The sequence below is a fragment of the Anaerotignum neopropionicum genome, assembly GCF_001571775.1.
In the GTDB taxonomy this organism is placed as follows: Bacteria; Bacillota; Clostridia; order Lachnospirales; family Anaerotignaceae; genus Chakrabartyella; species Chakrabartyella neopropionicum.
The window spans coordinates 1-115343 of sequence record NZ_LRVM01000003.1 but is presented as its reverse complement, the minus strand read 5'-3'; the positions used below and the strand labels follow the sequence as shown (position 1 = coordinate 115343).

At 39.0% G+C, this 115343-nt stretch carries 88 protein-coding genes and 4 other annotated features (1 of these 92 running past the window's edge); of the genes, 38 read left to right on the top strand and 50 right to left on the bottom strand.

What is annotated here, in order from left to right; translation table 11 throughout:
• On the top strand, window positions 1–202 hold the 3' portion of the coding sequence (locus CLNEO_RS06225) for a transglycosylase domain-containing protein (RefSeq protein WP_157723495.1). It extends 2495 nt beyond the left edge of the window; only the last 202 of its 2697 coding nucleotides appear in the window; its start codon lies off the left edge, out of view; it ends in the stop codon at window positions 200–202.
• A 149-nt stretch (window positions 203–351) separates the two neighbouring features.
• Complete coding sequence (locus CLNEO_RS06220) at window positions 352–1344, top strand: lipoate--protein ligase (RefSeq protein WP_242864173.1); 993 nt, start codon at window positions 352–354, stop codon at window positions 1342–1344.
• 111 nt (window positions 1345–1455) lie between these two features.
• On the opposite strand, the gene CLNEO_RS06215 is transcribed toward CLNEO_RS06220, so the two are convergent.
• Window positions 1456–2253: a polysaccharide deacetylase family protein gene (locus tag CLNEO_RS06215; RefSeq protein WP_083531881.1), complete on the bottom strand. Its 798-nt coding sequence runs from the start codon at window positions 2251–2253 to the stop codon at window positions 1456–1458.
• A gap of 136 nt (window positions 2254–2389) precedes the next feature.
• On the opposite strand from CLNEO_RS06215, the gene CLNEO_RS06210 reads away from it, so the two are divergent.
• The 4 genes from CLNEO_RS06210 (at window position 2390) to CLNEO_RS06195 (ending at window position 6084) form a co-directional block, all read left to right on the top strand.
• Window positions 2390–3490 carry a PfkB family carbohydrate kinase gene (locus CLNEO_RS06210; protein ID WP_066086050.1) on the top strand — a complete coding sequence of 367 codons (1101 nt, stop codon included), beginning with the start codon at window positions 2390–2392 and terminating at the stop codon, window positions 3488–3490.
• Window positions 3487–4407 carry a pseudouridine-5'-phosphate glycosidase gene (locus tag CLNEO_RS06205; RefSeq protein ID WP_066086047.1) on the top strand — a complete coding sequence of 307 codons (921 nt, stop codon included), beginning with the start codon at window positions 3487–3489 and terminating at the stop codon, window positions 4405–4407. The genes CLNEO_RS06210 and CLNEO_RS06205 overlap by 4 nt, the downstream gene beginning before the upstream one ends.
• A gap of 324 nt (window positions 4408–4731) precedes the next feature.
• On the top strand, window positions 4732–5889 hold the full coding sequence (locus CLNEO_RS06200; protein ID WP_066086045.1) for a radical SAM protein: 1158 nt from the start codon (window positions 4732–4734) through the stop codon (window positions 5887–5889).
• A 12-nt stretch (window positions 5890–5901) separates the two neighbouring features.
• Window positions 5902–6084, top strand: coding sequence for a FeoB-associated Cys-rich membrane protein (locus tag CLNEO_RS06195; RefSeq protein WP_066086042.1), 183 nt, complete (start codon window positions 5902–5904; stop codon window positions 6082–6084).
• Window positions 6085–6233: 149 nt separating this feature from the next.
• Here the strand turns inward: CLNEO_RS06195 and CLNEO_RS06190 are convergent, their stop codons facing one another.
• Entirely contained in the window at window positions 6234–6935 is a 702-nt protein-coding gene (locus CLNEO_RS06190; RefSeq protein ID WP_066086036.1) for a hydrolase, read from the bottom strand.
• 239 nt (window positions 6936–7174) lie between these two features.
• Between CLNEO_RS06190 and CLNEO_RS06185 the strand changes: the two genes are divergently transcribed.
• From CLNEO_RS06185 to CLNEO_RS06100, 17 genes are all read left to right on the top strand, one after another.
• On the top strand, window positions 7175–8077 hold the full coding sequence (locus CLNEO_RS06185) for a hemolysin family protein (protein ID WP_066086032.1): 903 nt from the start codon (window positions 7175–7177) through the stop codon (window positions 8075–8077).
• A 42-nt stretch (window positions 8078–8119) separates the two neighbouring features.
• Window positions 8120–8632, top strand: coding sequence for a ferritin (locus tag CLNEO_RS06180; RefSeq protein WP_066086029.1), 513 nt, complete (start codon window positions 8120–8122; stop codon window positions 8630–8632).
• 812 nt (window positions 8633–9444) lie between these two features.
• Complete coding sequence (locus CLNEO_RS06175; RefSeq protein ID WP_066086026.1) at window positions 9445–10254, top strand: DUF4397 domain-containing protein; 810 nt, start codon at window positions 9445–9447, stop codon at window positions 10252–10254.
• 93 nt (window positions 10255–10347) lie between these two features.
• On the top strand, window positions 10348–11544 hold the full coding sequence (coaBC, locus tag CLNEO_RS06170; protein WP_066086024.1) for a bifunctional phosphopantothenoylcysteine decarboxylase/phosphopantothenate--cysteine ligase CoaBC: 1197 nt from the start codon (window positions 10348–10350) through the stop codon (window positions 11542–11544).
• A gap of 384 nt (window positions 11545–11928) precedes the next feature.
• Complete coding sequence (locus tag CLNEO_RS06165) at window positions 11929–12483, top strand: helix-turn-helix domain-containing protein (protein WP_066086021.1); 555 nt, start codon at window positions 11929–11931, stop codon at window positions 12481–12483.
• A 136-nt stretch (window positions 12484–12619) separates the two neighbouring features.
• The gene (locus CLNEO_RS06160) at window positions 12620–13645 is read left to right on the top strand and encodes a transglutaminase-like domain-containing protein (protein WP_083531879.1); all 1026 of its coding nucleotides are present in this window, start codon (window positions 12620–12622) and stop codon (window positions 13643–13645) included.
• Window positions 13646–13732: 87 nt separating this feature from the next.
• A complete protein-coding gene (locus CLNEO_RS06155) occupies window positions 13733–14776 on the top strand; it encodes a type II secretion system F family protein (RefSeq protein ID WP_066086018.1) in 1044 nt (347 codons plus the stop codon).
• Between the two features lie 13 nt (window positions 14777–14789).
• A complete protein-coding gene (locus tag CLNEO_RS06150; protein ID WP_083531878.1) occupies window positions 14790–15098 on the top strand; it encodes a hypothetical protein in 309 nt (102 codons plus the stop codon).
• A 10-nt stretch (window positions 15099–15108) separates the two neighbouring features.
• Window positions 15109–15588, top strand: a complete 480-nt coding sequence (locus tag CLNEO_RS06145) for a DUF4860 domain-containing protein (RefSeq protein WP_066086012.1) — start codon at window positions 15109–15111, stop codon at window positions 15586–15588.
• A gap of 1 nt (window position 15589) precedes the next feature.
• Window positions 15590–15991 (top strand): hypothetical protein, encoded by a 402-nt coding sequence (locus CLNEO_RS06140; RefSeq protein ID WP_066086010.1) that lies wholly within the window; start codon window positions 15590–15592, stop codon window positions 15989–15991.
• Window positions 15984–16436 carry a hypothetical protein gene (locus CLNEO_RS06135; protein WP_157723491.1) on the top strand — a complete coding sequence of 151 codons (453 nt, stop codon included), beginning with the start codon at window positions 15984–15986 and terminating at the stop codon, window positions 16434–16436. Before CLNEO_RS06140 ends, CLNEO_RS06135 begins: the two co-directional genes overlap by 8 nt.
• A gap of 15 nt (window positions 16437–16451) precedes the next feature.
• Window positions 16452–17525 carry a type IV pilus twitching motility protein PilT gene (locus CLNEO_RS06130; protein WP_066086005.1) on the top strand — a complete coding sequence of 358 codons (1074 nt, stop codon included), beginning with the start codon at window positions 16452–16454 and terminating at the stop codon, window positions 17523–17525.
• A gap of 116 nt (window positions 17526–17641) precedes the next feature.
• Window positions 17642–18859 carry a BTAD domain-containing putative transcriptional regulator gene (locus CLNEO_RS06125; protein WP_162266460.1) on the top strand — a complete coding sequence of 406 codons (1218 nt, stop codon included), beginning with the start codon at window positions 17642–17644 and terminating at the stop codon, window positions 18857–18859.
• Window positions 18860–19582: 723 nt separating this feature from the next.
• Window positions 19583–20050: a GyrI-like domain-containing protein gene (locus tag CLNEO_RS06115; RefSeq protein WP_066085999.1), complete on the top strand. Its 468-nt coding sequence runs from the start codon at window positions 19583–19585 to the stop codon at window positions 20048–20050.
• 10 nt (window positions 20051–20060) lie between these two features.
• Window positions 20061–20693 carry a GyrI-like domain-containing protein gene (locus CLNEO_RS06110; RefSeq protein ID WP_066085998.1) on the top strand — a complete coding sequence of 211 codons (633 nt, stop codon included), beginning with the start codon at window positions 20061–20063 and terminating at the stop codon, window positions 20691–20693.
• 23 nt (window positions 20694–20716) lie between these two features.
• Window positions 20717–21475, top strand: coding sequence for an N-acetyltransferase (locus CLNEO_RS06105; protein ID WP_066085996.1), 759 nt, complete (start codon window positions 20717–20719; stop codon window positions 21473–21475).
• Window positions 21475–22359, top strand: a complete 885-nt coding sequence (locus CLNEO_RS06100; RefSeq protein WP_066085993.1) for an SPL family radical SAM protein — start codon at window positions 21475–21477, stop codon at window positions 22357–22359. The genes CLNEO_RS06105 and CLNEO_RS06100 overlap by 1 nt, the downstream gene beginning before the upstream one ends.
• Before the next feature lie 313 nt (window positions 22360–22672).
• Here CLNEO_RS06100 and CLNEO_RS06095 read toward each other — a convergent pair whose 3' ends face one another.
• The 3 genes from CLNEO_RS06095 to CLNEO_RS06085 form a co-directional block, all read right to left on the bottom strand.
• The gene (locus CLNEO_RS06095; protein ID WP_066085989.1) at window positions 22673–24826 is read right to left on the bottom strand and encodes a methyl-accepting chemotaxis protein; all 2154 of its coding nucleotides are present in this window, start codon (window positions 24824–24826) and stop codon (window positions 22673–22675) included.
• Between the two features lie 761 nt (window positions 24827–25587).
• Window positions 25588–27732: a ferrous iron transport protein B gene (gene feoB / locus CLNEO_RS06090; RefSeq protein WP_066085985.1), complete on the bottom strand. Its 2145-nt coding sequence runs from the start codon at window positions 27730–27732 to the stop codon at window positions 25588–25590.
• 24 nt (window positions 27733–27756) lie between these two features.
• Window positions 27757–27990 carry a FeoA family protein gene (locus CLNEO_RS06085; protein WP_066085982.1) on the bottom strand — a complete coding sequence of 78 codons (234 nt, stop codon included), beginning with the start codon at window positions 27988–27990 and terminating at the stop codon, window positions 27757–27759.
• A gap of 111 nt (window positions 27991–28101) precedes the next feature.
• On the opposite strand from CLNEO_RS06085, the gene CLNEO_RS06080 reads away from it, so the two are divergent.
• The 3 genes from CLNEO_RS06080 (at window position 28102) to metA (ending at window position 31886) form a co-directional block, all read left to right on the top strand.
• Complete coding sequence (locus tag CLNEO_RS06080; RefSeq protein WP_083531875.1) at window positions 28102–28542, top strand: metal-dependent transcriptional regulator; 441 nt, start codon at window positions 28102–28104, stop codon at window positions 28540–28542.
• A gap of 425 nt (window positions 28543–28967) precedes the next feature.
• Window positions 28968–29206, top strand: a binding site (T-box leader).
• 57 nt (window positions 29207–29263) lie between these two features.
• On the top strand, window positions 29264–30547 hold the full coding sequence (locus CLNEO_RS06075) for an O-acetylhomoserine aminocarboxypropyltransferase/cysteine synthase family protein (RefSeq protein WP_066086618.1): 1284 nt from the start codon (window positions 29264–29266) through the stop codon (window positions 30545–30547).
• Window positions 30548–30965: 418 nt separating this feature from the next.
• Window positions 30966–31886, top strand: a complete 921-nt coding sequence (gene metA, locus CLNEO_RS06070) for a homoserine O-acetyltransferase MetA (protein WP_066085979.1) — start codon at window positions 30966–30968, stop codon at window positions 31884–31886.
• 421 nt (window positions 31887–32307) lie between these two features.
• Here metA and CLNEO_RS06065 read toward each other — a convergent pair whose 3' ends face one another.
• The 4 genes from CLNEO_RS06065 to CLNEO_RS06050 form a co-directional block, all read right to left on the bottom strand.
• Window positions 32308–33630, bottom strand: a complete 1323-nt coding sequence (locus CLNEO_RS06065) for a replication-associated recombination protein A (protein WP_066085976.1) — start codon at window positions 33628–33630, stop codon at window positions 32308–32310.
• A 12-nt stretch (window positions 33631–33642) separates the two neighbouring features.
• A complete protein-coding gene (gene queA / locus CLNEO_RS06060; RefSeq protein ID WP_066085973.1) occupies window positions 33643–34677 on the bottom strand; it encodes a tRNA preQ1(34) S-adenosylmethionine ribosyltransferase-isomerase QueA in 1035 nt (344 codons plus the stop codon).
• Between the two features lie 195 nt (window positions 34678–34872).
• Window positions 34873–35142, bottom strand: coding sequence for a hypothetical protein (locus CLNEO_RS06055; protein WP_066085970.1), 270 nt, complete (start codon window positions 35140–35142; stop codon window positions 34873–34875).
• A gap of 2 nt (window positions 35143–35144) precedes the next feature.
• Window positions 35145–36764 carry a SpoIID/LytB domain-containing protein gene (locus tag CLNEO_RS06050; RefSeq protein WP_066085968.1) on the bottom strand — a complete coding sequence of 540 codons (1620 nt, stop codon included), beginning with the start codon at window positions 36762–36764 and terminating at the stop codon, window positions 35145–35147.
• 252 nt (window positions 36765–37016) lie between these two features.
• On the opposite strand from CLNEO_RS06050, the gene CLNEO_RS06045 reads away from it, so the two are divergent.
• From CLNEO_RS06045 to CLNEO_RS06015, 6 genes are all read left to right on the top strand, one after another.
• Entirely contained in the window at window positions 37017–37328 is a 312-nt protein-coding gene (locus tag CLNEO_RS06045) for a PadR family transcriptional regulator (RefSeq protein ID WP_066085965.1), read from the top strand.
• Window positions 37325–38524: a DUF2812 domain-containing protein gene (locus CLNEO_RS06040; protein ID WP_066085963.1), complete on the top strand. Its 1200-nt coding sequence runs from the start codon at window positions 37325–37327 to the stop codon at window positions 38522–38524. The genes CLNEO_RS06045 and CLNEO_RS06040 overlap by 4 nt, the downstream gene beginning before the upstream one ends.
• A 390-nt stretch (window positions 38525–38914) precedes the next feature.
• Window positions 38915–39132: a binding site (T-box leader), on the top strand.
• A 51-nt stretch (window positions 39133–39183) separates the two neighbouring features.
• Window positions 39184–40203: a phenylalanine--tRNA ligase subunit alpha gene (pheS, locus tag CLNEO_RS06030; protein WP_066085957.1), complete on the top strand. Its 1020-nt coding sequence runs from the start codon at window positions 39184–39186 to the stop codon at window positions 40201–40203.
• A 43-nt stretch (window positions 40204–40246) separates the two neighbouring features.
• Entirely contained in the window at window positions 40247–42646 is a 2400-nt protein-coding gene (pheT, locus tag CLNEO_RS06025) for a phenylalanine--tRNA ligase subunit beta (RefSeq protein WP_066085954.1), read from the top strand.
• A 946-nt stretch (window positions 42647–43592) separates the two neighbouring features.
• The gene (locus CLNEO_RS06020; RefSeq protein WP_242864182.1) at window positions 43593–45221 is read left to right on the top strand and encodes a methyl-accepting chemotaxis protein; all 1629 of its coding nucleotides are present in this window, start codon (window positions 43593–43595) and stop codon (window positions 45219–45221) included.
• A 61-nt stretch (window positions 45222–45282) separates the two neighbouring features.
• On the top strand, window positions 45283–47016 hold the full coding sequence (locus CLNEO_RS06015) for a GGDEF domain-containing protein (protein WP_066086616.1): 1734 nt from the start codon (window positions 45283–45285) through the stop codon (window positions 47014–47016).
• 210 nt (window positions 47017–47226) lie between these two features.
• Here the strand turns inward: CLNEO_RS06015 and CLNEO_RS06010 are convergent, their stop codons facing one another.
• The 5 genes from CLNEO_RS06010 to CLNEO_RS05990 all read right to left on the bottom strand — a co-directional run bounded on the left by CLNEO_RS06010 (window position 47227) and on the right by CLNEO_RS05990 (window position 54214).
• On the bottom strand, window positions 47227–48468 hold the full coding sequence (locus tag CLNEO_RS06010; RefSeq protein WP_066085948.1) for a peptidoglycan-binding protein: 1242 nt from the start codon (window positions 48466–48468) through the stop codon (window positions 47227–47229).
• A gap of 31 nt (window positions 48469–48499) precedes the next feature.
• Window positions 48500–50221 (bottom strand): S8 family peptidase, encoded by a 1722-nt coding sequence (locus CLNEO_RS06005; protein ID WP_066085945.1) that lies wholly within the window; start codon window positions 50219–50221, stop codon window positions 48500–48502.
• A 216-nt stretch (window positions 50222–50437) separates the two neighbouring features.
• The gene (locus CLNEO_RS06000) at window positions 50438–52168 is read right to left on the bottom strand and encodes a S8 family peptidase (RefSeq protein ID WP_066085942.1); all 1731 of its coding nucleotides are present in this window, start codon (window positions 52166–52168) and stop codon (window positions 50438–50440) included.
• Window positions 52153–53928, bottom strand: a complete 1776-nt coding sequence (locus CLNEO_RS05995; protein ID WP_066085939.1) for a S8 family peptidase — start codon at window positions 53926–53928, stop codon at window positions 52153–52155. The genes CLNEO_RS06000 and CLNEO_RS05995 overlap by 16 nt, the downstream gene beginning before the upstream one ends.
• A gap of 19 nt (window positions 53929–53947) precedes the next feature.
• A complete protein-coding gene (locus CLNEO_RS05990) occupies window positions 53948–54214 on the bottom strand; it encodes a hypothetical protein (protein WP_066085936.1) in 267 nt (88 codons plus the stop codon).
• A 325-nt stretch (window positions 54215–54539) separates the two neighbouring features.
• Here CLNEO_RS05990 and CLNEO_RS05985 point away from each other — a divergent pair, with 325 nt between their 5' ends.
• On the top strand, window positions 54540–57449 hold the full coding sequence (locus CLNEO_RS05985; RefSeq protein ID WP_066085934.1) for an insulinase family protein: 2910 nt from the start codon (window positions 54540–54542) through the stop codon (window positions 57447–57449).
• Window positions 57450–58157: 708 nt separating this feature from the next.
• On the opposite strand, the gene CLNEO_RS05980 is transcribed toward CLNEO_RS05985, so the two are convergent.
• From CLNEO_RS05980 to trhA, 7 genes are all read right to left on the bottom strand, one after another.
• On the bottom strand, window positions 58158–59333 hold the full coding sequence (locus CLNEO_RS05980) for a murein hydrolase activator EnvC family protein (RefSeq protein WP_066085932.1): 1176 nt from the start codon (window positions 59331–59333) through the stop codon (window positions 58158–58160).
• A 90-nt stretch (window positions 59334–59423) separates the two neighbouring features.
• Window positions 59424–60086: a 4'-phosphopantetheinyl transferase family protein gene (locus CLNEO_RS05975; protein WP_157723488.1), complete on the bottom strand. Its 663-nt coding sequence runs from the start codon at window positions 60084–60086 to the stop codon at window positions 59424–59426.
• A gap of 81 nt (window positions 60087–60167) precedes the next feature.
• Window positions 60168–62579 (bottom strand): leucine--tRNA ligase, encoded by a 2412-nt coding sequence (gene leuS, locus CLNEO_RS05970; RefSeq protein WP_066085926.1) that lies wholly within the window; start codon window positions 62577–62579, stop codon window positions 60168–60170.
• 97 nt (window positions 62580–62676) lie between these two features.
• Window positions 62677–62894: a binding site (T-box leader), on the bottom strand.
• Between the two features lie 83 nt (window positions 62895–62977).
• Complete coding sequence (locus CLNEO_RS05965; RefSeq protein WP_066085923.1) at window positions 62978–64774, bottom strand: ABC transporter ATP-binding protein; 1797 nt, start codon at window positions 64772–64774, stop codon at window positions 62978–62980.
• A complete protein-coding gene (locus tag CLNEO_RS05960) occupies window positions 64767–66503 on the bottom strand; it encodes an ABC transporter ATP-binding protein (RefSeq protein ID WP_096348799.1) in 1737 nt (578 codons plus the stop codon). The genes CLNEO_RS05965 and CLNEO_RS05960 overlap by 8 nt, the downstream gene beginning before the upstream one ends.
• Before the next feature lie 2 nt (window positions 66504–66505).
• Window positions 66506–66991 carry a MarR family winged helix-turn-helix transcriptional regulator gene (locus CLNEO_RS05955; protein WP_066085921.1) on the bottom strand — a complete coding sequence of 162 codons (486 nt, stop codon included), beginning with the start codon at window positions 66989–66991 and terminating at the stop codon, window positions 66506–66508.
• Window positions 66992–67243: 252 nt separating this feature from the next.
• The gene (trhA, locus tag CLNEO_RS05950) at window positions 67244–67897 is read right to left on the bottom strand and encodes a PAQR family membrane homeostasis protein TrhA (protein WP_066085918.1); all 654 of its coding nucleotides are present in this window, start codon (window positions 67895–67897) and stop codon (window positions 67244–67246) included.
• 169 nt (window positions 67898–68066) lie between these two features.
• Between trhA and CLNEO_RS05945 the strand changes: the two genes are divergently transcribed.
• Window positions 68067–68648 (top strand): DUF1836 domain-containing protein, encoded by a 582-nt coding sequence (locus CLNEO_RS05945; protein ID WP_066085915.1) that lies wholly within the window; start codon window positions 68067–68069, stop codon window positions 68646–68648.
• Window positions 68649–68729: 81 nt separating this feature from the next.
• On the opposite strand, the gene CLNEO_RS05940 is transcribed toward CLNEO_RS05945, so the two are convergent.
• The 12 genes from CLNEO_RS05940 to dprA all read right to left on the bottom strand — a co-directional run bounded on the left by CLNEO_RS05940 (window position 68730) and on the right by dprA (window position 85039).
• Window positions 68730–73064: a PolC-type DNA polymerase III gene (locus tag CLNEO_RS05940; protein WP_083531873.1), complete on the bottom strand. Its 4335-nt coding sequence runs from the start codon at window positions 73062–73064 to the stop codon at window positions 68730–68732.
• 27 nt (window positions 73065–73091) lie between these two features.
• Window positions 73092–74129 (bottom strand): flavodoxin-dependent (E)-4-hydroxy-3-methylbut-2-enyl-diphosphate synthase, encoded by a 1038-nt coding sequence (ispG, locus tag CLNEO_RS05935; RefSeq protein WP_066086607.1) that lies wholly within the window; start codon window positions 74127–74129, stop codon window positions 73092–73094.
• Window positions 74130–74535: 406 nt separating this feature from the next.
• A complete protein-coding gene (gene rseP, locus CLNEO_RS05930; RefSeq protein ID WP_083531872.1) occupies window positions 74536–75606 on the bottom strand; it encodes an RIP metalloprotease RseP in 1071 nt (356 codons plus the stop codon).
• A 21-nt stretch (window positions 75607–75627) separates the two neighbouring features.
• Entirely contained in the window at window positions 75628–76773 is a 1146-nt protein-coding gene (locus tag CLNEO_RS05925) for a 1-deoxy-D-xylulose-5-phosphate reductoisomerase (RefSeq protein WP_066085911.1), read from the bottom strand.
• A gap of 12 nt (window positions 76774–76785) precedes the next feature.
• On the bottom strand, window positions 76786–77604 hold the full coding sequence (locus tag CLNEO_RS05920) for a phosphatidate cytidylyltransferase (protein WP_157723487.1): 819 nt from the start codon (window positions 77602–77604) through the stop codon (window positions 76786–76788).
• 16 nt (window positions 77605–77620) lie between these two features.
• Complete coding sequence (locus tag CLNEO_RS05915; RefSeq protein ID WP_066085905.1) at window positions 77621–78361, bottom strand: isoprenyl transferase; 741 nt, start codon at window positions 78359–78361, stop codon at window positions 77621–77623.
• A 55-nt stretch (window positions 78362–78416) separates the two neighbouring features.
• The gene (frr, locus tag CLNEO_RS05910) at window positions 78417–78974 is read right to left on the bottom strand and encodes a ribosome recycling factor (protein WP_066085902.1); all 558 of its coding nucleotides are present in this window, start codon (window positions 78972–78974) and stop codon (window positions 78417–78419) included.
• 26 nt (window positions 78975–79000) lie between these two features.
• The gene (pyrH, locus tag CLNEO_RS05905) at window positions 79001–79708 is read right to left on the bottom strand and encodes a UMP kinase (protein WP_066085900.1); all 708 of its coding nucleotides are present in this window, start codon (window positions 79706–79708) and stop codon (window positions 79001–79003) included.
• A 144-nt stretch (window positions 79709–79852) separates the two neighbouring features.
• Window positions 79853–80785 (bottom strand): translation elongation factor Ts, encoded by a 933-nt coding sequence (gene tsf / locus CLNEO_RS05900; RefSeq protein ID WP_066085897.1) that lies wholly within the window; start codon window positions 80783–80785, stop codon window positions 79853–79855.
• A gap of 90 nt (window positions 80786–80875) precedes the next feature.
• Window positions 80876–81598 (bottom strand): 30S ribosomal protein S2, encoded by a 723-nt coding sequence (rpsB, locus tag CLNEO_RS05895; protein WP_066085895.1) that lies wholly within the window; start codon window positions 81596–81598, stop codon window positions 80876–80878.
• A gap of 181 nt (window positions 81599–81779) precedes the next feature.
• On the bottom strand, window positions 81780–83918 hold the full coding sequence (topA, locus tag CLNEO_RS05890) for a type I DNA topoisomerase (protein WP_066086602.1): 2139 nt from the start codon (window positions 83916–83918) through the stop codon (window positions 81780–81782).
• Between the two features lie 26 nt (window positions 83919–83944).
• The gene (gene dprA / locus CLNEO_RS05885; protein ID WP_066085892.1) at window positions 83945–85039 is read right to left on the bottom strand and encodes a DNA-processing protein DprA; all 1095 of its coding nucleotides are present in this window, start codon (window positions 85037–85039) and stop codon (window positions 83945–83947) included.
• Between the two features lie 198 nt (window positions 85040–85237).
• Here dprA and CLNEO_RS05880 point away from each other — a divergent pair, with 198 nt between their 5' ends.
• Both CLNEO_RS05880 and CLNEO_RS05875 read left to right on the top strand, forming a co-directional pair.
• Window positions 85238–86770 carry a YifB family Mg chelatase-like AAA ATPase gene (locus tag CLNEO_RS05880; RefSeq protein ID WP_066085889.1) on the top strand — a complete coding sequence of 511 codons (1533 nt, stop codon included), beginning with the start codon at window positions 85238–85240 and terminating at the stop codon, window positions 86768–86770.
• Window positions 86771–86783: 13 nt separating this feature from the next.
• The gene (locus CLNEO_RS05875) at window positions 86784–87461 is read left to right on the top strand and encodes a YoaK family protein (protein ID WP_066085886.1); all 678 of its coding nucleotides are present in this window, start codon (window positions 86784–86786) and stop codon (window positions 87459–87461) included.
• A 245-nt stretch (window positions 87462–87706) separates the two neighbouring features.
• On the opposite strand, the gene CLNEO_RS05870 is transcribed toward CLNEO_RS05875, so the two are convergent.
• Window positions 87707–88987, bottom strand: coding sequence for a methionine gamma-lyase family protein (locus CLNEO_RS05870; RefSeq protein WP_066085882.1), 1281 nt, complete (start codon window positions 88985–88987; stop codon window positions 87707–87709).
• A complete protein-coding gene (locus tag CLNEO_RS05865; protein ID WP_066086600.1) occupies window positions 88988–91177 on the bottom strand; it encodes a DNA topoisomerase III in 2190 nt (729 codons plus the stop codon).
• Window positions 91178–91320: 143 nt separating this feature from the next.
• Here CLNEO_RS05865 and CLNEO_RS05860 point away from each other — a divergent pair, with 143 nt between their 5' ends.
• On the top strand, window positions 91321–92205 hold the full coding sequence (locus tag CLNEO_RS05860) for a DegV family protein (protein WP_066085879.1): 885 nt from the start codon (window positions 91321–91323) through the stop codon (window positions 92203–92205).
• Between the two features lie 122 nt (window positions 92206–92327).
• Here CLNEO_RS05860 and CLNEO_RS05855 read toward each other — a convergent pair whose 3' ends face one another.
• The 7 genes from CLNEO_RS05855 to CLNEO_RS05825 all read right to left on the bottom strand — a co-directional run bounded on the left by CLNEO_RS05855 (window position 92328) and on the right by CLNEO_RS05825 (window position 102435).
• Complete coding sequence (locus CLNEO_RS05855) at window positions 92328–93866, bottom strand: D-alanyl-D-alanine carboxypeptidase family protein (protein WP_066085876.1); 1539 nt, start codon at window positions 93864–93866, stop codon at window positions 92328–92330.
• A 206-nt stretch (window positions 93867–94072) separates the two neighbouring features.
• Entirely contained in the window at window positions 94073–95014 is a 942-nt protein-coding gene (gene miaA / locus CLNEO_RS05850) for a tRNA (adenosine(37)-N6)-dimethylallyltransferase MiaA (RefSeq protein ID WP_066085873.1), read from the bottom strand.
• A gap of 11 nt (window positions 95015–95025) precedes the next feature.
• Entirely contained in the window at window positions 95026–96963 is a 1938-nt protein-coding gene (gene mutL, locus CLNEO_RS05845) for a DNA mismatch repair endonuclease MutL (RefSeq protein ID WP_066085871.1), read from the bottom strand.
• Between the two features lie 17 nt (window positions 96964–96980).
• A complete protein-coding gene (gene mutS, locus CLNEO_RS05840) occupies window positions 96981–99602 on the bottom strand; it encodes a DNA mismatch repair protein MutS (protein WP_066085869.1) in 2622 nt (873 codons plus the stop codon).
• A 334-nt stretch (window positions 99603–99936) separates the two neighbouring features.
• Window positions 99937–100338 (bottom strand): YlbF family regulator, encoded by a 402-nt coding sequence (locus CLNEO_RS05835; RefSeq protein ID WP_066085865.1) that lies wholly within the window; start codon window positions 100336–100338, stop codon window positions 99937–99939.
• A gap of 9 nt (window positions 100339–100347) precedes the next feature.
• The gene (gene miaB, locus CLNEO_RS05830; RefSeq protein WP_066085862.1) at window positions 100348–101778 is read right to left on the bottom strand and encodes a tRNA (N6-isopentenyl adenosine(37)-C2)-methylthiotransferase MiaB; all 1431 of its coding nucleotides are present in this window, start codon (window positions 101776–101778) and stop codon (window positions 100348–100350) included.
• Between the two features lie 162 nt (window positions 101779–101940).
• Window positions 101941–102435 (bottom strand): prolyl-tRNA synthetase associated domain-containing protein, encoded by a 495-nt coding sequence (locus CLNEO_RS05825; protein ID WP_066085859.1) that lies wholly within the window; start codon window positions 102433–102435, stop codon window positions 101941–101943.
• A 372-nt stretch (window positions 102436–102807) separates the two neighbouring features.
• Here CLNEO_RS05825 and CLNEO_RS05820 point away from each other — a divergent pair, with 372 nt between their 5' ends.
• On the top strand, window positions 102808–104055 hold the full coding sequence (locus CLNEO_RS05820) for a glycerate kinase type-2 family protein (RefSeq protein WP_066085856.1): 1248 nt from the start codon (window positions 102808–102810) through the stop codon (window positions 104053–104055).
• Window positions 104056–104232: 177 nt separating this feature from the next.
• Here CLNEO_RS05820 and CLNEO_RS05815 read toward each other — a convergent pair whose 3' ends face one another.
• The 8 genes from CLNEO_RS05815 to CLNEO_RS05780 form a co-directional block, all read right to left on the bottom strand.
• Window positions 104233–105744: a glutamate synthase-related protein gene (locus tag CLNEO_RS05815; protein ID WP_066085854.1), complete on the bottom strand. Its 1512-nt coding sequence runs from the start codon at window positions 105742–105744 to the stop codon at window positions 104233–104235.
• 404 nt (window positions 105745–106148) lie between these two features.
• Window positions 106149–106922: an ABC transporter ATP-binding protein gene (locus tag CLNEO_RS05810; RefSeq protein ID WP_066085852.1), complete on the bottom strand. Its 774-nt coding sequence runs from the start codon at window positions 106920–106922 to the stop codon at window positions 106149–106151.
• Window positions 106915–107805 carry an ABC transporter permease gene (locus tag CLNEO_RS05805; protein WP_066085848.1) on the bottom strand — a complete coding sequence of 297 codons (891 nt, stop codon included), beginning with the start codon at window positions 107803–107805 and terminating at the stop codon, window positions 106915–106917. The genes CLNEO_RS05810 and CLNEO_RS05805 overlap by 8 nt, the downstream gene beginning before the upstream one ends.
• Before the next feature lie 43 nt (window positions 107806–107848).
• Window positions 107849–108847 carry an ABC transporter substrate-binding protein gene (locus CLNEO_RS05800; RefSeq protein ID WP_066085845.1) on the bottom strand — a complete coding sequence of 333 codons (999 nt, stop codon included), beginning with the start codon at window positions 108845–108847 and terminating at the stop codon, window positions 107849–107851.
• Between the two features lie 130 nt (window positions 108848–108977).
• Window positions 108978–109222: a binding site (T-box leader), on the bottom strand.
• A 526-nt stretch (window positions 109223–109748) separates the two neighbouring features.
• Window positions 109749–111152, bottom strand: coding sequence for a dihydrolipoyl dehydrogenase (lpdA, locus tag CLNEO_RS05795; protein WP_066085842.1), 1404 nt, complete (start codon window positions 111150–111152; stop codon window positions 109749–109751).
• A gap of 59 nt (window positions 111153–111211) precedes the next feature.
• A complete protein-coding gene (locus CLNEO_RS05790) occupies window positions 111212–112768 on the bottom strand; it encodes a 2-oxo acid dehydrogenase subunit E2 (RefSeq protein ID WP_066085840.1) in 1557 nt (518 codons plus the stop codon).
• Window positions 112769–112838: 70 nt separating this feature from the next.
• Window positions 112839–113807: an alpha-ketoacid dehydrogenase subunit beta gene (locus CLNEO_RS05785; RefSeq protein WP_066085837.1), complete on the bottom strand. Its 969-nt coding sequence runs from the start codon at window positions 113805–113807 to the stop codon at window positions 112839–112841.
• A 33-nt stretch (window positions 113808–113840) separates the two neighbouring features.
• Complete coding sequence (locus CLNEO_RS05780) at window positions 113841–114806, bottom strand: thiamine pyrophosphate-dependent dehydrogenase E1 component subunit alpha (protein WP_066085835.1); 966 nt, start codon at window positions 114804–114806, stop codon at window positions 113841–113843.
• Window positions 114807–115343: the final 537 nt, after the last annotated feature.

The following is a 115343-nucleotide window of genomic DNA, read 5'->3' as shown; positions in this document are numbered from 1 at the left end:
TATTAATATCAATGAGACCTGTGATTACAATCATTCAGTGAGCCCTATTATCCCTCCTTATGATGATACTTTTCCTTTTGGCAACGGGAATAATGAAGGCAACAACAATGGTACAGGCACGAATTCGCCCGGAGATACGGGTTATAATGATACAATCCCGGGTGAGGATGTATGGCAAGATGATAACTTTGGTATAAATTGATTGAAACAAAAAACTTCCTTAATCCCGTTCAAATGGGTTTGGGGGAGTTTTTTTAAGGCAGAAAAAGAATGGATTTTCGAAAGAATAGGTGGTAAAATAGAAAGGCTATGAATACAAAAGAATTGGCTTTTGCCAGAGGAGGAAGGAATATGTCAATGGTTTATTTAAAATCACCCAGCACAGACCCTGCGTTTAACTTAGCTTTAGAACAATTTGTGTTTGATAAAATGGACCGCAGTAAGGAGTATTTTATGCTGTGGCAAAACAATAACGCAGTCATTGTTGGTAAGAATCAAAATACTTTCGGCGAAGTAAATCCTAAGGTGGTTGATGAAAAAGGTATAGAAGTAATTCGTCGTCTTTCTGGCGGCGGAGCAGTTTACCATGATTTAGGGAATTTGAACTTTACTTTTATTATGGATGCAAAAGATGCAAGCGATTTAGATATTAAGCTGTTTTGCCAACCGGTTGCGTCCTTGTTGCAAAAATTGGGCGCAGATGCGCAGGTAAACGGCAGAAATGATATTACGATTGATGGGAAGAAATTTTCCGGCAATTCTCAATATTTAAAAGAAGGCCGCATTATGCATCACGGAACGCTTATGTTCAACTCGGATTTGGATGTGGTTGCCGCCGTGTTAAATGTAGCAGGGGACAAATTTCAGTCAAAGGCTGCAAAATCCGTAAAAAGCCGAGTAACAAATGTTAAGCCCTATCTTAAAGAGGATTTAACAATGGAGGAATTTCAAAAGCAACTGGTTCAATATGTGTTTGGGGAAATGCCCATTGAAACCTATGAATTGACCCCAAAAGATATAGAGGAAATTGAAAAAATAAAAGCAGAGCGCTATGCCTTGTGGGATTGGAACTATGGCAGATCCCCCGAATATACAGTGCAAAAGGAACGTCGCATTGATGGTTGCGGAAAAATCGAAGCACATATGAATACAAAGGACGGGAAAATTGTAGAAGTGAAATTTTTTGGAGATTTCTTTGGCGTGAGTGATCATGAAGAGCTGTCAAAAGTTTTAGAAGGTTGTGAAATAAAGAGAGAGGCATTAAAAAAAGCTTTAGAAAATACAGAAATAGAGAAATATTTCCATGGGATTTCTATGGAACAGTTTATTGAAATTTTAATATAAAAAACAAGAGGGTGCCCAAAGGACAATGGTTTGTGTCATTTTGGAAGGGCATCCTCTTTTTTATTTATAATTCGTATTTGTAAGAGTAAATTTTTTCTGGTGAAAAACCAATTACGTTGCAGATGTAGATTTTTTTTGCCGTCCTTCGTGATCCAATTCAAAATTATCCCTGTAAATTAGTTGAGATATGGGTACAAGTTCGTAGCCTTTTTCTTTTAGGCCCTTTATGATTGCATCCAAGACCTCGGGGGTATATTTGGCATCGTTGTGGAAAAGAATGATGGAGCCGTTGCTAAGATGTTTATGATTTAACACTTGGTTTAATTCGTGATCGGCTCCCAATTCTTTCCAGTCCAAGCTGTCAACATTCCATTGAATTGGATAATAAGAATTTGCAAAGGCTGTTTCGATAACCGTATTATTATACTCCCCAAAGGGCGGCCGGAACAGATCCATTTCCATTCCTGTTAAATCTTTTACGGTCTTATGGCAGTCTGCCAATTCTTTTGAAATTTGCTCAGAATTCAATTGATTCATATGAGGGTGAGTGGAAGAATGATTCCCCAAATCGTGGCCGGCTTCAGCAATTTTTTTTACCTCATCGGGATAATCCTCCACCCAATAGCCGCAAAGGAAAAACGTAGCCTTTACGTTATTGTCGGCAAGAATCCGCAACAATTCGTCTGTGTCGTCAGCCCCCCAAGCTGCATCGAAACTAATGGAAACCTGGGGTTTATCCGTTTCTACACAGTAAATTGGGAGTTTTCTTTCGGTTTTTGCAGAAACAAGGGCGGATACTCTTGCTGCTGTCGGGGGAATTAAACAGGTGCAAACACCAATGCAAGCGACTGCTGCGAAGGCAATCAAAATATGTTTTTTCCTGATATGTACTGCTTTAAATAAGTTCATCGTAAACCTCCGGGCTTTTTTACCAATATATCGTTGAATAAATAAAAATATGAAGAAAACCACTTGACAATAGTAAAAAAGAAAATTAATATAAATATATGTTTACTAAATAAGCAATTGTTAAGAAGGTGATGGCTTGACACAAAGAGAACGTGAAATATTCGAAATTATCCGTGCAATGCCAATGATAGAACAAAGCGACATTGCACAAAAGCTAACGATAACTCGTAGCTCTGTGGCTGTGCACATTGCAAATTTACAGAAAAAGGGTTATATTTTGGGGCGTGGATATTTGCTCAAGGAGCAGGATTATATCGTTGGAATTGGTGCAGCAAATGTAGATATTCATGGAAAAAGCAAAAAAAACATTAATTTGAGAGATAGCAATCCTGGCAATATGAATTCCTCCGCTGGAGGGGTTACAAGAAATGTTTCTGAAAACCTGGCGAGGCTTGGTGCTCCGGTTAAATTGATTACAGCCCTAGGTGATGATATTTATGCGGAGCAAATTCGCAGCGAATGCACGGCCGCAGGCATTGATTTTTCCCACAGCATGGTGGTAGAGAAGCATCCTTCCTCCACATATATTTCTATTTTGGATGAAAATGGAGATATGTTTGTTGCAATGTCTGACATGACAGTGCTGCAACAGATGAATATGGATTTCTTAAAAACAAAATCAGGAATTATTAGCGGAGCAAAATATATTACCTGCGACGCAGGCCTTCCAGAGGAGGTTTTGGAAGGGATTCTTGATGTGTATGGCACACAAACTCCTGTTTTTATTGATCCGGTTTCTTGTACCTACGCAGAGAAATTAAAACCAATCGTAGGAAAGGTGGATACGCTAAAGCCCAACCGAATGGAAACGGAAGTCATAAGCGGCGTAGAAATTCATAGTGAAACTGATCTGGAGCGTGCGGCAGATGTTCTTTTGGAAAAAGGATTAAAACATATTTACATCAGTCTTGGTTCTGAGGGATGTTTTTATATGAACCGTGATGGCATGAAAATAAAACGTGCCTTAAAGCCCTTGAAGCAAATGGAAAACGCCACCGGAGGCGGAGATGCTTTTATGGCGGCAGTGCTGTATTCCAGGCTGGTAGACTTTGAAATAAACAAAACTTTGGATTTTGCTTTGGCGGCAGGCGTTGGGGCGGTTTCCTATAAAAGCACGATTAATCCAAATATGAGTGTGAATTTAATTGAAAAAATATTGGAGGAAAGAAGACTATGAATCTAGAAAAATATTTAACCATTACCCCTGAAATTCAAGAAGCAATTAAGAGCAATAAACCGATTGTTGCGCTGGAAAGTACCATCTTAAGTCATGGTATGCCTTATCCGGAAAATGTTGTTTTTGCCCATAAGGTTGAAGATATTGTACGCAAAGAAGGTGCAATTCCTGCCACCACAGCGATCATTGGCGGAAAGCTTAAGGTAGGCCTTACTGCCGATGAGCTTGAGATTATGTGCAAAGGCGAAAACATAGGGAAGGTAAGCCGTCGCGATGTTGCTGTATATTTGGCAACGGAAAAAGCAGGAGCCACTACTGTTGCTACTACAATGATGATTGCCGCCATGGCGGGCATTCGGATTTTTGCCACTGGCGGTATTGGCGGCGTGCATAGAGGAGCAGCAGAAACAATGGACATTAGTGCGGATTTGCAGGAGTTGGCTCATACACCCGTAGCGGTTGTTGGTGCCGGCGCAAAGTCGTTATTGGATATTGGTCTTACATTGGAATACTTGGAAACCATGGGCGTACCAGTCATTGGGGTAGATACGGATGATTTCCCTGCTTTTTATTGTAGAAAGAGTGGATATAAAGTGGATTTCAATGCAAAAGATGAAAAACTGATAGCAAGGATTTTAAAAACAAAGTGGGATTTGGATATCGAAGGTGGCGCATTGATTGCGAACCCAATTCCTACTGAATATGAGCTGGATTTTGATGAAATGGAAGGCGTTATCAATCGTGCCTTAGAATTGGCAAAAGAGCAGGGGATTCGTGGAAAGGAAACCACACCGTTCCTATTGAAGCATATCAAAGACATGACGGAGGGTGTTTCTTTTGCATCCAATTTGCAACTTGCTTATAATAATGCAAAAGTTGCCTCCAAAATTGCAGTAGAATATGCAAAATTAAGCTGATTTTACACAAAATTCTGTTTTTGGCGTGTGACCATAAAAAATCCTAAAAGTTGTAGATGCAATTTTTAAGGTTGATTCGTTTATAAGAATGTCAAAGAGAAATAGCACACCTTCCAAATGATAAATACGCAGGAAAAGCCCGTAAACATTGCATAATTTGCTTCGTTTTACGGGCTTTTGTTTGCAGCAAATGCTGTGATTCAAACACAAAAATATGGAAAAGTATCGTTTTCAGCTTGTCCCTATAATTTCAGCTTGCATTTTCACAGTATATTATATAAAATGCAAGAAAGACATATGGCTTTTTTTGAAGGGAGTGAGTTTATGGAACAGGGCGTATTTCAAATTGGGCCCATCCGTCCGCCCAGTGAGGCGAACAGTTTATTACTTCGGGTGACGGAAAACTGTCCTTGGAATAAATGTAAATTTTGTATGCTATATAAAAACAGCGCTTTTCACACCAGACCGGTGGCGGAAGTAAAAAAAGATATTGATGTGATGGCGGAATATCGGGATAGAATTCTTACCCATATAGAAGAATGTGGTGAGTACAATATGGAGGCAATTCAGCAGGATTACTTGTCCTTGCCCAGCGATGAAGCCAAAATCTGCTATCAAATGGTTTTTACATGGCTGACTGAGGGAAACAAGCAGGCAATTTTTTTGCAGGATGCAAACACCATGGTTTTACGGCCTGATTGGTTGATAGAAATTGTATGTTATGTAAGAGAGCGCTTGCCTGAAATTCAAAGGATTACATCTTATGGCAGAGCAAATACAATGGCCCGCATTTCGGCGGAAGATTTCAAACGCTTGCGAGCCGCCGGCTTGGATCGTATTCATTCTGGGTATGAATCGGGTTCGGACAAGGTTTTGGAGATGATTGGAAAGGGCGCAACCCAAGAGGATGAAATTATCGGAGGAAAAAAGGTAAAAGAAGCAGGAATTGAGCTTTCCATTTATTTCATGCCGGGCGTTGGAGGCAGAGCCTTGTCTGACGAAAATGCCATTGAAACAGCGAAGGTAATCAATGAAGTAAATCCCGATTTTGTGCGTTTGCGTACCTTCGTTTTAAGAACAGGCTCTTTGATGGAGGAACTTCAGGCTTCCGGGGTTTATCGGGAGCTGCGAGATATGGAAAAGCTTTTGGAGATCCGGAAAATGCTTGCTCATATTGACACGAAAAAAGCCCACGGCAAAATCACCAGCGATCACATCATCAACCTGTTACAAGAGGTAACAGGTTATATGGATAAAGATTTGTCATGGATGCTAGAGTATATTGATTCCTTTTTGGCACTGCCGGAGCTGGAGCAAAAGAAATATCAATTGGCAAGGCGAATGGGATTCCCTTTGGATTGGAAATATCTGTACCGTATGCAACCCTCTGACCAGTCCCGCGTTGAAGAAATGGCCAAAAACATTGTTGATGAAAAGGAATGGGAAGCCTTGCTCCACCGTTTTACCGACCGCTATATTTAAGGAGATGAATACATGAATACGGAAACTGTTTTTACTACGGTAATTCCGATTATTTTAGTAGTTTGTATTGTTGGTTACAATTTGCGTAAAATGCAAAAAAATTTGAAGAACATGAAAAATGAATGTAGTGGCGGCTGCAAGGGTTGTGCCCACAGTGCAAGCTGCAGCAAGGCTGAAAAAGAAAAGGACGAATAAATTCCCAATTTTCTGTTTAAGTAGGCATGTGATAAGTGAAAAATTGCTACAATATAAAAATACAACAATCTTTAACATTTGTAATAATTTTTATTGATTTTTTGTCAAAAAATGCTCGATTTGAGTTAATGCTCAAATCGGGCAATATTTTATTTTTCTATATTTTTTTCCTTCTGCTGCTGTTCATTCTCTGTTCGATAGCGGCTCATAAGTCCGTGGAATAAATCCATAGCCGTTGGCGGCGTAAAGCTGATTGCGTTTGCCCCGGCATCAATGGTACGTTTAATACTTTCATTGGATGGGCCGCCTGTTGCAATAATGGGGACATGTGGATATTTTTGACGAATGGCATAAACCACATCGGGGGTACGGCTTGCTGCGGAAACGTTTAAAATACTTGTGCCAGCTGCCAGCCTTCCGTCTATGTCGTTGTTTTCGTCTAAAACCGTAACGATAATAGGTATATCAATAATTTCATTAATATGTTGGATTACAGAATTACTGGTGGGGGCATTTACAACGACACCCATGGCACCTAAGGCTTCTGCGTCCTTTGCTAGCATAACAACACGAGGGCCTGTTGTCGTACCGCCGCCGACACCACAAAAAACAGGTATACTTGAGGCGGAAACAATAGCGTCTGCAATGATTTGTTGAGGTGTAAAAGGATATACTGCTAAAACTGCATCGGCATTACAGTTGCGGATAATCGCAATGTCTGTTGAAAAAATCAAAGATTTAATTCGCTTTCCCCAAATAACAATACCACTGGCGCTCCAAATTTCTTGGGGCATTGTTACAATATGCTTTCTTAATCTGCTGTCAACACGGGGAATATTTTTTTCAGCCATACTTTATCTCCTTTCACGATAAAATACATAAAAATTGTTAAAATTTTATTAAAAAGTTGTTATAATTATACAATTTTTTTGTGTGTTTGTCAAGAGTTTTTGTGTAAAATGAGAAAAAAAGAAAATTGTGAAAAATTCAAATTACGATGAAACAATAACCAAAACTTGACATGTTCAAGGATTAATAATAAACTATTGATAGATTTAAATTTTTGTATTTTTTGGAGGATGATTGTATTTTGGGAACCGTAATAGGTTTGGTCATTTCCATAATTCTGAATATTGTTTTGTTGTTTTTTCTGTGGAAAATGGAGGGAGCAAAAAAGCGGGCAATTATTACAGAAGAAGGAATCCGTATGATGGTGGATGCCGGTGGAGATAATGGCAGTATTGACGAAACAGAAAAAAACATGATCAATAATATTTTTGAATTAGGGAATACTTATGTGGGTGAAATTGCAACCCACAGAACAGACATTGTTGCAATTCCCTATGATGCTTCTTTTATAGAGATTGTGAAGGTGATTGCAGAGGAAAAATACTCTCGCATCGTTGTTTATCATGATAATATTGATAACATAATTGGTCTGTTTCATGTGAAAGACATGGTGAAATTTTTTCTTTCGGAAGACCATGATAAAAACAATTTTGACTTGAAGGAGATTCTTAAAAAGCCGTATTTTGTACCTTTTTCGAAAAAAACAGATGAGCTTTTTCGTGAAATGCAAAGAGATAAGGTACATATGGCAATTATCATTGATGAGTACGGCGGTACTGCCGGTCTGGTTACCATGGAGGACTTAATCGAAGAAATCGTGGGTAACATTTTTGACGAATATGACCTTGAAGAAGAAGAAGACATTTGTATTGTTGACGAAAATATCTATCGAATTTATGGAACGACGGATTTGACGGATGTGGAAGATTTACTTGAAATTTCCTTTGAAGATGGAGAAAATTATGATACCTTAGGTGGCTACCTCATCGGCCAGTTGGGAAGGATTCCGGAAGAGGAGGAAACTCCAGAAATTGCGGTAGGAAATTGGCTTTTTCGCATTGAAAATATTGAAGAAAAGCGCATTGAAAAAGTATTGGCTTTGCGTTTAGAAACCCCAGAAGATGTTACCAACGAAAAGGAATAATATTTAAAGTCCTTTTCCAAAAAAAATACAGGAGGGATAAATATGTTGGATAAAAAAGTGATAGAACTCTTAAACGATCAAATTACAAAGGAATTTTACTCTGCCTATTTGTATTTAGACTTTGCAAACTTTTATGAATCAAAAGGCTTAGAGGGTTTTGCAAACTGGTTTAAAGTGCAAGCACAAGAGGAAAGAGATCATGCAATGCTCTTTTATCAATATCTGCAAAACAATAATCAGCGCGTAGACTTTCAGGCAATTGGAAAGCCTGATGTTGAAATGGAAGCCTTGATGGATCCATTAAAGGCAGCTTTGGCCCATGAGGAATATGTAACCGATTCCATCCATACAATTTATACTGCAGCACAGGAGGTACATGATTATCGTACGCTTCAATTTTTGGATTGGTTTGTTAAGGAACAAGGCGAAGAAGAAACAAACGCAAACAATTTAATTACAAAAATGGATCTGTTTGGAAGTGATGCAAAAGGGCTTTATATGTTGGACAACGAATTAAAGGCAAGAGTGTATGCAGCACCATCACTGGTTCTCTAATGGAAAAATGTAGATAACTAGCTTTCTTACAATGTTCTTCAAAGTGAAAAAAGCTCAGTTTCTTCAATTTTTTTGATAATACAGAGGACAAACAGATGAGTTCTTGGGATCAAAAGGTATTGTAACTCCTACTTTTTTCGGATTGGCAAAGCTCATCCTACGGATTCCATTTGGGAACTCTTTGTTTCCCAAACCCTTCCGTTGTATAAAAATGACTTTATCTACAGCCAAGCGTATACAGATTTTGTATACGCTTTTTTTATTGCAATAATGAATTATCCATGGGAAAGTATGCTTGCTTGAATACAATGCTGTTATAAGATGTTAGTAAAACTTTCGTTTTGAGGTATAAAGGTAGATTAATTCTAATTTTTCTTCATTATTTTGTCTTATTTTTTTATAATGTAAGTTGCTAAAACCTCAGCGGTATACAGGGTAGGGATCATTGAGTTGAAAAAGCTGATGGAATTAACCTCGTAGTAAAATAAAAAAGTGGAATACGTTAGGAAGGGAGCTGCCGTTGTGAGGATAAGGGCAATAAGAGTGGCACCTTTTTTGTATGCTAACTTTGCGGGTTGAAAAAACAGGTTTTCAAAGTTATTAACCCTAACTGACTTATATTTTTATCCTGTGTTTTTAGAAATACCATCTTTAGTCGAGCGTTGGGACAATAAATTCACAGCTTGAGAAAGCTTGCACAGCCATTGGTTAGGTTTTTTTATTATATTGCAAGAAGAACACTGGTCCGATAAATTCACGCTAAAATTTGTCCTATCATATTGTAAAATAAAAAGAATGGTGAGGGTGTGACCATGACTGAAAAAAATCGCAATATAATTGAAACAAGTGATGAAATGAATATCCCTTTGCCAATTCCTGAAAATGAAATTAAAGAGTATTATGATATTTTCACTGTGGAAAAAAACGGTGACTCTATCCGCAAGCTTTGTCGTGAAGCTAATATTATTCCAAATGTAAAAGATATTCAAATTCCAATCATCTCGGGGATTACACTATATAGCTATTTGAGGTTTTTTAATGCCTTTTCCTCTGTGACTAAAGTTGATGTATATGTGAATGGGAAAAAAATCGCATCCAATTTATGTTATAAAAGCTTTACTAGGTATTATAAAGCTTTCCCAGGGTACTATTATATTCAAATTTTTAAGTCGGGAAAAACGACGAAGCCCCTTTTTGTTACCAATATTCAGTTGATTGGCTATCAGATTTACACGGGGGCAATTACAGGAATAGATGACCAACTTTTTTTTGCTTTGATAAATGATCGAACTTTTCAAATTCCAAAAGGAAAAGCAGCGCTTCGTCTCATTCAGCTTTCCCCAAACGCACCATTGATGGATGCATGTCTTGATAATACTCTAATTATAACGGAGATTGATTTTAGTGAGGTTAGCCGGTATTTACTCGTGCCTTCTGAAATTCACATTTTGAAAATAAGGGATTATATTAATAATAATATATTATTGGAAACGGCAAAAATAAAGCTTGATGAAATTTGTGCATACACAGCTTATGTGATTGGGAATTTTAATTGTACTAATTCTGCCGTGGGGTTAGAAATTATAATTGAAATTGAAGGCATCTCTTTTTTAAAATTTTAAATGGTTTTTTCATGAAAAAGCTAGTAGTCCAAGAAATTGTTTGTTATAATATGGACAAAGATGTCTGCAAATACGAAACAAAAGGAGTATGCTATGTTACTGAAAGGAAAAACAGTGGTTTTAGGCGTAACAGGAAGTATTGCTGCCTATAAAATGGCAAATGTGGCCAGTATGCTAGTGAAATTGGAGTGTGATGTTCATGTTATCATGACGGAAAATGCAACCCATTTTATTACTCCAATTACCTTTGAAACCTTAACTGGAAACAAATGCTTGGTAGATACATTTGATCGGAATTTTCAATTCCATGTTGCCCATGTTTCTTTGGCGAAAAAAGCGGATTTGCTTTTGATTGCGCCTGCTTCGGCGAACGTGATTGGAAAATTAGCCTGTGGCATTGCGGATGATATGCTAACGACAACAACCATGGCTTGCAGTGGAAAAAAAATGATAGCTCCGGCTATGAATACCAATATGTTTCATAATCCTATCCTGCAGGATAATTTAAAAAAACTTGCTGCCTTTGGTTATGAAATCATTCAGCCGGAAAGCGGCGTTTTGGCCTGTAAGGACAGCGGAGAGGGAAAACTGCCCAAGGAAGAGGTTTTGGTCGCCCATATTTTACGGGAAATTGCCTATGAAAAGGATTTAGCGGGTCAGAAAGTAATTGTTACAGCAGGGCCTACCCAGGAAAGCATTGATCCTGTAAGATATATTACAAATCACTCCACTGGGAAAATGGGTTATGAGCTTGCGAAAGCAGCCATGCTGCGCGGAGCAGAAGTAACCTTGGTTAGTGGTGTGACGGCCTTGGAAAAGCCACTTTTTGTAAATTTTATTCAGATAAAAAGTGCTGCCGATATGTTTGAAACAATGAAGGAGCATTTTTCGGAGAATGATATTATCATAAAAGCGGCAGCTGTTGCGGATTATAAGCCAAAAACTGTTGCCGATGATAAAATGAAGAAAAAAGACGGTGAAATGGCTATCGAACTTGACCGTACCCAGGATATTTTGAAATATATAGGTGAACATCGCAAAGAAGGACAATTTCTATGCGGGTTTTCCATGGAAACACAGAATATGCTGGAAAACTCTAGAATCAAGCTGGAAAAAAAGAATATTGATATGATCGTTGCTAACAATTTAAAGGTTGCCGGCAGCGGCTTTGGAACGGATACAAATGTGGTAACTATGATTTCCAAGGAGGAAGAGGTTCAGCTGGAACTTCTGACAAAAGAAATGGTTGCTCATAATATTATTGACGAAATCCTGAAGCTGAAGGGTTGATAAAAAGGCGTGTCCTCCTAGAGAGATACGCCTTTTTTACTGTATAGTAAGGTTGCAAAAAAAAATTTATTGTTACAAAACGAAAAAATAAAAGAGGTGTTATATTTTTTATGGAATACTGATTTATTCTGTATGTATATTTAATTAGGTAAGTTTTACATTAGACAACACCAAAAAATCTTGCAATAGCACCACTGTTACTACGATTTTTCTTACCAATGGAAAATTTTCCTTGATTATCTGCACACTCGCCACGCAATCTGTGCTTCCTTAGATTTTTGCGGATGAAAGAGAGGAAAAAATACAATAGAACTGAAAATATCTAGATTATTTAAAAAAGGAAAGTGAAATAAGGAAAATAGATGAGTATTGGAGGTCATTGAGATGGACGCAATGAGTAACATTATTGCTTCAAACCTAAGAAAAATCCGTAGAGACAGAAAATTGAGTTTGGATAATGTTGCGGATATGACTGGGGTAAGTAAAAGCATGCTTGGACAGATTGAGCGGGGAGATTCCAGTCCCACGGTGGCAACCTTATGCAAAATTGCTTCTGGGCTACATACATCACTAACCGGTCTTTTGGAGGACGCTCAAAGACCAATGAAAGTAATTTGCAAAAATGATTTGATTCCATTTTGTGGAAATCAGGGGCGTTTTCGTCTTTTGCCATATTTTCCTTATGATGATAATAAACAATTTGAAATTTTTGTGGTAGAGCTTGATGTGAATTCTGCTTCCGAATCTATGCCTAGGGAAGAGGGGGTTGAAACCTATATGATGGTATTTGAAGGCAAGATACAACTTAAGATTACGGACAAAAAGTTTGTTTTAGAGGATGGATGTGCCATGCGTTTTGATGCCAATTTACCCCATACATACAAAAATATTGGAGAAAACACAGCCAAAATCTGTCAATTGATATATTATAAAAAGTGAAGACGGTTGTCTAGAAAAACAAAGTGTGAAAAAAATGATGAACCATGGTGAAAAGAAAGGGTATCATTGACTGTGATTAAATTATGTGTTAAAATTTACTAAAATACTAAGGGACAATGCGGAATGAGGTGAGAAGATGAAGAAGAATATTTTTAAAAACACAATATTATATTTTTCTGTAATTGCTTTGTTTTTGTTGGGATGCGGAAATGCAACCTCCGCCATCGCCCAGGAGGAAGGCACTGCCATGTTTCCGTTAGAGCTATACAGCGAGGCGAATTCCGTTTCCCTGGAGGAAGCCTTGGGTGAGCCTATGGTTCCCCTTGCCGGTGATCCAAAGGCTGCTGTGATTCAGGCACCCCAGGCATCGGGTAAGGTGGTTTACACTTCTAGTGGAAATAATGATGTTACAATGGATGCTTCAAATTCAGCCGATGGGTATATTATGGTGAAATACACAGGGAGCGCATCCGTAAAGCTGAAGCTTATCTTAAGCGGCCCAAGCGGCATAAAATATACCTATAATTTAAACAGCAATGGGAATTACGAAACCTTCATTCTCTCAAATGGCAGCGGGAATTATACTGTAGGCGTATATAAAAATATTGTAGACACAAAGTACAGCACCCTTTTTACAAAGAGTTTTCAGGTTACGTTGAAAGATGAGTTTGCACCATTTTTACGTCCCAATCAGTATGTAAATTTCAATGCTAATAGCCAGGTGGTCACTATGGCAGCTTCATTGGTAAAGGATTCTAAAAATGATATTGAAAAGGTTCAGTCAATTTATGATTATGTTGTCAAAAATATCACCTACGACAAACAGTTAGCGCAAACGGTACAGAGTGGTTATGTGCCTGTGGTTGATGATGTATTAATGAATAAAAAGGGCATTTGCTTTGACTATGCGGCAGTTATGGCTGCAATGCTGAGAAGTCAGGGGATTCCTACAAAGCTGGTTACTGGGTATACAGGATCAGCATACCATGCATGGATTTCAACCTATTCGAAAGAAACCGGTTGGGTTGAGGGAATTATTTTCTTTGATGGAACTACATGGCGCTTGATGGATCCTACGTTTGCTTCCACGGGAAATTCCAGTGATGCAATCATGAAGTATATTGGTGATGGAAAGAACTATCAGGAAAAATATCTGTACTAATTTTATTGCAAAAAGAATACTAAATAAAAATTAGAAAAACGAAACCGCTGATTTTCAGCGGTTCGTCGTGTATACGGGGGTTTCGTTATGAAAGAAAAAAACTGGTCAAATGAAGAGCTTACGGCATTTTGCCTTGAATTTTCATTGCTTATCAAAACGGGGATGTCCGTTGGAGAAGGCTTTTCTATCCTTTCAGAAAACGAGCAGAATCCAGAGAAAAAGAAATTTTTATTATCGTTATACGAAAAAACATTGCTGAGTACATCTGTCCATCAGACCATGAGGGAAGCAGGGGTTTTCCCTCCTTATATGTTAAAGCTCATTTATATAGGAGAGGAAACAGGCCATTTGGAAGACTGCTTTGCTTCGCTTTCTCGTTATTTTGACCAGAGAATCAGAACACGCAGGCTGATTAAGGAAACCGTTATGTTTCCGCTAATGCTTTTTGTGATGATGCTGGTCGTTGCGATTCTTTTATTGACGGAGGTTTTACCGATTTTTCAAAGTGTTTTTGCGCAGTTGGGCGGAACACTTCCGGCAAGCGCCTTGTTTTTCTTAAACCTTGGCGTTGGTTTGAAGAAGGGGCGTTTTATTTTTCTGGGTATTTTTATTATTCTCGTTGTTCTGGCTGTTTTGGCAGGGTTATCTTCTTCCGTGCAGCAAAAAGTAAGCACATTTTTTAAACGTCATATGACAACAACAAAAGTGGGGAAGCTTTCAGCCCAGGCGCACTTTGCATCAGCCCTTTCCATGACCATTCGCAGTGGCTTGGACACAGGCAGAGCATTGGAAATTGCGGAGGATTTTTGTGCAGAGACCTTCTTAAAAGAAAAAATACATAGATGTAAAGCAAGGGTGCAATCGGGCGAGCCTTTTGCCAATGCGGTGGAGCAGGAGGGCTTGCTTAAGCCCATGTATTCTCGTATGCTTGCGATAGGAATAAAAAGTGGCAACATTGACGAAGTATTATCAGAAATTGCTAGAAGGACTGAGGAAGATGCAGCTTTCGCCTTGACAAAAGCTGCTTCCATAGTGGAACCCGCAGTAGTGATTATATTATCAATTTTGGTGGGATTTTTGCTTCTTTCAGTGATGTTTCCTCTGGTTGGCATTATGAGCTCTTTAGGTTAAAGAGGTGAGAAGATTGAAAAATGTTTTCAATATAATAAAAGAATATGGATTAGCCCTTTGTTTCTTTTTTGCAGTGACAGGCTTTGTATTTTTTGGCTTGTATCAGGCAAAAGCTGCCCAGCATGAAGAGGCTCTTCGCATTGCAAGGGAGAGCATAATGCGCGGCGCCATTCGTTGTTATGCATTGGAGGGTGTATATCCGCCAAGCTATGATTATTTAAGAGAAAATTACGGAATTCAAGTTGACGAAGAAAAATATACGGTGTTTTATGATATTTTTGCTTCAAATATGATGCCGGATGTTACGGTAATTGAGAAATGAGGGGGTCTCTATGAAAAAGCAAACCCGAATTTTAGAAACGTTACCGAACTTGCTGCTGTTTTTTTTGTTTACGGCTTGTATGCTGGCAACTTTGCTTGCAGGGGCAAGGGTATATCAAAGAGTTTCCGCTGTTTTGGATGCGCAGTATTCCACAACAACCTGTATAAACTATTTATCGGCAAAGGTTCGCCATTATGATAAGCAGGGCGGAATCGGTATGGGAAGGATAGGTGACGTTGACGCACTTACCCTTTATGATGTTTATGATGGTGAAAAATTTACTACATATATTTATTCCTTCGACGGCTACTTAATGGAATTGTTTTGCAGTGCGGCGGAAGAATTTTCACCAGAGGATGGACAGCAAATTATGCCCATAGATGATTTGGAGATATCTTTAAATGATCAAATGTTATTTTTTCATTGTGGGCGCGAGGGGCGGGAAGCTTCAACTGTTTTAAACCTGCACAGCAAGGGAGGGGAGGAGTAAAATGAATACACAATCTAAGACTCCTTTGTTTTTAATGGAAATTGTGATTATGCTATTTGTATTTGCCATTTCCGCAAGCATTTGCCTGAAGGTTTTTGTGTATGGTGAAAAAATATCCCAGGAAGGCTACAATTTAGATCAGGCGTGCTTTGAAACGCAAAAAGCTGCGGAGTATTGGCAGAATACAAAGGGTAATATGGAAGAAACAGCGCAACTGTTGCAAGCAAGTATAGAGGGAGATGAGCTGAAAGCTTATTTTGATGAGGATTGGAATTCTACGCAAAAGGGTCCTATTTTTACCCTCACTATGAAAACAAGGGGTGCTTACGCTAAAATTGTTGTGAAGGATCAGGAAAAAGAACTGTTTTCTTTAGAAACTGAGGCGGTGATTTTTGGTGAATGAAAAAAGAAACCCTAAAATTAGTATTGGCATTGTTTCTTTGGTAGTAATTCTTACGGTATTATGCCTTACGATTTTTTCTGTTATGACACTGACCACTGCTCTAAATGAAAAGCAGTTGGCTGAAAAAGCAGCGATTGCTTTAGAGAATTATTACAATGCCGAAGCTCATTGCAGTAAGATTGCGAATGAAATTGGTGAAATTTGGAAAGAAGCGGGAAACAAGGACGATCTACAGGCTTACGCCAAAGCGAACAAAGTGGATTGCCATTTGGAAAAAAATAAGCTATACTTTAGATATCAATGCTCTGTTGACGAAAGACAAACCCTTTTTGTGACCATTTCAGTGGGAGATACATTTGAAATTGAACAATGGTGTGTGCAGGCTACCAGCGAATGGGTTCCGGATGAAAGTATTATTGTTTGGGATGGAGAAAGTATAGAATAATATGGGGAGGCAGCTATGCTCTCATTTTTAGAGATTTTAACACAAACAATTCAGCTTGGTGCTTCAGATGTTTTTATTGTTGCCGGCAAGCCATTGTCCTATAAAAAAGGAAAAATAATATATCAGCTAAACGAAGAAAAAATAATGCCTGATTATTCTAAGCAATTAGTGGAGGAGGCCTATGGCCTTGCTCATCGTGAGGTGACTCGTTTATCGACGGATGGTGATGATGATTTTGCTATTTCCGTCCCCAATTTAGCAAGACTAAGGGTAAACTGCTATAAACAAAGAGGGTCATTGGCGGCTGTTTTGCGCATTGTATCCTATGGCATACCCAATTACCAGTCAATTGGAATTCCGGAAGAGGTTATGAAGCTGGCGAAAATTCAAAAAGGGTTGGTATTGGTGACAGGTTCTGCGGGGAATGGTAAATCAACTACCCTTGCTTGTATTTTGCAAAGAATTAACGAAACAAGAACCGATCATATCATAACGCTGGAAGATCCCATTGAGTTTTTATATCGTAATGATAAATCGATCATAAGCCAGCGGGAAATTGGTCTGGATACCTTAAACTTTGTTTCTGCGCTCCGCTCTAGCCTAAGGCAGTCGCCTGATGTTATATTGGTGGGAGAAATGCGTGATCATGAAACCATACAAATTGCAATGACTGCTGCGGAAACAGGACATTTAATTCTTTCGACCCTTCATACAGTAGGAGCAGTCAGTACCATTGACCGTATCATAGATATTTTTCCGCCAAATCAACAGCAACAGGTGCGTGTTCAGCTATCTATGGTTTTAAAAACTGTGGTTTCGCAACAGCTGGTTCCTTCTGTAGATGATTCACTTATTCCCGTTTTTGAAATAATGCACATGAACAACGCCGTGCGTAATATGATACGAGAGTCAAAAGTGTATCAAATAGAATCGGTAATCGGAATGTCCGGTGCCGATGGCATGATTTCCATGGATAATAGTTTGTACCAATTGGCAGTCAGTGGTAAAATAACGATAGAAACGGCATTACAATATGCAATTCATTCTGAGCTTTTAGAAAAACGCTTTCATATGAATTTGAGGAAGTGAGAAAAAACTTTTATTTAGCAAAAGGGATGTTTGATTTTTGAAATAATTGACTTATTAAAAATAAGATAATATCAGATATGTTTTTTTGCAAGAAAGTACAGAAAAGGGGGAGACCAGTGAACGAAGAATTTAGAATAACTTTGCTTGGTGAATTTACAATCGAATATAAGGATAGTGTTGTTTCCGACCAAACAAATCGCTCAAAAAAAGTATGGACAATGTTAGAATATCTTATTGTCTACAGAAAACGTTTTATTACACAAGATGAGCTGATAGATTTGCTTTGGCCCGAAAGCACATCCCGTGATCCGATTAATACGCTAAAGGTGATGATGCATCGCGTTAGAGATGCTTTGGATGAATTGGAATTTGATAATAGCCGTCAAATGATATTATATCGAAATGGTGCGTATGGCTGGAATCAAGAATTTAAGTGTGTTACAGATGTGGATGAATTTCAAAGACTGATCCATGAAAGTGAACTTGAAACTGACGATATTTCCAGAAAAATATCCTTGCTACTACAAGCAGAAAGCCTTTATCAGGGACATTTTTTAGAAAAAAAATCTTCGGAATCTTGGGTTATTCCAATTGCTGCGTATTATCGTTCCTTGTATAATCGGGTTGTAACAGAACTAGGAAGAATTCTTTTTGAACATAAAAAGTATGAACAGCTTTCCGTTGTTTGTCAAAAAGCTATAATCTTAGAACCGTATGAAGAACAATTTTACATCTATTTAATTAAAGTGCTAATTTCCACAGGATATTTAGAAAAGGCCATGGATTTATATCATCATGTGACCGAAGTGTTTATGCGTGAATTGGGTGTAACACCTTCTGATGAGCTTTTGGCTTTATATAATGATGTTGTAAAAACAATAAAAACACCTGAAATGGATCTTAGCGTAATAAAAAGTAAGCTGGACGAAAGCAAAGGAGAAATTGGATGTGTTTTTTGTGAGTATGAGTTTTTTAAACTTGTATATCATTTGGAGGCCAGAAATATTGGAAGGACGGGAGATTCCTCTAACCTGTGTCTGATTTCCGTAGTGGATAAAAACACCGTTAGTATTCCGCCTCGAAGAGCTTTAAACCGTGCTATGGATGCATTAAAGACAACGATTCAGTATAATATACGAAGCGGCGACGTATTTGCCAGGTATAGTGTGAATCAATATTTGGTTATGCTTCCTAGTACAAACAACGAAACCGGAAATATGGTTGCCCAAAGACTAATAAAAGCCTTCCGAAAAGAATTTTCGGGAATTCAGATTGTATTAAAATATTCAATTCAGAAAATTACGCCAATGAAAGATCGAATGAAACAGAGCTGATCAATGTAAATGAAAAGTATGTATTGCATAAAATTTATGGATAAATTACATATGAAATAATGAATATATTGAAAAATAAATATCAAAAAATACTGCTGTGGATAATTTAATCTATGGCATTTTTTTATATCGCGTTACTTTTGCAAATGCATTTTAAATGGGCTTTGATGCTTGTTTTTGTCCAATTTTGTAAACAAGGTAATATTTAATTAGTATTATGCAATAGCACTTTTATACAAAAAAGATTAATATGACATAATGGTAACATATGATTGTGGTATAATATTTTCAATGATAAAATATGCAGATTAATCGATTACTTGAAAAGGTTTATACGCTTTTTGAGAAAAAAACAGTACTGCCAGGGAGTTGGCGGAGCAGCAAAAGATTTTATTCGATACAGAAGTTTAAGAGATTACATTGGTTTTCAAATTTGATCCATGTATGACATATCGGGTATTCGATGAGTTTGAAAAAGGGGGAATTCTAAAAAATGTGGATAGCAGTTATACGGTCACGAAAAATATACCAGAAAACGAATGGCCATATGGATACATTTTTTCCTTCGATGAGTATGGCGAAGTTTTGGAACTACTTTATATTAGGGATATTATTAGAAAAAAACTGAAAAAGAATTTGAAAAATTATTTATAATATGACATACTGATGTCAGTTTAGCGTGGTATGCTTTTTTTATCTTAATAAGAAATGAGGTATCATTCAATGGATTATGAATTGGTTCAATTGAACAAAAAAAGGGTCGCCGGAATTCGAATTAGAACGGACAATAACGATGCTAATATGAGCAATCAAATTGGAAGGGCATGGCAAAGATTTTTTGGAGAGGGTATTTTTGCTTCAATTTCCAGTAAAAAAAATGATAAAACCATCGGCCTTTATACGAATTATGAGAATGGTGTCAGTTGGAAATATGATGTCATGATTTGCTGTGAGGTTGAGGATAATGCAATTATGCCTGCGCAGGTGGAAGTCGAAACCATAGGCGAGGGGAAATACGCAAAATTCGTTGTGAAGGGCCATGTTCAAAAAGCTGTGCAAGAATTTTGGATGAAGCTTTGGGCCATGGATTTAGATCGAAAGTACAGCTGTGATTTTGAAGAGTATCAAGCTGAGGGTGATATGGAAAATGGAGAAATACATTTTTATATTTCATTAAACGAAAAAAAGTGAGTTGAAAACAATGGACAAACTTGATTATAAAAAAATGTTTAAGGATTTATATTTGCCAAAGCGCAACCCTTCCTTGATAGAAGTTCCCACCATTCGTTTTGCGGCAATAAATGGGGAAGGGGATCCAAATAGTGAAGCATTTCAAAGGGCAACTACTGCATTATACAGCTTCAGCTATGCAGTAAAGATGTCTTACAAAAGCAAGGACACTCCCAAGGACTTTTATGATTATACGGTTTTTCCATTGGAAGGTGTTTGGGATTTGAGGGATTATAAAAAAACCATTACAGATAAAAGCAATTATGTTTACTCCGTTATGATTCGACAACCAGATTTTTTAACAGATGAATTGTTTGAGCGCTTTCTTGGTGAGACAAAAAAGAGGAAGCCCAATACTTTTCTGGATAAATTGGAGCTTCAAACCATTACGGAAGGCCCGTGTTGTCAAATGCTTCACCTGGGTGCATATGATGATGAGCCGACAAGTTTTGAAACGATGAAAGAGTTTTGTATTCATAACGGCTATGAAAGAATTTCAAAAGTGCATCGGGAAATATATCTTTCAGATCCACGAAAGACGGAAGCAGGGAAGTTGAAAACAGTATTGCGTTTTAAAGTGGGTAAAAAAACAAACTGTCAGTAGTTTTCCGGGAAGGGGAATCAACTATGGAAATAATTCGCATTGATAGCAGCAACATTGATCATGAGCACATTTGCTGTGCTATCTCAGACAAAAAGGGTGATCCCTGTGTATCTTCAAAAAAGAATTGGATGAAAAGGCAGTTCGAAAACGGCCTTGTTTTCAAACGCCTCAATGCGAGAGGAAAGGCTTTTATTGAATATATCCCTGCCGAGAATGCGTGGTGCCCTATTGACGGAGATGGGTATCTATTCATAAACTGCTTTTGGGTTTCGGGTCAGTTCAAAGGGCAGGGGTATGGAAATGATTTGTTGCAAGAATGTATATCTGATGGGAAAGCGCAGAATAAAAAGGGGTTGGTTGTTGTTTCATCCGCAAAAAAAATACCATTTTTGTCAGACCCTAAATATCTAAAACATAAGGGCTTTCAAGTATGTGACACTGCTGAGCCTTATTTTGAGCTGCTTTATTTGCCGTTCTGCGAGGATGCACCTAAACCCAAATTTAAGGAATGCTGTAAAAATGCATTTATTGAGGAAAAGGGAATGGTTTTATATTATACTAACCAGTGCCCGCATACAGAAAAATATGCCCCGAAAATTGCAGAGCTTGCACAAGAAAAGGGACAGATTGTAAAACTAGTGAAAATTGAAACCGTATTTCAGGCGCAAAATGCTCCTTCGCCATTTACAACTTATTGTTTTTTTTCGGATGGCCAATTTGTAACAAATGAAATTCTATCCGAGAGCAAATTTGGAAAATTTCTTGAGAAGAAGGGCTTGTAATGGAATGGATCCCGGCAAAAACATTACTTTCCGGATATGTCGAAAGCAATCCTTGGTTCGGCGTTAATTATAATATGAATATTTATAAGGGATGCAATCATGGCTGTATTTACTGTGATAGCAGAAGTGCGTGCTATGGGGTTGCGCATTTTGACCAAGTAAGGGCAAAGGAAAATGTGCTTGCCCTTTTGGAGAGAGAATTGAAATCCAAGCGAAGAACGGGCGTTGTAGGGCTAGGGTCAATGAGCGATCCTTATAATCCTTTTGAAAAGCAGTATCGGCTGACCAGAGGTGCCTTGGAGCGAATCAATCACTACGGCTACGGTGTTGCCATTGCCACAAAAAGCAGTCTGATTGAACGGGATATTGATTTACTGAAAGAAATTTCCCGCCATTCGCCCGTGCTTGTAAAAATAACAATTACAACTGCCGATGATGCATTATGCAGGAAAATCGAACCTAATGTGTCACTTTCCTCTCAACGGCTGGGGATAATCAAAAAGCTGTCCCAAGAAGGCATCTTTGTGGGCATATTATGCATGCCGGTTCTTCCGTTTATTGGGGATACAGCAAAAAACATGGGGAAAATGATTGCGCTTGCCCATGAAAATGGCGGGAAATTTATTTATCCGAAATTTGGCGTAACGCTAAGGGAAAATCAGCGAGAATGGTATTATGATAGGCTGGATCAATTGTTTCCGTCTTTGAAAGAAGCGTATATTAAAACTTTTGGGAATTCATATGAATGTATATCGCCCAATGCAAAGGCTTTATGGCATCTGTTTAAAGAAGATTGCAACCGATATGGGTTATTATACAAAATGGATGATATCATAATGGCATATAAAACCCCCAGTCAAGGGGTTCAGCTTTCGTGGTTTTGAGGGGTCATGCTTGTCAAAATAATGATTGAGCGTGGTTTTTTGCATGAAAATAAGGGGAAGACTGTAAAAATTTAAGAAGCACATGAAAGAAAATACACAGTAAAAATCCGAAATGGAAAGGTGATTTTGAGCAGAAAGCTTGACAAGATTATTGTTGGACAGGTTTTTCTAATCAATGTTATACCAAGGATTGAATAATAAACAAAAACCTCCAAGACTTTTAATTTACAGTTTGGAGGTTTTGTATTTGAAATGAAAGTTTTTCTTAGAATACAGAAGAAGTAACAATCGCTTTATTTAAGCAAATCGTGTTTTAGTACTTTGTACCATCATCTTCAATATAATCTTCTAAATTTTCGAAGCTTGATTCTTCAAAGTCCGGTTCATCAAAGCTGGGTTTTTCAGAATCTAATTTTTCTGTATTGTCAAAAACATCCCTTTCAACACCGTCAGATGCTAATATAAATTTAGACAAAAGCTCTTTTAACATTTGTGCCTGAGCAGATAACTCTTCACTGGCTGCTGCTTCTTCCTCGGCTGTAGCACTATTTGTTTGAACAACAGCTGAGATTTGCTCAACACCAAGATTAACTTGGGTTATAGACTGTGCTTGTTCATTGCTTGCATCAGCAATTTTTTGAATTATTTCAGCGGAATGCTCAGAGCCACGAACAATGCCTTCCAGAGATGTTGCAGTTCCGTTCACAATACGAGTACCTTTTTCAATTGCATGTAAAGAGTTTTCAATCAAAGCAGCGGTATTTTTTGCACTTTCAGCAGACTTGCTTGCAAGATTTCGAACTTCATCTGCAACGACAGCAAAGCCTCTTCCGGCGTTACCGGCTCTAGCTGCTTCAACGGCGGCATTCAAAGCAAGGATATTTGTTTGGAATGCAATATCATCAATGTTCTTAATTATTTTACCTATTTGGTTAGAAGTACGGCTGATTTCTTCCATAGCTTCAACCATAAGCTCCATTTGTTCTTTTCCATAAGCAGTAGCATCTGATGCTTCTTTTGCAATTGCTTTTGCCTGGGTAGCGTTTTCGGCTGTTTCCATAATTTGCGTGGAGATATCGTTCATAGTTGCAGACAGTTCCTCAATGGAGCTTGCTTGTTCCGTTGCGCCTTGGGAAAGGGCCTGTGCACCACTGGAAACTTGATCAGAACCGGAGGCAACTTGTTCAGCGGCCAAATTAATTTGCAAAAGGGTATCATTTACCATTTCAGCTGTCGAAACCAAAGCGTCTTTAATTATGGCAAACTCACCATCATATTTCTGCTTAAAAGTAAGGCGGAAGTCACCATTTCCAATTTGATGCAACAGCTCTGAAATCTCATTTATGTATGCAATATAGCCCTTAAGCCGTACAACTGTTTTTTCGAATGAATGGGCCACCAAAGACGCCTCATCGCTCGTTCTAATGTCTAAATCTACATCAAGATCGCCAGCGGCAATTTTGTCGGAAGCAATTGCTAATTTACGCAAAGGATTTATCATTCCTTTTGCGGCAAAATAAATTATTACGCAAATTGCTATTAAAATCACTAGCATCGTTAGCAATAGAATTGTTCTCAACTGAATAAAGGGGCTGTCAACCTCAGAACGAGGTATTGATGAAACTACCTTCCAGCCGGTATTGCCAACGGTTGTATTGAAGCCGCACATTGCATTCCCGCCTGTCTCGTACTGAACAACATCTGTAGAAATATTTTTTACTAAAGCTTTGGCATCGTCACTAACAGATACCTCATCTATATTTTTCAATACAAAGTCCGTAGTTGGATGATAAAGTATAGTGTTTTTATCAGTAACAAAACAGAAATAGCCGGTATCGCCTAATCTTAGGCTGCTCATAATTGCTGTAATTTGATCCAAAGACATATCAATACCAAAGGCACCAACCATTTCACCACTGCTGTAGATTGGTATAGCTATTGTGATAACCAATTTTTGCGTACTCACGTCAATATATGGCTCAGAAATAGATAATCCCATCTTTTCCTTCATATTAATAAACCAAGGACGTTGCGTAATGACCCAATTTCCACCAAGCTCAGATACATAGCCGTCCGACATAATTAGCTGACTGGAATCAAGATCTGCTATCCAAGCTGCCAAAATATTAGTGGTATCAATCCCTGCAATTCGCTTCAATTCGTTATAAATTTCTGGAAACTCAGGGGTTTCTTCTACCGGTGTTTCCATTGTAACTTTTTCCATATATTCACTAAAAATGGAGTTGGTAGCGGCTGTTTTAACTAAAGTTGTATAATCAGAAAGATAGCGACTAATTTGCCACGAGGCACTAATTGAGCTTGTCCGAACAATTTCATTCGCTTGCTGATTAATACTTTTTTGAACATGACCCGATACTAAAACAAAAAGTACACAAAATAAAACAATTAAAGGTACCACGGTCAATAAAATCATTTTTCTTGCAATGCTTTTTTGTAAAAACTTCATATTTACACCTCTTTTTCCCCTTTTGCTGGACGTTCGATTAAAAAATCGAAAAAGTCCACCCTTTTGTATAAATGACATTTTAAAATACTTTTGCGATAATTAACCATCCTTACAGAAAGTATAGAGGTTATTAGCCAAACAAACAATTAGACCACAAACTTCATGTTTATAGAAAGCATTGTTATTAAAATATAAAATACTGTAATAAACCCTTGTTTCTTTCTTAGGTAATGGTTACATATCGATTGTTTCTCAAATTGTTAAGAAAAACATTCATTTTGGTTAATAAAGCATGATGAATATTCTAAGAAAAATAATGGCTCCTGATAAATCCCTCCTTATGCATTAAAAACCTTGTGCAATGCTATTTAAGAGTGTAGTAAATTCGTTTCTCTAAATAACAATAATACACAAAGCAATAATAATCATTGATTTTTGGATAGCATTTATGCACAAAAAAAAACAAAAGAACCTACTGCAAAAAATTTAGATGAAAAATCATAAATCCAGTTTATGGGTTACAGTTATTCTAATTGCTTGTAAAAATGTATATATTTAATTTAGCATAAAATGGAATAATAATCAATCAAAATACACTAAAAAATTACCATAAATGACAACTTTTTGTTTATTGAATTATAAAAATTCATATATTTAGATATTTTGTTATAAAAAAAATTTGCAAACTATCCGTCCTGGTTTTATCCTATGGAGCATTTTTTCTTTTGTAATTAATTCGAACCTTTTGTCTTGATTTGCTTTTATATAAACAGCTTTGCAACACTGGCAAATAAAATGCAAGAAATAATACCAATGAATGTGGGTATCGCTATAGCAAAAAAAGTCCATTTCCAGCTGTTCGTTTCTTTTTTTATTGTAATAAGGGTAGTGGAGCAGGGCCAATGCATAAGAGAGAATAACATGGTACAAATTGCAGTGATCCACGTCCATCCATGGTTTATAAATAATTCTTTCATTTCAAAAAGATTGTCGAATTCAACAATACTTCCCTGTGCCATGTAGGACATGATAATGATTGGAATTACAATCTCATTTGCCGGAAAACCCAGAATAAAAGCCAACAGAATAACGCCATCTAATCCCATTAGCATTGCAAAGGGATTTAAAAATGTAGCGCAATGATTTAGTATGCTTATATTATTTACTGTTGTATTTGCCATAAACCATATTATCATTCCAGCTGGGGCCGCTACAATTATCGCTCTGCCTAAAACAAATAGGGTTCTATCGAAGATAGAGCGAAGAATTACCTTCCCAATTTGAGGCTTGCGGTAGGGCGGGAGCTCCAAAGTAAAGGAAGATGGCACACCTTTTAAAATTGTATTTGAAAGAAGTTTTGTTACGCCGAAGGTGGTCAAAATACCTAATAAAATGAATACAGTCAATAAAATAGCAGAAAGCAGGGATGCCAATGTACCGCCTGTGCTTCCTACAAAAAACATTGTTATCATTGCAATTAAGGTTGGGAATCTGCCGTTGCATGGAACAAAATTATTCGTGAGTATTGCCAGCAAACGTTCTCTTGGGGAATCGATAATGCGACAGCCAACAATTCCAGCAGCATTACAACCAAATCCCATGCACATGGTAAGCGCTTGCTTTCCACATGCACAACAACGCTTAAATGTTTTATCCAAATTATAGGCAACCCTGGGCAGGTACCCTGCATCCTCAAGCAGTGTAAATAAAGGGAAAAAAATTGCCATTGGTGGCAGCATAACTGAAACAACCCATGCTAACACGCGATAAATTCCTAATACGAGCATGTCATGAAGCCAAACAGGTGTATTGATATAGAGTATAAAAACTGACAACTGGTCCTGAACCCAAAACAACATTTTTGCAAGCATTTGAGAGGGGTAATTCGCTCCGGTTATCGTTATCCAAAAAACGAATGCAAGCAGCAGTAGCATAATTGGATAGCCTGTAGCTTTACTGGTTAATATCTTATCAATTCTACGGTCAGACAAGTTATAACCTTCCTTTTCGAAGACAACAGCACCTTGGCAAACTTTTTCCGCTTCTAACACAAGGGAAGATACAATTTTATCCTTAAACTTGTTTGGATCAATTCCATATTTGTCAAGAACAGCTTTCGCTTCTTCTAATGCTTCTACTAAATCACTACTATCACATAAATTTATTCCAAGAAAGGTACTGATTTCTTTCATTAAAGATGCATCTTGGTCTAAAAGCTTTATACTTAACCATCTACTGCTAATAATATTACCTGTTATATTCTTTACTGCAGCTTCAAGGACTTCAATTGCTTCTTCTATTTCTTTTTCATAATGAATACACAAAGGTGTGGGCGTTATTGTGCCATCAGTTACTTTATCAATAATATCCATCAGTTCAGCAAGACCATTTTTTTTCCTTGCAATGGTGCCAACAACAGGCACACCAAGCCTTTTGGAGATTTTCATAAGATCTATGTTAATATTTTTCCTTTTGGCCTCATCCATAAGGTTAACACATACAATTACATTTTTTGAAATTTCTATCGTCTGTAGTACAAGGTTAAGATTGCGTTCCAGGCAAGTGGCATCGCATACTACAACCACAGCATCGGGGTTACCAAAGCAGATGAAGTTCCGAGCAACTTCTTCCTCCACTGAATGAGCCATTAAGGAATACGTTCCAGGAATATCTACCAAAACATAAGCTTGATTTTTTGTGGAGCAATATCCTTGCGCATTTGAAACTGTTTTGCCTGCCCAGTTTCCTGTATGCTGATTCATTCCTGTAAGCTCATTAAAAACAGTGCTTTTCCCAACATTTGGGTTGCCTGCAAGGGCGATTACCTTATCATCCAGCGATTGTTTTTTAATTTCCAACCCCAAATTAACGGCTTTCATTCCCATGGAGTTATTAGTTAGGCCCATTTTTGCACCTCCTACAATTATTTTTTACTTGCGCGTTACAAGTATATTTTCACAATCCTCAGAACGAATTGCGATAACTGCTCCACGAATTAAAAATGCAGTTGGATCACCGGCGGGGCTTCTGCCAAGACATTCAATAACGGTATTCTCAATCAGTCCTATATCAAGCAGGCGCCGCCGCATACTTCCTGAGGAGAGTAATGCATTTACAACGGCCTGTTCGCCTGGATTTATATCATTAAGAGAATTCATATTCATAGTAATTCCACCTTCCGAATAAATTTAGATTAAGGAAACTTTCTATCAATATAGTATTCTTTGATCAAAAAAAAGTGTATGTCAAACAGTTATTTATTAGGGAGAATTGTTATGAGCCTATCAGATGAGTTTTATACGTTAAAAGGTTATCAAATGAATGAAGTCGTTGAAATTACAACTGCTATGGAAGATTATTTAGAAATGATTTATCGATTGTTTAAGAAAAACAGTAAGACCAGGGTGAACGATTTGTCAAGAATGCTTAATGTAAAACCGTCCTCTGTTACAAAAATGGTGCAGCAGCTAAATGAGTTGGGTTATGTAAGTTCGGAAAAGTACGGGCAGATAGAGCTTACGGAGCAGGGAAGGGCTTTGGGGGAATATCTATTATACCGACATGAGGTTATACATAATTTCCTATGTCTTTTAAATCAATCAAATAACGAATTAGAACAAGTTGAAAAGATAGAACATTTTTTAAACAGAAAAACTGTGGAAAATCTAAATAGGCTTACGTTAATACTGGAAGAAGAAGTAAGCAAAAAAGGTTGAATTTTTGAGTAAAGTCCCTAGAGTTGGGTAGTGTATATTTTAAAAACTTCCATAAAATTTAAGTAAAAAATAAAATGTATCGCTATTACGCTTTATTTTGGATTAATTGCTGCACGTTGAAAATGAATTTAAAATACTCTTTAATTTAAAAATTTTTAACAATAGCTTTATTTATAAGATAAAACGCCTACAGAATCAATTTATATTTATTTTTCGAATCCATTTGAGAGTTTTTATGGATTTAAGTATAATTCTATAGTTTAATCCATTTTAATTAATATTATCTTTAGTTAAAATAATTAAAACTCCAGAATTTTTAGTGCCGTATTTTTATTAATTGATCTTTTTTTACAATATTTTTTATATATGCTAAAAAGTTTTTATTGACAAACAAAAATTTAATGCTATAATAAAAAAAATCAAATAAAAAAGCTATGACGAAGAGGGCTGAGCTGTTAAGTTCACAGAGAGTCGGGGTTGGTGAGAACCGATAATAAAACTGCTTAATGTCTATGGCTTCTGAGCTGAAGGTTCGAAAACATGTAAATGTCAGTAGGCTCCTTCCGTGATTGCTGCGTAAAGGCATAGGGCTTGTTTGAGCCTGAGAGGTGGCATTATTATTAATGCAATTTGAGTGGTACCGCGGGATTATCCCGTCTCAAAGTTTATCTTTGAGACGGGTTTTTTTATTTCAATGAAAAATTTAAGGAGGTTATACATGATGAGTCATTACAAAATGGAAACAAAATGCGTACAGGGAGGGTATACACCACAAAACGGTGAACCCAGACAAATTCCCATTATTCAAAGCACTACCTTCAAATATGATACCAGTCAAGAAATGGGAAAGCTGTTTGACCTTGAAGCAAGCGGATATTTTTATTCAAGATTGCAAAATCCCACCTGTGATTATGTTGCAGCAAAAATATGTGAAATGGAAGGTGGAACTGCCGCTATGCTGACTTCATCCGGTCAGGCAGCCAATTTCTTTTCTATCTTTAACATTGCAGCCTGTGGAGATCATGTTGTTTCTTGCGCAACCATTTATGGTGGTACATTCAATTTGTTCTCCGTTACCATGAAAAAAATGGGTATTGATTTTACTTTTGTTTCGCCTGATTGTACCGATGAAGAATTAGAAGCTGCTTTTCAACCTAATACTAAAGCGGTATTTGGTGAAACGATTGCAAACCCAGCACTAACAGTGCTTGATATTGAGCGTTTTGCAAATATTGCTCATGCCCATGGCGTGCCGCTTATTATTGACAATACCTTTGCAACCCCTGTAAATTGCCGTCCTTTTGAATGGGGCGCTGATATTGTAACCCATTCCACAACGAAATATCTTGATGGACATGGCTCGGCAGTAGGCGGTTGTATCGTAGATTCAGGTAAGTTTGATTGGAAAGCGAATGCAGAAAAATATCCAGGGCTTTGCACACCTGACGACAGCTACCATGGCATTACTTACGCAGAAAAATTTGGGCTGGAAGGGGCTTTTATTACAAAAGCAACAGCGCAGCTCATGAGAGATTTTGGTTCGTGCCAATCGCCTCAATCGGCTTTTCTTTTAAATCTGGGGCTGGAAAGTATCCATGTGAGAATTGCTCGCCATTGTGAAAATGCCCTTGCAGTTGCCAGATTTTTAAAAGAAAGCGACAAAATTTCTTGGGTTACTTTTCCGGGGTTAGAGGGAGATAAATATTATGAAACAGCGAAAAAGTATATGCCAAATGGTACTTGCGGCGTAGTAAGCTTTGGCGTAAAAGGTGGAAGAGCAGCGGCTGAAAAATTTATGAGCGGCTTAAAGCTTGCCGCAATTGCAACCCATGTTGCGGATGCAAGAACCTGCTGCTTGCACCCCGCAAATGCTACACACAGACAAATGAACGAGGATGAGTTGGTTGCATGCGGCATATCTGGAGATCTGGTTCGGTTTTCCTGCGGTCTTGAAAACGCACAAGATTTAATTGATGATATTGCACAGGCTTTAGATACAATCTAACCAATCAAGAAAAGTTTCTTGCATTTCGTAGGATAAAGATTCCTGCGAAATGCAACTTCTGAATAATCAAAATTAATTGCGGATTATTCAGACTGTAGAACCTTGGACGTTGCCCACCTACTGCTCAAGATAGGGCAGACAGCAGAGCCGACTTTTGTGTAGCAAAAAGTGATGACCAAAACCCACTTGCTTTTTGTAAAAAGCAAGTCTAAAACTTTTTATAATCCCACATACTATGCACATTTAGGCGGGTCAAAGAAACCGTGGCAAAGAAGCGCCAACTGTCCGGAGGACAGTTTTGCGGAGCAAAGTGCTGGCTCCATACCCTTGTAGCTGTTTGAGGGCAAGGCCCATAAGAAATCAACTTTGTCTTTATTCAGAACTATTTTATTTATTTTTAAGAAAGCGGTGATAGAAAATGCCAATCAAAATACCTAATGAACTGCCGGCAGTAAAGGTATTAACCGACGAAAATATTTTTGTTATGACTGAGCTTCGCGCTATAACTCAAGACATTCGTCCGTTAAAGATATTATTGCTGAATCTAATGCCCACAAAAATTGATACAGAAACGCAAATTTCCAGACTTTTAGGCAATACGCCCTTACAAATTGAACTGGAGCTGATTCATATTAAATCTCATACCGCAAAGAACACCTCCAGCGAGCATTTACTGGCTTTTTATAAAACCTTTGAGGATGTGAAAAACGAAAAATTTGATGGGTTTATTATTACGGGGGCACCTGTAGAAAAAATGGAATTTGAAGAGGTTGATTATTGGGAAGAATTAAAGGAAATTATGGAGTGGAGCAAAACCAATGTGCACAGCACATTTCATATATGTTGGGGGGCACAAGCCGGGCTGTATTATCATTACGGGATTCCCAAATATCAAATGGATGGAAAGCTTTTTGGTGTATTTGTTCATGAAATTAAGCGGGAAAAATCAATGCTCTTTAGAGGGGCGGATGATGTTTTTTTCGCACCGCATTCCAGGTACACTACCGTAAGTGAAGAGGATATCTTAAAGGTAAACAAATTGGAAATCTTGGCATCATCCAAAGAAGCAGGGGTTTATGCCGTTTCCTCTTTGGACGGAAAGCAAATTTTTATCATGGGGCATTCGGAATATGACCCACAAACACTAAATAACGAGTATATTCGTGATAAAAATGCAGGCTTGGATACTGCAATTCCCGCTAATTATTTTCCCAACGATGACGATACACAAAATCCACTTGTTCGTTGGCGCGCCCATGGTAATTTGCTGTATTCCAATTGGTTGAATTACTACGTCTATCAAACAACACCCTATGACATTACAAAAATCAGTCGTTAATTGTTTGCAACATGTTATAGATAAATAAAATACAAGAGAGTATTTTTAAAAAAAAGCTCTCTTAATAAAGGGAAGATAGAGGAAAGACAAACCTTGGCGATGTCCTTTCACTACCCAAGATAGGGCAGACGGCGAAGCCGGCTTTTGTATAGCAAAAGTGATGAATACCCACTTGTTTTTTGAAAAAAGCAAAACCAAAAACTTTCCGAAACTCTCATTTTATGCGGTTTTACACTGGTTAATTGTGCAATGGCAAAAAAGTGCAATCTGTCCAAAGGGCAGATTGCACAGCAAGGTGACACCTTAATGCTCAAGATAGGGCAGACGGCGAAGCCGACTTTTGCACAGCAAAAGTAAGATGCTTACCGCCATGAATCGTAAAACCAAAAAAATACTCCATATCAAAAAAATATTAAAAGCTTTAGGTGTTGTCCTTTAGCCGTTTCATATGCTCTTTCATCCTTCGTTCGACGCCACTATCTGAAAGGTCATAATATACCTTTCCCGACAATTCATCCGGCAAGTATTGCTGCTTCACATAATGATTTGGATAGTCATGGGCGTATCGATAACCAAGACCGTTTCCCATATCCTTTGAACCGCTGTAATGGGCATCCTTTAAATGGGGCGGAACGGTACGAATTCTAATGTTTTTTACATCCTCCAAGGCTTGGTTAATCCCCAGATATGCTGCATTGCTTTTGGGTGCACAGGCTACATAGGTTACGGCTTGAGCAAGGGGTATTCGGCCTTCGGGCAAGCCGATAAAATTCACCGCCTGCATGGCTGCAACGGCAAGCTGAAGGGCGTGAGGGTCTGCATTTCCCACATCCTCCGAGGCACAAATAACCACGCGACGGGCAATAAACTTAGGATCCTCGCCTGCATAAATCATTTTTGCCAAATAATATAATGCCGCGTCGGGATCAGAGCCCCGCATACTCTTGATAAAGGCGGAAATCGTATCATAATGGTTATCGCCATTTTTATCGTAATTTAATGCTCGTTTTTGAATGCATTCCTCGGCAACAGGCAGGGTGATATGAAGTTTACCGTCTTTTCCTTTGTCGGTGGTTAAAACGGCAAGCTCCAAGGCGTTCAAACCCGTTCTTGCATCCCCGTTGGCAGTATCCGCAAGAAAGGCCAAGGCATCGGCATCGATTTCTGCTTGATATGCACCCATACCTCGTTCAACGTCCTCAATTGCCCAGCGTAACAGCTTTTCAATATCCTTTTGTTCCAAAGGCTTTAGCTGAAAGATAACGGAGCGGGAAACAAGAGCCTTATTCACTTCAAAATAGGGGTTTTCCGTAGTCGCTCCAATTAAAATTATCGTACCATCCTCCACATGAGGCAAAAGGGCATCCTGCTGGGTCTTATTAAAACGATGAATCTCGTCAATAAACAAAATGGTTTTTGTGCCATACATTCCCTGCCTGTCCTTCGCATCGGCAACCACATCCTTAATATCTTTAATGCCTGCAGTGGTGGCATTGATTTGGCGAAATTCGCTTTTTGTTGTATTGGCGATAATCTTTGCAAGGGTTGTTTTGCCTGTGCCGGGAGGGCCATAAAATATTACAGAACTGATACGATCTCCCTTTATGGCACGATACAATAGCTTATCTTTTCCAACAATGTGCTCTTGACCAACAAATTCCTCCAAGGTTTTTGGCCGCATACGTGCGGCTAGGGGAGAATCCCCGTTGCCCCTTAAGCTCCTGTTATATTCAAAAAGATCCATCTTTTCACCACCTTATGGTTTCGTCAAAAACAAGCATGCATCCCCAAAGGAGAAGAAACGATATTTTTCTTTTACTGCTTCCCCATACGCTGCCATTGTCAAATCCTTTCCTACCAAAGCAGAAACCAGCATGATTAATGTAGATTCAGGCAAATGGAAATTTGTAATCAAGCAATCAATGATTTTAAACTGATAACCAGGATAGATAAAAATCTGTGTCCATCCGCTTTTTGCCTGCACGATGCCATTTTCATCCGCAGCAGATTCCAGAGTTCGTGTACTGGTTGTTCCAACGGAAAAAATACGGCCTCCATTGCGTTTGGTTTCGTTAATAATATCCGCCTGTTCTTGCTCCACCACATAATATTCCGAATGCATTTCATGGGCAAGAACATCTTCCACCTTTACAGGGCGAAAGGTTCCTAGTCCAACATGAAGGGTAACGTGGGCAATTTTTATACCCATTGCTTTAATTTCCTCTAATAGCTCCGGTGTAAAATGCAGTCCTGCCGTTGGGGCAGCCGCAGAACCCTCATGCTTTGCGTAAACTGTCTGATAACGTTCTTTGTCCTCCAAACGATGGGTAATATAGGGGGGGAGGGGCATTTCTCCCAGCTCAGCTAGAATTGCTTCAAATACACCTTCATAGGTAAAGCGTAGGATACGATTGCCGCCTTCAATTACTTCCAAAACTTCGGCAACCAATTTACCATTGCCAAAAGAAATTTTATCACCGGGCTTTGCCTTTTTCCCAGGCCGCACCAAAACCTCCCAGGTATCCAAATCCTTTCGTGTAAGAAGAAGAATTTCCATCGCCGCACCTGTGCCAACGCGTTCGCCATATAAGCGAGCGGGCAAAACGCGGGTATTGTTGATAACCAAACAATCTCCGGCACGTAAATAATCCATGATATTCCGAAAGTATTTATGCTCCCACACGCCCGTTTCTTTGTTTACAACCAGCAACCTGGAGGATGCTCTATCGGCCAATGGTTCTTGCGCAATCAGCTCTTCGGGTAAATCAAAATAAAAATCACTTGTTTTCATGCTAAACTCCTTAATTCAATATAATTTCTGCGAATACCGTTTTTTTCGTTTTTTTCCAAAAACAACAAAATGAACAGATAAGCTCATTTACAATTGTCCATGAACTTATCTGTTTTTATAAAAAGAAATGGTATCACTTGCGTATTCAAATCAATTTGGGATAGATTCCACTGTATCTACTTCAATTTTCATTATTTAGCTATTTTCTTTTTTCCATTTTTCAATATTTGAAAAGACTTTTTGCCACAAATCAATTTTACCACAGCCCAAAAGCACTGCTTTGATATACTCTTTATCACATGGAATTTTTCTTGCAGTACCACCACAACGCAAGCCCTCGTCCAAAAATAACCAAAATTCCTCGTCTTGTGGTTCCTGATAAAGTCCTCTATCGGTAAAATAGACTTTATTTTCATTATCATCGGCAAATCCACGCTGCTGTAATAAAAACTTTCTTAAATCCATGCTCATCCCTCTATTGTAATACCTGTATAGTAGTATTTCAATATTTCATCATAAGTATATCCTAATTTTGCCATTGCTTGAGCGCCTTTTTGGCTTAAGCCAACACCATGGCCTCTGCCGACGCCTTCGATGACAAAACGACCATTTTTTACGGTACTGATGTTTACAGAATATACCTCATATTCTGAAGATTGGGTTGTGTTCACTACTGCACTGCTTCCACCAAAAACAGATATGTTTTTGCCGCTAATGGATGATAAAGCACCTTCCGTCTTTGCAATAATTCCGTTTTTTGCCGCTGCCGCAGCAAGACTGCCTGAAACTGCCGTTGATGCTTGAGTGCTGCTTGTGGTTTTCCCAAGGCTGCCGCTGTATACACCAATTTCGCCGCCTTTCCCGTTTATTGTAAACATTTTTCCGGGCAGACTTCCACAAGATGCTGCGGAAAAATAGGTTCGTATGTCCTCCTTGGTTAAAGTTTTTGAACCTGTAGAGCCTACTATTTGCATTTCCTGTATGCGTCCGCCTGTGGAAAGCTTTGTAATTACAATATCCTGGGCGCGGCCAATGTTTGCTCCCTTTGTAGAAAGCAAAGCATCTAAATCATCAAGGGTGAGGGTGACTGCCCATGTATTATCCCCATCCTCTGCAATTTCAGGAACGGCTTTTAAATAGGGCAATGCATTATACCAAACATTTTCACTGTTTTCCGTATAGCCCCCTGTAGATGCGGAAAAATACGCTTCAATAGGTTTTCCGTTATAACAAGCCACTTCTCCTGCTGTTGCATTTACCGCTTGCGTGGTTCTTGCGGCCTCACCGCTATAGCCGTTATACACTTGACAATTTGTAGTGTCGCAAAGCTGATAGCCTAAACTAATATGAGTGTTCAGCATTGTCATGGCATAGGTTCTTGCTGCAATCGCCTGAGCCTTTAATGCTTCCATTTCATAGGACTGAGGCATTTCAGCAGGCACAACGCCATACAAATAATCCTCTAGCTCCACAATATTAACTGCTGTCATTGCCAAGCCGTTTATGGCAAACGTGAGCATGCCCCTGTAGCTTTTTCCACTAATGATAAAGGTATCCTCTTTTGCCGTACCCATAAACACAGTGTTTGCATCCTTTGGAAATAATAGGGCTTCTCCGCTGGTATCCAATCGTATTCCAACAAAATCCCTTTCTCTGGAAGCGCTGTAGCGGCTGGCCTGCTCCACCTCGGAAACAGAGCTGTTGGCAACATATACCGTCCAATCGTCCTTGCCCAAGTAGGTGGCATAGGCTTTTAAGTTTAAGCGGTTCAAATTATATGCCAGATCAGAGGCGTCCTCTTGAGCCATCTCATCATCTATTGCAATATACTCTCCCGAACATAAATTGACTGTGAAGCCTGATTTTGAGGAAATGGTTCCGTCCTTGTAAAAATTCCCGTTTTTTTCCGTTCCAATGAGAAGTTCATCTCCGCCTAGTGTTATTGTGGTTTTGTTTTTGCAAATGCTTTCCAAACCAATTCGTAATACCTGTGGTACTTCAAAGGCGAAGGCTGACTGAGGCATAGCAGAAAATGTTAAGCCTAATGTCAATGCCATTGTAATCAATCTTTTCAGTTTTTTATTCATAAAAAATCCTCCTGATTTCCATCAGCAATATGTAAAATTCATTTGTTTACAAGTATACCAAAAATCGGCTGTTTTTAATAGAGCATATATCAAAAAAAATACTTTTTATTTTGCCAATATATTCATGTTATTGGTTCGGAAAATATTACGTTATATTTTGGAGTGGGAAAAAATAATCTTGACAATATCAATCATCGATACCATAATATCGATATACAATATCAATTATCGATAAAGAAAGCAGGTAATGTTTTGGCGAAAAAGGCTTTTGAAGGCTTAACGGAAAGCATGTACTATATTTTATTGGCTTTTTCCAAGGGAGAAATGTGTGGCACAGATGTCGCCCAATATATCGAAATCAAAACAAAGAGCAGGGTGAAAATCGGTCCAGGAACGCTGTATACCATTCTAGCACGGTTTGAAGAAGAAAAAATCATAGAAGAAACAGCGGTAGAAGGAAGAAAGCGAATTTATCGCATTACCGAAAGGGGAATCGGGATGTATCAAGAAGAGCTTTTGCGGTTAAAGACTTGTATTTTAGATAGTGAGGGGGATGTATTATGAGACTTATTCCAAGGCTGATTCCTGTCAGCATTTATGACATTACACAAGTTGAGACATATTTTAGTCATATGGCATCAAAAGGATGCTTTGTTATAAAAATGTGGGGCAATTTTGCTACCTTTGAAAAACGTACTCCCCAAAAAACGAAATATCGCTTAGAACCGTACGGACAAAAAGGAAAAGAACCACCAGAAGATATGCGGATTTATTATGAAGAACAAGGCTGGAAATACATTTGTAAAATGGGGTATTTTCACTTATATCAAGCAACAAGGGAAGATGCAACAGAGATTCATACAGACCCTGCTATACAAGCAGAAACTTTTGTGAATTTGAATAAGAGCTTGGATTCTTATTTCTGGCTTTCGGTATTTATGTTTTCACTTTTTGGAGGAATGATAATTTATTCAACACTTATTATTAATCCTGTCTATTTTGATGCGAAATATGGCTCTGGATTCCCCAATCAAATTATAATTTTTCTATATCTATTTTTGATTTGGCAGACTTATCAGGATCATAGAAAAATGAAAAAAATAAAGGAACAATTAGAATCAGGTGTGAAAATTGTTCACTGTGATAGGTATAAACCCACATATCGCCGATACTTTATATATGCCTTTCCGCTTGTATGCGCTTTTCTTATGTTTTATTCGGTACATTATTCGGATAAATCCTATTGGTATGCGGACTTATCAACGTATGAGGGCAATTATCCTGCCATTCCTATTACGGCTTTAGAAACAAACCTAAACTTTATTTCTCCATATGATGATGAATATGAAGGTAACTATGAAAATATTATTATATTTCATTGGTCAGCAGTGGCTCCTGAAGCGTATACTGTAGAAGAATATGGACAGATTCCAGAGGGGGTTACGGAAGATAATGCGGAAGCCGATTTTCCCTGCATAAAAACAGAATACTACCGTATGCGGTTTCAATTCCTTGCAAAAATCCTTTTTCGGGAAGTGATAAAGGATAACGTAAATCGGGATTTCTTTGAAACAGTGCAATATCATGAGTTGCATGATACCCAATTTGATCAGGCAACGCTGGTTTTGGCAGATGACACGCAAATGTTTTTTGCAAGAAAAGGCACTAAAGTAGTTTTCATAGAATATTATGGGAATGAGAACCTTGAAACGGTGGTTGATAACATTTACGATGCAGTAAATGATTTTAGCAAAATGTAATAAATGTTCAAAAAAGCAGAGGCGTAAAGGCGTAGAACTAAAAAGGAACATATAAAACAGCTAAAAGATAATTTGTGAAAAAATTTAGCTATATTCATGAATAGGGAGGGGATTTTTACGGTTTTTAGATTAATACCTGCTAATATTTATGACCGTCCTCTGAAAAAAGGTAATTTGTATTCAATATTTTGGTAATGAAGATATATCTGAATTTGCAGATGAAATATCAAGCTGTAGTGGAATTTAAATAGAAAGTTTTGATTAAGATGGTAACAAACATTCATTTCGTTACCATCTTTTTTATAAAGCAGTATTTTTATTTATTACAATACTGCTTTAAGCCTTGACTTTCTTTTATGATGTGATAAAATATTTCTGATATAGAAAGAGTTAATGGCTATGAAGGTGAAAAGTACACAGATAAAAAGCAGCAGAGAGAAAGCGCCATCGGCTGAAAGTGCTTTTTGCAAGGAATCTGTAGAAGTTCCCACTGGAGCTGGTTTTCTGAACATTCATTCAGTAAGAAAATCCGATTCATGCTCGTTACGCATAAGAGTGCCTGTGATTGCAGGAATTTGGGTGGTACCGCGGAAGTCTTCGTCCCTTTTTTGGATGAGGGCTATTTTTTTTTGCAAAAAGCAATTGAGAGGAGAAGTGTTATGAAGGAAAAGCTGAAATTAATCCATGACAAGGCGATTGCTGCCTTCCATGAAGCAACGGAAATAAAAGACATTGATGAAATGAAGGTAAAATATCTGGGAAAGAAGGGGGAATTGACTGCCATTTTGAAGGAAATGGGCAAGCTTTCCGCAGAGGAACGTCCTATCATTGGCCAGCTGGCGAATGAAGTAAGACAGGATATCGAAAGCAAGCTGGAGGAAGCGAAAAAACGTCTGGAGGCAGCTGAAATTACCCACCGTTTGGAAAAGGAAAAAATTGATGTTACCATGCCTGGCAAGCCCCAGGCAGGAGGTCATAAGCATCCTATGAGCATTGTAATTGATGAAATCAGCAATATTTTTATGGGCATGGGCTACGAAGTGGTTGAAGGCCCGGAAGTAGAACAGGAATACTATAACTTTGAAGCACTTAATATCCCTGCCAACCATCCTGCCAGAGATGAACAGGATACCTTCTACATTGGCAACGGTATTCTTTTGAGGACGCAAACCTCTCCCATTCAGGTTCGTACTATGGAAAAAGGGAAGATGCCGATTCGTATGATTTCTCCCGGTACAGTTTATCGTTCCGACGAGGTTGATGCAACCCATTCCCCCGTGTTCCATCAGCTGGAAGGGCTTGTAATTGATAAAAATATTACTATGGGCGATTTAAAAGGCGCATTGGCGGTATTTGCAAAGGAATTATTCGGCGAGGACACAAAGGTTCGCTTCCGTCCTCATCATTTCCCTTTTACAGAACCCAGTGCAGAAATGGACGTAACCTGCTTTGCTTGTGGCGGTAAAGGCTGCCGTGTATGCAAAGGGGAAGGATATATTGAGCTTTTGGGCTGTGGCATGGTGCATCCTAAAGTATTAAAAATGAGCGGTATTGACCCCGACGAATACAGTGGCTTTGCTTTTGGTATGGGACTTGAGCGTGTTGCCATGCAGCGCTATGGAATTACGGATATGCGTTTGCTGTTTGAAAATGATGTGAAATTCTTGAAGCAGTTTTAAGATATTTCGAAAGCGCTTTTATTTTGAAAGGAGAGTTATTATCATGGATTTACCGATGTCCTGGTTAAAAGAATATACCGATGTGAACGTAGGCATTAAGGATTATGTTGAAGATATTACGATGAGCGGCTCCAAGGTAGAGGGATACACTGCCTTAGCGGGTGAGATTAAGAATGTTGTAACAGGCTATATCAAGGCCATTGAAAAGCATCCCGATGCAGATAAACTGCAAATTTGCACTATTGATGCCGCCCAAGGTAAGGATTTAACCATTGTAACAGGTGCGCAAAATATAAATGTAGGGGATTATGTACCCGTTGCCTTGGATGGCTCTGTGATTGCAGGGGGAAAAGAAATTAAAACAGGCGCTTTAAGGGGTGTTGAATCCGAAGGAATGCTTTGCTCCATTGAGGAATTGGGCTGCGACCGTCATGATTTTCCTGAAGCTCCGGAGCATGGCATTTATATCTTTCCCGAAGCGGTGGAATTGGGTAAGGATGCTATTGAAATTTTAGACATCAAAGACGTAGTTGTAGAGTTTGAAATTACCTCCAACCGTCCTGATTGCTTTAGTATTTTAGGTTTGGCAAGGGAAACTGCCGTAACTTACAAGAATGAATTCAGATACCCTGAAATTGTAGTGAAAGAAGAAGGCGAAGGGAAAATCGACGAGATGATTTCCGTTGAAATTCAAAATCCAGAGCTTTGCCCCAGATATATCGCAAGAGCTGTGAAAAATGTAAAAATTGGGCCTTCTCCCCGTTGGATGCGTAAAAGATTAAGAGCGGCAGGCGTTCGCCCCATCAATAATATAGTAGACATTACAAATTACGTTATGCTGGAAATGGGTCAGCCAATGCATGCTTTTAATATCGACTGCATTTCGGACAGAAAAATTATTGTAAGAAATGCCAGAGCTGACGAAAAAATCGTTACTTTGGATGGTGCGGAAAGAACATTGAACGAATCTATGCTGGTGATTGCAGATCCTGAAAAGGCTGTTGCCATTGCAGGGGTTATGGGTGGTGAAAACTCCATGATTAGTGAGGACGCAGAGGCAATCTTATTTGAATCGGCAAACTTCAATGGCCCTAATGTGCGTATCACAGCAAAAAATGTGGGCTTGCGTACCGATGCCTCCAGCAAATATGAAAAAGGCTTGGATCCAAACATGGCGTTAGATGCTGTTAACCGTGCGGTTCAGCTTGTTGAAATGCTGGGCATTGGCGAGGTTGTTCCTGGTATGGTGGACTGCTATCCCAATCAGCGTAAGCCTTGGGAGCTTTCTTATTCTCCCCAATGGATTAATAAATTCCTTGGAACTGAAATTTCCGAAGAAGAAATGCAAATTACCTTTGAACGCCTAGGCTTGATTGTTGACCCTGCAAAGCACACGGTAATTGTCCCTACCTATCGCCCCGACTTGGAAGCACAGGCGGATTTGGCAGAGGAGGTTGCCCGCTTCTTTGGCTATGACAAAATCCCCGATACTTTAGCATCAGGTACACCTACCGTTGGTAAGAAAACCTATGAGCAATCGGTTACGGCTTTGGTAAAGGATACCATGATTTCTGATGGCCTTTGTGAAGCTATGACTTACAGCTTTGAAAGCCCCAAGGTGTTTGATAAGCTGATGATTCCCGCTGAAAGCAAATTGAGAGAGACTGTTACAATTTCCAATCCCTTGGGTGAGGATTTCAGCATTATGCGTACGGTTTCCTTTAACGGAATTTTGACCTCATTGTCTACAAATTACAACAGACGTAACGAACAGGCAGGTTTATTTGAGGTTGCTAGAGTCTATATCCCAAAGGCATTGCCTTTGACAGAATTGCCCCATGAAATCCCCACATTAACCGTAGGGATGTATGGGAACATGGATTTCTTTGATTTAAAGGGAATTGTAGAGCATTTGTTTGATGTTTTAGGCCTAAGCAACAGTGTAGAATATCTGCCTGAAAAAGAAATTGTATGGATGCATCCCGGCAGAACGGCAAGCGTAAAAGTAAATGGAGATACCGTTGGCTACTTGGGCGAATTGCACCCCGTAACTGCAAAAAATTATGAAATTGGCACAAAGGCATACATGGCTGTTTTGGATTTGGAAAAAATAATTGCATATGCGGACAGAAATGTAACCTATAAGCCTTTACCTAAATTCCCAGGCATGACAAGAGATATTGCGATGCTTGTGAAAGAGAATGTCACAGTGAAAGAAATTAGCGATATCATCAAGAAAAATGGTGGAGAGTACTTGGAAAGCATTGAATTATTCGATGTTTATCAAGGTGCACAGATTGAAGCAGGCTATAAATCTGTTGCATACTCCATTTCTTTCCGCAGTGCTGATAAAACACTGGCGGATACAGATATTGCAGATGCAATGCAAGCAATTTTGAAGGATCTGGCAACAGAACTGGACGCACAACTTAGAGATAAATAAATTATAGGAAATAAAATGACCTCGTTATCATATGATAACGAGGTCATTATTCTAAAAAAAGTGTAATTTATCTTATATAAATTTTTGTGATTGTAAAAGCAACATACCGTCTTTTGTTTCATTTAATCTAAATAATCCCCTACGTCACTTTGATGATACAGTTTTATAATTTGAAAAACAGCGAACCATTTGGTTGTACTTGTCCTAGGATAATTTTATACCTTGTGCGATTTTTATTAAGAGTAATTTTGTAGTTTTGAGATTCTTTTTGACCAGTTAATTGTGTAACCATGACTTACATGATGTTTCAACTGAAGTGTAATACTTGGAATATAAAGGTTTTTTCATTTGTTTTATCTTTTCACTTTCTCCTAGAGGTTACAGAAAACTTAATTTTACAACGTCAAAAATAAAAACGTGTTAGAGCAACTGAACTTTCTGCTGGCAATACATTGTATTTTTATTTTAATGGAAATTTTACAATTTAAAAAATTTTTTATATGGTGGTTATATTATCTTGTTACAATTTATAACTTTTTGGTGAAAAATTGCACAATTTAACACAGATATAACATAAGGTTTACATGATTTTGATAGTTTCTCAAAAATGTGACTGCTATAATTATTTTAAGTAATGTTAAAATTTATCAGCATATTATGGAGAAAAATGACAATGAATAAAAAAATTAATTTACACAAACCAAATTTTAAATTTTCAAGAAAAATTAGCTTAAGACATTATTTTAAATTTGCAGTAGGATTTAATACAAAATTCACACGTTATCTTGAAAAAATATATAAAATTAAACCAAAATTAAATTTTATAAAACTCCCCAGTATAAAACAAAAAAAACAACTATCAAGAGTGCCTAATGTAAAACGAAACTTAAAAATAAGCCATAAACTGCATTTGGTATGTGCAATCGCAATCTGCATGAATATTTTGATGATTTTAATTATTCTTGGAGCATTGCAAACAGCAGAGCAAAAAATGCAGTCTTTTTATGATATTGAATATAAAAATAGCATTCAACAAATGCAGATTAGAAATGATGTCGTAACCCTAGATCATACAATTCTCTCCGCTGTTATTAACCACGATTATGAACAAAGCAATGAAGCGGTAGACTTAGCAGTGCAAAAAACAGTTAGCGATATAAATATTTTGAAAAAAAGCTTTTCTGATGATCAATTAATGAAGGAACTAAACAATACGCTGAACAAATTTATAGCAGAAGAGATGAAGGTAATGTCCTATGTTTTTGCAGGGCAGACGGAAAAAGCTTTGGTTGCCATTCGTGGCGATTATAAGCAGCATGTAGATGATTTATATGATATTTTGGATACTGTATCGATAAAAGCGGAACATGCTGCAACCTTAGCCCTTCAGGAAACGGTTCAACAGCGACATCACACGACATTGCTTTTGATTATTGCCACAACATCACTAGGCTTTATTTTACTTTTTACAGCAGGAATGCTGGATAAAACAATTCGCAAGGCAACCAGTAAAATTATACATATCGCAGATTGCATTGAAATTGGGAATTTGAATTTTTCTGGCGAAAAGCATTTACCGGGAGATGAATTGGATGATGTTATTTGTTCCTGCGAACAAATGGCACAGACTTTGCAAATCCTTATGCGGGATGTGGCCAGTATGTTAGAGGAAATGGCAAAAGGGAATATGGTTTATCAAACGATACATCGAGAGCACTACACAGGAGATTATCAAAGCCTTTTGGTTGCTGCGGAAAATATGCAGTCCTATATTAATTATGCACTAAACAATGTGGATACTGCGACACAAAGAGTGGAGGGCCATGTAAAGGATGTTTTGGAGGGTGCGCAAAATCTTTCCATTCACGCAGTAAAGCAAAACGAATCTATTACACAGCTTTCAGACACACTATGTGTAATTTCCAACAACTCTAAGCACAACGCGGAGCAGATACAGAAAATAAGTCAGGCAACATACGAGATGAATGAGCAAGTAGGTATCACTCGCCAGCATATGTCCCAAACAACCAACGCGATTACAGATGTGACTGCCCATGCTTCTAAAATTAAAAAAATTATTAATACAATCAATGATATTGCTTTTCAAACCGATATTTTGGCACTAAATGCTTCTATAGAGGCAGCACGGGCAGGTGCAGCGGGAAGAGGATTTTCGGTTGTAGCGGGGGAGGTAAGAGCTTTGGCACAAAAGGTTACCCAGGCTGCTAAGGAAACGGAGGAATTAATCGATAACTCATTGCAATTAACAAATAAATGCGAACGCACTGTTTCACATACGTCCGATTCTTTGGACTTGGTTGTAAATCGAACAAATGATATTACGGAAATGATTTCAAAAATCTCAAAAGTCGTTAAAAAAGATCAAGAAGATATTAAAAATATCTCTTTTGAGGCAGAAAATATTAGGCACATTGTAAGGATGAATACGGAAACAGCACAGCAATTTGCTTATGGCAGTGAGGATGGCTATCAGCAAGTAAACATATTAAAGCAGCAGATGAAGCAGTTTGTTCGTCAAGAGGTATCTACTGATGGCAATGAAAAAATTAGCTGATGCAATAAGCAATTGCTTTTCTTATAGATTTTATGATCAAATTAATAGGGGGGAGAAGCGATTGAAAACTGATAAAGTGAATGAATTTTTTACAATTCTTACAACCGGCGCAATCAGTACAGTTTATCAGCCTATTATTTCCCTGGAAAATGGAAGCGTTTTTGGATATGAAGCGCTTAGCAGAATTACAATCTCTCAATGTGAATTAAGTATTGAAGACCTTTTTAGGGTTGCTGCACAGCAATATAAATTGTGGGAGCTGGAACAATTATGCAGAGCGAGAGCACTTGAAAATGCAACGGGGAAGCCATGTAATGCGAAATTATTTATCAATGTGGACCCGAACATCATTCATGATCCAGACATTTTTCAAGGGTTTACTCGCGTAAAGCTAAAGCAATATGGGCTATGCCCCGATGATATTGTTTTTGAAATAACCGAACGCAGCGCTATAAACGATATGGAAACCTTTACGGCGGCCATAACACATTATCAATCCCAACATTTTAAAATTGCAATTGATGACTTTGGGTCAGGTTATTCCGGGATGAACCGCGTTTGTGCATTTTCGCCGAATTTCATCAAAATTGATATGCAGCTTATTCGAAATATCAATGAGGACACCGTAAAAAAATCTGCAGTGGCTGCGATTGTTAAGTTTTGCAAAGAGTCGGGAATTAAAATAATTGCAGAAGGAATTGAAACAGAAGCAGAGTTGAAAACCTTAATTGAATTAAACATTGATTATGGGCAAGGCTTTTTTCTGTCAAAACCCAACAGAAATTTTGTTGATATTGTTAAGGAACGACAAGTACTTATAGAAAATGCAAATTATTCAAAAAACACTACGGGTATCTTGGGGGAAATTGGAATTCTCGCCAAAAAGAATCGCTGTATAACCTTACAAGACAATGTATTTGAAGTTTTTAATAACATGAAAAAGGATATTACGATCACAGAGGTGTGCGTTTTAGATGCAAACAATTTCATATGCGGTATGCTGACGCGCAACTATATTTTTGAAAGATTCAGCGGCCAATTTGGTTACGACTTAAGCAAAAGAATTAAGGCCAAACAAATAATTAACGACAATTTTTTAGCTGTTGACAAAAAAACGCCGATTGAAAAAGTTGCCGAGTTGGCAATGGAAAGAGAACTTTCTATGGTTTATGATGCAATTGTGGTGACGGATAAAAATTCCTACTACGGCATTGTTACAATTAAGGATTTATTGAATTCTGCAATTAGTATTCAAGTGAGTCGTGCAAAATGCTCAAATCCATTGACAGGTTTACCGGGAAACACGGAGATACAGAAGCGAATATCTACAAAAATCATTGAGAACAGCGCTTTTTCTCTCATATATATCGACATTGACAACTTTAAGCCATATAACGATGCCTACGGCTTTACAATGGGAGATCAAATGATTGTTGCATTGGGAAATATTTTGAAGGAGTGCGTTGAAAATGGCGAGTTCGTTGGACATATTGGTGGGGATGATTTTGTAATTATATCAAACCGCCACCGTTCAGAGGTTTTTTGCAGCAAAATAATTGATTTATTTGCTGCAAAAGCAAAGCTTCTTTATACCCAGGAGGACGCTGAAAACGGTTATATTGTTTCAAGGAATAGAAATGGTTTTACGGATACATTTTCTCTTGCCACTATTTCCATTGCCGTCGTTACAAATCAATATAAAACTTATGTAAATTTAAATGAATTATCCAAAGTGATTGCCCGGACAAAAAAATTGGCAAAAATGGAAAACGGAAATTCTATTGTGGTAGTTTAATTATTATTTATGTCTATATCATTTTATTTGTCATTTGCCACGAAAGCATATTTTCTTGCCTGAGTCAGGGCAGAATCAATGCCAATGGAAAAAGCATGTCTATCGTTTTTAGCCACTGTCTTTTTCCCAAAATATAAAAGCCCAAATTGCAGAGATTTGAAAGACAAATCTTGTAATGCAATTGGGCTTTTATTGATGGTTCAAAAGAGCTTAGGACAGCCTTTGAATTGCAACGTAAACATCGGATATTTTATACCAAGTAGGATAATTTACTGTGCCCGTCTGTGGTAAATTAAATACTTTCTGGAACACCATAACGGATTCTGCGGTTCTTTCTCCGTATGACCCATCTTCAATTAACTTGGGAATAAGAGGATAATTGTTTGAAATTGCGTTTAACTGCTCTTGAATTGTTCTTACGCTTTCACCGCTTGAGCCAATGGCAAGGGTAGAGCCCGGAAAAGACATGGGAATTCCATCAACCTTTTCTGCTTCTCGTAAAAAAACATTGCTGCCATAGTAATTGCGTAGTATTTGTAAAGCGTCATAGCCTTGATCTCCAAGGTCTTTTGAGCCCCATTGGCTAAGCCAGCCCTCTCGTACCACTCGCCTACCATCTACATATTGGGTAAACAATGGCTGTCTAATATCCGGTCTGGCAATATAATTTGTAAATATTTCATCCACAACTTCGGATATTTCTTGGAAAACATTCCTGCCGAAGGTAAACGCCTGATCATAGGCAGTGGAATTTGTTATGGTGAAGTCGAAGCCCTTTCCTCGATACCATTCTGTGTAAACTCTGTTTAGCGTAAAAGACAGCATAGCATGAATGTTTGCTTTTAACGTTTCCCTTGGCCATGTGGCATATATTTCGCTACTGGCCACATTTTTAATATAGTCCTTAAAACCTACCGTATAGTTTGGAGCAGATGCATCCTCAGGCACACCGGCATGCACAACGATAATACTGGGAATAACTGGTTGAGGAAGCACCACCTGCTGGCTGGGAAAAGGTAGCCTTTTGATTTCCGCTTCCGGTATTTTCGGAGGGAAATTTCCGAATAAAACAGGATACGGAATATTTATTTCTGAAAACATAGGTGTTAAGGAAACTTCTTGTACTGCTGTGGTTTCTGGATAAATTTGCACATTGTTGATGATGGCTTCTTCATAATCAGGCAGTGTAACTCTAACATTATATTGATTAAAAGGACGTGGCATATCGTATTCCATTGAGTAATCAACGGGGGGCGCACTTAAGGGAATTGGCGAAACTTCCCCCCAAGCATTTGTTCTTGTTTCCTCAATGACCGAATCATCATAGGGATCTATAACGGTTACTGTTGCTCCTTCGGCGGGCATGCCTATATTTGTAAGATAAGTGTTTATTCTTAACAATCCTGTTCCTCCTAAGTAATTTGAGCGTAAAGAAATTCTGCCGTTTGACATATACAACCTCCTTCGAGAATTTTAAAGCAAATTAATAAGCAACAATTGATTCTTTTATTGCGTTAAAACTACCATATAAATCAAGCCTTCCGTATCCCCATTTAATATTGGGGTATATCCTGTTTTCATCTCGACCAGCTCCACTGATTAAGAAGGTTTTGACTAATTCTCCATCCATGGAAGGTATATTCCCTTGAACGATACTCCATTCAAACAAAAGTGCCGTAGCCCCAGCTGTAATTGCTGCCGCTACACTGGTTCCTGTTTTTGAGCCCGTGCCGGTGGGGTAAATGCCTTGCACACCTACACCAGGAGCCACCAAGTCTGGAGCCATACGAGGCAACCTTGTCGGCCCCCAAGAAGAAGACACATATAGACTTTTGTCGTTACTGTTATATGCACCGCAGGTAATGGATTTAAACCCGTTGCCGGGATAAACAATGGTATATTGAGGTGAGGGTTTAAATAATTCAATATAGGGGCTTACTTGCCCCGTAACGGGAAGCCAAACAAAATAATCTCCGTCTATAATTGCATCACCAAAAAGTTGGATATCCCAAATTCCCTTGGTGGCATTTTTAAAACCAATAAAAGCAATATTACTACTACATTTGTAATACTCAATTGATATGGTTGTATTTTCTGAAATCAGTTTTTGCTCGTATTTAAATCCAACTTTAAAAGGGATACGGGAAATTACTTCGCTGGTGGGAGAGGCAATGCTCAAGGAAATCTTATCGTATGCCGAGGAATATATGAATAACGGAAAGGATTCGTCCTGCTTTCCCACATTGATGCTAAAGGTATCCGTTGCGCGGGTTTTGACAATCTTGCCTTGGGCGTGGTGACGTGCATTACTCTCATTTCCAGCCGCAACAACATAAGCATAACCGGCTCTTTGAGCACCATAATCAATATATTGTTCAAATAAAGTATCTCCGTCATGGCCGCTGAAGTTGGAGCCCATAGTGATACACATTACAATAGGCAAATTTAATTCTTCTGAGCGATCAAAAATATATTTCATTCCTAAAATATAATCCGTGGATTCATAAAGATTTGGATTTTCCTTAGGCAAGAGGAATTTTTCAATATAATAATCATTGGCGCGGCGCAGCTTCACTGCCATAATGTATGCTTCTGGCGCCGCCCCGATATATTCTCCCTTTTCATTGCTGGCGGCAACGGATGCCATAAAGGTACCATGTCCATCCTCGTCTATAGATGGAACTATTTCATAAGGGTTTTCGTGATTTAGGGCTTTATTAATATCCTCATGTGTATAAACGGAACCAAAATAAAGATAATCTGGTCTGTTTCCGTCAATAGTTTGATCCCAAAGATAAAGTATTTTTGTAGAACCATCATCAAAGCGAAATGCATCCTTTGTATAATCAATGCCGGTATCAACAAAGGCGATGATAACATCCTTGCCGGTAAGCTTTATAAATGGCTGATTTTGAACTCGCGTAATTCCGCTGGCATCATTGCTTTTGCTGTCCATGGGCGACATAATTTTAGGGAAGAATTCTTCAAAATCGTTTCCTAATTCTTCGAACAATTTTGGGATATTATCTTTATTTGTATATAACACAATCATTTCGTTTGCCATTTCTGTACCCAGCTTAATATAGGGTTTGTCTTTAACAAACAATTTAAATCGATCCGTATTTACGAAAGCAAAATCTACAGTTGTGGGAAGCTTAATAAATTCATCCAAAGTTAAATCATATTCATTGGAAACCGTGTCCAATAAAAAACACCTCCTATCTTTTGCTGTAAAGTATTGGATTGCTAATGTGAAGCGAGGTATAGCTTATGAAGTTTCTAGATTCTTGTATCACTAAATAGTTTTTAATTCTTTATAGAATCATAGACTGCATTTGCTACATTTTTTAAAAGAAAATGCAGTACAGTCTAAAAGGTTATTGCACTAAAAGCTGGCAAAGAGGGGGGTTCTCAAATTGTACTATAATAAATAATAGTTAATCACAGATTCTTTTATGACGGTGAAACTACCATATAAGTCAAGTCTTCCATAGCCCCATTTTATATTAGGGTACAACATATTTTCATCACGGGTAGCTCCGCTGATTAAAAATGTTCTGACTAAATCCCCATCCATAGCAGGAATATTTCCCTGAAGGAGGCCCCATTCAAGTAAAAGAGCTGCCGCCCCTGCAGTAACCGCTGCTGAAACGCTAGTTCCGGTTTTTGTGCCGTAGCCTGTGGGATAGATGCCGCCTACATTAACCCCAGGAGCTACCAAATCAGGAGACATTCGAGGTAATCTTGTTGGTCCCCAAGAAGAAGAAATATAAAGGCTATTATCAGTGCTGTTATATGCCCCACAGGTGACACACCTAAGAGCAGTTGCCGGGTAAACAATGGTATATTCTGGAACAGGCTGAAACATTTCAACAAAAGGACTGATTTGCCCTGTAATAGGTAGCCATGCATGGTATTCTCCACTTACAATAGCATCTCCAAAAAGTGTAATGTCCCAAATTCCTTCTGTTGCAAGTTCAAATCCAATGAAAGTGATATTATTCACGCCTTTATAATATTCAATGGTTATAGTTGTATTTTCAAAAATCAGCTTTTCACTGTACTTTAGACCCACCCGAAATGGCAGCCTTGCAATCACCTCTCCTGTGGGGGAGGTGACACTAACAGATACCTTGTCATAGGCAGGTCCATATATGGATAGAATAAAGGAATCATCCTGTCTTCCTACTTTCACACTAAAGGTATCTGTGGTACCTGTTCTTGGTATTAATCCCTGGGTATGATGCCTTGCGTTGCTTTCGTTTCCTGCTGCTGCAACAAAAACATAGCCTGCTCTTTGAGAAACAAAAGAAATATAATCCTCAAATAGGGTATTTCCGTCATGCCCACTGCTGTTTGAGCCCATAGTGATACACATTACAATAGGTAGATTTATTTCCTCTGAACGATCCATAATAAATTTCATGCCTAAAACATAGTCGGTGGATTGATAGAGATTCGGATTATCCTTTGGCAAGAGAAATTTATCAATATAATATTCATTGGCTCGGCGTAGCTTTACTGCTATGATATAAGCCTTTGGCGCAGCGCCGATATATTCACCTCTTTCGTTACTGGCAGCAACGGATGCCATGAAGGTTCCGTGTCCATCTTCATCTATAGAAGGAACGATAGAGTAGGGATCATCGGAATTCAAAGCTCGATTGATATCATCTTGTGTATAAAGGGAACCAAAATAAAGATAATCAGGCCGATTTCCATCAATGGTTTGATCCCAAATATAAAGTATTTTTGTGGAGCCATCCTCAAAACGAAATGCCTCCTTAGTGTAGTCTATCCCCGTATCTACAAAGCCAATGATGACATTTCTGCCGGTGAGATTTAAAAAAGGCTGATTTAAAATTTGTGCAATCCCACTATCTTCATTGCTCTTGCTATCCAAGGGAGACATGATTTTGGGGAAAAATTCATTAAAATCATTTCCCAATTCTTCAAACAAAAGAGGTAAATTGTTTTTATTAGTATACACAACCACTAGCTCGTTTGCCATTTGATCCCCTAATTTTATATAGGGTTTGTCTTGTATAAATAATTTGAAACGATCTGTATTGATTACGTTAAAGTCCACAGTTGTGGGTAGTTTTATAAATTCCGACAACGGTAAATCGTTTTCGTCTATATTTGCAGCCAAAAGTAATCTCCTCCTAATCTATATTCAACTAAATATTGCATGGTATCGTATAAGCAAAGGGTTCCATAGCCAAAGGATGCATTCGGATAGACAATATCAGGCCTTCTTTGCGCACCCAACCGTAAGAAGGCCCTCAAACGTTCTCCATAAAGAAATGGGTCGTTATTTTGAATAATTCCCCATTGCATCATCAAAGCAGCCGCACCGGTCACAAAGGGGGCAGCAACACTGGTACCCGTAAAGGTATCATAACCACCTCCGCTTCTTGTGGATAATATATTGACTGCCGGTGCAGCAATATCCGGAATATGGTTGATGTCATCAACACTTCCTCTGCCCGAAAATACTGCTATATTACCCACACGATCATTATAACCGGCAACCCGTACTACTTTTGCTGCTGTAGCGGGAATGGTCATGGTATTGTAAATGGATGGATTGGCAAAAAAGGTTTGTTCTGTAACCTCTTCTAGCGTTGGAAGCCAAATGTTATAATTTCCATCAACAATTTGTTGCGCTATAATTCTTAATTTGACGATGCCCGGAAAAAAAGGCTCTCCAGTGACATTTGAAACAAAAAAAATTTCTTGCGCTGTTGAGTAGTGAGAAGGCTGGCCATAAAAAATATTTGTAGTAAATCCAGGCCGTCGAATTGTTTTTGTCTGGCTTTCGACACCGACGACACCCGTTGAGCTTCCGTCCGGAAAAATCATTTCAACAGAAAAATTATCAGCAAAGTTTTTCCATATGGATAAATATGAAGTTTCCAGCCCGGGACCCACAAAAAATTCAATCTCCTGCACTTCGTTTGAGCTAATTCTGCCCTGATAATGATGTCCGGCAGAGCTTTCATTACCAGTAGGAATTACAATTGCAGATTTCCAGTTAGTAGAAATTGCCGTAATAAATGTTTCAAAAAGGGAATCTCCTTGGTGGGAACCATTATTCATCCCAAAGCTCATATTAATACAAACAGGTTTATTAAAACGTCTTGCCTTGTCAATTACATATTTTAATGCTCTCATTAGTTCCGTAGACCTAGCAAAGGATTCATAGCCTCTATACCCAACCTTTACGGCAATAATGTCTGCCTCCGTAGCAACGCCGCGATTCACACCATCACTTGCTCTTCCATTTCCTGCTGCAATGCCGGCAACTGCCGTTCCATGCCCATTGGTATCAACACTTGGAACAATTTGACGAGGATTTGCACTTTCTATGGCATTATTAATTTGCTGATTGTTATATTCAACGCCACCATAAAAGCCAAATGGCGGGGTGCCTTGCAGTGTTTGATCCCATATAAACAAAATTCTGCTTGTTCCATCATTATTTTGAAAATCCGGGTGCATATAATCTATCCCAGAATCTATGATTGCAACAATGACGCCTCTTCCACTTAAATTAAATCCATCGGTTCTTTGAACAGAGGTTACGCATGTGCTTATGAGATTACTGGGGCCATTAAAATATAAATTTTTCGGCAATTCGATATGTTCAACCTCTGAATAGGTGTTTAAAAGACCAATCCTTGTTTTATCAATCGTAATAATTGCATAATTTAGATAAATGATTTCTGCTTCTGCATCCAGTTCCGCTGCAACTCTCTCGATATCCCCATTGAATTTCACAATTACTTCTATTTCGTTTTCATCTTCCAGCAAATCTAAGACTTCAGCGAACTCAAATCCATTTGTTATTTCCGTAGCAAATAATTCCTTCGTCCGAGAAAATCCAGAATTCTTTATTTTCTTTTGCATATTGTTATACCCCCTCGGCTTAACAAAAAGTGCGAATATTCGAAACCTCAATCAACTTATGAACCCATGTTTGATCCAGCTTTGCAAAACCTATCAGCTGCTTTTCATTACACTCTTTTATTAAAAACCAAAAAGCTTCATCATTTTTTAACGTTAGATATACAATTGTGTTTTCCTGATTTTTCAACAAAGAACAAAGGGTTGCATTTAAAATATGATTATTTTTGGGGGTATATTTTAGAACGGCTTTTTGTGCCCCATTCAATCGGCAAGAGTTATAATGCATAATCGTCACCCTCTCAGCTATATTCATACATTATATTATGAAAGTTAAATTTTAATGTCTGTACCTTGTGCTTGAAAGGATGCTTCACTGTCGTCAGCCTGTGTACTTTAAGCATTAAAGGATAGGGAAAATAAGCATTAAAGGATAGGGAAAATCAAAATGAATAGGAAAAGTAATTATAGTAATCAAATATTTACTCATATTACCTTTCATACAACAAAATATTAGTCTTTTTACCCAACCTATGATAAACTAAATAACAGATTGTATTGGCTTTACCATTGCTATATTACAAGAATAAGAAATTTTGAAGGAGGTTAAACTTATGGAAATAAAACTTAATTCTATGATTCATGGTTTTTTGCTTAAGGAAAAAGAAACCATAAAAGATATTCACGCAGACGCTTACTTATTTGAGCACATAAAAAGTGGAGCAAGACTCTTTTATATAAAATCCAGTGATAGTAATAAGGTTTTTTCAATATCATTTAAGACACCGCCGGAGGATGATTGTGGAACGCCCCATATTTTAGAGCATTCTGTGTTATGTGGCTCGAGAAAATATACGTCAAAAGATCCTTTCAACGAATTGGCAAAAGGATCTTTAAATACTTTTTTAAATGCATTTACCTATGGGGATAAAACAATGTATCCTATTGCCAGCTGCAACGAGGAGGACTTTCATAATTTAATGGATGTATATTTAGATGCGGTTTTTTACCCCAACATATACATAAAAAAGGAAATTTTTATGCAGGAGGGATGGCGCTATCTTATTCATGAAGAAACAGGGGAACTTGATGTTACCGGTGTCGTTTATAATGAAATGAAAGGGGCACTTTCTGACCCGGAAAGTTTACTGCAAGGGGCTATTTCCAGAAGCTTGTTTGGAAAAACTACATATGGCTTTGAATCCGGCGGTACGCCTGAGGCAATCCCCGATTTGACTTATGAAAATTTTTTGTCTTTCCATGAAAAATATTATCATCCCTCCAATTCATATATTTATTTGTATGGAGATATGGATTTAGAACGCTGTTTGATACACATTGGCAATGAATATCTGAATCAATTTGTACGCACTGGTGATTTGCCGGAAATCAAAGAAACGAAAGAAAAATCAATACAAAAAATTCAGCATGAAACCTTTCCAACAGACAGTGACGACGAAACTGGATACTTGGCATATTCTGTAAACGTGGGGTTATGTACCGATGAAGAGCTTACCATGGCAATGCAGGTGCTTTCCTATATTTTATTGGAAACAAATGCATCCGTATTAAAGACTGCCTTAATGGATGGAAAAATTTGCGACGAAACAGAAGGGTGGTTTGATTCCTCGGCTTATGAAATGGTTTTCAGTATTGTTGCAAAAAATGCTGCTGTGTCAAAAGTAGAGGATTTTGAAAAAATAATTGAACAAACGTTACAAAACATAATAAATGACGGCCTTGACCAGGAGCTTTTATCCAGCAGTTTAAGAAGACTTTCCTTCCTATTAAAAGAAGAGGATTACGGTTCAACCCCAAAAGGCCTTATTTATGGTATGAAGTCAATGAAAAGCTGGCTCCACGGGAAAAGACCGTTTCAATGTCTGCGCCATTTTGAAGCACTTGAAAAAATCAAAAATCCAAATTACGATTGGAAGTCTATCATAGAAGATCGAATTTTGTTAAACGAGCATAAAAATATACTGGTTTTTTCTCCTGATAAAAACAAGGAAAATATGATGCAAGAAGCCTTCCAGCAAAAAATGAAGGAAAAAAAAGTGTCCTTTAACCAAAAGGAATTGGAACGCATCCATGATGAAACAAAAAAACTAGAGCTTTTCCAGCATACGAAAGACGCACCAGAGGTTCTGGCGCAAATTCCCATACTAAAGCTATCACAAATAGATACCAATCCTCCAATATCTGTTTATGAAAAAAGCAGAGTAGGAGAGGGCAGTCAAATTTTTGTTCCAATGCAAAGCAACGGTATCATATATTTGAAGCTGCATTTCGATACAGATTGCTTGAGCGAGGAGCTTCTTCCATACGCAGGGCTTTTAACCGATGTTTTAGGAAAATTGGATACCAAAAAATATGCCTATCAGGAATTGCCATTGATAATAAACAAAGTTTTTGGCGGATTTTCTTTTCAAAATGATGTCTATAGTAAAAATACGGAGGCATACCATTCATTTCTTACAATGAAAAGCAAGTTTTTAAAGGAAGACATAAATGAAGCCGTAGCATTAGCCAAAGAAATTTTATTGAATACAAACTTTGAAGCATTGGATAGTTTGAGAAAAATTGTTCGTGCAGCAAAAATAAAGGGAGAGAATTACCTCACCAACTACTCCCATTCAGTTGGGATTTATTACAGCGTTGGTCGTATATCCCGTGGCGGAAGGATAAAAGAAATCACAAGCGGAATTGAGTACTTTCATTTTCTTACTGAAGTTGATGAGTTACTATCTAAAGAACCTGAAAAAGTATTAGAAAAATTGAAGGAAACAGTGAATGTTTTGTTTTCAAAAAGAAATTTTAATATTTCCTTTGGCTGTGAGAAAAATAATGTGGAGAATGCTATTACTTTTCGTGATGAGCTTTTGGAATGCTTGGATTTAGGCTTGGAAAATTGTCACGAAAACTATAATTTTGTTAGCAACCCAGTTTCAACAGCATTTACAGCCAATAGCGGCGTTCTTTACAATATATTAGCCGCTGATTTTAAAAGAAGTGGTTTTTCCTATAGTGGTAAGATGCAGGTGTTAAAAACAATTTTGAATTTAGAGTATTTGTGGAATGAAGTGCGTGTAAAAGGCGGTGCCTATGGCAGCGGATGCAACTTTCAGCCGAATGGTATTTGCTATTTTTACTCATATCGAGATCCCAATATTAAAGAAACCTATAAAATATACGAGACGTTATGGAAAATGCTTGGGAATTTCAGTGCTTCAGATAGAGAAATGACCAAATACATTTTGGGTACAATCAATCGATTGGATCAACCAAAAACAAATATTGAGCGACTCAATGATGCAATTAATAAAGAATATCAAGGCTATGAACAGGATTTTGAATTGATTGAACGAAATCAAGTTATTCAAACCACAAAAAAAGATATTTTAGAATTTAAAGAGTTGCTTCAAGCTGTAACCAGCTCAAAAAATTATTGCACAATTGGCAATGAAGGAAAAATAAATGTAAATAGTGATTTCTTTGATTCAATCCAAAAATTAATTCCATAAAAAATTAAAACCCGCAGGACTGCATCTGCGGGTTTTGCTATAGCAAAAATGACCAGTTATAAAAATTACCTTCGCAAAGCAATGCAGAAGGGGCAAAGCACAACTATTCGCAAAACACAACTTTTACGAATAGTTGTGCTGAAAATTAGTAATAACAAAGTTTTGGCTGCTATAACGATCCTTTTGATCTCTTTCTATGCTTTCTTCAGATAAATTTGTTTAAATAAATTTATCATATGAAGCTTAAATTTATCCGATCAAACATCGCTAAGAAGTAAACCCCTAAAAAATGCGTTTTAAAATTTTTCAACCTCGTGTTGCATTTATTTTATTTTCATTTTAATTTCATTGAAAAACAGCTTTTTCTTTGAAAAGGATTCCATCGATTTATAACGATAAATTCACTGCCTTGCACAATATCCATACTTGCAAACGCCCCCTTAAATCTCAACATTTCCGTCAAGGAAGATTTGTCCCATTCCCTTGTTTTAATTGTCTGGGAAAATAATCAAAATTGAGTATTTAAACTATATTGGCTATCATTTTTTAATGCATCCTCCGAGATGCATAATGTTTACATAATGTTGTTATGGTAAACATGCACTAAAATAATAATGAGCCCTCTAAAAACTTAGAATCTTAAAGTTTTCAGAGGACCCTCATCTTTCAAAAAATTTTCTTTTAGTTATGTTTCACTTAAAAATTTGATTAATATGAAATATTTTTAACACCTAAGTATGACTCGGGATTCACATATGCACCATTTACTAAAACAGAAAAATGACAATGATTTCCTGTGGAAATCCCTGTACTACCGCATTTTGCGATTGTCTGCCCTCTTGTTACCATTTGGCCTTTTGAAACAACCAGAGAAGAGTTGTGTCCATATAGAGTGGATAGGCCGCCGCCATGGTCAATAACCACGGTATAACCATAACCATTCATCCAGCCTGAATATGTAACCTTGCCTGCCTCTGCGGCGACAATGGCCGAACCATATGGCGCGGGAATATCATAACCACTATGGCTTTCGCTTCTACCTGTAACCGGGTTTATTCTTTTAACAAAACCGCTGCTTAGGCTGGAAGAAGAAGCCGATTTTGCGGGAACAGGCCAACCCAAAGTACCATTACCTGTGTAGTATGGCGTGGCACTTCCTGATTGCTGTGCAATTAAGTTTAAAACCTGCTGATCTGCCTTGGCATTTGCAGCAATCAATTGCTCTTGCTTTTTCGCGTCATTGGCGTAAGACGCTAACAGACTCTTTTTTTCAGATATTAAGCTATCCATGCTATCAACTTTTTCTCTCTGTAAGGCAACTACTTCCTCTTGCGCAGCATGGTTCTCCGAGATCTCATCTTTTTTTGCCTGAATAGTATTTTGAATTTCCTGAAGCTTGTCCAAAATATCTTTATCAAAGGACATAATATCATTTACATATTGCATTCGCAAGAATAAATCAGAAAAGCTTTCCGATTCTAAAAGAATTTCCAAATAGCCCGCAGCACCCTTTTGCTGAAGAAAACGCATACGGCTGCCTAAAAGGCGAAATTGCTCCTCTCGCTTGGCAGAAGCCGCTTCTAATTCCTTTTCAGCAGCATTAAGCGCCACTGTTAATTCATCCAAATCAGACTGGGCATTATCCAACTCTGCCTGCAAACTATTCATAACCTTATCCATAGAATCAATTTCTTCTTCTACGGAAAGTTGTTTTGATTTGATATTTTCTATTTCTTTTCTTGCATTTTGCGTTTGCTGCGCAAGATTTTTTCTTTTTGCCTCTAACTCTGCAATGGTGGCGGCACCTGTACTGTTGGTGGGAAAATAACCGACAGCTAAAAATACCGTTAAAACAAGACAGGTAACTTTTTTTAGTATTTTCATTTTTTAAACCTCTTCATTATCACAAATTGTCTTCTTATATTATACAGATTTTGCGACAATTTTCAACGGTAAACCGTCATTTCTTAATTTTTAATGATTCATCAAAATATTCCAATCCAATTTTTGCATTTCTTTCGGAAATTCAGCGGATTGGGCGCATAATGAAATTGTGTAGTTTTCTTTGTAAAATGATTTTAAAAACAACTCTGTTTCGTTAATAAAGACAGAATGGTTCACCTGTTCTCCACCCATAACAGAAAAGCTTTCAAAGGGATAGGCAATCCCCTTTCCAATCCATTTTGCAACGCTCTCTTTACATGTCCAAAGATGAAAAAAGAAGGATATTTTTTTATCGTCCTCCAGTTTCCCAAATATATTTGCTTCATCAGGTGAAAAAATCTTTTCTGTACGAGGCAATTTTTCTCGTGCTTTTTCAATATCACAGCCAATTGGGTTATCAGAAAACCCACAAATTGCAAACCTTCCCGAATGAGATAAGCTAAAATAAAATTCATGCCTCGGTAAATATGGCTTGCCATGCTCCGTGATTTGTATTTCTTCATATAAGTCGGAGTGTCCTGCAGAAAAAAAAGCGTACTTTAATAATAATCCGGCAGCCAAAGAAAGTCTTTTTCTTTCCGCTTTCAGCAATTTTTCTACCTTATTGCGTCTTTCTGCTCCAACCAACTCCATAGCTTTTTGAAATTTTTCATGATTCTGCAGTTCATCTGCGTCCATTATCAGTAATTCCATCACATTGATTACACCTCATCGTACAAAAAGCAGAGCTGCCTGAGTACATCTCTAACAACTCTGCCTTCAATTATGATTTGATTATTTAACAATCAAGTTTACAATTCTGCCCGGTACATAAATTTCTTTTACAATTTCTTTTCCTTCCAAGCGGTTGCCCAAAACCTCTTTTGCCTGGGCTAAAACTGCGTCCTTTGCAGCGCTTGTGGAAATTTCCATTGTACCTCTCAATTTTCCGCTCACTTGTATTGCAATTTCAATGGTATCTTGTACAAGTTTGCTTTCATCAACCTGAGGCCATCCTGCTGCAAAAACTGAATCTGTGTGGCCTAACTCCTTCCAAAGCTCCTCGGAAATATGAGGTACAAAGGGAGCCAATAAAATAACAATCGTATCCAAGGTTTCTTTGGAAAGGCCACCTTGTTTTTTTGCAATGTCATTCAACTTGTTAGAGTATTCCATGAACCCGCTAACAACAGTATTCATTGTCAATGCTTCCAAGCGGCTGGTAATATCAGAAATCAACTTATTGCAAATAAATTCCTCATCTTTGCTTGCCTGAACAGGAGCATCTTTGTAGGAATAAATCATTTTCCAAGTTCTGTTTAAGAAACGGAATACGCCATCAATACCGCTGTCATCCCAGTCACAATCCATTTCAGGCGGCCCAACAAACAACTCGTACATTCTCAAGGAATCACAGCCGTATTTTTCCACTAATTCATCAGGAGATACAACGTTGCCCAAGGATTTACTCATCTTGCCGCCGTTTTTTGTAATCATGCCCTGGTTAAAGAGCTTCTGGAATGGTTCTTCAAAAGGCACTGCCCCAATATCATATAAGAATTTTGTATAGAAACGTGCGTATAATAAGTGTAGTACCGCATGCTCAATACCACCAACATACAAGTCCACAGGTGCCCATTTTTTCAACGCATCCATACTTGCCAGCTCTTTATCGTTATGATTATCAACATAGCGCAGGAAATACCAGCTGGAGCCTGCCCACTGAGGCATTGTATTTGTTTCTCTTTTTGCAGGTCTACCGCAAACAGGACAGGTTGTGTTTACCCACTCATCAATTTGAGCCAAAGGAGATTCACCGGTATCCGTAGGCTTGTAGGACTCCACCTCGGGGAGCAATACAGGCAGCTGATCCTCGGGAACAGGAACGGCGCCGCAATGATCACAATGGATAATAGGAATGGGTTCGCCCCAATATCTTTGTCTGGAAAATACCCAGTCGCGTAATTTATAATTTACGGTTTTCTTACCAAGTCCCTGTTCTTCCATCATATGAGGCACTTTTTTCTTTGCCTCAAATGCCTTCATGCCGTTCCACTCACCAGAGTTAATGATAACACCATCGCCAGCATATGCTTCAGTCAAAGGCTTTTCTTCTGTACCTTCAGGTAAAATGACCTGAACAATAGGCAAATTAAATTTTGTGGCAAAATCAAAGTCACGTTCATCATGGGCGGGTACACACATAACTGCGCCGGTACCATAATCAGCCAACACATAATCGGCAACCCAAACAGGAATTTCTTTGCCGTTTACAGGGTTCACACAGTAAGCGCCGGTAAATACGCCTGTCTTTTCTTTATCTGTCATACGGTCAACAGAGGATTTGGTGGAAGCATCAAAGCAATACTGGTTCACAGCTTCCTTGCATTCAGGTGTTACAATTTCATCAAGCCCTTTATATTCGGGAGCCAAAACCATAAAGGTACAGCCGTGAAGTGTATCAGGTCTTGTTGTAAAAACAGAAATTTTATTATCGCTACCACTTATTTTAAAGTCTACCTCAGCACCATAGCTCTTTCCAATCCAATCAGACTGCATCTTTTTAACCTTTTCAGACCAATCCAGCTGCTGCAAATCTTCCAGCAATCTGTCTGCGTATGCTGTGATTTTCAGCATCCACTGACGAAGGTTCCTCTTTGTTACCGTTGCGCCACAACGCTCACAAGTACCTCCGGCTGCTTCCTCATTAGCCAAAACACATTTACAGCTAGGGCACCAGTTCAAAGGCATCTGCTTTTCATAAGCCAAGCCTTTTTTGAACATTTGGACAAAAATCCACTGTGTCCATTTATAATAGCCAGGGTCTGTAGTATCAACCTCTTTATCCCAATCGTAAATCGCACTGATTTCATGCAGTTGACGTTTTACATTTGTAATATTATCCGCCGTGGAGATACGAGGATGAATATTATTTTTAATGGCAAAATTCTCAGCGGGCAAACCAAAAGCGTCCCAACCCATGGGATGAAGCACCTGGAAACCCTGTAGCACCTTATATCTGCTCACAACGTCACTTAAAACATAGCCTCTCCAGTGGCCAACGTGAAGCCCTGTACCGGATGGATAAGGAAACATATCCAAGCAGTAAAATTTCGGTTTTTTATCATCTTCTACGTTAATGGGATTCTTTTCCCACTCCGCACGCCATTTTTTTTCAATTTCCGTAAATTCATAGTGACTGTTCATTGCCAATTCCTCCTTAACAAAACTTTTTCATAAAGCTCTGCATGTTTACCAATTTAACTTTATCCTTTTTTGTAAAAATAAAAAAACCTTCGTCTCAATTAGAGACGAAGGGACACTCCGTGTTACCACTCTAGTTTGCCAAAAGGCACACTCAAAACCAATAACGGTGGCTACCGTTGCCGCTTACTAATCAAAGCTGATTTTGGGGGCAAAACTCCAAGGCCAGTTCCAAAACGTGTTTTTATCGGCTCGCACCAACCGCCAATTCTCTGAAAAAACATTTCGTATTGTACTCTTCCTCTTCAAAGTTTATTCACGAGACTATTTATAACATATTTAACAATAAAAATCAAGTGTTTTTAGTTATTTTTTAAAAGAATACAGTCTACAACCATGGGTCAACCCGCCCCATTTGATTCAAATTGATTACGATATAGGTTGTAATAAAATCCTTTTGTTTCCATTAATTCTTTATGATTTCCCCGTTCAATAATTTCTCCGTGGTTGATTACTGCAATCAAATCTGCTTCTCGTATGGTGCTTAAACGATGGGCAATTACAAAGTTGGTTCGACCTTTCATCAAATTATGCATTGCTTCTTGGATTTTTACCTCTGTTCGCGTGTCCACGCTGCTGGTGGCTTCATCTAAAATTAATATAGATGGATTTGCCAATATTGCCCTGGAAATAGCCAGCATCTGCCGCTGCCCTTGGCTTAAATTGCCGCCGCTGTCAGATAAAACGGTGTCGTAGCCATCCGGTAGCCGGCGGATAAATTCATGGGCATTCGCCAGCTTTGCAGCTTCAATAATTTCCTCGTCCGTTGCGTTTAATCTGCCATAGCGAATATTTTCTCGAATTGTGTCAGTAAATAAATAGGTATCCTGCAATACAATGCCTAAAGTTGATCGTATGTTTTTCCGCTTAATGTCTTTGATGTCATACCCATCAATGGTAATTGTTCCTTTAGCTATATCATAAAAGCGTGTTAATAAATTGATAATTGTGGTTTTACCCGCACCCGTAGGACCCACTAGCGCAATGGTTTGGCCAGGCTTTGCATATAAGTTTATTTCCTTTAAAATCGGATGGCCTTCTTCGTAAGAAAAATCAACATTTGAAAACACTACGTCACCCCGTACAGCTTTGAGCTCCACGGATTCCGGCGCATCTTCCAATTCTTCTTCTTCATCCAAAACCTCAAACACCCGTTCAGCACCCGCAAAAGCCGCCATCATGGCATTGACTTGGTTCGCCAATTCATTCAAAGGCCTTGTAAACTGCTTCGAGTAAATGATAAAATTGGAAATGGTTCCCAATGTCATAGGCAATCCCATTACCATCATTAAACCGCCGCCTACAACTACGATCGCATAGGTTACATTATTGAGTGCCATCATAATAGGACCAACTATTCCCGAGAAAATTTCCGCTCTCATTCCCACCTCTAGTAAATCTGTGTTTTTCTTGGAAAAAGAATCTGTTATTTCCTCTTCCTGACAAAAAACTTTAACTACCTTTTGCCCAGAAATGATTTCCTCAATAAAACCGTTAAGCTTACCCAGTCGTTCCTGCTTTTCCTTGTAATACCTCCTAGAACGCGAAGCCACTGCCTTTGTAGCAATAAGCATAACGGGAATTGTAATAATTGTAGCAATCGTCAAGGGAATACTTAAATAAAGCATCATAGCCAAGGTTCCAATTAAGGTCAACCCACTTTGAAACACCTGAGAAACACTGGAGTTAAGTGCCATGGAAATATTATCGACATCATTAGTTACTCGGCTCATTATTTCACCATGAGTTGTATTATCAAAGTATTTCAGCGGGAGCCGTTGTATTTTCTCAAATATTTCTTTACGGATAGTAGCAACTACGCTTTGGCCAACGTGAAGGAACAAATTGCTCTGAATCCACATACATAAAGAGGTACCCACGTAGATTGCAAAAAGCATTGAACAAACCTTTGCCAAGCCCTGAAAGTCGAAAGTTATAATATACTTGTCAATCGCTACGCCAATCAACCGAGTTGCAAAAACGGTTCCTAACGTTACAAATGCAATACAAATAATAGAAATTGTCAACTGCAGCCAATACTTATTAAGATATTTCAAAAGCCTGGCAAGTGTCTTTTTTGTATTCTTTGGTTTTTTTAAGCTTGCTGGCGGCCGACCGCCCATGTGGGGATTATTCATCCAACACTCCCCCTTTCTTCATTTGAGAATAATAAATTTCCTGATAGTCCACACTCGTTTCCATAAGTTTATTATGGTTACCTTCTGCCACTATTTTCCCATCTTTCAGTACTAAAATTTTATCTGCTTCTTTTATAGAGCTGATTTTTTGAGCAATCATAAATTTTGTGCAATGACGATGAGATTCCATCATAGACTGTCGAATTCGTTTTTCTGTCAAAGAATCCACGGCGCTGGTACTATCATCAAAAATTATGATATTGGGGTTTTGGATAATGGCTCTAGCGATGGAAATACGCTGTTTTTGCCCACCGGAAACATTGACACCCTTTTGTCCCAGCTCTGTATCATAGCCGTTTGGCAATTCCATAATAAAGTCATGGGCTTGTGCCGCTTTTGCCGCTGCAATGACTTGATCCTCTGTTGCGTCTTTATTCCCCCATTTGATGTTCTCGCGAATGGTTCCTGTAAACAGAATGGTTTCTTGCAAAATAACGGCTACTTTTTTTCTCAATTCATGAATTGTATAATGACGTACATCAACGCCATCTATATAGATGGCACCTTGGGAAACATCGTAAAGTCGTGGCATTAAATTTACTAAGGTTGATTTCCCTGAGCCGGTTTCCCCAAGTATTCCTATAGTTTCTCCTGGATTTGCAACAAAGCTGATTCCTTCCAAAACAGGCTCTCCACTGCCGCCTTCGTATCGAAAAAACACATTGTCAAACGAAACTTTTCCCTCATTTTTTTTCGGCAAAACAGGTTTCACAGGATCAACAATATCAATTTCTTCTTTCAAAACTTCGTTTACACGATTCAAAGAAATCTGTGCTCTTGAGATATACATAAAAACCATAGCCATCATCATTAATGACATGACCATTTGCATTAAATAAGTAATAAAAGCCATAATTTCTTCTATTCTCAGTGTGCCGCTGTAAACTTGAATTCCACCAAACCAAAGAATTGCAATGACAGAAACATTTAAAATAAGCATCATTGCAGGAAGCATTATTATCACAATACGAAAAGCCTTTAGGTTCGTCTCTTTATAATCCTCATTGGCAGTATTAAACTTATCCATTTCATAATCATGGCGAACAAAAGCTTTCACAACACGCATACCCGCTAAGCATTCTCGCATAACAGTATTTACACCATCCAGCTTATTTTGAACCATTTGGAATTTAGGCATTGCTTTACGCATAATGAAAAACATGGCTAAGCCTAAAATAGCAATAGCAATAATAAAGATCATGGCTAATTTTGCATTAATGGTAAAAGCCATAATTAAACTGCCAAAGCAAAGCAATGGTGCGCGTATCAACATGCGCAAGGACATAAGAATAACCATTTGAATTTGCGTAATATCATTGGTTAAGCGTGTAATTAATGATGGCGTCTGAAACGTATCTATGTTATGGAACGAAAAATTTTGAATTTTTATAAACAAGTCTTTTCTTAAATCCGCTCCTGCTCTCTGACTTACAATGGCGGCACAGATCAAGCAGCCAATCCCGCCAATTATGCCCAAAATGGCAATGGAAATCATAGCTGCACCCATTTTTAAAATATAACTGCTATTGGATGTAGCAACACCTTGATTAATCAGTAGTGTCATTAGCTTTGGCATAATCAACTCTGACGATGCTTCTATCATCATAAACAACGGCGCCAAAATTGCTAGTATTCTATATGGTTTCATATATTTCAAAATTATTTTCAAGACTATTCCCTCATTTCCTGTAATTCCTTATTCAAATTGTCTAAAATCCGCATAAATAATTTTAGGCAAACGTCCCTTTCTTTCTCAGTAAAACCAACAAAAGCCACTTCGTCAATGGATGCACCTTTTTTAATAAACGCATGAAATTTGTCCCATCCCTTTGGGGTCAAGCTGACACGAATATTGCGCATGTCTTTTTCATCTCTGACACGCTCAATCAATTCATCCCGCTCCATTCTCTTTAAGGTATCTGTCATAGAGGCAGGTTTTACTTGGAAAAAATCGGATAATTCTTTTTGTGTTTGTAGATTTTTTGTGGCCAAAGACATTAAAATACGCGGTTGTCCTCTTGACAACCCAATTTCCTGCGCGCTACGCATCATATGCATATGATATAGCTTAAGTACTATACTTAACGTAAACGAAAAATCCGATACATGATTTCCCAAAACCTCCCGTTTTTTTGCTATTTCATCAGAAAAAAACATTACTACCCCTCCTCGAGCACTGAAATATAATAACTTTTAACTTTAGCCATGAACTATTGTATCTTTTATCATAGAACACTTTATTGTTTTTTAGCAGAATACATTTCTTTTATTATCAAAGTCCTATTAAAAAAAACTTTTGCAAAGAATAAATAATAAAAACAATATTGTTAAACAAACAAAAAACAGTTAGGCATCTAATGTTTAGATACCTAACTATTTTATCACTTTATTTTAATTTGTCAATATATATTATAAAACATATTGGAACATAAATGCGATGTGAATACTACTGCCAATCATAACAAAAACATGGAAGATTTCATGAAAGCCAAAATTTTCAAACGTAATGTTGGGCTTTTTCAAAGCATAGATGACAGCACCTAAAGTATAAGCAATCCCCCCTGCCAGCAAAAGACCAACCCCATGCCAGCTAATTGCCTTTTCTAAGGGAACAAATACAACCACAGCCAGCCACCCCATAACTACATAGATGAGCGTTGACAACCACCTTGGCGCATCCATCCAAAAAATTTTCAATAAAATCCCAGCCAACGCAAATGCCCAAATCAGAACCAGCAATGTCCAGCCCCATTTGCCATGCAAAGACACTAGACAAATTGGGGTATATGTTCCCGCAATTAATATAAAAATCATCATATGGTCAATGCGACGCAAAATATTGACTTTGGTTTGTGAGAGCTTTAATGTATGGTATATTGTGCTGGCACCGTATAATAGCAGTAAAGATATGCCAAAAACGGCGAATCCCAATAGATGCCATATGCTTGCCTTCTGCTTTGCATCTTGCATCAATAGGATAAAACAAGGAATAACGGCAATAAAGCCGATAAAATGTGTCAATGCACTGATTGGGTCTTTAATTTTGCATTTTATTCTTTCCATATTTATTACAACTCCTTCATGTAGTTATTGATACTATGTTGTATTGTATCCATATAATAGCATATTATCCTTAACAACACAAGAAGAATTTGTAATAAAATCTTGCTGCAATGTATGAAATGATATATAATAAATGAACAATAAATAGATTGAGGCTTGAGGTGAACAAATGACCACATTAGATAAAATTATAGACAATTTTTCACAGCAAATTAAGGCATCAGGAATCATTAGTATCGATGATATCCCCAATATTGATTTATATATGGATCAAGTAACCACATTTATGGATAAGGCCTTAGGTAGGTATAAGCGTTATGAAGACGATAAAATACTTACCAAAACAATGATTAACAATTATACAAAAGCAAAAATTTTTCCGCCTCCCCTAAAAAAGAAGTATACCCCCACACATTTAATGCTTCTGATTATGATTTATCACTTAAAAGCCGTTCTATCTATTCGGGACATTGGCATTTTATTTCAACCGATTCTTAGCGTAAAGTCTACTGAGGAGCAGGATGATTTTATCCGAAGTATTTATAAGGGCTTTACAAAATTACAACTAATCATTCAGCAAAACATGCAGTCTTCCACAGAAGGCATTCAAAGTAACATAAATCCGACAAAAGATATTCTTGATGAATATCAGGAGGAAAAAAGCAAAAAAATATTACTAGTTTTGCTTCTTGCCATTCGCGCAAATGCGGAAAAACAGCTTGCGGAAAGAGCACTGGACTCTTATTTTTAAATTCAAAAGGCGAAGCGTCGTTTTGTTTTCGAAGCTTCGCCTTTTATATTATGTAACGTCTTTTTTTTTATACATGTATTCTTAAAACAAGCTAAGCTGATTTGTTTCAGGAATCCCGTTCAATACACCGTTTTCCTTTAGGAGATCGATAAGGGAACGACCTAAGGAGGTCCTGTTTTTCAATTCTTCTAATGTATTGAATTCCCCGTCTACCCTCCCCGCCACAATGCTTTCGGCGGCAGTTGTACCAAGACCCTGAAGAGAATTAAAGGGGGGAATCAGACCTTCCTTTGTTACGATAAATTTTTTGCTGTCTGATTTATAAAGATCCATTGGTAAAAAACGAAAGCCTCTGGCATAAAATTCAACAACAATTTCCAAAACAGTAAGCTTATTTTTATCCTTTGCTGTTGCCTCCATGCCTTTTGCATGAATTTCCTTAATTGCCTCTTTTGCCTTTTCTATTCCCTTGCACATTGAGGCGTAGTCAAAATCATCACATGCCCTTACGGTAAAATATGCGGCATAATATGCCTCTGGATAATGAATTTTAAAATAGGCAATACGAAAAGCCATCATAACATAAGCAGCAGCATGGGCCTTAGGAAACATATACTTAATTTTCTGACAGGATTCAATATACCAATCAGGCACATTGCTCGCCTTCATGTCTGCAATATCCTCCTCAGTCAAACCTTTCCCCTTACGCACTTTTTCCATGATTTTAAAAGATTTCTTTTTGTCTACTCCTTTATTAATCAAGTAAATCATAATACTGTCACGGGTAGATATGGTTTCCTTTAGAGAGATTGTCCCATTTTCTATTAAAGTCTGGGCGTTTCCAAGCCATACGTCTGTTCCATGGGAAAGCCCGGAAATTCGCAGTAAATCGGCAAAGGTTTTTGGTTTCGTATCCAACAGCATTCCTCGTACAAATTTCGTTCCGAATTCGGGGATCCCCAAGGTTCCTGTTTTGCAGCTAATCTCCTCCTCCGTAACACCAAGAGCCTTTGGTGATTCAAATAAAGACATAGTTTCGGGATCACCTAATGGCACGGTTTGAGGGTTTACTCCGGTTAAATCAAATAGCATACGAATTACCGTTGGATCGTCATGCCCCAAAAGATCCAACTTAAGCAATCGCCCGCTGATGGAGTGATAGTCAAAATGGGTGGTGGTAATTTTGGAATTCACATCATTTGCCGGTCGCTGGATAGGACAAAATTCAAAAATGCTATGATCATTGGGCACAACCATAAGCCCCCCTGGGTGCTGCCCTGTTGTCCTTTTTATACCGGTGCATCCAAGCACCAAACGGTTAATTTCTGCGTTATGTACGATTTTCTCCCGTTCGTCAAAATATTTTTTTACAAATCCATAAGCAGTTTTATCGGCAAGGGTCCCGATGGTTCCGGCTTTAAACACATGTCCAACACCAAATAGCTCTTCTGTATAAGCATGAGCGCGCTGTTGATATTCACCGGAAAAGTTTAAGTCAATATCCGGTTCCTTATCCCCCTCAAAGCCCAGGAAAGTTTGGAAAGGAATATCATGGCCATCCTTATGTAATTTTTCTCCGCAAACGGGACAATTTTTATCGGGCATATCGCAACCGCAGGCTTCTTCAAGGGCATAGGTCTTCACTGTTTCAGATTCAAAGTCCGAATACTTGCAATTGGGGCAAACGTAATGGGGCGGCAAAGAGTTTACCTCTGTAATCCCCGCCATATTCGCCGCAAAGGAAGAACCAACGGAACCACGAGAACCAACCAAATACCCGTCCTCCACAGATTTCCATACCAGCTTTTGAGCAATAATATAAAGAACAGCATAACCGTTGCTAATAATAGAATTTAACTCGGTTTCCAATCTCTCCTGCACAATAGACGGCAGTGGATCGCCGTAAATCGAATAAGCTTTTTCCATACAAATCCGCCGAAGCTCGTCATCCGCACCTTCAATTTTGGGTGGAAAGGTTTCATCGGGAATGGGCTTGATCTTTTCGATACGATCCGCAACAAGATTGGTGTTGGTGATAACCACTTCTCTTGCCTTGTCATCGCCTAAATATGCAAATTCTTGCAGCATTTCTTCTGTTGTGCGAAAATACAAAGGTGGCTGATTTTCTGCGTCGGAAAAGCCCTCAGCCGCCATAATTATTTTACGATACACGGAATCATCAGGGTCAATAAAATGCACATCGCAGGTTGCAACTACAGGCTTATGATATTTTTCGCCAAGATTTACTATTTTTTTATTAATCGCAATCAAATCCTCCATGGAGCGAATGGCCGCAACCTTTGGAGAGTCAATCATGAAGCGATTATTACCTAACGGCTGAATTTCCAGATAATCATAAAAACGCACAATGTTTTCGACTACTTCTTTTGGAGCACTATCCAATAAGGCGCGGTAAAGCTCCCCTGCCTCGCAGGCACTGCCCAAAATCAGGCCTTCTCGCAAACGCATGAGCTGGCTTTTGGGAATTCTGGGTTTTCTGTAAAAGTAATCAATGTGGGATAGAGAAACCAATTCGTATAAATTGCGTAAACCCGTGTAATTTTCCACCAAAATAATTGCGTGGTGTGCTCGAAGCTTTTTATAGTTTACCGTTCGGCTGGAAAAAATATTGATTTCATCTAGAGTAAAAATCTTTTTTTCAACCATCATATCTATAAATTTTAGGAACATTTCAGCCGTTGCCTCGGCATCGTTCACTGCTCTATGATGTCCAACGAGAGAAATATTCAAATGCTCACAAATGATGTTTAATTTGTGCTTGCTTAGTTGGGGCAGTAAGGTTCTTGCCAGTTCCAAGGTATCCAAAACTGTATTTTCCACCTCAATATTGCAATAACGCTCCGCTGCCACCCGCACAAAGCCGGTATCAAAGCTTGCATTATGGGCAACCAAAACGGCATCCTTTGCAAATTCCAAAAATTTTGGCAGTACCTCTTGTATCTTTGGTGCGTCTGCCACCATTTCATCAGTAATTCCCGTAAGCTTTGTTATTTCTTCTGAAATTGGTTTTTGTGGGTTCACAAAGGAGCTGAAACGGTCAATAATCTTACCGTTTTGCAGTTTTACTGCGCCGATTTCCGTTATCATTTCTGTTTCTCTGGATAACCCCGTGGTTTCAATATCAAAAACCACAAAATCATCATCCAGATTTTGCCCCCTCGACATGGTAACAACATTTCCCAAATCATCAACCAAATAGGCCTCAACGCCATAAATTACCTTCAAATCAGACTTTCCGGCGGCATTCATTGCATCAGGAAAGGCCTGAACAACGCCATGATCGGTTATGGCAATTGCCTTATGCCCCCAATCTATAGCTCGTTTGATATAGTTTTTAACTGCTGTAACCCCATCCATACTGCTCATTTGTGTATGTAAATGCAATTCAACCCTTTTTTCTGCTGACTGATCCATGCGGGGAGGAACAGCCTTCGCTTGATTGATATTTTTCGCCATAATATTGATCTCTTTTGCATATTTATCAAACTGAACATCCCCTTGTATCCTCATGCAAGCGCCCATTTTAAAACGATCCTGCAGTTCTCCGTCAAAAATGCTTTTCTTTACAAAGAATTTTACAGTGGTTGAATCTGTTTTATCCGTAATATCAAAGGAAATAATATATTTATCACCGCTTTTAATTTCTCTACTTTCTACGTTGAAAATAATGCCCTCAATAACCACGGTTTCCCCAACCGTTTTGCTTTCCACAATTGGTATTCTATTTCCTACACATTCCTTGCCAAACAAAATTCCCTTTTGTACAGAATCGGAAATACCTGCTGCCTCTGCCGTAGATTTTTCCTGGGCAGCCTCTGCCTGTGCAGAGACAATCTGTTCTAAAAATTCATTTTCCTTTGCTTCTTTTTCCCGTTCAAACATTTCAGCCTCAGCATCTGTTTGAGCAACATTTTTAAACTGAATTACAAAGGGGCGCTGTGTTTCTTGCATTATCATATGCTGTAACGTTTTATCCAGTTTTTTTTGTGCCATATAATATGCCATATTGTTTTTGACATAGATTAACAGCTTTCCGTCTTTCAGCTTCCATTCTGCATCGGAGATAATTCCTGCACAGATTTTACTTTGCTGAGAAATATAGACCTTAATATTTTCCCAATAACTAGAAATAAAGCTGCTTTCATCCAGCTCACCCAAAGAATATTTCAAGGAAAGACGAATCTCTTTTATCCCAGGCAAAGCTCGCTTCAGTTCTTCTTTTAATTTCTCTGCTTCATTCAAAGAAATCAGCTTTTGTGAGATCATATCAACAGCGACAACACGCTCTTTTTTGAAAATTGTTAGGTTCTCGACTTTTGTTTCAGCGAAAGCCTTTTTTACGCCAAAAGAAAGAGAAATTTTATGAAAAACGTTTTCAAAGCTTTGTACTGTCATGCTGTTCCTCCTTTCTTTGGTTAATCTTTAATACTTTTCTATTTCTTCCATTAAAGCAGAAACCAATTCGTCTTCCCGTACCTTTTTGATAATTTCTCCTTTTTTAAACAAAAGTCCCTCACCTTTGCCGCCGGCAATTCCCACATCTGCCTCTCTTGCTTCTCCAGGGCCATTGACAACGCAGCCCATGACTGCAACCTTTATGTTTTTATCAATCCCCTGACAAAGGCGTTCCACCTCGTTGGCAATGGAAATCAAATCGATCTGTGTTCTTCCGCAGGTGGGACAGGAAATAAACTCAATTCCAAATTTACGCAAGCCAAGGCTTTTTAATATTTCCTTACCAGCCCGAATTTCCTCCACGGGGTTGCCTGTTAGTGAAACACGAAGGGTATCGCCAATGCCTGCGGCGAGAATTGCGCCGATACCTACCGCCGATTTAATCGTGCCGCCATAAACCGTTCCGGCTTCTGTAATCCCCACATGTATAGGATAATCAATGGTTTCCGAAAGAATTTTGTATGCCTCCAGTGAGAATAGCACATCCGATGCCTTAATGGAAACTACAATATCAAAAAAATCATACTTTTCCAAAATTTTCACATGACGTAACGCGCTTTCTACCAACCCACGGGGGGTTACCCCACCATGTTTTTGGATAAGGTCTTTCTCCAAGGAGCCGCTGTTTACGCCAATGCGAATGGGGATTTTCTTTTCCTTCGCTTTTTCCACCACCTGTCGGATGCGACTTTCCTCACCAATATTCCCAGGATTAATTCTAACTTTATCTATGCCCAAATCCATCACCCGGAGTGCCAGTTTGTAATCAAAATGAATATCTGCAACCAGTGGAATATGAATTTGCTTTTTTATTTCTTCTACTGCATTTGCGGCCTCCATATCTAAAATAGCAACGCGCACCAATTCACAGCCGGCTTCTTCCAACTGTAAAATTTGTTTTACCGTTGCCGCCACATCTCTTGTATCCGTGTTGCACATAGATTGTAACACAATCGGGTTTTGACCGCCTATTTTTATATGTCCCACCTGAACTTCTTTGGTCATTTTTCGAAGCACTTCAAATCACGTCCTTTTATTTTGCATACCTAAAATAGATTGCAAAATCATTTTATCATATTTTTTCTCCAGCGCTCAATTTTTTTAAAATAATCTTTCCACTTCTTTATGGGAAAATTATATAAAACACTTTTTATGCATTAACACAACCATAATGCACCATAGTTCTTATTTACCCACAACAAAGGCAAACCCTTGCAAAATTCAATTCCGGCACAAAAAATGCCCAAATGAAATTCATTTGAGCCGTATACAAAACAACCTATCTTGTTTCAATAAAAATCATTCAAAAATTTTGCAAGCAAGTCTTTGCATGAAATTCACATCAAAACAGTGATGTTATAAGTATTTCCTCATAAAATCATCTGTTTTGATTCACGAATCTCAAAAACGTTTAAATAAAGAATTTTACAATATCTCCATATAAAACAAACACCATAATTCCTATTAAAAAGGCAAAACCAAGAAAATGAATTTTACTTTCCAGCTCAGGGTTAAGGGGTTTCCTGCGGATTGCTTCTACAAGCAGCAAAAGGATTCTTCCGCCGTCCAACGCAGGAATGGGAAATAGGTTCAATACACCCAAATTTGCACTTAACACAGCGCCAATATAAATTACATTTTGAATTGCCTCTTTCAAGCCATAGCTTAGCCCTGCCTCATAGCTAGCTCCAACCATTTTGACAATGGAAATTGGCCCGCCAAACTCTTCCTGCTTTGCAGTAAAGGTGAACACCCGCGCCAAGCCTTCCGCAGTCAGCTTAATATAGTTCAGCATAGAATAATAGCTGTATCGCATGGTTTCCAATACAGAAGTTCGCTGATAGCCTTCCACTGCCTCGGCAAACAGGCCAACCTCTATTTCAGGGGAAAAACCAATGAGATATCCTTGGCGGTCTGCGTCATATTGAGGAGTCAATTTATAAGAGTATACCTGACCATCTCTTAATACATCCAAACGCATTTCCTCACCGCTGTTTTTATATATTTGCGATTCCATTTCATCATAAATATGGATGCGCTTTCCATTGACTCTGTAAATTTCATCTCCGGCCTGCAAGCCAATTTCTTGGGCGGGCGTTTCTTGCAAAACCTCTTTTATTTTGGGCACAGCCATATATGAGGTTGCTGTCAGCCCAAAAATCATGATAAACGCCAACACAAAGTTCATAAATGGACCGGCCGCCATAACAATAAAACGCACACCTACGGATTTCGAAAAAAATGACCGTGGCCCAATTGTACCGTCCTCTTCTTCGCCTTGCATACGGCAAAAGCCGCCCAAGGGTAACAGACGAATGGTGTATTCTGTTTCTCCTTTTTTATGGGAGAAGATTTTGGCCCCCATGCCTACAGAAAATTCTTCGACTAAAATGCCACTTTTCTTTGCGGCAATAAAGTGTCCAAATTCATGCGCAATCACAAGAACACCAATTAAAATCAGCGAAATAATAATGGAGAACAATTCTCCACCTCCTCTCTATTATCAGAAATTCAGATGTGAAGCAAAGCTCCTTGCCCAATCATCGGCATCCAATAAATCTTCTAATGTATAGTCATACTTCACAGTATATGCATTCATAGTTTGTTCTATCAGTTCAGGAATTTGTAAAAAAGTAATTTTTCCGCTCAAAAATTTTTGAACAGCAATTTCATTTGCTCCATTTAATACAGCAGGCAATGTTCCGCCTATTTCCAACGCTCGGTATGCCAAGCCTAAGCAACAAAATGTTTCCATATCGGGTTTTTCAAAAGATAAAGCATTCCTTTGGGCAAAATCCACCTTAGGGAATGGGTTTTTTACCCTTTTGGGGTAGGTAAGGGCATATTGTATGGGCACCTTCATATCAGGCTCACCCATTTGTGCAATAATTGCACCATCCTCGTATTCCACTGCAGAATGCATGATACTTTGTGGATGTACCAAAACCTCAATTTGATCGGTTGATACATCAAAAAGCCACTTTGCCTCCATTACTTCTAAGCCCTTATTCATAAGGGTAGCGGAATCAATGGTAATTTTTTTACCCATAGACCAATTGGGATGTCTTAATGCATCAGCAGCGGTAATGTGCATTAATTCCTCTTTCTTTTTTCCACGAAACGGGCCACCGGAAGCTGTTAATAAAATCCGCCGAATGGCATTGCCTTCATTGCCTTGCAGCGACTGGAAAATTGCAGAATGCTCACTATCCACAGGGTAAATGGAAATGCCATTTTTTTGGGCTAAATCCATAACCAGCTGACCGGCGGAAACGAGAGTTTCTTTATTTGCAAGAGCAATATTTTTTCCCGCTGAAATTGCTTCAAACGTGGGCTTTAGCCCAACATTTCCCACAACGGAGGTCACCACAGTATCTACGGAGTTCATTGTTGCAACTTCAATGAAGCCATCCATACCGCTTAACACTTTAGTTTTCACATCGGTTAAACGATCCTTAAGCTTTTTTGCTTGTTTTTCATCCATAACCGCAACAAGACGAGGTCTAAGCTTTCTTGCCTGCATTTCCAACAGCTCAATATTTTGATTTCCACTAATTCCTGCAACGCATATGTTATCCAAATTTTCAACGACTTCCAATGTTTGTGTACCAATGGAACCTGTTGAGCCTAAAATTGAAATTTCTCTCATTTTTTTACCTCTTTACGGTTTCACTCTAATTAAGAAAAACATAATGTAATAAAGTGCCGGCGCCGTTAAAATAACGCTGTCAAAACGATCTAATACGCCGCCGTGACCGGGAATCAGTTTCCCAAAATCCTTAATTCCGTTGATTCTTTTCATTGCCGAGGCAGCCAAATCGCCGATTTGCGCCAAAAATGAACCAAAAAAACCAGCCAAACCGCACAACAGCAGTAGATTTACATCCTCAAACACCACAACTTTCCCAATCCATAAGCCATATGCCAAAGAAATCAAGGTTGCGGTGACAATTCCGCCGATAGCACCTTCTATTGTTTTTTTTGGACTAAGCGAGGGGATTAATTTATGTTTTCCAAAATTTATTCCAACAAAATAAGCCCCGGTATCACAGCCAAAAGCAGCAATAAACGCCAGCCAAACCAGATATTTTCCGTAAGCAAATTCTCGAATTAAATAAATATGGGATAATAAGAAAAATGCATAGAAAAAACCAAAAAAACCTGTCATCCCTTCCAGCGCATTCGTTCTATCATGGCAAATAACCGTATAAATCATTAGCACCACAAGAAATAAGGAAACAAAAATATTAAAATAATTATCTGCATTAATAATTTGCTCCATAAAAAAGCCGTAGAATAAGGCAAAAGCATAGCCAATGACATGCAACCCAGTGTTTTGTTTTGAAAATGCCTGATAGAACTCATGCATTCCCATCAAACCTAAAACAACCATTGACGTTTTCAACCAAAAACCACCGGAAACAACAAGGAATATCAGAAATGGTAGGAGCACAACTGCGGAAATAATTCTGGTTTTCAATATAAATCACCTCAATTTATCTTCCGCCGAAGCGGCGTTCTCTATTCTGATAATAGTAAATTGCCTCTTCCAAGTCCTTTTTACCAAAATCAGGCCACAGTACATCTGTAAAATAAAATTCCGAATAAGCAATTTGCCATAACAAAAAATTGCTAATGCGTTCTTCTCCACTTGTACGAATTACTAGCTCCGGATCAGGAACGCCAGCAGTGTCAAGCTGTGCCGCAATGATTTCTTCTGTGATTTCCTGGGGAGATAATTCTCCGATTGCAACTTTTTCAGCAATTTGTGTTATCCCTCGACGCAGTTCATCTCTTCCGCCGTAATTTAGGGCAATATGAACAGTCATGCCATCTTTGGCCTTTGATTTTTCTTCGACCTCCCGAATCTGTTCTTGAATATCCTCATCCAAACGGGAAATATCTCCAATGATATGCATTCTTACGTTGTCCTTTAGAAAACGCTGAAAAGAATTTTTTAAATAGTAGCGCATCAAATCCATGATGGCAGCTACTTCCTCCTCTGAACGCCTCCAATTTTCTGTTGAAAACGCATAAACCGTGATATGCTCTATTCCTATTTCTTTGGCATCGGTAATCAACCGTTCAAAAGCCTCAGCTCCCGCTTTATGACCGGCCTTTTTTGGTAAAGCTCTTTTGGCAGCCCACCGCCCGTTACCATCCATAACAATTGCAATATGCTTAGGTAGGCGAGAAGAATCTATTAAAAGCACTTCTCGTTTTTTCTGAAAAAACATAAATATCCTCCAAGAAACAAAGCCCCTCTATTACCAGAGGGGCAGGTAGTTTAATTTATACTGCAAGGATGTCTTTGCATTTTTCGTCGCATTTTTTATCAATATCTGCAACAAATTTATCTGTTAGCTTTTGGATTTCATCTTCCATATCCTTTAATTCATCCTCGGTAATTTCTTTTTTCTTTTCAACTTTTTTGAGTGCATCAATTGCATCTCGTCTGATATTACGAATTGCTACCTTGGAGTTTTCCGCTTTCTTTTTAACGTCTTTTGTCAATTCCTTTCTTCTGTCCTCTGTTAATTCGGGGAAGATTAAGCGAATGACTTTTCCGTCATTATTGGGATTAAGACCCAAATCAGAAGCATTAATTGCTTTTTCAACTGCCTTCAAAGCACTACTGTCCCAAGGCTGGATTTGAATAATACGTGCTTCCGGAACGGTAACATTTCCAATCTGATTGATTGGGGTTTGTGTTCCATAATATTCAACAGTAATCTTGTCAAGCACATGGGGGTTTGCACGGCCTGCACGAATTGTTATATAATCGTTTGCCAAAGCTGTAACGGTTTTTGCCATTTTTTCTTCATAAGGTTTAATTAATTCAGATGCCATAGCGTTTGCCTCCTATGATTCGTTTTTTAAGAAACTGTAACAATTGTACCAATCTTTTCTCCGCTTACCGCGCGGATAATACTTTTCTCTTCGTTTAAGCCAAAAATAACTACGGGAATTTTCCTTTCAAAACAAAGGTTGGCTGCTGCCATATCAATCACCTTAAGATTATTCTTGACAATTTCTTCCGATTTAATCACATCAATCTTTTTGGCATTGGGATTAACAGCTGGATCATCATCGTAAACGCCGTCTATATTTTTTGCGAAAAATAGCCCATCTACATCAAGTTCGGCTCCTCTTAAGGCTGTAATAGTGTCCGTGGAAAAGAAAGGGTGTCCAAGTCCGGCAGCAAAAATGAGTACTTCGCTTTTTTCCAATCGTGCCAACGCAGCATCCTTAGAAAACAGCTCCGTCATGGTGCCAAAAGGAATCGGCGTTTGAACAGTTGCAAAAACACCATTCTGGCGAAAAGCATCTGCCAAATAAATTGCATTCATCACTGTTGCAAGCATGCCAATTTGGTCTGCTTTTGTTCTATCCATACCGGAAGCAGCGCTTCTGCCGCGCCAAAAATTGCCGCCGCCCACAACAAGGCAAACCTGCGTCCCTTTGTTTATAACCTCTTTAATTTGGGAAACTAAGCTCCAAATTACAGTATCATCAAAAGTAATGCCATCCTTATCACCGGCTAGAGCCTCGCCACTTAATTTCAGGACAATTCTCTTATACATTGATAACAGCCTCCTTACCCTTCTAATGTATCATAATCTTAACAAAAATACCACATTTTTTATAAAAGTATAATTATTTCCTAATTCTCCGTAAAAAAGAAACGCCAATACTTTGGCGTTTCTTTTCAATTTTATAAAAATTGATTAAATCATTGCCTTTGCAACTTCATCTGCGAAGTTTTCTTCTTTCTTCTCTAAGCCTTCGCCTGTTTCATAACGAACAAAACGTGTGATTTCAATCGAAGCACCTACAGTTTTCGCAACAGAATCAATATATTTTTGAACTGTCAAATCACCATCTTTTACATAAGGCTGTTCAACCAAGCAGAATTCTTTTAATTCTTTTTTCAATCTGCCTTCGATCATCTTTGCAATAATCTGATCGGGCTTGCTAGCATTTTTTGGATCATTTTTCGCTTGTAAAGTTAAGATTTCTGTTTCTTTTTCAATAAAGTCAGCTGGAACGTCTTTTTCTGTGATAAATTTAGGATTTAAAGCAGCAATCTGCATTGCAATGTTTTTACCTAACTCTACCAACTCATCACTTTCGTTTTCACAAGCCAATTCAATCATAACACCGATTCTGCCGCCACCGTGGATATAAGAAACCAATTTGCCGGACTGTGCTTTTTCAAATTTTTCAAAACGTCTGATGTTAAGGTTTTCGCCGATTACAGCTACCTGCTGGCTCAAAGCTTCTTTCACTGTATACTGAGAATCCAAATCCCAATTTTCTGCTAAGAACGCATCCATATCTACAGCTGTTGATTTGGATGCTTGCTTTGCAACTACTGCAACATAATCTCTAAAAATCTGATTTTTTGCAACAAAGTCGGTTTCAGAGTTTACTTCAATAATTGTACCAATTTTATTGTCATCACTTATGAAAATGTCAACAACACCTTCAGAAGCTATACGACCAGCCTTTTTTGCAGATGCAGCAAGACCTTTTTCTCTTAATAATTCTACTGCTTTTTCCATATCACCGTCTGTTTCAGCCAGTGCCTTTTTACAATCCATCATGCCAACGCCTGTAGTTTCTCTTAATTCTTTTACCATTGCTGCTGTAATAGCCATGTTTTTTTCCCTCCGTATTTTCCGCTATAATTGAAAAGAGCTTCAGCCCGTAAGTTGGCTGAAGCTCGGGCAAATGCCTTGTAATATAAATTATTCAGCTGCTACTTCTTCGGGAGCTGCTGTTTCTTGCTCGCCCTGCTTGGATTCCAAAACTGCATCGGCAACCTTGGAAGCAATCAGCTTTACTGCACGGATTGCATCATCATTACCAGGAATAACATAATCAACTTCATCCGGATCACAGTTTGTATCAACAATTGCAACAATGGGAATACCCAATGTATGTGCTTCTTGAACAGCAATTCTTTCTTTTCTTGTATCAACGATAAAGAGCATTTCGGGCACTTTTTTCATGTTTTTGATACCGCCCAAGTTCTTTTCCAGCTTTTCCATTTCATGCAACAAAGCTGCAACTTCTTTTTTAGGCAAAACATCAAAAATACCGTCAGCCTGCATTTTTTCCAATTCCTTCAGTCTTGCAATTCTTTTTTTAATTGTTGTAAAGTTTGTCAGCATACCACCCAACCATCTTTGGTTAACATAGTACATACCGCATCTTTCAGCTTCTTCTTTCAAGCATTCTTGCGCTTGTTTTTTTGTGCCAACAAATAAAATTTCACCGCCGTCTGCAATCACCTTGCAAACTTCAGCATAAGCTTCATCAGCTTTTTTTACAGTTTTCTGTAAATCAATAATGTAAATGCCATTTCTTTCTGCAAAGATGTATTCCGCCATTTTGGGGTTCCATCTTCTTGTCTGATGTCCAAAATGAACACCTGCTTCTAATAATTGTTTCATTGAAATTACGCTCATAGCGCACCTCCTGTGGTTAGTCCTCCGCATCATTTTCCGAAAAGAAACCGACCCTGTCGGCACCGTTCCTTTGGCAACAGATACGTGTGTTTTTAAAGTTACCTATGGGATTATATCACAGATAATCCCAAAATACAACCGTTTTGTGAAAGTTTTGCAAATTATTTATGACGGGTTTTCATTATTGGCTTTCTTCTTCCTCAGGTCTTTCTTTTATATAGCTACATTTCTCGTTAGAACAAACAATTTTTATATTTTTTCTGCCCTTCTCAACTAAAAAACTGCCGCAAACAGGACATTTCTCACCTGTTGGCTTATTCCAAGACATAAACCCACACTCAGGATTGTTCTCGCAGCCATAATAAATACGACCTTTTTTGGTTTTTTTAATGAGCACCTTCCCCCCGCATTCAGGACAATTTACTCCTGCTTCCTCAAAAAATGGCTTCGCATTTTGACAATCAGGGAAGCCGGGACAAGCCAAAAATTTCCCGTAGCGACCATATTTAATCACCATATTTCTGCCGCATTTTTCGCAGATCACATCACTGACTTCATCTTTTATTTCAACCTTTGCCAGTTTTTCTCGAGCATCCTCTACGCAGGCATAAAAATCAGGATAAAAATCACGAATAACCTGTTTCCATTCCTCAAGGCCATTTTCCACCTCGTCCAAGCGTTTTTCCAAATTTGCCGTAAAGTCAACATCCACGATTTCTGAGAAATAGCTTTTCATGATATTATTTACTACCTCACCCAGTTCTGTTGGGTAAAGATTTTTTGCTTCCTTCGTAACATAATGCCGCGCCTGAATTGTAGTTAAGGTAGGTGCATAGGTACTAGGGCGGCCAACACCGATTTCTTCCAAGGTCTTGATTAAAGAAGCATCGGTAAACCTAGCTGGCGGCTGGGTAAAATGCTGTTCGGGCAAAAGCGCCTCTGTTTTTAAAAGGTCACCCTTCTCCAAAAGAGGAATCATTTTTTCGTTTTCTTCCTCACCTTTATTATACACCTCTAAAAAGCCTTTGAATTTTATGCTTGAGCCAGAGCTTCTAAAGGAGCATTCCCCGGCCTGCAGCTTTACAGAAAGCGTGTCATAAACGGCAGGGCTCATTTGACTGGCAACAAAACGCTCCCAAATTAATTTATATAAACGAAATTGGTCTTTTGATAAAGACTCCTTGATGCTATCAGGACTGCGTAAAATCTCTGTGGGGCGAATTGCCTCATGGGCGTCTTGGGTTTTCCCTTTGGATTTATAAATAATTCTTTCAGGATTAACATATTCATCGCCGTACTGATCTTTAATGAAGGACACAACAGCGTCATATGCTTCATCAGAAATACGGAAGGAATCCGTACGAATATAAGAAACCAAACCTACCGTGCCTTCTCCCTTAATGTTAATACCTTCATAAAGCTGTTGGGCAATCATCATGGTTTTTTGTGAAGCCATGTTTAAGTGCTTACTGGCTTCTTGCTGCAGCGTACTGGTTGTAAAGGGCGCCACAGGCTTCTTTTGACGAGTGCCAATTTTTACATCTGTTACTTCAAAAGCCTTGCCTTCCAAAGCTTTTACGATTCCTTCGGTCGTTTCGCTGTCAGACAACTCCATTTTTTCATCGTTCTTGCCATAAAACTTAGCCTCCAGATGCTTCCCGTTTTTGTCAAGAAGCTTGGCTGTTAAAGACCAATACTCTGTGGGAATAAAGGCTAAAATTTCTTCTTCTCGATCACAAATGATTCGCAGCGCTACAGATTGCACACGTCCGCCGGAAAGTCCTTTTTTAACTTTTTGCCACAGCAAATCGCTTATGGTATAGCCCACCATTCTGTCAAGCAAGCGTCTTGCCTGTTGGGCATTTACCAAATCCATATCGATATCTCTTGCCTCGCCAATGGAACGCTTGACCGCGGTTTTAGTAATTTCGTTGAATGTAATTCGACTAATATCCTTTTCCTCGCCAAGGTTTAAGGCGTGAACCAAGTGCCAGCTAATGGCTTCTCCCTCGCGGTCAGGGTCAGTTGCAAGAAACACTTTATCCGCACTTTTGGCATCTCTGCGCAGCTTGCTCAATAAATCCCCTTTCCCCCGAATTGTAATGTATTTTGGCTCAAAGTCATTTTCCAAATCAATGCCCATCTGGCTTTTTGGCAAATCACGGATATGCCCCATGGAGGCTTCAATTTTATAACTGGTGCCCAAAAATTTTCCAATGGTGGCTGCTTTTGCCGGTGACTCTACAATCACCAGATATTTTTTTGATGTCTTTGTCTTTTTTGCATCAGACTTTGCTGCTTTATTCTTTTTTTCGGTCATTTCTTTTGTCATACCTCACCTCAAAATTAACCTTCCCTGATATATCCTGCCTGTGGAATTTTTCGAATATATCCAGCAATCTCCAACAAGGAAAGTATATACTGCACTTCCTGTATATTTTTATGCAGCTTTCTGCAAATGGTTTCTGGCAAAACAGGCTCTTTATCAAAAATTTCATCATAAATTTCTTTTTCGTCCGGAGTCAGCTTTGCCGCCACTTGTTTTGTAATCGTTTGTCTTTCATACTCTTTATAGGTAATGCCCAATTCAAACAATATATCATTTGTTTCGGTAACGATAGGGCATCCTTGCTTAATTAAATTATTTGTACCTTCGCTTAATGCGCTGGTTATATTCCCTGGAACAACAAATACCTCTCTGCCGCTTTCCAAGGCAATATCAGCGGTAATTAAGGTTCCGCTTTTCTTCCCTGCTTCTACCACCACCAGCGCTTTGGACAATCCTGCAATAATTCGATTTCGATTAGGAAAATGGTGCGCCGCAGGTTCCGTACCGGGGGGATATTCGGAAATGATACATCCGTTTTTTATAATTCTTTCCATCAGCTCTTTATTTTCCGCTGGATAACAGATATCAATGCCCGATCCAAGTACAGCAATGGTTTGTCCTCCCCCATCCAATATGCCTTTATGAGCCATGGTATCAATGCCCTTTGCCATACCGCTTACCACAACAATATTGGCTCTGGCAATGTCTTTGGCAATCTGATATGCCACACCTGCTCCATAACGAGAACATCGTCTGGCTCCCACCAAGGATATTTTGTCAATATCATCATCGGGCAGTAAGCCTTTTACATAAATACCAACGGGCGGGTTATAAATTTGCTTTAGCAAATTGGGGTATAGAGGGTGTAAAAAAGAATAGTACTGTATTGCTTTTTCTTCCAATTCTTCAATCCAATGATTCAATGTTTCTTCGTCCCTCGCCAAAAGGATTGCATCTATGGTCTTTTCAGGAATGCCCCTCAGCGTAGCAAACTGCTCTTTACGAGCATTCCAAACCGCCTCGGCACTCTGAAAATAATCCAAAAGGATACGAATACGTTTGATTCCAATACCTTCAATTCGAGAAAGCCACATCAAATAGTATTCTTCCATGCAAGCATTCCTCCCCACATCGAGTTACGCCCTTAACTATATAACCTTTTTTTTTAAAATTCAATAAGGAATTACATAGTTTGAAAAAATTTCAGTAATTATGGATATTAATTTGGTAGTGATTCACCAAAAATATTGCAAATTTTAGTAAATATTGATATGATTATTTTATATTTTGAAAGAAAAGGGGCGTTTATAATGCTTTCTATCATTAAAAGCTCTGCTTTGCAAGGGATTGACAGCTATCCGGTTTCCGTAGAAGTTGATTTAAGCAGCGGCTTACCTTCTTTTGATATTGTTGGCCTACCGGATTCAGCAGTAAAGGAATCCCGTGAAAGAGTGCGTACTGCGTTAAAAAATTCAGGGTTTTCCTTTCCTGTCAAACATATTACTGTAAACCTTGCCCCCGCTGATACCAGAAAAGAGGGAGCCTCTTTTGATTTGCCTATTGCTTTGGGCATACTTTGTGCCTGCGGAGCGTTAAAAACGCAAGTTGCTGATGACTATTTTGTTACAGGAGAGCTATCCTTAGACGGCTCCGTAAGACCTGTGAATGGTGTGCTGCCTATGGTATATGGGGCAAAGCAAAACGGAATCAAAAAATGCTTCGTTCCCGCAGAAAACATGGAGGAAGCTGCTTTGGTAGAAGGAATTGCCGTTTACCCTGTGCGTAACCTAAAAGAAATTGGGGAGCATTTATTAGAAAAAAATAAGATACCACCGTTTTTGGCTGATGTCAAGGCATTGTTCCATGAAAACCAGCCGCCCCAGCTGTTGGATTTTTCTCATGTAAAGGGACAGGAAAACGCAAAGCGCGCCATGGAAATCGCAGCGGCAGGGGGACATAATTTTCTCATGATCGGCCCACCGGGTTCCGGTAAAACAATGCTCGCAAAGCGACTACCCTCTATTTTACCCGACTTAACCTTTGAAGAAAGCATTGAAATTACAAAAATTTATAGCGTCGCCGGTTTGTTGCGTAACAAAAATTCTTTGATTCGTACCCGGCCTTTTCGTTCACCACACCATACCATTTCCGCCTCTGCCTTAACCGGTGGCGGACGCATTCCAAAACCAGGAGAAATATCCTTATCCCACTACGGCGTACTGTTTCTTGATGAGCTGCCGGAATTTCAAAGGCCTGCCTTAGAAATTATGCGTCAGCCCCTTGAGGATGGAGAAGTTACTATTGCTCGTGTCAATGGCACCTTAACATTCCCTTCGGATTTTATGCTGGTAGCGGCCATGAATCCATGCCCCTGCGGTTATTTGGGAGATGGGAATAAATGTCATTGCTCCATGAATGAAATCATAAAATATCGTAGCAAAATCAGCGGCCCTCTCTTGGATCGCATTGATATTATGGTGGAAATGCCTGGGGTTACATACGATGATTTAGAAGAAATAGAACTGGGTGAATCTTCCTCAAAAATCAAAGAGCGGGTTTTGGCTGCTCATCATATTCAACTGGAACGTTTTCAAAATGAAGGGATTTATTTTAACGCACAGCTCTCTGCGGCACAAATAGAGAAATTTTGTCCCTTGGGCACAAAAGAAAAGGACATGCTTCGTAATGCCTTTGAGCGATTGGATTTAAGTGCCAGAGCGTACCATAAAATTCTAAAAGTAGCCAGAACCGTTGCTGATTTAGATGGCAGCAAGGACATTACCTTGCGCCATTTGGCAGAGGTTTTACAATATCGCACACTGGATCGGAAGTATATGTTTTAATAAGGAGTTTGTTATGAATCAATGGAAAGAACAAATGTCAGAAAGCTTTCGTGTCGGCGCCCTGTTGGCGTTTGCAGGCGGATTTTTTGATTCCTATACCTATATTGCAAGGGGCGGGGTTTTTGCAAATGCCCAGACAGGAAATATGATTTTGCTGGCGATGCAGCTCGTTCAGGGGCAGTTTTATCATGCCTTATATTATTTGATACCAATATTTGCTTTTGTAAGCGGCATATTTCTTGATGAATATATCAAGCGGCATTTCCCACAAAATCACCGTCTCCATTGGCGGCAAATTGTGCTACTAATCGAGATTGTCATATTGGTTATTGTTGCATTTATCCCCCTTGGGAAAGGCGATATTTTAGCCAATGTATTTATTTCGTTTATTTGCTCCATGCAGGTGCAGAGTTTTCGTTCTGTACACGGTTTACCATATGCCACAACAATGTGCACAGGCAACCTAAGAAGCGGCACGCATCAACTGGTTCAATTAGTATTTGAAAAGGACAGCACTGCCGGTAAAAAAGCATTTTTGTATTTTAGTGTAATTTTAATTTTTATATCCGGCGCAGCGGTTGGGGCAAGAGTAACCTCCCGCGTTGGGGTGAAATCCGTTCTTTTTTGCTGTATTCTATTAATCATTGCCTTTATCATTCTTTTTTTACAGAGAAAAGAGCAGGATGAATAAAATTTATTAGAAAGTCAAATTTTGCTTATGTTTTCTGTAGCTCTATCCCTGGATGTCTTAGCAAAAAACACGGAAAATCATTAAAACTTAGGCTGATAGGAGCTACTACATGTGAATATGCTTCCTACCAGCCTTTTTATATACTTCAAATTACCTCTCATGTTAGAGGAAGCCTATGGAGTTTTACCCTTACGAATTTACTTTATTCCAAAATACAAGGATAAGTTTTACTTTGAAAAAATACCTTACCGCATCAATTCTACCAATTTTTTTTCATATAATTTCTGCAAGGACATCATAATACCGAATTTTGCATGATACCAAGTTAAACCGCCCTGGAAATAAACGGAATAAGGGGGACGAATTGGACCATCTGCACTCAACTCAATAGAAGAACCTTGTATAAATGCGCCCGCTGCCATGATAACATTACAATTGTATCCGGGCATAGCATATGGTTCAGGCTTTACATAGCTATCCACAGGGGCTGCCGCCTGGATGCCTTCACAAAAAGCGATTACACCCTCGGCTGTTCCTAATTCTACCGCTTGAATAATGTCATGGCGAGATTCTGTACTGGTAGGAATCACCCGAAAGCCCAATTTTTCATATACATTTGCCGCAAAAATAGCCCCCTTTAGGGCTCCTGCTGTCACATTGGGGGAAAGGAAAAAGCCTTGGTAAAGGGAACGCATAACGTCTAGGCTGGCACCAACCTCCTGCCCCAAGCCGGGAGCACTCAATCGATAGGCACAGCGGTCAACGCAAGTCTGCGTACCACAAATATATCCCCCAATGGGTGCCAGTCCGCCGCCAGGATTTTTAATTAAAGAGCCCACAATCATATCTGCCCTAACATTGGAAGGCTCAATTTTTTCAACAAATTCGCCATAGCAATTATCTACCATGCAAATGACATCAGGCTTAATTTCCTTTATAAAGGAAATTAATTGCCCAATTTTTTCAACAGAAAAGGTTGGGCGCATCTGATAGCCTTTGGAACGCTGAATGGTCACCATTTTTGTTTTCTTATGAATTGACTTACGAATATTTTCATAATCAAAGGAGCCATCCTCTAATAAATCCACCTGGCGGTAGCTTACGCCATATTCCTTTAAGGAGCAAGGGGAATTGCGAATTCCAATCACTTCCTCCAACGTATCATAAGGCTTGCCTGCTGGGGCAAGAAGCTCATCACCGGGCAGTAAATTTGCAGACAGTGCAATGGCAAGAGCATGGGTGCCGCAAGTAATTTGGGGACGAACCAAAGCCGCCTCGGTTTCAAAGCAAGCAGCATATACCCTCTCTAAGGTATCACGCCCTGCATCGTTATAGCCGTACCCAGTACTGCCCGCAAAGCAAGTCGCATCAACCCGTTCTTTTTGCATTGCCGCAATCACTTTACATTGGTTATATTCTGCTATGGAATCAATGCTTTGGAATCTGTCCTTTAAATTTTCTAATACACTCTCGCAAAAAGCCTCAACCTCAGGGGCAATTCCTAATTTCTGGTACATACTACTCATTTACTTGTTCTCTCCTTCATTTGCCTGTGTTATATTTTCTTCTATCTTGAGATTTCTTGTAAAATCCATCAATTCAATGCGTCCCTTACCGTCTGCAGAAAAAATCAGAGCGGCTTTTCCTTTGTCCCCTGTTTGGGGTAACGCTACACTTACATCGGGTATTTTTCCATCCTTTAATAGCTGCTGCATCATTTTTTCGGTTAAGGCTATTCCATAGGGCGAAAGGCTGTCTTTCCAAACGGTAAATTTGCAGCCTGTTTTCCATTTTGAGCAAAAAAATGCCTTGCGATTCTCCAATACGTCCCCATCCTTGCAAACAGGACATTTCCCCAGAGTTTTTCCACCCTTTCTCGATCCTTTTTTCTCTTCTTCCGGAAAAACGACTTCAGTTTTTCTTCGGGCAGCATCCTCCACAAGAAAAGAAACATAGCGTTTGATGCTTTCCATAAATCGCTGTTCCTCCATCTTCCCTTTGGCAATGGAAGAAAGACCTTTTTCCCATTTGGCTGTTGTTTGGGGCGAACGCAATGCTTCCGGTACCACTTGAATCAATTGCTTTCCCTTTTCTGTAGGAATTAAGTTTTTGCCTTTTCTTGTGATATAGCCAACCGCCAGTAAACGCTCAATAATCGCCGCTCGGGTGGCGGGTGTGCCAAGACCGCTGTCCTTCATTTGCTCCTTTAACGTTTCATCCTCTACAAATCGACCTGCATTTTCCATGGCTGACAGCAAGCTGCTTTCCGTATAGGGCTTTGGCGGCGTGGTTTTTTTCTTTAAAACCTTTGCCTCTAAAATAAGATAGACCTCGCCTTCCGATAATGGCGGAAGCTTTTGCTCATCATTGGTCTTTTCCTTTTTTTCCTTCCCAGGAATTAGTTTTTTCTCAATCTCCTGCCAGCCCTCTTGCAAGACAACTGTCCCCTTAGACAAGAACCGTTCATCCTCGCAGGAAAAAAAAGCCTTCGTTACTTCATAACGATAATTGGGATAGAACACACTGATAAATCTGCTGGCTACCAAAAGAAAGACATTCAGCTCCTCCTGTGTCAAGCTGTCTAATCTTAGCCGTACATCCGTAGGAATAATGGCATGGTGGTCTGTCACTTTAGTGTTATCAATAATTCGCTTAGAAAAAGAAAGCCCGTTATCAGTCAGCAAGGGCTTTGCAAACTCCTGAAAAGACTCCAATTCCGCCAGTCTTTTCATTGTACTTTGTACTTTGCCCTTCATATCTTCGCTAAGATAGCGGCTGTCTGTTCTGGGGTAGGTAATCAGTTTTCTTTTTTCATATAGCCCTTGGGCAGTGTCCAAGGTTTTCTTTGCTGAATATCCAAATCTTCTGTTACACTCTCGCTGAAGCTCCGTCAAATCATAAAGCTGAGCAGGCAAGATTCTTTTTTCTTCTTTTTCCACCTTGGTTACAACGGCATTTTGCCCCTCAACCTTTTGGGTGATTACCGTTGCCTTTTCCTCATTTTCTATTTTCGTGTCTGCTTCATCATCAATCCAAAAGCCATAAAATCCACCGAAATCCCCTTGAACCTCAAAATAAGGCTTTGTAACAAAAGCATCAATCTCTTTTTGTTTCTCCACAATTAAAGCCAAGGTTGGGGTTTGCACACGCCCGATGCTTAAAAGAACGTCATAGCGCAAGGTGTATGCTCTTGTTGCATTCATGCCAACCAGCCAATCCGCCTCCGAGCGGCACTTTGCAGAATGATACAGCAAATCATACGCCGCACCATCCTTTAAATTGGCAAACCCGTCCTTGATTGCCTGTTCTGTCATGCTGGAAATCCAAAGCCTTTGAAAGGGCTTTTTGCACTTGGTAATATTATAAATATATCGAAAGATTAATTCGCCCTCTCGCCCACTATCTGTGGCACAAACGATGGAGTCAATCTCCTTGTTATTCATCCATTGATGTAGTATTTTTAACTGGGTGCGGGTGTTTTTTATTGCTTTAAGCTCCATTTTTTCCGGCAAGATAGGCAAAGAGGCAAAACTCCATTTCTTAAATTTTTCATTATATTCCTCTGGCTCAGCCAAGGTAACCAGATGCCCAATGGCCCAGGAAACCACATACCTCTCGCCCATCAAACAGCCCTCGCCTTTTTGCGTTATGCCCAGTGTTTTCGCTATGTCCCGCGCTACTGATGGCTTCTCCGCCACTACTAAAATTCTGCCCATTTCCCCACCTCCTTTTTTGCCTTTCCAAAGTATACCACCCTTCCCCAAGAAAGGCAAACACTCCTTGCTTTATTGACATAAAATATATTTTGATTTAGAATAGAATAACTTGTAGGTGATTAAAAATATCATGGAGGTACTCTATGCGACCATATCAAATTATTTCTGACAGCTCCTGTGACATTGCGCCGGAGCTTATTAAAGAAAATGGACTAGGAATAGTCCCTTATTTTGTTTCCTTTGATGGTGAAACATATTATAAAGAAATTTATGAATTAATACCAAATGCTTTTTACGAGAAAATTAACGAGAGTGCGCTCTTTCCTAAAACATCTCAACCCACCATACAAGACTACATAGATGTTTTTGAACCATATTTAAAAGAGGGAAAAGACATTCTTTGTTTGTGCTTAACCTCAAATTTCAGCGGTTCCTATCAGAGCGCAGTGAATGCAAAAAACATTTTAGAAGAGGCATTTCCCGAGGCGCGAATTGAAGTTTTAGACTCCAGAAACGTTACAGGCGTGCAAGGCTTATTGGTTTGGGAAACAATTCGTATGCGTAACAAAGGCTTTACCTTAGATCAGCAATTAGAAAAAATTGATGTAATCAAGGGAACAACGAAAATAAATTTTACCGTTGATTCTTTGGAGCATTTACAAAAAGGCGGGAGAATTGGAAAAGCTGCGGCATTGGCGGGCACAATTTTAAATATCAAGCCCATTATTGTTGCGCAGCACGGCGAGTTGTTACCGGAAAGCAAAGTGCGGGGCCATAAAAAAGCCCTCCGTACCATTATGGACATGACACGTCAAGAAATAGGCGATAAAAAAGAACAATATCGCTTACTTATGCTCTATGCGGAAAAAGAAAGAAAAGAAGCTACGGAGGAATTGGCAAATGAATTAATTGCCGAAGGTTTTGAGCTTATTTCCCCTCCTTTGGCGCAGGTTGGAATTACCATCGGAACCCATGCCGGCCCTACGGCAATTGGTATTTGTTATATTAAAAAGCACGAATGCTTTTAAATTCTTTTGAACTACTGCTAGTCGAAAATATAAAAAAGCTGGTATCAATCGAAACTGATACCAGCTTTCTATTTTTCTACAAATGAAAAAACTGAACTTATGGTGGTTTTTATCGAATACAATTAAAACCTTCTGCGTCTACGTCCACCTTTGCGAGAAGAATGCTTCTGAAACGTATATCCTCTTGAGTATCTTTTTCTTCTGTTGCTGACAATACGGAAAATAATAAAGATCAAAACAATAACAACTATAAAGCCTGCCAAGCCCATGAGCCCTTTCTTTGAAAAAACAATGGAGGTAAAGTTTTTAAAGAAATATTTGATACTGCTCAAAATTGTTCCCTTTGTTACTTCACGTCCTGCATAAACATCCTCCGACAAAACTGTTTTTGAGTCAATTTGGAAGGTAGCGGTTCCGATTTTTTCACCTTTTGCAATAGGTGCTTTCAATTTCGAAACCCCATCCTTGTTTACATCTAAATATTTTTCGTCGTATACAATGGTTTTTTCCACTCCATCAGATGTCCCTGTGGGAAGATATGTTACAACATCCTGATTGAATACCACATCCAATGTATCCCCTTCTAAGCGGTTATGCTTGGTCAAAGGCATAGATTCCAAAACTTCAGCTGTTTTACCAAGCTCTGCCCTTTCATACTCATTAAAACCAAATTCAAACAAATTTTTACCATCCAACCAACGCCCAGGATCAGGAGAATTAAATATGATGGCAACCAAAGTCTCCCCGTCTTTTTCCGCCGCCGCCGCAACACAATCTCCGGCTTCGTTGGTGAAGCCGGTTTTAATGCCGGATGCATAGCTGTAATTATATTCATTATCCGTAATCAAAAGGTTGTGACTACGCCAAGCGTAATTTTGGGTTTTCATTCCCTCGCTTTGCTGAAACATATTATCCGCACCATTGCCGGCAAAGCTCTTTTCGTTTGCAATTTCTTTCAAAGTGCTGTTTTCTAAATAAGCACAGGCAAACAATGCCATATCATAGGCGCAACTGTAGTGGTTTTCATCATGATACCCATGGGCATTGGTAAAATGAGTATTTACCGCACCTAATTCCTTCGCCCTTTTATTCATAAGTTCTGCAAAAATTTTCTGGCTTTCTGCAAAAGTCAAATTATCATTGCTTTGAACACGTTTTGCAACTGCCGCCGCCAAAACATTGGCAGTATCATTGCCTGAAGGAATGATTAACCCACGAATTAAATTTTTAATGGTTATTGTTTCCCCAACAATATGTCCGGCCTTACTTGAATCAAGGGATACTTCATTTATCTCACTACCAATGGTAATTAATTCATCCTCTTTAAAATAATCCATTGTCACAAGGGCCGTAATCATTTTTGTCGTGCTGGCCGGATACATCTTTTCCTTTGCACCTTTTTCAAAAAGGATTGTACCTGATGATGGTTCCACTAAAATTGCTGTTTGTGCAGTAACCTCCGGCACATTATTCGCCTGACTAAAGGCAGCATGCAGCGCAAAAGCGTCTGACACGGCAGCAGCATCAAGGGGTGTAGTATCCTGCACATCATTTTCTATATTTTCTGATATCGGTTCATCCTTTTTGCCGCACCCGGCAATCCCAAATGACAAGATAACTATTAGCAGCAAGCTGATTTTTTTCAAAAGAAACTTTTTCATTTTGCATATCCTTTCTTCCCTCTAATTTTTAAAACGCTCTGTGTAACGCTGTAAATTCTTCGTTATTAATTAAATATTTGTAAGCTAAAATTACCTATTAAATAGTTATTCAAATCTGCTTCTGTTTATAAAGCTGTACGCACAAAGTCAAATCCTAAAATGAATAACTTCATTTTTTTGAAAAAACCCTGCATTTTTTTCAAATATCATTCTAAAATGTTCTTTTCCTTCAAATAGTCTAAAATATCCGTCATTGCCATAGGGAAATCCGTCTTGGATAAATCTACCCACAATCCGTCAATTTGTCGGCGAAACCATGTAAGCTGGCGCTTCGCAAAATGACGGGTGCCTTTTTTCAATTGCGCCACAGCCTCATTCAAGGAACATTCTCCTTGAAAATACGGTACAAACTCCTTATAGCCAAGCCCTTGCATAGAAACCAAACCAGGGGAATAGCCTTTTTCCAAAAGATTTTTCACTTCATCCAATAAGCCCTGCTCCATCATCAAATCGACTCTGTAATCAATGCGCTCATAAAGCTTTTCTCGCTCCATGGTCAAAATAATTACAGCAGCGTTGTAAGGGCTTTCTTTTTGCTTTTGTTCTGCGTTATGCTTTGAAAATTTTTCGCCTGTAAGGAAGTGATATTCCAATGCACGCGCCACCCGCTTAATATTATTTGCATGAATAATTTTGGCATATTCAGGGTCAACCTTTTCTAGGCGTTGAAACAAAGCCTCCGGGCCCTCGTTTTTTGCTTGGGCATAACATGCCTTTCGAAATGACGTATCATTTTCTGTTTCCGTAAAATCATTATCATACAATAAAGCATTGATATAGAAGCCTGTACCACCAACCAAAATTGGAATTTTACCTTTTCCCCAAATTTGATCCATATATATCTTTGCTTTTTGCTGAAAGATCATAACGTTGTATTCCTCATCGGGGTACAGCTCGTCCACCAAATAGTGGGGAACCCCCTGTTTTTCGGCTTCTGTTACCTTCGCTGTTCCAATATCCATAAAATGGTATACCTGCATGGAATCGGCAGAAATAATTTCTCCGTCAATCCTCTTGGCCAGTTCAATAGACATTGCAGTTTTCCCACAAGCAGTGGGGCCTCCAATAATTACGAAAGGTTTTTTCATTCTATCACCCTTTAATTCTGGATTCTTTTAAATTTCTTTTCCAGTTCGTATTTCGTCATTTCAATAATTGTGGGGCGTCCATGAGGGCATGTAAATGGATTTTCCAGCTTTAACAGCCGCCCGATCATCGCCTCTGCTTCTTGGAAGCTTAACCTATCATGCCCCTTGACTGCGGCTTTGCAAGCCATCGTTGCCACAGCTAATAGCTTCATATCATAAACAGAGCGTATTTTTTGCTCCGAAAGACTGTCTAAAATCTCTGTAAAGAATCCTGCGCCGCCTGGCTCCTTTAACAAATACGGTACAGCCTTTAACGCATACTGATTTGAAGCAAATAACTCAAACTCAAACCCAAAATCCTCCAAAAGAGAAATATTTTCTTTTAAAATTTCAATCTCGGTGGCAGATAAGTTCAACATTTGCGGCACCAAAAGCTTTTGAGAAACAACGCTTTCCCCTTGAAAACGGTTCATTAATTCTTCGAATAAAATGCGCTCATGAGCGGCATGCTGATCAATTAAATACAAACAATCATCTTGCTCAATCATCCAATAGGTTTGAAATAACTGTCCAATAATTTTGTACTGCTTAAAAAACGGTTCAACCTTAGGGACTTCCGCCTCTATCTTCTCATGGAATCCCTCCGAAAACCTTGAAGCATTTCCGGTTAGCACTTGATTTTGCTCTGTTTGAATGCTCTTTGTTTTTTCACCAATAACCCCAGGCTCAATCAAAAAGGCCTCGGGTGCTTGATGCACCTGGTTCTCCATGGTAGGCTGTCTTTTTAGAAGCTGATCCACCGTTTTTCCTATACCACAAGTCGTATTTGCAGCTTCCCAAACAGGGTATGACACATTTTTATAAGTAGGAATATCCTCAATTTTTTGCTGTTCTGCCACAAAACTTTTTTCTATGGATTTTTCCGTTGGTTTTTTATCCCAGCCTACCTGAGGAATTAAAATCTGCTGCTCCATAGTTTTTATGACTGCATCATAGAAAAAATCATATATTTCATCATCATTTTTAAAGCGAACCTCCAGCTTTGCAGGATGCACATTTACATCCACCTGGCTGGGCGGCACTTCCAAACTCAAAACAAAGACAGGGAATTTCCCAATAAGTAAGCGAGTTTTATAGGCATCCTCCACCGCCGTTGCCACGACCTTGTTTTTGATAAACCTACCATTTATAAACAAATTTTCGTAGCTTCGGTTTCCTCTGGAAAGCTCGGGCTTACCAATTAAACCAGTAAGGCCATACTCCTCTTTTTTATAGCACAGGGGAAGCATGCTGTTTGCAGCTTCTTTCCCATAAACATAAAAAACCGAAGCCTTTAAGTCCCCATTTCCTGCCGTATGCAGCATGGTTGTATCATTATTGATATATCGGAAGGAAACCTCAGGATGCCCCAAGGCCATTTTATTCATTAAATCTGAAACAAAACCGCTTTCTGTAGCAGGTTTCTTCAAAAATTTTCGTCTTGCAGGAACATTGTAAAATAAATTCTTTACGATAATGGTAGTTCCTTCCATGCAAGAAGTATCTTGAATATTTTTAATTTCCCCTCCACTGATTTCAAGGAAGGTGCCTGTTTCCTCATTTCTTGTCTTTGTTACAATCTCCACTTGGGAAACCGCAGAAATACTGGCTAAGGCTTCGCCACGAAACCCCAGCGTAAAAATATGCTCCAAATCCTCAATTTCACTCATTTTACTGGTAGCATGGCGCAAAAAAGCCGTTTTCACCTGCTCCTTTGGAATGCCACTGCCATTATCCATAATGCGGATATAGGAAATGCCGCCCTCCTTGATTTCTACGGTTACAGAGGTTGCTCCTGCATCAATGGAATTTTCCACCAATTCCTTCACGACGGATTTCGGCCCTTCCACCACTTCTCCCGCCGCGATTTTGTTTATTGTTTTAGTATCTAGTATTTTTATGGTTTGCAAGGAAATCCTCCTTCCTACTACATTCCCTTCGCTTTCTTTTGCAATTCAAAAAGGGTCTGCAATGCTTCAATGGGAGTCATTGCCATGACATCCAGCTTGGAAAGTTCATCTATCATTTGATTTTCTTTTATGGAAAACATATCTATTTGCTTTGCTGCTTCCTCTGCCTGTTCCTGCGCTTCCACAGCAATTTTTTTCGCTTTTTTTGTAATATCGGCAGCGTTTAACTGCTTTAAAATCTGTCCGCTACGACGAATTACCTTTGGCGGCAGGCCAGCAAGCTTTGCAACTTGAACACCATAGCTATGGTCTGCACCGCCCCGTTTGATTTTTCGGAGGAAAATAATATCTTCCCCCATCTCCTGAACGGCAATACAATAATTTTTCACCCCCGAAAGCTTACCCTCAAGCTCAGAAAGCTCATGATAGTGGGTGGCAAAAAGGGTTTTTGCCCCAATTTGCTTTTCATCGGCTATATACTCCAAAACTGCCCAAGCAATGCTTAAGCCGTCAAAGGTACTGGTTCCACGGCCGATTTCGTCTAAAATTAAAAGGCTTTTTTCAGTGGCATTATTTAAAATGTTTGCAACTTCAGACATTTCCACCATAAAGGTACTCTGCCCTGCACTCAAATCATCAGACGCACCGACTCTGGTAAAAATCCTGTCCACAATTCCAATATGTGCCGCCTGGGCAGGAACAAAACAACCAATTTGCGCCATCAAAACAATCAATGCCGTTTGGCGCATATAAGTTGATTTTCCCGCCATATTGGGTCCTGTAATAATTGCCAAGCGGGTTTCCTCTTTATCTAAATAAATATCATTAGGAATAAACTGTCCCTGTATCATTTTTTCCACAACGGGATGGCGTCCCGCTGTAACAGAAATAATATCTCCTTCATCCACCACAGGCTTTACATAATTCATGCTCTGAGCCACCTCGGCAAAGGATTGCAGTGCATCAACCACCGATACAATGTAAGCGCAATATTGAATACGCTCAACCTCCGCAGCAACTGCGTTTCGTATTTCCGTAAAAATTTGATACTCTACAGTAACAATTTTTTCTTCTGAACCCAAAATCACCTCCGCCAACTGATTTAATTCAGGGGTGATGTATCTTTCACAATTGGCAAGGGTTTGCTTGCGGATATAATGTAGGGGAGCATCCTTAATGTTTGACTTTGTAATCTCAATATAATAACCAAAAACCTTGTTATAACGAATTTTTAAATTTTTGATGCCAGTTTTTTCTCTTTCCTCATCTTCCATCTGCTGAATCCATGTGGTGCCCTTTTCCTTGGCCTGGGTGTAGGTGTCCAGCTCAGCATGAAAGCCCTGTTTAATCATACCGCCTTCTCTTACAGAAAAGGGGGGATCTTCTACGATTGCCTGCTCAATTAACGAATGAATATTTTCCAAAGAATCAAGCTTTTGGCAAAGCTCCATTAAATATGGACTTTTGCATCTTGTCAAGATGTGTTTCAATTGGGGCAGATTTTCAATGGAGTTCTTCAAAGCCCACAAATCCCTTGCATTGGCGCTTTGAAATATGACACGGCTCATAATGCGCTCAAAATCATACATAGAGCGTAAAATATCCTTTATTTCTTCCCGCAAGAATAAATCTGTGTAAAGTTCCTCCACACCGTCTAGTCGTTTTTGTATCTCTTTGGCAGAAAGCAAGGGCTGCTCTACCCATTTACGCAAAAGTCTAGCTCCCATTGCAGTTTGTGTTTTATCCAAAACCCAAAGCAAGGAACCTTTACGGTTTTTTTCACGCATAGTTTCCGTCAGCTCTAAATTTCTGCGGCTGGAAACATCCAGCAGCATAAAATCACCGGTTGTATAATATTTTACCGTGGAAATATGATCCAAATTATTTTTCTGTGTTTCCAAAAGATACCAAAGCAGCCCCCCAGCCGCTGCCACAGCAGCAAGCTTTTTATTCAAACCAAAGCCATCTAGGGTTTGAACGTGAAAGTGCTTTAAAATCGTATTCTTCGCCGTTGCAAAATCAAACATACGGCTATCTATATCATTGAAGTAATAATTAAATTTCCCTTGTATTTCCTTGGCAAGAGGATTGTTTAAAAAGGCCTCGTTGCAAATCACCTCCGCAGGGGAAAAGCGAGCAATCTCATCCAGAATTTTATTTGCCGCCTGTATACTCATAAATTCCGTCGTCTGAAATTCACCTGTACTCACATCGCAGGCTGCAATACCATAACCTGCTTGACTGCTGTAAACAGCAAGAATATAATTGTTTTTTCGTTCATCCAAAACCGCATTATCCAAAACCGTTCCCGGGGTAATAACCCGAACAACGTCACGTTTTACAATGCCCTTTGCCAGCTTAGGGTCCTCCACCTGTTCACAAATTGCAACCTTATAGCCTTTTTCCACCAACCTTGCTATGTAACCGTCGGCAGAATGAAAGGGCACACCGCACATGGGTGCCCGCTCCTCTTGCCCCCAATCCTTACCTGTTAAGGTAATTTCCAGTTCCTTTGAAGCAATCAAGGCATCTTCAAAAAACATTTCATAAAAATCACCTAACCGAAAAAAAAGCAGGCAATGCTTATAGTTCTCTTTGATTTCAAAGTATTGCTGCATCATAGGCGTAATTTTTGCCATGATCGCCCCTCCTTTTTCACTCAACATTATATTCCTAAATATTGCACTGGAAAGAAAAAGCACTTTCTCTTTCTGTCTTCAAGACGTGCAATAATTGAATTTTCAAATTTAAATCACAAAATCATTTCGTCGGACTGTTTCTATATTTAAAATCTCCAAATGAATAATTTTAAAAATCCGTGTTTCTACTCTTTTGGCCATGCTCAATAAATCCTTGACCCCATTTTATAGAATTTTCATAATAAAGCAGTTTGATTTTTCTTAATTAATAAATATGTAAAAGCCCGAACCCCGCAAGGGAGCTCGGGCATCTTTTAAACGCTCGTTCAATTAATTAGTGGCAGCCTCCGCCGCATGATGCACACGCACTGGGACTGCAACCACTCTCAGCAGGCTCTTCACCTGTCAAAGTGGAAGTAACGATTGTGAAAATGGAATTCATAAAGTTATTAAAATTCATTTCAGCAGCAAACAAATCAGCAGCAATCTTATTGTTTCTAATTTCCTCGCCTCTTTTTGCCATATCCTCGGAGAAAGCTTTTTGTTCCTCTGCGGAAATACCACCTTTTTGCATTTTTGCTTCAAATTCCTGGTGCAATCTTGTATATTCTTCCACTGCGGCAGCGATTTCGGGGCTTTCTTCATAAGCCTTTTTTGCACTCATAAGCTCCATAACCTGAGGCGTGTTTTTTAACTCTTCGCCTAAATTTCTTGCTAACTCATAAACAGATGCCATATTATCACCTTAAATCCTTTCTGCAATAAAATAAAAAGTTTTATTTTCAACGATCTTAACGGGTATCAATTGCCCGATCAAATCTTTATTGCCTTCAAAATGCACAAGGGCATTATTATCCGCCCTTCCCGTCAACACATTTGCATTATTCTTGCTAATTTCTTCCGCCAAAACGGTAACCACTTTCCCTACCAGTTTTTCGTTTAATTCATGAATCATAGGGTTTAATACATTTAACATACGATCGAATCGATCTTTTATGACCTCATCGCTTACCTGATTGTCCATCAAGGCAGCCGGCGTTCCTGTGCGTTTGGAATAAATGAAGGTATATGCCGTAGAATATCCAACCTTACGAATTACGTCTAATGTTTCTTGAAAATCCTCCTCAGTTTCACCCGGAAAACCAACAATTATATCCGTACTTAATGTGATTTCCGGCATTGCTTCTTTTATCTTTCGCACGGTTTCCAGATAAGATTCCTTTGAATATTTTCGGTTCATGCGGCGCAAAATTTCACTGCTACCCGATTGCACAGGGAGGTGTAGACTTTTGCAAATCTTAGGGCAATCCCTCATCACTTCTATTAACTCATCTGATAAGTCTTTTGGATGGGAGGTCATAAAACGAATTCGCTCAATTCCCTCAATATCACTTATTTTACGCAAAAGTTTTGCAAAACTAACAGAATCGTCCAAATTTTTACCGTAGGAGTTTACATTCTGACCCAGCAGCACAATTTCCTTCACACCATCCGCCGCCAACTTCTTCACTTCATTCAAAATATCCTCCGGCATACGGCTTCGTTCTCTGCCACGCACATAGGGCACAATGCAATAGGTACAGAAGTTATTGCAACCAAAAACAATATTGACTGAAGCCTTATAGGGAAAATGGCGAATGCTTGGTAAATCCTCAACAATTTCTTCCTGCTCCTGCCAAATATCATAAACCGAATCTCCGCTTTCCATGCGTGAATTTATTAGCTCCGGCAATTTATATAGATTATATGTGCCAAATACAACATCCACATGACGATACTTTTGACGCAGCGTGCTCAAAACCGTATCCTGCTGCATCATACAACCACACAAAGCAATCAACGTATCGGGCTTGTCCTTTTTATAATGCTTTAACCAGCCTAATTTTCCATAAACCTTCTGCTCTGCATTTTCACGCACACAACAGGTATTATAAATAACAAAATCTGCTTCCGTTTCCTCATTTGTTCTCTCATAGCCCATTTCATCCAGCATGCCTTCCAGCTTTTCTGAATCATGAGCATTCATCTGGCAGCCCATCGCCAGGCTGTAAAATTTCTTTTTTATCCCTGTTTTACTTTCATATGCGTCATTAATTTCACGAATCTTATGCATATATTCCAGCTGCCGAAATAATTCCGATTCATCCACAGCGACTTCTTTTTTTGTATCCCTCATGGTTCTTTCCTTTCAATGCATTTTTTGGCAAACTCACTATTTTCTAGTATAGCACAGAAATTTAGTTGGCTCAACGAATTTTTTCTTAATACAAATTCAATCTCATTTTTTAATAATTTTCTATATTTTTGTCTACCAATCGAAATTTTAGCAAGCCTTGTTTCAGTGTGGTATTTCAACGACTTCCAATTCATTTCCATGGTCTTTTATAATATCAAAAAGGTCTTTTACCGATAAATAGACAGATGCAGTATTATCATTGGGATGGACACCAATTCTATCCATACCCAAGAAGTCTTTGTCAAAATAAACTGTAACCTTTTTTTCTGTATCGTTTAGAATTCCCAAGGGCGTTACCGCGCCCTTTTTCAGTCCCAAATGCTTTTTCAGTCGTTCTTCCGAAGCAAAAGAAAGCCTTGCTAAGCCAAACGATGTTCCAAACGCTTTTAAATCCACCTTTTTATCGGCACGTACAACAACAAGAAAATGCTTTTCGCCCTTCGCGTCACGTAAAAAAAGATTTTTTGCAACGTCCATATCTTTGTCTAACCCCATACGCACCATATCTTCAATGGTATATGCCGCTTCATGGTCTATCCACTCATATGAAATCCTTTTTGCATCCAGCAGCTTTCTAATTTCTTCTTTACCGATCATTTATTTCCCTTCTTTCTTTTGCAATTGATGCAATCATACCATAAAATTCAAATAGAATAATCTGAATTATTCAGAAAAAACAAATTAATTACCGAAACATACACGGGCAAAAGTCCTTAAAAACTCACTTGATCAAAATATTTTTTAAATATAAAATTGTTAACAAAATGTTCATAAACCCTACATACCCAATTCATAAACATATTTTATCATAGAATCATCCTTAAGAGAAGCAAGGATAAAGCAAATAACATAGTAATACATACCCTCCCCTTTTAAAAGAGCCAATTTGGCTCTTTTTTCTTTCCTCTTTTTATACTGAAAATAATAAAATGTGCTATAATAAAAAAAACAACCAAGGGAGGTACTCCTATGAGACAAATCAAAGAAGATGCTAAGAAAATTATTCATAGTTCAATACAAAGAGTTTTGCCCGATTCTGCTGTAAAACGTGCATTGGAAGGAAAAACCTTTTTGGGAAAAGTAATTGTTATTGCAATCGGAAAAGCCGCATGGAATATGGCAAATTCCGCAGAGGAAATCCTTGGAAACCGCATTGAAAAAGGTATTGTCCTTACCAAATACCACCACGCACAAGGTGATATTAAGGGATTTTCTATTTTAGAAGCCTCTCATCCACTTCCCGATGAAAACACCATTTTAGGAACGGAAAAAATAATCGATGCCGTTTCTAATCTATCCTCGGAGGACACGGTTATATTTTTAGTTTCCGGCGGTGGTTCGGCTTTATTCGAAAAACCGGCAGGCAATTTAGATTTGAAGGATTTTTTGCAAATTACGGATGAATTGCTCAAATGCGGTGCTGATATTGTGGAAATCAATACAGTTCGCAAGCACCTTTCAGCGGTAAAAGGTGGAAAATTTGCCGCTCTTTGTGCTCCTGCCCAAGTTTACACCATTGCTCTAAGTGATATTCTAGGCGATAGGCCGGATTCTATTGCCTCAGGGCCTACCTGTGCTGACCGTTCCACCTGCGAAGAAGCTTTTGCAATTGTCGAAAAATATGGGCTGACCCTTTCTGGGGAGATGAAAAAACAACTTTCCGTTGAAACACCAAAGGAAGTTCCAAATAGCACTATGTTGATTACAGGCAGCGTAAAGGAGCTTTGCTTTGCTGCCGCAGCAGAGGCAAAAGCTTTGGGCTATGCCCCATTGATTTTGTCCACCTTTGTTGATTGCGAGGCAAAGGAAGCCGGACGCTTTTTGGCATCTATCGGCAAGACAATTCAACAAGAGGGTTTTCCATTAAAAGGGCCTTGCGCCATTATTTGCGGCGGCGAAACTGTTGTAAAAATTACGGGACCAGGAAAAGGTGGAAGAAATCAAGAATTGGCATTATCCGCAGCGGCATCCATTGCCGGAATGGAAGATATTGTAATTGGTGCCGTGGGCTCTGATGGCACAGACGGGCCAACAGATGCCGCAGGCGGCTTAGTTGATGGACAAACAAAGGTAATTTTAGATGGAGCAGGCATAGCCATTGATGATGTTTTAGCGCAAAATGACTCAAATCGCGCGCTGGCGATTGCTAATGCTTTGGTGGTTACAGGACCAACGGGAACCAATGTCAATGATTTATATTTCCTTTTATGCAAGTAGCTAAAACTTAAGCCCAAATTGATTTCCCAAAAAACAGTTTTCAGATTTCTGAGTGTATTACAAAATTTTTTAAATGCAGAAAAAGGCTTGTGCGAGACAAGCCTTTTTCTGCATTTATTTCCTCTTAAAACCACTCAAATGATTTGCTTTCCTTTTGAAGATCAAAAACTCAAAATGCTATTTTGAATGTAACAAATTTTCCCCTTCCAAAGTCAGCGGAATTAAATCCGCACAGTTAAGCAATGACACATCAAATTTTCTGTTTAATGCCGTAAAATGCTGCACCCCAAAACCTATTTTATTTAAGTAAGAAAACACGCCGATTGCGCCTGTAGAAAAGCGTTTCGCCCCTTCTCCATAAATCCCGCATAAATCAGGCAAATCACTAAAGATTTCTTCCGCTGTTTCACCAAAGCCTTTGAACTGTTCTGGAACCTTGCCTGTCTTTATTTGCTCACCAATTTTCTTCCCTGTCATGGCAGCAGCCATTGCAGCTCTGCATAGACCTACGGAAGTAATATATCCTTCGCCAAGGGCAAGGGCTTTAAATACCTGATCCTCACTGGCAAAACCTCCCGTTATGGTAATAGCGGGAAGCTGCAAGCCTTCTTTTTCAAGCTTTTTACAGATTTCCACAACCTTTTTCTCAAGAACAACGGTTGGATATGACCACTCATTCATCATCTTAGAAGGGCTGTAGCCTGAGCCACCACCGGCTCCATCAAAGGTTACCATATCAACTTCATTTATGCAAGCCATACGAAGCACCCGTTCTAAGTCTACCTCATCATAGCCGGCCATTTTGAAATAAATATTTTTCGCACCCATTTCCCTTAAGACTTCAATATGTAGCTTTATGTTTTCCTCCGTCCAAGCAGGAAACCTTCCGCAGGTATAAAAACCAGGACATACGCCGTTTTCATTGGCCTGTTTGATCTTGGGATTAGAGGGGTCAGGATGAACCAAACAACCAATTGCCTGTTTTTCCAAAGCCATCTCGTAATTTTTCAACCTTTTTAGTGGCTGTACACCCTTTGCACCCTGTCCAAATTTAATTTCAATTGCTTCGTAACCATATTTCTTGATTGCTATTTCAGGAACACCTAAATAATTGTCATCAGCGTTACACTGTAAAATCAACTGCCCGCAACCGCGATAATAGGGTGAATAGCAATCCATGATTTCCTGTAGAAGGGGAAATTCAGTGATTTTTCCATTGCAAATCACAAGCCGTGGATCATTATTTCTGGCATCTTCTCCAATCACACAGCTTACCCCCGCCATTGCGGCGCCGCCAAAATAATCCTGCCAATTTAACTTAATGAGTGCAGGCAAAATTATAGGTAAATCCATTTCAATTTTATTTTTCGCCCCATATTTCGTTTTTAAATTTACATCAAAAACGGTCAGTTCTTCCTCAGGTTTATTGGTTCCCACTGCGCCAAAAACCCGTCCGTTAATATTAAAATGTGAATAATCCAAGGGGTAATCTTTTTCACTAGCAATTTGATTGCTCCCTGTAGTGATGGGGTAAACCGTTCTTGCCCCCAATACTGCTGCCAAAGCAATTTCGCAAGTTCCATTACAATCCTCTGCGCAAAAAGAGCACATTCCCGACAAGGGCGAAATAAACCGACTTGAATTTCTCCCTGATGTAAAACCGGATGACAACGTTGGCGAATACGACATACAAAACATCCCTTTCTTTGAAATTTTTAAGATAAATTCTTTTCATCTCAGTAAAATTTTACCACTTATTTATGGGCTTGTATAGAATAGTATTAGATTTCCCCCCAAAAATAATTCTAACAAAGTGCTGGTTTAATGAAAGGTGCGCAGATGGTGGAGGAGTTTTTTAATTGACAAGGAAAAAAACGTAGGAATAGCAACGCTGCCCAGGGGCTCTCTGATGATGTCCAATGGAAAATTACCAATTAGCTGTGCACACGGAATGAATCAGTGCTTCCCTAACACTTCTAAAATGCTTTCAATAATTGAATCAACTACTTGGATGAATCATAGAGCCATCATTCAATATGTCAGTTTTCGATCCACACGTCCAACGCATATTTTCACCATGAAAAAAGTGCGGCTTAGTTGCCGCACTCAATGCTGATTGAAGTAAATATTTCCAAAATATCTTCTACTTTCATTTTTTTCTTTTCTTCTTCCGCGCTATCCAAAACGATTCCACCCTTATCCATCATAATTAAGCGGTTTCCGTATTCAACGGCATAGCGTAAATTATGGGTTACCATCATGGCAGTGATCTTTTTTTCTTTCACAACTTTACCTGTTAATTCCATAATAATTTCCGCTGTTTTAGGGTCTAACGCAGCCGTATGTTCATCTAATATCAAAAATTCAATGGGCGTTAAGGTTGACATAATTAACGCCGCCGCTTGACGCTGTCCTCCGGAAAGCGCTCCCAGCTTCACATTCATTTTATTTTCCAAGCCTAAACCCAAAATAGAAAGCTGCTCTTTGTAATAATTTTCTCTCGCCTTATTGATTCCAAAAGAAAGTCCAAACTGTTTTCCCTTATTATCTGCCAAAGACATATTTTCCAGCATGGTTAAGTTGGGACAAGTGCCCATGGAGGGATTCTGGTATACACGCCCGATGGAGCGGTAACGCTGATAATCCTTCATTTTTGCAATATCTTTGTCGCCAACCAAAACCTCTCCGCCTTCAATGGGAATACTGCCGCAAATGATGTTTAACATGGAGGTTTTTCCACTGCCGTTGCTGCCTACAATGGAAACAAACTGTCCATCATTCACAGTAAGGTTAAACTTATCAAACAAGCACATCTCAGTGATTTGACCAGGATTGTAGATTTTTGTGATGTTTTTTAGCTCAAGCATATTCTGCACCGCCTTTCTTTTTGTCGCCCAAAATAAGGACAGCCAAAAACAGTACAGCCATAACTAATTTTAGAAGGTTTGCGGGAAGCCCCAAGCTGATTGCCACCTGGATACAGATTTTATAAAAAACGCTGCCTACCAAAACGGCAGTGGTTCCCTTCACAAAATGAAAGCGTCGAAATAGCGTGGTGCCGATAATAACCGTTGCCAAGCCAAATACAACCTGCCCAGTCCCCATTGTGCTTGCAAAGGCTCTCTGTTCCTGACAAACCACACTGCCGCAAAGGGCAACCAAAGCATTGGCAATCACTAAACCTAAAATCTTCGTTGTTCCTTTATCCTTCGCCAAGGTTGTAACCAAAGTGCTGTTATCCCCCACCGCTCGTAAAAGCAAACCGCTTTTTGTTTTCAGATACAAGTCTAAAAGGATTTTTACAACCACCGCTATAATCAAAGCAACAATAAACTTGCGTTGCATTAATGACAAAGATCCTAATAGTGTCATCGTTGGCCCTGCCGTAAAAATGGTATCAACGGCCCGTTCTATTGCAAGATTTGAGCCTGCAATTTGCAAATTAATTGAAAACAACGCCGTCATTGTAATGATACCTGCCAAAAGATCTCTTACACCTAGCCTGACATGGATAAAGCCTGTTACAAAACCTGCGAAAGCACCAAATGCGGCGGATACCAAAAGCACTAGATATGGATTCATTCCGTTTAACATAAGCACCCCTGTAATTGCCGCACCCAAAGGAAAGCTTCCATCAACAGTTAAATCAGGAAAATCCAATATTTTATATGTGATAAACACACCATAAGACAGCAAGGCGTAAATAAACCCTTGTGTGAGTGTACTAATCAATAAATCAACAAAAACCATACTAAAACCTCTTTCATTCACCTCTTTCCCCCAAGGAAAAGGCTTACTTTGTTGCTTCGATTGCTTTTTGTGCCATATCAGCAGGAACTTTAATTCCCATATCTGCTAAAGCCGGGGAATTAATATATGTGTCAAAATTGGTAATTGTTTCGTAAGGTATTTCCTCTGCAGTTGCTTCGCCCTTCAAAACCTTAGCGGCCATTGCCCCTGTCTGCACACCTAATGCAACATAATCAATACCTGCAGAAGCCACGCAACCCAATTTCACCTGCTCAATTTCACTGCCGTAAACAGGGATTTTTGCATCATTGGTTTTCTCTAAAATAGAGGGCAATACACCTACTACTGTATTGTCTGTCAAGTTTGAAATACAGTCTACACCCTTTGCAATCATGCTATCTGCAGCCTGTAGCACTTCAGCCTGCTGCGTAACACCAATCGTTTCAATGGTAAAACCATATTCAGGCGCTTTTTCCTGATATTCTGCTATTGCAGAAACAGAGTTTGGTTCACTGGTTGTATATAAAATACCAATTGTTTTTGCTTCCGGTTGCAAGGAACGAATCAATTCAAGCTGTGCTTCTACAGGAAGCTTATCGCTTGTGCCTGTGATATTCCCTTCGTTTAATTTTGCCTTCACAGGATCTGTGATTGCCGTAAAGATTACAGGAATATTTTTGTCCTCGGCAGCTGCATAGCAAGCTGTTGCAGAAGGTGTTGCAATTGCACACATTAAAGCAACATTATTTGCGGAAAAGTTCTGGGCAATCTGTGTTGCAATATTATCATCAAACCCTGCATTTTGATAATCCACTGTAAAATCCTTGCCTTCCACCAAGCCACTTTCTTCCAACCCTTTCAAAAAGCCTTCGCGGCAATTGTCTAAGGAAGCATGTTGACCATACTGAGAAATGCCAATTACGGGAATCGCTGCACTTTCGCCTTCTTTCCCAGCCTCGCCGCTGCTACCGGTACTGCCACAGCCAGTGAAAGCCGCCATACCTATTACTGCTGTCAATGTCATTGCCATAAATTTTTTCATACTACGCTCTCCTTTTTTCTCGTCTAATTATTTTCTATTCTCGTCTTATCTAAACCTATGTAACCGTCCAAGGGAATCTTATGTATTACATATTCTCATTTATAGACAAAAGAAAAAGTCTTATCCCATATCATGGGACAAGACTTGAGAATCCTGCGATACCACCCAAATTGACGAAGTAAATCGTCCACTCGTTCACTGTACAAAAATACAGCCCGTCTGGATAACGGGTACGGTTCCCGTCGGGTACTACTTGCCTAAGCTTTCGCCCGCCCTCATAAGTCCATTCACCAAATGCTCTCCTGTCGCAATCCCACCACCTGCAACTCTCTAAAAGCGAACTAAAAGGCTACTCTTCTTAATCATCGGTTTTGTTTTAGTTAAAGTAATTATAGCACGCTTCTTTTAAAAGTCAAGAGTCTTTTGTTGCTTTATTTCTGAAAAATAAAGAATTGCCTTAGCAGGCTTTCGCGTTTAGCAAACCTTGGGCTTTGTCTCCTCACTGCCCAAGAAAGGGCAGACGGCGAAGCTGGCTTTTGCATCGCAAAAGCCAGCAGATGGGTCAAGGGTTTCACTTTGTCTACGTTCTGAGAAAACTACATTTTTCTTCTTTGTAAAATAAAATGCGAGCAAAGTGTACCATACTTGGGGAAGCCATTAAAATACGTTTAAACACACTCTTCGAAAAATTTATGACAAAAACTTTTCATTTTGAAGTTAATGACTATACTGCGATTAAAACTGTATTTCATTATGGAAAGTGCCAGAAATCAAGTATTTTAAACTAAATTGTATTAAAATCATGCTCTAACACACAAAAGTTCCTATAACAAAATCAATTTGATTTTCAGGGAAGGAATAGGACTTCTGCCTTTGCTCGCATAATGTGCGAAATAAAAAATTATTTATTCGGAATATGAATTGCTCTTTTCTCAGCTGTCAAAGCCGCTTCACGCACAGCCTCCGTTACGGTTGGATGGGCATGAATTGTATTGATTACCTCTTCTAAGGTTGCTTCCAAACCTATGGCGAGTGCCGCCTCACCAATCATATCCGTTGCCCTTGGACCAAGAATATGGACTCCAAGAATTTCGTTATACTTTTTGCCATACAAAATTTTAATTGCGCCAACACCACCGTTGGCAATTAAAGCCTTTCCATTGGCAAACAAAGGGAAATTTCCCACACCGTAGGCAATGCCTTTTTCCTTTGCCCCTTCTTCTGTTAAACCAACCCCCGCAAACTCAGGCATGGTATAGACACAGGAAGGATTTGTTTTACTGTCGAAGCTTGCTTTGTGTCCCAAAGCATTTTCCGCCGCCAGCTCACCTTGCACAGAAGCAATATGAGCTAACATGATCTTTCCAAGGCAATCACCAATGGCATAAATATCCTTTACACTAGTTTCCATAAAATCATTTACTTGAATTTTGCCTCTATCATGACGGATTCCGATTTTATCTAGCTGCAACGCCGCAGTATCTGTTCTTCTCCCAACGGCAACCAAAACCTTCTCTGCCTGAAAAGCCTTTTTTGTACCCTTGATGTCTACTTGAATCTCTGCATCCGCGCCGGATTTCCCAACGGAAAGTACCTTTGCCTCTGTCAGAATTTCAATGCCTTTTTTCTCCATTAAGCCACGCAGTGTAGCAGTCAATTCACCGTCCATCATGGGAAGAAGCTTGGGCATTGCTTCAACGATAGTAACCTTTGTACCAAAAGCGTTGTAAGCTGTTGCCAACTCCATACCAATGACACCGCCGCCGATAACCAAAAGGCTTTTAGGGGGATTTTCCAAGGAAAGTGCCGCCGTTGAATCAATGCAGGCAGGGTTTCCCTCAACACCTGGAATCGGTGGAATGGCGGGAACTGAGCCTGCGGCAATAATGACTTTATCCGCGGTCAAGGTTTCTGTCTTACCATCCTTCTTTTTAACAGAAAGGGTTTTTGCAGCGATAAAGGAAGCTTCTCCCTCAATCACCTTAACCTTATTCACCTTTAATAAGCCAGTTACACCGCCTACCAGTTGATTTACAACGGCTCCCTTTTTCGCCAAAACCTGTTTCCAATCATACCCCTCAGCCTTAACCTTAATGCCATATTCAGCGGCATGGTTCATTTCTTCCATAATCTCTGCCGCATGAAGCAACGCCTTGGTAGGAATGCACCCAACATTTAAGCAGGTACCACCTAATTTGTTTTTTTCAATTAAAGTTACTTCGGCTCCCAGCTGCGCCCCACGGATTGCTGCCACATATCCGCCAGGGCCGCCGCCAATTACAATTAAACTAGTTTTTTTCGTCATAATGATTGATCGGGTGACTCTATTTTTCCAAATAGAGCCACACCGTTTCCTCCTTTATTTTATACAAAAATCAACTCAGGGTTTTCCAATAATTGCTTCATATCGCCCAAAACTTCGCCTGCTTCTCTGCCATCAAAAACTCTATGGTCGAAGGTCAGCATGATATGCATCATTGTTCTGGGGCAGAATTCGCCTTTGTATTCCACAAGTTTTTTCTTTGCTGTACCAAAGCCTAAAATTCCCACCTGAGGAGGAGAAATTACAGGAGTCCCGAAATCAATATTAAACATACCCACGTTTGTTACCGTAAAGGTTCCTCCTGATTGTTCTCCTCCTACCAGTGTTTCATCTTTTGCTCTTAGTGCAAGATCGCGCAAGGCCTTACTCATTTCCAGTAAGGAATACTGATCCGCATTCTTTAGTACGGGAACTACCAAGCCCTCTGCAAGGCCCACAGCCATACCCAAATTTACATAAGGATAGGAGCTTATTGTTTCACCATCAAAGGTGGAGTTCAGCATAGGGTGTTTTTTCAGCATCTTTACGGTTGCAAGCATCAGCATATCGTTTACTGAAATCTTGCATCCCAAAACATCTGCTTTTTCAACATATTTCTGTCGCATCGTCAACAAATCTGTAACGTCGATCTCGGCAAATACAGTCAAGGGTGCCATAGTTTCAAAACACTTTCTCATGTTTTTCGCAATGGATTTTCTGCGTCCGCTTAAGAGGGTTTTAACTACTTCGCCTGTAGCCTGTACAGCCTTAACCACAGGTGCAGCTACCGGTGCAGCCTTTGCTGTTTCTAAATATGCATATACGTCCTTTGCAATAATTCTTCCATTTGGGCCTGTGCCGCCAACCAAAGCCAGATTAACATCTGCACCTTTTGCAATGTTTCTGGCCAAGCCCGTTGCTCTGATATGTCCGTCTTTTGCCACGGCATTCCCTCCTTGCTGCGCAGTCGTTGCCATGGATAATGCTACATCTCTTTGGCAAACCTCACATTCGTTTGCGCACATGGGGTGACTGCCGGGAACAGCACCCTTTGCCAAAGCATCATATGCTTCCTTTGAAGGCGCAATATAGGCTACAGTATGCCCAACCTTAACGGTGTCACCTGTTTTTGCAATCTGGTGTAAAATACCGTCAGCTGTTGCTTCGCATTCCATGGTGGTTTTTTCGTTTTCAAAATCAAAGATTGCCTGGCCTTTTTTCACTGTTTCACCCTCGGCAGCCTTCCATTCCCCAACCACACCTTCAATCATGGTTAATCCTGCTTTGGGCATTACAACCTCCACGGCATCCACAGAGACTGTCACAGAATCTGCCGCTGCCTGTGGGACACTACCGCCGTTTTTCAGGTTTTCGTATTCTTCTTTGCTTGCGGCAATAAAAGCAACGGGCTTGCCTACCTTTACCACTGCCCCCGCTTGTGCCGCAATATGCAAAATTCCGTCTTCGTTTGCTTCACATTCCATGGTGGTTTTTTCGTTTTCAAACTCCATCACCACATCACCTTTTTTTACACTTGCACCCTCTTCCGCCTTCCAAGTGGAAATTGTGCCTTCAATCATAGTCAACCCAGCCTTGGGCATTACTAATTCAACGCTCATATTTTTTACCCATAATCCCCCTTAGGGATCACAGTTCCCTCCTATTCTCTGGATTTTTTTGTAACCTAAATTAGAACAAAGCCTTTACCGCTTCCACAATTTTGTCTGCATTAGGAATACAAACCAGTTCCAACGCTACATCGTAGGGCAAAGGAACGTCTAACGCCGCAACTCTCAAAACAGGGCCGTCTAATTCATCGTACATCTCTTCCTGCATCATTGCAGCAATTTCTGCACCAATACCGCCTGTTTTGTTGCCTTCCTCCACAACAATTGCTCTGTGGGTTTTTTCTACGGATTTACGGATAGCATCCTTATCCAAAGGTGCAATGGTTCTAGGGTCTAAAACCTCTGCATTAATACCCTCTGCTGCCAGTTTTTCTGCTGCTTCCAAGGCCTTTCTCACCATTAAGCCCATAGCAATAATGGTAACATCCGTACCCTCTCTTTTAATATCCGCAACACCGATAGGGATTGTATATTCACCATCAGGAATATCTTCCTTTACCTGATATAACTGCTTATGTTCAAAGAACAAAACTGGGTTGTCGGAACGAATGGCACTCTTTAAAAGCCCTTTTGCATCTGCCGCTGTGGAAGGGCTGATAATAATTAACCCGGGGGTATGCATAAATAAGCTTTCTACGCAGTTAGAATGCTCAGCGCCTGCACCAAAGGCAGAACCTGCCGCCGCACGGATTACCATAGGGATTTTGTATTGAGGGCCGTGCATAAATCTCCACTTTGCAACGCAGTGGAAAATTTCGCTGAACGCTACTAATAAAAAGTCAGAGTACATCAATTCAATGCAAGGTCTTAGACCTGTTAATGCTGCACCTGCACCAACACCAATAATGGATGTTTCAGAAATTGGTGTGTTTTTTACTCTGTTTTCACCAAAAAGCTCATATAAACCTCTTGTTATGCCAAAAATACCGCCGTGCTGGGCAACGTCCTCGCCAAACACAACAATATTTTCGTCCTTTTCCATTTCTTCTCTTAAGGCATCTGAAATTGCCTGACCATATGTTACATGCATAAATGAAACCTCCTTAGATTTTATCCATCAAATTTAAGCAAAAATATTCTTGAAAAGATCCTCTGCCGTTGCTTTCGGAGATGCTTCCGCAAATTCTACCGCTGCGTCTAGCTCAGCATCAATCTCTCCATACAATGCTTTGATTTCATCTTCAGTGATAAAACCATTCTCCAGCATATAATTCTCCATTTTTTTTACGCAATTTCTCTTTTTCTGCCATTTTTCTGTAATTTCAGAGTCTCGGTACTTGCACTGATCCCCCTCAAAATGGCCTCTCCAGCGATAGTTCTTTGCCTCCAAAAGAGCAGGACCATTGCCGGCACGAACAAATTCTGACAATTCTTTTGTAGCTTCGTATACTGCTAAAACGTCCCAGCCTTCTACTACCTTTGATGTCATGCCATACGCTGCCGCACGATCCGCACCCGGATTTTCCACTGCAGATGATTCATGGATACAAGTAGAAATCGCCCACTGATTGTTATCTAAAATAAACAACACAGGTAATTTCCATGCCGCTGCCCAGTTCATTGCTTCATGCACAGGACCACGATTGGAAGTTCCATCGCCATAATAGCAATAAACAATATTGCCCTTCCCTTCCATCTTTAATTTATAAGCAGCGCCTACGGCAAAAGCCATATCGCAGCCCAATGTTCCGCTCATACCCAAAACGCCCTTGCTGAAATCCGCAATGTGGTTTACACCGCCGCCACCGCGGGAGTTACCGTCCTGTCTGCCTAAAATTTCTGAGTAAATATTGTTAAACGACACGCCCAAGACATGGGAAATACTAACCACACGATGTGCCAGCTTAAAATAATCTCCCTCTTTTCTTGTGGAGAGCGTACCAACATGGGTTGCTTCCTGACCAACACCACTATGGATATGGCCTGGAACTCTGCCCTCTTTATAAATTGCTACCAATTTTTCTTCAGACAATCTAATGTACAATAAATTTTTGTACAAATCTGTTATAAATCCCTTTGAATAAGACATATTAGAACCTCCTATATAGTTAGTAAATTAAATTCTTACTGTTATAATATATCAGCAATTATTGTGCCAAATATTCATTTCTATTTTTTCACGATAGAAAAATCCACACAGCCTCTTGTTTTCTAAATAAAAATAAAAATTGTTAAGTTTTGAAATTTATTTTTTTATTATTATTTTGACAATTTGTGTTGTAAAAACTCTACACTTGTCGCGTTTTTCCTACATATGCTTTCTTAACTTGTTACTCTTGTATTATAATTTATACATTTTCCATTGTTTTTACTGGAATACAAAAGCCATTTTTATTTATATTTTTTTAACAACAAAAAAAGTGTTGTTAAATTACAACACTTTTTTATTTTTGTTCGCTTTAGCTTGACAAAACCACCGGCTATGCCGGTGGTAGGAAAGGTTTGTTCTTTAGATGTAAGCACGAATCCTCCTTTGGTAGAATAAATGTAGGTTTGCCAACCACATCAAAGACCAAAAGGAGGATTCAAAATGACTAATAATAGTTTAGCACATACAACATGGGAA

Excerpts from the sequence above, each read along its gene's own strand:
- CLNEO_RS06220 (WP_242864173.1), top strand. The coding sequence starts at position 352 with ATGTCAATGGTTTATTTAAAATCACCCAGCACAGACCCTGCGTTTAAC.
- CLNEO_RS06215 (WP_083531881.1), bottom strand. The coding sequence starts at position 2,253 with ATGAACTTATTTAAAGCAGTACATATCAGGAAAAAACATATTTTGATT.
- CLNEO_RS06205 (WP_066086047.1), top strand. The coding sequence starts at position 3,487 with ATGAATCTAGAAAAATATTTAACCATTACCCCTGAAATTCAAGAAGCA.
- CLNEO_RS06200 (WP_066086045.1), top strand. The coding sequence starts at position 4,732 with ATGGAACAGGGCGTATTTCAAATTGGGCCCATCCGTCCGCCCAGTGAG.
- CLNEO_RS06195 (WP_066086042.1), top strand. The coding sequence starts at position 5,902 with ATGAATACGGAAACTGTTTTTACTACGGTAATTCCGATTATTTTAGTA.
- CLNEO_RS06190 (WP_066086036.1), bottom strand. The coding sequence starts at position 6,935 with ATGGCTGAAAAAAATATTCCCCGTGTTGACAGCAGATTAAGAAAGCAT.
- CLNEO_RS06180 (WP_066086029.1), top strand. The coding sequence starts at position 8,120 with ATGTTGGATAAAAAAGTGATAGAACTCTTAAACGATCAAATTACAAAG.
- CLNEO_RS06175 (WP_066086026.1), top strand. The coding sequence starts at position 9,445 with ATGACTGAAAAAAATCGCAATATAATTGAAACAAGTGATGAAATGAAT.
- coaBC (WP_066086024.1), top strand. The coding sequence starts at position 10,348 with ATGTTACTGAAAGGAAAAACAGTGGTTTTAGGCGTAACAGGAAGTATT.
- CLNEO_RS06165 (WP_066086021.1), top strand. The coding sequence starts at position 11,929 with ATGGACGCAATGAGTAACATTATTGCTTCAAACCTAAGAAAAATCCGT.
- CLNEO_RS06160 (WP_083531879.1), top strand. The coding sequence starts at position 12,620 with ATGAAGAAGAATATTTTTAAAAACACAATATTATATTTTTCTGTAATT.
- CLNEO_RS06155 (WP_066086018.1), top strand. The coding sequence starts at position 13,733 with ATGAAAGAAAAAAACTGGTCAAATGAAGAGCTTACGGCATTTTGCCTT.
- CLNEO_RS06145 (WP_066086012.1), top strand. The coding sequence starts at position 15,109 with ATGAAAAAGCAAACCCGAATTTTAGAAACGTTACCGAACTTGCTGCTG.
- CLNEO_RS06140 (WP_066086010.1), top strand. The coding sequence starts at position 15,590 with ATGAATACACAATCTAAGACTCCTTTGTTTTTAATGGAAATTGTGATT.
- CLNEO_RS06130 (WP_066086005.1), top strand. The coding sequence starts at position 16,452 with ATGCTCTCATTTTTAGAGATTTTAACACAAACAATTCAGCTTGGTGCT.
- CLNEO_RS06115 (WP_066085999.1), top strand. The coding sequence starts at position 19,583 with ATGGATTATGAATTGGTTCAATTGAACAAAAAAAGGGTCGCCGGAATT.
- CLNEO_RS06110 (WP_066085998.1), top strand. The coding sequence starts at position 20,061 with ATGGACAAACTTGATTATAAAAAAATGTTTAAGGATTTATATTTGCCA.
- CLNEO_RS06105 (WP_066085996.1), top strand. The coding sequence starts at position 20,717 with ATGGAAATAATTCGCATTGATAGCAGCAACATTGATCATGAGCACATT.
- CLNEO_RS06100 (WP_066085993.1), top strand. The coding sequence starts at position 21,475 with ATGGAATGGATCCCGGCAAAAACATTACTTTCCGGATATGTCGAAAGC.
- CLNEO_RS06095 (WP_066085989.1), bottom strand. The coding sequence starts at position 24,826 with ATGAAGTTTTTACAAAAAAGCATTGCAAGAAAAATGATTTTATTGACC.
- feoB (WP_066085985.1), bottom strand. The coding sequence starts at position 27,732 with ATGGGCCTAACTAATAACTCCATGGGAATGAAAGCCGTTAATTTGGGG.
- CLNEO_RS06085 (WP_066085982.1), bottom strand. The coding sequence starts at position 27,990 with ATGAATATGAATTCTCTTAATGATATAAATCCAGGCGAACAGGCCGTT.
- CLNEO_RS06080 (WP_083531875.1), top strand. The coding sequence starts at position 28,102 with ATGAGCCTATCAGATGAGTTTTATACGTTAAAAGGTTATCAAATGAAT.
- CLNEO_RS06075 (WP_066086618.1), top strand. The coding sequence starts at position 29,264 with ATGAGTCATTACAAAATGGAAACAAAATGCGTACAGGGAGGGTATACA.
- metA (WP_066085979.1), top strand. The coding sequence starts at position 30,966 with ATGCCAATCAAAATACCTAATGAACTGCCGGCAGTAAAGGTATTAACC.
- CLNEO_RS06065 (WP_066085976.1), bottom strand. The coding sequence starts at position 33,630 with ATGGATCTTTTTGAATATAACAGGAGCTTAAGGGGCAACGGGGATTCT.
- queA (WP_066085973.1), bottom strand. The coding sequence starts at position 34,677 with ATGAAAACAAGTGATTTTTATTTTGATTTACCCGAAGAGCTGATTGCG.
- CLNEO_RS06055 (WP_066085970.1), bottom strand. The coding sequence starts at position 35,142 with ATGGATTTAAGAAAGTTTTTATTACAGCAGCGTGGATTTGCCGATGAT.
- CLNEO_RS06050 (WP_066085968.1), bottom strand. The coding sequence starts at position 36,764 with ATGAATAAAAAACTGAAAAGATTGATTACAATGGCATTGACATTAGGC.
- CLNEO_RS06040 (WP_066085963.1), top strand. The coding sequence starts at position 37,325 with ATGAGACTTATTCCAAGGCTGATTCCTGTCAGCATTTATGACATTACA.
- pheS (WP_066085957.1), top strand. The coding sequence starts at position 39,184 with ATGAAGGAAAAGCTGAAATTAATCCATGACAAGGCGATTGCTGCCTTC.
- pheT (WP_066085954.1), top strand. The coding sequence starts at position 40,247 with ATGGATTTACCGATGTCCTGGTTAAAAGAATATACCGATGTGAACGTA.
- CLNEO_RS06020 (WP_242864182.1), top strand. The coding sequence starts at position 43,593 with ATGATTTTAATTATTCTTGGAGCATTGCAAACAGCAGAGCAAAAAATG.
- CLNEO_RS06010 (WP_066085948.1), bottom strand. The coding sequence starts at position 48,468 with ATGTCAAACGGCAGAATTTCTTTACGCTCAAATTACTTAGGAGGAACA.
- CLNEO_RS05995 (WP_066085939.1), bottom strand. The coding sequence starts at position 53,928 with ATGCAAAAGAAAATAAAGAATTCTGGATTTTCTCGGACGAAGGAATTA.
- CLNEO_RS05990 (WP_066085936.1), bottom strand. The coding sequence starts at position 54,214 with ATGCATTATAACTCTTGCCGATTGAATGGGGCACAAAAAGCCGTTCTA.
- CLNEO_RS05985 (WP_066085934.1), top strand. The coding sequence starts at position 54,540 with ATGGAAATAAAACTTAATTCTATGATTCATGGTTTTTTGCTTAAGGAA.
- CLNEO_RS05980 (WP_066085932.1), bottom strand. The coding sequence starts at position 59,333 with ATGAAAATACTAAAAAAAGTTACCTGTCTTGTTTTAACGGTATTTTTA.
- CLNEO_RS05975 (WP_157723488.1), bottom strand. The coding sequence starts at position 60,086 with ATGGAATTACTGATAATGGACGCAGATGAACTGCAGAATCATGAAAAA.
- leuS (WP_066085926.1), bottom strand. The coding sequence starts at position 62,579 with ATGAACAGTCACTATGAATTTACGGAAATTGAAAAAAAATGGCGTGCG.
- CLNEO_RS05965 (WP_066085923.1), bottom strand. The coding sequence starts at position 64,774 with ATGAATAATCCCCACATGGGCGGTCGGCCGCCAGCAAGCTTAAAAAAA.
- CLNEO_RS05955 (WP_066085921.1), bottom strand. The coding sequence starts at position 66,991 with ATGTTTTTTTCTGATGAAATAGCAAAAAAACGGGAGGTTTTGGGAAAT.
- trhA (WP_066085918.1), bottom strand. The coding sequence starts at position 67,897 with ATGGAAAGAATAAAATGCAAAATTAAAGACCCAATCAGTGCATTGACA.
- CLNEO_RS05945 (WP_066085915.1), top strand. The coding sequence starts at position 68,067 with ATGACCACATTAGATAAAATTATAGACAATTTTTCACAGCAAATTAAG.
- CLNEO_RS05940 (WP_083531873.1), bottom strand. The coding sequence starts at position 73,064 with ATGACAGTACAAAGCTTTGAAAACGTTTTTCATAAAATTTCTCTTTCT.
- ispG (WP_066086607.1), bottom strand. The coding sequence starts at position 74,129 with ATGACCAAAGAAGTTCAGGTGGGACATATAAAAATAGGCGGTCAAAAC.
- CLNEO_RS05925 (WP_066085911.1), bottom strand. The coding sequence starts at position 76,773 with ATGAGAGAAATTTCAATTTTAGGCTCAACAGGTTCCATTGGTACACAA.
- CLNEO_RS05915 (WP_066085905.1), bottom strand. The coding sequence starts at position 78,361 with ATGTTTTTTCAGAAAAAACGAGAAGTGCTTTTAATAGATTCTTCTCGC.
- frr (WP_066085902.1), bottom strand. The coding sequence starts at position 78,974 with ATGGCATCTGAATTAATTAAACCTTATGAAGAAAAAATGGCAAAAACC.
- pyrH (WP_066085900.1), bottom strand. The coding sequence starts at position 79,708 with ATGTATAAGAGAATTGTCCTGAAATTAAGTGGCGAGGCTCTAGCCGGT.
- tsf (WP_066085897.1), bottom strand. The coding sequence starts at position 80,785 with ATGGCTATTACAGCAGCAATGGTAAAAGAATTAAGAGAAACTACAGGC.
- rpsB (WP_066085895.1), bottom strand. The coding sequence starts at position 81,598 with ATGAGCGTAATTTCAATGAAACAATTATTAGAAGCAGGTGTTCATTTT.
- topA (WP_066086602.1), bottom strand. The coding sequence starts at position 83,918 with ATGACCGAAAAAAAGAATAAAGCAGCAAAGTCTGATGCAAAAAAGACA.
- dprA (WP_066085892.1), bottom strand. The coding sequence starts at position 85,039 with ATGGAAGAATACTATTTGATGTGGCTTTCTCGAATTGAAGGTATTGGA.
- CLNEO_RS05880 (WP_066085889.1), top strand. The coding sequence starts at position 85,238 with ATGCTTTCTATCATTAAAAGCTCTGCTTTGCAAGGGATTGACAGCTAT.
- CLNEO_RS05875 (WP_066085886.1), top strand. The coding sequence starts at position 86,784 with ATGAATCAATGGAAAGAACAAATGTCAGAAAGCTTTCGTGTCGGCGCC.
- CLNEO_RS05870 (WP_066085882.1), bottom strand. The coding sequence starts at position 88,987 with ATGAGTAGTATGTACCAGAAATTAGGAATTGCCCCTGAGGTTGAGGCT.
- CLNEO_RS05865 (WP_066086600.1), bottom strand. The coding sequence starts at position 91,177 with ATGGGCAGAATTTTAGTAGTGGCGGAGAAGCCATCAGTAGCGCGGGAC.
- CLNEO_RS05860 (WP_066085879.1), top strand. The coding sequence starts at position 91,321 with ATGCGACCATATCAAATTATTTCTGACAGCTCCTGTGACATTGCGCCG.
- CLNEO_RS05855 (WP_066085876.1), bottom strand. The coding sequence starts at position 93,866 with ATGAAAAAGTTTCTTTTGAAAAAAATCAGCTTGCTGCTAATAGTTATC.
- miaA (WP_066085873.1), bottom strand. The coding sequence starts at position 95,014 with ATGAAAAAACCTTTCGTAATTATTGGAGGCCCCACTGCTTGTGGGAAA.
- mutS (WP_066085869.1), bottom strand. The coding sequence starts at position 99,602 with ATGGCAAAAATTACGCCTATGATGCAGCAATACTTTGAAATCAAAGAG.
- CLNEO_RS05835 (WP_066085865.1), bottom strand. The coding sequence starts at position 100,338 with ATGGCATCTGTTTATGAGTTAGCAAGAAATTTAGGCGAAGAGTTAAAA.
- miaB (WP_066085862.1), bottom strand. The coding sequence starts at position 101,778 with ATGAGGGATACAAAAAAAGAAGTCGCTGTGGATGAATCGGAATTATTT.
- CLNEO_RS05825 (WP_066085859.1), bottom strand. The coding sequence starts at position 102,435 with ATGATCGGTAAAGAAGAAATTAGAAAGCTGCTGGATGCAAAAAGGATT.
- CLNEO_RS05820 (WP_066085856.1), top strand. The coding sequence starts at position 102,808 with ATGAGACAAATCAAAGAAGATGCTAAGAAAATTATTCATAGTTCAATA.
- CLNEO_RS05815 (WP_066085854.1), bottom strand. The coding sequence starts at position 105,744 with ATGTCGTATTCGCCAACGTTGTCATCCGGTTTTACATCAGGGAGAAAT.
- CLNEO_RS05810 (WP_066085852.1), bottom strand. The coding sequence starts at position 106,922 with ATGCTTGAGCTAAAAAACATCACAAAAATCTACAATCCTGGTCAAATC.
- CLNEO_RS05805 (WP_066085848.1), bottom strand. The coding sequence starts at position 107,805 with ATGGTTTTTGTTGATTTATTGATTAGTACACTCACACAAGGGTTTATT.
- CLNEO_RS05800 (WP_066085845.1), bottom strand. The coding sequence starts at position 108,847 with ATGAAAAAATTTATGGCAATGACATTGACAGCAGTAATAGGTATGGCG.
- lpdA (WP_066085842.1), bottom strand. The coding sequence starts at position 111,152 with ATGACGAAAAAAACTAGTTTAATTGTAATTGGCGGCGGCCCTGGCGGA.
- CLNEO_RS05790 (WP_066085840.1), bottom strand. The coding sequence starts at position 112,768 with ATGAGCGTTGAATTAGTAATGCCCAAGGCTGGGTTGACTATGATTGAA.
- CLNEO_RS05785 (WP_066085837.1), bottom strand. The coding sequence starts at position 113,807 with ATGCATGTAACATATGGTCAGGCAATTTCAGATGCCTTAAGAGAAGAA.
- CLNEO_RS05780 (WP_066085835.1), bottom strand. The coding sequence starts at position 114,806 with ATGTCTTATTCAAAGGGATTTATAACAGATTTGTACAAAAATTTATTG.